This window comes from Paenibacillus sp. FSL P4-0184 (genome assembly GCF_038004625.1).
Classification (GTDB): Bacteria; Bacillota; Bacilli; order Paenibacillales; family Paenibacillaceae; genus Paenibacillus_AQ.
The window spans coordinates 633,891-749,233 of sequence record NZ_JBBORN010000002.1; the positions used below are offsets into that span (position 1 = coordinate 633,891).

A 115,343-nucleotide genomic window follows, 5' to 3' on the forward strand; every position below is an offset into this window, starting at 1 on the left:
AATTCAGGATAAAACCTTCACACCTTTTCCAACCATTAATAATAGTGAACGGCCTGACGTTGCAGCGACGAACCTATTAGAGGGTAGGGTTGTGATCATTATAGATGGCACCCCGTTTGTATTGATTTTGCCTGCGGTATTTACACTGTTTTTTCAGTCTGCCTCAGATTATGCTCAAAGGTTCGATATTACAATTCTCATGCGTCTTGTTCGATATATCAGTTTTATTGTACTAATTCTTGGACCTTCCGTTTATATAGCGTTAACCACTTACCATTATGAGATGATTCCTACAACCCTGTTAATCAATCTATTATCACAACGTGAAAATGTACCTTTTCCTGCTTTTGTGGAGGCAATCCTGATGGAAGGAGCGTTCGAGATCATTAGAGAAGCTGGAGTAAGAATGCCGCGTGCAGTTGGACAGACAGTATCCGTTGTTGGTGCTCTTATTTTGGGACAGGCAGTAGTAGAAGCAGGAATCATCACACCGGTTATGGTTATTGTAGTAGCGCTGACAGGGATTGCGAGCTTTGCTATACCTGCTTATAACATGGCGATAGCAGGTAGAATTATCCGTTTCGGATTTTTAATGCTGGCCGGTATGTTTGGTTTTTATGGGATCACATTAGGTTTAATCCTGCTGGTTGCCCATATGAATAGCCTTCGTTCATTTGGAGTTCCATATCTGTCCCCTATTGTTCCCCTATCCTCACATGGTCAAAAAGATGCATTTTTTAGACTGCCTTTGTGGGCTTTGAGAAGTAATCAAGCTTCAGCTAAGCACGAAGGTATTTCAGAAGGGAAGAAGATCTCAACAGGACATGAACATAATCTTCCTCCCAAAATGCTTAAAAAAACTGAAGGGCCAGATTAGCCAAAGAAAGGAATGCAGGATGCAGAGTAAACGCCTTTTTTTCATTGGAGCCTTATTGACTTGCTTAATGATGTCTCTAAGTCTTACAGGCTGCTGGGACAGCGTGGAACTAAACAGAAGGGCGATCGTGTCTGGAGTAGCTATTGATAGAGGGCCAACGGAAGCGGAAAAATACGTATTATCTTTCCAAGTAATCATTGCTGATGAAATCTCAGGTGAGAACGCTAGAGGGACTTCGCCGGTTGTAGTATATAAAGGCAGCGGACGTTCTATGTTTGAAGCGTTGGCGAATGCCTCGCGTCAGACGGCACGTTTTTTGTCACTAGGTCATATCCGCGTGATCGTAATATCGGAGAAGTTCGCTCGCGAAGGCATCAAAGATATGATGGATATGCTTGAAAGAGAAAGTGAAACTAGGCTAACCAGTCTTCTGTTCATATCAAAAGGACAACCGGCAATAGATAGTATGACGACCATGACAACGTTTGGAAGAATTCCGGCCAATGATCTGATTGAAAAGCTGCAGACGACCTCTAAACAGTTCGGATACAACTATCGGATGGAAGTGGACGATGTGGTCCGCGACATTCAGTTTCCAGGTGGAGGTCCTGTAATCAATGGAGTATTAGTAAAAGGGGAAGTAGACCAAAGAGAAAACAACGATAATTTAAAAAATATAGAACCGGAATCTATCATTACAGTTACTGAATTCGCTGCATTTAAAGGGGACAAGCTGATAGGTTGGCTAAAAGGTGATGAAGCTGCGGGCACCGGTCTGCTAAAAAATAAAATTACACAAATCCCTGTAGTGGTTTCGATTGGGGAGAATGAATATGTATCATTCATTGTGTATTTATCTCAGGTACATATCCATGCTGATGCGAAGGACCCGGAACATCCGGTAATCACAATAAATATTACGGAACAAGCGGGTTTAAAAGAATCGCCCAACACTTTGGATTTGACAGATCCCAAGGTCTTAAATAATCTTTCGGAACTTTTAGAACAGAGTATCAATGATAAAATACATGCAGCTGTCTCAGCGGCTCGTTCGTTAAAAAGCGATTATCTTGGATTTGGTGAAGTAGTTGAACGAGAAAATCCGCGTGGTTGGAAGAGTGTGAAGGATCATTGGGATAGCATATTTGCAACCTGTGAGATCAGGATTAACGTGGATGTAGTGATTCGACATACCGACATGAGGAGTGATTCCTTTCAGTCCAAAAAGAAATGATAATTTAGGAGGGCAGCTATGGGAAATATAAAAATAGGACTACTTCAATTTTTCACCCTGACAGTGTTGTTTGAACTAGGGACGGCGCTGGTAGTGAATCTTGGAATGGAGTCTGATAAGGATGCTTGGATTTCCATATTGCTGGGGAATTTGATAGGATTAATTGTTTTTGCAGGATATGCCTATCTTTATAGAAAGTTTCCGAATCTGCCCCTTACGGCATATATCCGGCAACTATTTGGTAAATATGTGGGTTCGTTGATATCCATAGCTTATATCGTGATATTTCTTAATTTGGCTGGTCGTGATCTGCGAGATGGTAGCTCTATGCTGGTTATGGCAACGATGCACCGAACACCGTTACTCATTATTTCGATATTAATGATATTATCAAGCGCATACGTACTGCATAAAGGAGTAGAGGTTCTGACCCGAACTTCTTTAGTATTTGCGGTGGTTGTGATATTAATCGGTTTATTTTGTTCGAGCATGTTAATGTTCTCGGGCTCCATTAATTTGAACCGTTTGCTCCCTGTTTTTGAGAATGGAATTAAGCCAGTTGTGTCCTCTGTTTTGCATCAAAACTACATGTTTCCTTTTGGTGAAATGATCTGTTTTACTATGCTGATGCCTTATTTAAATAACGTTAAAAAAGGCCCTTGGGTAATCGCCGCGGGCATGTTATTTTCAGGTATATTGTTAAGTCTGACAATGATTCTGAATATATCGGTGCTCGGTACAGATATTGTTAGGCGTTCTCCGTTCCCCTTAATGCCTACGATCAGTAAGATCTCTATCTCCGATTTTATTCAACGCGTGGATATTCTAGTGGTCATGGTGCTAATCATCGGTGTTTTTTTCAAATTGTCGGTTTTTTTTGCGGCAGCACTTATTGGGATATCAGAATTGTTCAAGATACCTTATCGAAGAATGGTTTATCCGGTAGCTCTTATTATCCTGTTCAGTTCGATGCTGAACGCCCGAAGCTTCACAGAACATATTGAAGAGGGAGGGAAGCTGCTATACACGGTCTTTCCCTTCTTTATGGTATTGATTCCATTGCTCCTAATTATTATTACAGTGATAAGAAGTCACAGTTCCCCTCCTCGTTCTGGTTGATGCCCCGTCTTCCAGGCTAGGATATCGGGAATAATCAGGCATAGCAATAAAATACAAGCAGCGACTTTCTCAGAGGGGGTATATAGCAAGTAATTTAGAATATAACTGATATTGCCCAGACCATACCCGTACATCCAATCCCCCAAATACAGAAATAATAAGCAGAGAATGCATAAGAGTAGAATTACCATGTATTTTCGGATCAGAAACTTTCTTGTTTTTTTCTTCACTTAAATACCCCTTTAATTGTTTTTTTGATAGTATGAGGATTTTAATACTTGATCATGCATACCCGGGCTGGGGGTCTGATTGCTTTTCTTATGAAAGCTTATCATCCATAGCGATTTATGTTACATTAGTATGAAACTAAAGTAGAACCTAATGTGACAGGGGAGGATCTTGCAGTGAAGCCGGATTTACGTTCCGCATGGGGAAACAAAGTATTGGTCGGAGACGGAGCGATGGGTACCTATTTATATCAGAAGGGTTTCCCTGTCGGCATTTCCTACGAAGAATTAAATTTGACCTCTCCGGGGGTTATCGAAGATGTCCATCGCAGCTATATCGATGCAGGAGCAGTGTTGCTAGAAAGCAACACCTTCTCAGCGAATTTTGACAGGCTGTCCAAATATGGTTTGGAGTCCAAGGTTGAAGAAATTAATCGCGCCGGAGTAAGAATCGCTCGTAAAGCTGCTGGAGATACAGGCTATGTATTAGGTGCTGTAGGCTCTATTCGCGCCGGTAAGCGTGCAAATCTCTCATCGACAGAGTTGAAGAAGTATTTTACACAGCAGATTACAGCGTTATTAGAAGAAGAAGTAGACGGCATTATGCTAGAAACCTTTTACGATGTCGAGGAACTGCATCTTGCGCTAAGAACAGTACGTAAACATAGTACTCTCCCAGTCATTTGCCAATTTGCTGTGGATGAATCGGCACGTACATTAGATGGATTGACGTTACCAGAGGCTTTCCGGATCTTAGAAGGTGATGGAGCGGATATCATCGGATTTAACTGTAATACTGGCCCGAACGGGATTAAGAGAGCACTAAAAGCGGTACAAGGCAATCTTATTCTGCCTACCTCGGTCTATCCGAATGCGGGCGTTGCGGATTATGTAGATGGAGAATATCGGTATGGAGCCTCACCGGAATATTTCGGACAAATGGCAGTTACTTTTGCAGAAATGGGTTGCAGAATTATTGGGGGTTGCTGTGGTACTACTCCGCAGCATATTGCTGGAATTTCTTCCGCATTGAAAGATTACGTACCTCAGCCACTTCCAGAACCGACGCTTCCGACTGTGGAGCGTGTATCTTTGCAGGAGCATTTTGGCGAAGATGAGGGAAGAGATGGTCGTGAGCCGAACCTGCTTGATCTAGTCAAGGAACGTCATACGGTTATCGTTGAGCTTGATCCACCTCGTGATTTGGATATCGGCAAGTTCATGAAGGGTGCAGAAGCGTTGAGAAGAGCAGGTGCGGATGCGCTGACACTCGCTGATAACTCACTGGCTGTTACACGGATGAGCAATATGGCTTTGGGCCATTTGGTGCATGCTAAAACTGGACTCCGTCCACTAGTGCATATTGCTTGTCGCGATCGCAATCTGATTGGTACTCAATCGCATTTGATGGGTTTTGATGCGCTAGGAATTGATCATGTGTTAGCGGTGACTGGAGATCCAGCGAAATTCGGAGATCTTCCCGGCTCAAGTTCGGTTTACGACTTAACCTCTTTTGAGATTATTCGTATGATTAAGCAGTTGAATGATGGCATTTCCTTTTCAGGTAAACCTTTGAAGCAGAAAGCGAATTTTGTTATCGGTGCTGCCTTTAACCCGAATGTGAAACATTTAGATAAGGCCGTACAGCGATTGGAGAAGAAAATTGCCTCTGGTGCAGATTATATTATGACTCAGCCTGTCTATGATCAGCAGCTTATCGTAAAGATCGCTGAGGCAACTGCACATCTGGATATTCCCGTGTTTATTGGTGTGATGCCACTGGCTAGTGGGCGTAATGCAGAGTTCCTGCATAACGAGGTTCCGGGAATCCAGCTTACGGATGATGTCCGGAATCGCATGAAGGGACTTGAAGGAGAAGCAGGAAGAGCTGAAGGGGTCGCTATCGCTAAAGAGTTGTTAGATGTTGCAACTGCCCATTTCAATGGGATCTATTTGATGACACCGTTTATGTTCTATGATATGAGCGCACAGCTGATCGAGTATGTATGGGAGAAATCAGGACGTAAATTGTCCCCCTTGTTTCGCTAGTAATAATCAATTACAATAGTGTAATGGATGTGATTCCGTTGTCATTTAGCATGACCGGATACGGTCAATCGTCCCTGCAATTCGGCGGCTACAAGATTATGTTCGAAGTGAAATCGGTGAATCACCGGTACTGCGAAGTTGTACTGCGGATGCCCCGGGATTGGACGGGTTATGAGGATGTGCTGAGAAGAAAGGTTCAGCAGCACGTCAAACGGGGAAGGATAGATGTTACCATCAATAGAGAGCACGATGAGTCGTCTTCCGGACCGGTTCTGAATCGCTCTACTGTCATGACTTATCTTAAGGCAGCAGATCAGCTTAAGAACGAGTATGGTTTGTCCGGTGAGTTGACTCTACGTGATATACTTTCTATACCCGGTATTATGGAAAGCAAAGATGAGGCTGCGGGTGCCGTGTCCGCGGCCTTAGAAGACTACTCTGAAATGTTGGAGACGGGACTTGAGCAGAGTCTGCAATCTCTGCTAGAGATGCGCGCCCGTGAAGGCAGTTTTCTAGCCGCTGATATTGAACAGCGTCTCAATCATCTAGAATCCATGCATGCTGAAATGGTCGAACTTGCACCTGTTGTAATCATTGAATATCGTGACAAGCTTCGTCATCGATTAAATGAGTTAAATGATGGGACGTTCGCTTTTGATGAGCATAAATTCGGGATGGAAATCGCTATTTTTGCAGATCGCTGTAATATTGATGAAGAGTTGACCCGGTTGTATAGTCATTTCGAACAATGCAGAACCCTCCTGAAGGGGAAAGGACCGGTAGGACGCAAGCTGGATTTTCTCATTCAGGAGATGAACCGGGAGACGAATACAATCGGATCGAAATGTAATCATTTAACACTCGTGGGTCTTGTGCTAGACATGAAAGCTGAGCTGGAGAAGATTCGTGAACAAGCGGCAAACATAGAGTAACCGGGAACAGGCAATAGCATAGAACTTTATGGGGGGAACTACCGGAACATGGCAATCAAACTTATCAACATTGGCTTTGGGAATATTGTGTCCGCCAATCGCATTATTTCCATCGTCAGTCCGGAATCTGCACCAATCAAACGTATTATCCAGGAGGCTCGAGATCGACATATGTTGATCGACGCCACCTATGGCCGACGGACTCGTGCCGTAATCATTACAGATAGTGATCATGTCATTCTGTCGGCTGTACAGCCGGAGACTGTAGCGCATCGCTTATCCAGTAAAGATGACGACAACGACGAATAACAACTAAATGGAGTGTATTATGTCAAAAGGATTGCTCATCATATTATCCGGACCTTCCGGCGTGGGTAAAGGTACTGTATGTACTGCGCTACGACCGAAGATGCCCGAACTTGTCTACTCAGTTTCTGCTACTACTCGCAGTCCGCGTGCGGGTGAGGAAGACGGCGTGAATTATTTTTTCAAAAGCAAAGAGGAGTTTTCGGCTATGATAGAAGCCGATCAACTGCTTGAATATGCGGAGTACGTAGGTAATTTTTACGGTACTCCACGTGATTTTGTAGAGAGAACTCTCAATAGCGGAAAAGATATTATTCTCGAAATTGAGGTTCAGGGAGCTCTCAAAGTTAAAGAAAAATTTCCTGAAGGTATTTTTGTGTTTCTTCTTCCACCTTCTATGGATGAGCTGAAGGACCGCATACGCGGACGGGGTACGGAACATCCAGATGTGATCGATCACCGCATGACTGTAGCGGAGGATGAGATTAATCTAATGCAGCATTATGATTATGCTGTTGTAAATGATGAGATTGATCTGGCCTGTAAGAGAATAGAAAGCATTATTATCGCCGAACATTGTAAAGTTAGATAATGAATGCTGCAAGGCTGAAGGTATTACCAGTAAACTATGAAGAGGTGTCCCTGTGCTATATCCATCAATTGATGAAATGATGACCAAGGTTGACAGTAAGTATTCGCTCGTTGTAGCCGCAGCACGTCGTGCTAGACAATTGCGTGAGGGTGGCAAGACAGATGTGAAGAACCCTAGATCGCATAAATTCGTCGGTGTTGCTCTTGAGGAAATTTACGAAGATCGCATTACGCTTACCCGTGGTGAAGAGTAGTCTCAAGCCTATTTAGATATGACCTTTTGTAGAAACGGATACCGCCTATTTGTTATTAGGCGATGCCGTTTCTTCTTGGGTTATGGAGCAATTATGGGTCTTTAATGAATGCTGATAGCCCAAGACCGGGCTGTTTCTGACAACCGGAAGGTTGTTATTTTTTTCTCAAAATATAAGAAGTTTAAGAAATAGATCATTCGTTGTAAGAGAAGGGAACAGGGGGGAGATCATGTTGAAGAGCTTGAAGGGGAAGACTATTTTACTTGGGATTACAGGGGGAATTGCTGCTTACAAAGCAGCAGCCCTGACCAGTAAGCTTGTCCAAAAAGGAGCCGAGGTTCATGTCATAATGACAGCTTCGGCAAAGCAGTTCATTACAGAATTAACTCTACAGTCACTGTCGAAGCAACGAGTATATAGCGATACATTCCAGGAACGGGATCCATCCTCCATCTCACATATTGATTTGGCTGATTCGGCGGACCTTGTGATAGTAGCACCAGCAACTGCTAATATTATTGCTAAAATGGCGCACGGAATTGCGGATGATATGTTATCCACAACGTTACTCGCTACTACTGCACCTATAATGGTGGCACCGGCTATGAATGTTCATATGTATCAGCATCCCGCTGTACTTAGCAATTTGGATACCCTCGCTAAACGAGGTATTCAGTTTATTGAGCCTGGAGAAGGTCTGCTGGCATGTGGTTACGTGGGTAAAGGACGTTTAGAGGAACCGGAGACTATTGTAAGTTATGTTGAGGATTTTTTTGCGTTGCAAGAAAGTGTGAAGTCTAGTCCACTCAAGAGTAAAAAGATCGTCATCACAGCTGGTGGTACAGTAGAACGGATTGATCCGGTACGCTATATCTCCAATGATTCCTCCGGTAAGATGGGTTTTGCATTGGCACGTGCTGCACGTGCAATGGGTGCTGAGGTTACCTTGATTGCTGCGCGAACAGATGAAGCGCCTCCGCAGGACCCGGATATGAATGTCGTTCGTGTTCAATCTGCACAAGAGATGTACGATGCGGTTACTGCGCAGTGGGATAGCTGCGATATTATGATCAAGGCGGCTGCTGTATCGGATTACCGGCCTAAGGAAAGTGAGCCATCCAAAATTAAAAAAAGTGGAGATACACTGACACTTGAGCTTATAAAAACAACGGATATTCTGGAAACGCTAGGTAAGAACAAAGACAAGCAGTTCTTGATCGGCTTTGCTGCGGAGACTGGAAACACAGAATTTTATGCAAAGGACAAGCTGGTCCGCAAAAACTGCGATCTCATTGTTGCAAACAATGTAGCGGCTGCAGGAGCCGGATTCGGATCGGATACGAATATTGTATCGATTTATGATGTAGATGGATTGGTGCTCGAATTGCCACAATTGTCTAAGGATGAGGTCGCTCGCCGTTTGCTGACGCTCGTGGCAGAGCGGATTACTGGAGCTTCATTATAATGGATATTGCCAAGGTCATTGTGGATGTGCCTGTACGCAGCACTGACCGGCCATTTGATTATAGTATTCCAGAATCACTAAAGTTATGGATTGAAGTGGGCAGCCGAGTAGCGGTCCCGTTTGGACACCGCACGGTGCAAGGCTTTGTCGTTTCTCTGGAGTCAGGTGAAACAGTAGTGAATCCTGGTCTTAAGGCTATTCAAGAAGTGCTGGATTTGCTTCCGCCTTTATCTCCTGAATTAGTTGAGTTAGCGGACTGGATGAGTAAAAGATATGCATGCAGACGAATTTCAGCCCTGCAAGCGATGCTGCCCACTGCTCTAAAAGGGAAGGCAGAACGACTGATTTCGCTAGGAGATGTGGAAGAAGAAGCAGCATTTTCTGATGATGAATTATTCCCTATGTTTGCAGATACAGGGAATGAAGAACGACTAATTACTGAGTTTATCGGACGTAATGGCGAAGTTTCCATGAAGCAGCTCACCCGTGCATTTCCGGAGGCTGCGGAGACGGTGAAGTTCATGCTAAGACGTGGAGTTCTTGTAGAGAGCCAATCGATTAAAGATAAAATGGGCAAGAAGAAGCTGAAAGCAGTAGATCTTGCGATAGGGATCACGGCTGCTCGTGAGGCGTTGAATAAATTCCCCAAAAAGTCCGCGCGACAGAAGGAAGTACTTAGCTTTCTGATTGAAAGGGAAGCTACACTCCCAATGGCGCTTAAGGAAGTCTTGTCTGCACTTCAAGTGACGGCAAGCACCGTGAAGGGTTTAGAGGAAAAAGGCTTTATCGAAATCAGTGAAATCGAAGTCTATCGCGACCCTTATCAAGGACGTGATTTTAAGCCTACTACGCCTCTGCCACTTACAGCAGAACAAGAGATTGTATACACACTTATTTCACGAACGCTAGAAGAACAGCTCCATGAAGTTTTTCTGTTACATGGCGTTACGGGGAGCGGTAAGACAGAAATCTATTTGCAATGTATCAAACGTTGTCTGGATCAGGGTAGACAGGCCGTAGTGCTCGTCCCAGAAATCGCATTAACGCCACAGATGGTGGAGCGCTTTAAAGGGCGCTTCGGAAGTGGTGTCGCGGTAATGCACAGCCGTTTATCTGTTGGCGAACGTTACGATGAGTGGCGCAAAATCCGTGAAGGAAAGGCTACGGTTGCCGTTGGCGCCCGTTCAGCGGTGTTTGCCCCGTTCTCTAACCTAGGTTTGATTATTATGGATGAAGAGCATGAAACCTCATATAAGCAGGAGGAAAATCCGAAATATCATGCCCGTGATGCAGCGATTCGCAGGGCCGAACAGTGTGGGGCAGCCGTGATTTTAGGCTCCGCCACACCTTCGTTAGAAAGCTATCATGCTGCTAGAGCGCAGAGTGATATTCATTTTTCACCAGTCCTTCTAGAGATGCCTACCCGCGCGCTTGGTAACGAACTACCGAAGGTAAATGTCGTGGATATGCGGGAAGAGCTTAAAGAAGGTAATCGCTCGATGTTCAGTCGAAAGCTTCATTCTGCATTGGCTGAAAGACTGGAACGTGGAGAACAGACCGTGTTATTGCTTAACCGTAGAGGTTTCTCGACGTTTGTTATGTGCCGGAGTTGCGGATATGTAGCAGGCTGCCCCGAGTGTGATATTTCATTAACGTACCATAGTCGTAGTGACAATTTGCGTTGTCATTATTGTGGTCATGCTGAACCAGCACCTAAACTTTGTCCAGAGTGTGGAAGTGAGCATATCCGTTTCTTCGGAACGGGGACGCAGCGGGTGGAAGAAGAGCTTGGTAAGTTGTTCCCTGGGATACGGGTAATTCGTATGGACGTGGATACAACGACAGAAAAAGGTTCGCATGAGAAGCTGCTGAATCAATTCAGAGACAAAAAAGCGGATGTTCTGCTAGGCACTCAGATGGTAGCAAAAGGTTTGGATTTTCCTGACGTTACTCTTGTTGGCGTAATTACAGCAGATTCAGCTTTGAACTTGCCCGATTTTCGTGCAGCGGAGAAGACCTTCCAATTGCTTACACAAGTTGCTGGAAGAGCAGGTCGGCATCAGCTTCCGGGTGAGGTCGTTGTTCAGTCCTATACACCAGAGCATTATTCTATTATTCATGCTAGCGGGCATGACTATCTCTCTTTTGTAAGGGAAGAGCTGAAGCATCGCAGAGGGCTACATTATCCGCCTTATTGCAGACTGATACTCGTTACATTATCCCATGAGCAGTTACCGCTACTACTCCGGATGGCAGAGAATTACGCTATGAATCTGCAGGGGAAGGCCAGAAATCTAAGATGGTATGGGAGTCTAGATAAGCTAACCACGGATGTACTAGATCTGTTAGGTCCCGTAGCTTCTCCAATCCCTCGCTTAAAGGGTAGATATAGATTCCAATGTATGATAAAATGGCGCGGCGCCATCGATGTGATAGGGCTTGTTCGACAAGTGGCTGAGGAGTTGGAGGATTCTGTACGGGATACAGGGCTCCAGATCAGCATTGATGTTGATCCGCAAATGTTGATGTAAATCGTTATCATGTTACAATGTAAAAAAAGAGCTAGATCAATAAACTCTAAATATAGAGATGTACAGAACGGGAAGGTGTTTTTAATGGCGATACGTATGATCGTTAAGGAACCGGATGAAGTGTTGCACAAAATAGCAAAAGAAGTAACTGTAGTTACACCTAATGTTAAAAAATTGTTAGATGATATGGCTGATACGATGTATGATGCTGAAGGTGTAGGGCTGGCAGCTCCACAAGTTGGCATTTTGAAGCGCCTAATTGTGGTGGATGCGGATGAAGAGCACGGGCTGATCAAAATGATTAATCCGGAAATCATCGGTACAGAAGGGGAGCAGCTAGGACCTGAAGGATGTCTTAGTATTCCCGGATTGAATGGTGATGTACGCCGTGCAGAGACAGTAACCGTACGTGGTCTTAACCGTGAGGGAAAAGAAATTACCATTACCGGCAGTGGTTTGCTTGCTCGGGCTTTTCAACATGAGATTGACCATCTGAACGGAGTACTGTTTACCGATATTGCTGAAAAAGTATACGAGATGACAGCTGAACGCAATGAGACTGAGGAGTGAGGATATGAAGATTGTATTCATGGGAACCCCAGCCTTTGCGGTACCAAGCTTGCAAATGCTGATGGATGAAGGCTATGAAGTTGTAGCAGTCGTCACCCAACCAGATCGACCGCAAGGACGTAAAAAAATCTTGGCTCCTTCACCAGTTAAAGAAGCTGCATTATCTCTCGGTTTACCTGTGCTCCAGCCTGAACGGATGCGCAAACCTGAGGCTGTCGCAGAGCTAGCTGCATATGAGCCTGACCTGATTGTTACAGCTGCTTATGGTCAAATTTTGCCTAAAGCTGTATTGGATTTACCGCGTAATGGTTGTGTGAATGTTCATGGTTCACTACTTCCTAAATACCGGGGTGGCGCACCGATTCAACGTAGTATCATTAACGGTGAGAAGGTTACCGGCGTTACTTTGATGTATATGGCTGAAGGACTTGACACTGGAGATATGATCTCGCGCGTCGAGGTGGCTATCGAGGATGAGGATACTTCCGGCACGATGTTCGAGAAGCTTAGCCTTGCTGGACGTGATCTCTTGAAGTCTGAAATGCCGCGATTAGTAAACGGCCTTGTTCAAGCGACTCCGCAAGACGACAGTCAAGCGACGTTTGCTCCTAACCTAAATCGTGAGGATGAGCGTTTGGATTGGAACTCTGGCTCACGTGATAACTATAATCGAATTCGTGGATTAGTACCTTTTTCCGGTGCATTTACGCTTTGGAATGGAGAGACCTTTAAAGTATGGGCTTCAAAAATTCCTGCTGAGCAGAAATCAACTGATAGTGCGCCAGGAACGGTACTTTCGGTCACTCAACATGGTGTCGAGGTTAAGACAGGAGACGGAAGTCTGCTGCTAACTACGGTTCAACCTGCTGGTAAGAAAGCGATGAACGCTGCGGATTTTAGCCGTGGCGGTGTCATGAAACCAGGGACGGTGCTAGGTTGAGCGCGGGCGGTAACGGTGCGGGCCGATCAGGAGTAAGTCATAACTCTGGTAATAAAAATAGTAACGATCATAAAGCAGTGAGTGGTAAAAAGGGCGGTAGCGGAAATAAAGGTAAAGCTGCTACAGCTTCTGCCCGCGATATCGCTCTCGATATCCTGGTTAAGGTCGAACAACAAGGGGCTTACAGCAACTTATTGCTGAACAGCAGTCTGCAGAAGTCTGCACTTAGCAGAGAAGATGCTGGACTAGTTACAGAGCTTGTCTATGGTACCATCTCTCGGATGAATACACTTGATTATGTGCTCGAGGAATTTGTTAGCAAAGGGATCGCTAAATTGCAGCCCTGGGTGCGTAATTTACTGCGTCTAAGCTTATATCAAATTATGTACCTGGATCGCATACCATCTCATGCAGCTGTAAATGAGGCTGTTAATATAGCTAAGAAAAAGGGTCATCAAGGAATTTCGGGTATGGTTAATGGCGTGCTTCGTAATGTGCTGCGCGCTGGAAATCTGCCGGTAATACCTGATGGATTGGGTCCTGCGAAACGGATATCTATTCAGTATTCCCATCCTATATGGTTAGTGAAGCGCTGGATTACGGAGTATGGTGTTGACACTGCGGAAGCTATTTGTGCTGCTAACAATGAGCCACCCGCTGTCAGTGTACGCGTAAATACTACGATGATTAGCCGTGAAGCCCTGTTGAGTCAGATGATTGAACAAGGTCTGCAAGCTTCTGCTTCTGAAGTAAGTCCTTATGGTATTGTTGTAAAAGGCGGCGGTAATCTGGCTCTTTCATCCTGGTACCGGGATGGATATCTATCTGTTCAGGATGAAAGCTCCATGCTTGTAGCTGAAGCTGTTGCACCTGAGCCTGGAATGAGAGTGCTTGATTGCTGCGCCGCGCCTGGGGGCAAAACGGCCCACATGGGCGAGCTGATGAAAGATGAAGGATCTATTTTCGCTAACGATCTGCATCCACATAAAGCTAAGCTTATCTCGGATCAAGCTGCACGGTTAGGTCTCGAAAGCGTAGTAACAGGCAGTGCAGATGCACTGGAGCTTGAGCATACCTTAGAGCATCATTCCTTCGATAGAATTCTTTTGGACGCGCCTTGCTCTGGGCTTGGTGTAATCCGCCGTAAGCCAGATCTCAAATGGCGTAAGCAGCCTGAGGATGTTGTAAGTGTAGCATCACTGCAGGGTCAGCTGCTACAGTCGGTTTCTAAACTGTTGAAACCGGGTGGTGTTCTGGTTTATAGTACCTGTACGACTGAGCAAACGGAAAATAGTGAGGTTGTAGCTGCCTTTTTGGAGCAAAATCCTGATTTCACTTCTATAACATTTGCTTCCCCGCTGTGGGGGAGATTGGAAGGTACTGCGCTGGCTGTAGGTGAGGGGATTCAGTTATTGCCACATCATTATGGCAGTGATGGGTTCTATATCTCCAAGCTTCAAAGAGTCTTGTAACATAGCAAATTTACTGACAATCGTTGTATCTTCCGCCCGCCGGGCTAACGTACGGCGGGCTATTTCTTTTACCGTCTCTGAAATTTGTGTTAAAATAGGAAGAATGAGAAATAATACGCATATCCTTATGAAAGAACAGGTGCTAATAATAATGAAACCTTTAATATATGATTTTTCTTTAGAAGAGTTACAGCAGTGGGCGAAAGATAACGGTGAGCCTGCTTTTCGTGGTGGACAGATTTTTGATTGGTTGTATGTAAAACGTGTAAGTGACTTCGAATCCATGAGCAATTTGTCTAAAGGACTTCGTCAGAAGCTGAACGAGCAATTCTCCATTGCAGCGCTCACTGAGATTACTAAAATGGAATCGAAAGATGGAACAGTAAAATTCCTGTTTGGATTGCATGATGATCATGCGATCGAGACAGTTATCATGAAACATAATTATGGAAATAGCGTTTGTGTAACAACTCAAGTAGGCTGCCGAATCGGCTGTACCTTCTGCGCCTCTACGCTTGGTGGATTGAAACGTGATTTGACAGCGGGTGAAATTGTAGCTCAGGTTGTACGCTCTCAACAGATCTTGGATGAGCGGGGTGAACGTGTCAGCAGTATTGTTATCATGGGTACTGGTGAGCCGTTTGAGAACTATGATGCAACAATGAGATTCTTGCGTCTTATGATTCATGAGAAAGGTCTAAATATCGGACAACGGCATATTACTGTTTCCACTAGCGGGATTGTGCCGAGCATTTATAAATTTGCAGAAGAAGATACACAAATAAATTTGGCGATTTCGATTCATGCACCTAACGACAAACTGCGTTCGAAGCTAATGCCAGTTAACCGCCGCTTTCCGTTTGATGATGTGATTGAATCTTTACGTTATTATCAAGCTAAGACGGGGCGACGGGTCAGCTTTGAGTATGCATTGATCGGCGGGGTGAATGATCAGCCGGAGCATGCTGAGGAATTAGCAGGTGTGCTTAAGAACATGCTATGCCACGTCAATTTGATTCCAGTAAACCACGTGCCAGAGCGGAAATATGTACGTACTTCACGCAATGATATCTTTGAGTTTCAACGTATTTTGGCTGACAACGGCGTGAATGTTACCATTCGCCGTGAGCAAGGCCATGATATCGCGGCCGCATGCGGACAGCTGCGTGCCAAACATATGGAGTTGGGGTGAGGATATTTGATCAGAACAGTTCATGCCAGCGATATTGGCCGAGTGCGCTCTGTCAATGAGGATTCGGTCTGGATCGGCGCGACGCGCCACGGTTATACACTCGGCATAATTGCCGATGGGATGGGTGGACATCAGGCTGGTGAAACCGCGAGCAGGCTTGCTTTGGAGACGATGAGGAATACCCTAGACGGGTTGCAGCCTGAGCTTCAGGACGAAGCACTGCGTGATGCGTTATCAGCTGCTATTTTGGAAGCTAACAGCACTGTCTTCAAGGAGGCTTCCAGCGACGATAAGTACCACAATATGGGTACTACTGTCGTTGCTGCCCTGATGAATGGTTCAAACGGATATATTGGCCATATCGGAGACAGCAGAGCCTATTTAATAAAGGACAGTGCAGCAGTTCAATTAACCGAAGATCACACGCTAGTCAATGAGCTGTTCAAGAACGGTCAGATCAGTGTGGAGGAATTAGATAATCATCCGAGACGGAATGTGCTGACGAGAGCACTTGGAACAGATGCTGAGGTGCTGGTTGATTTAGCCCCTGTTACCCTGCTACCTGGGGAACTTTTGCTTCTCTGCAGTGATGGTTTAAGTAATTTTGTTAACAATGAGCATTTGGGCAAGGTAGCGGGAATACATGAGATACCGTTAGAGGAAAGAGCGGACCGCTTACTTCAGTTGGCACTGCTTGCTGGCGGCGGCGATAATATTAGCGTCGCTTTGTTAGAACATCATGGAGAGGCCGCTGTGCCCGAAACAAAGGAGTGGGATTGATGATCGGTCACGAACTGGGCGGCCGTTACCAAGTCATCGAACGGATCGGCGGAGGTGGAATGGCGCTCGTCTATAGAGCACATGACATTCTTTTAAACCGAAACGTCGCCATCAAAGTATTGCGTAATCAATTTGTTCATGACGAGGAATTTATCCGCCGTTTTAGGCGTGAGGCGCAATCAGCTGCATCTTTGTCTCATCCGAATGTGGTTAGTATTTACGATGTAGGACAAGAAGACGAAATTCATTATATTGTCATGGAATATATTGAGGGCAAGAATCTTAATGAAATTATAAAAGAACGAGCGCCATTACAGGTTGACGAGTCCGTAAGGATCGCTTCACAAATCTGTGATGCACTTGATCACGCTCATCAGAATCAAATTATTCATCGGGATATTAAACCACATAATATATTGATCGGGCGCAATGGCCGGGTGAAGGTAACGGATTTCGGTATTGCTCGTGCGGTAACATCTACTACCATTACTCAGACAGGCTCTGTAGTAGGTTCCGTTCATTATTTCTCACCAGAGCATGCTAAAGGTGTCTCAACAGGAGAGAAATCCGACCTGTATTCATTAGGGATTGTGCTCTATCAAATGCTTACCGGAAGTCTTCCATTCTTAGGGGAGAGTCCGATTAGCGTAGCTCTAAAGCATCTGCAAGAAGAGTTTGAAGAGCCAAGGCTCATAAATCCACTTATTCCGCAAAGCGTTGAGAATGTAATTTTAAGATCAATGCGTAAAAATCCGGAAGAGCGTTATCAGTCTGCAAAGCAAATGCTGCAGGATTTAGAAACCTGCTTGTTGCCTGAGCGCCGTAGTGAAGCAAAAGTTCTTTTTAACGATGAGGAAGACGAGGATCGAACGCGGGTAATACCAGCGATTAAACCGATCCAAAGAAGCAATGGAAATCGTAATCATCGCCACGACCGGATGGATAATGATGAAGATGATGATGACGATCCGGTACCTCTGAAAAAAGGTAAAAAACAATGGACTAAACCTGCATTATGGATTGGTTTAACTTTAGTGTTACTGCTGGCTATGGCCAGTCTCGTGTGGTACGTTAAATCCCAATTAGTTGTTCCTGAGGTATCTGTTCCTTACGTGGTCGGTAAACAGCTGGAACAAGCGAAGACTGAACTTGAGGATTTGGGGCTTGAGGTTGCTGATCCTATACTGTATGACTACAGTCCGAATTTCGAAGAGAATGTGGTCATGAAGCAAAGTAGGGAAAAGGACGCCAAAGTGAAAAAGGGAGCCTCCCTAATACTAACTGTGAATTCGGCGAAACCATTAACTAAGATGCCAGATGTTACAAATTTAAGCTTTGACGAAGCGGTTAAAGCGCTAATGGCAAAGGGTGTACCCCAGAATCAAATTAAGAATGAACCTCTCTTCGATGAAAATATGGAGGTGGGTAAGGTTGTGAAATCAGACCCAGCCTTTGACAATGAGTTTGATCCAGAGACGGTTTCAATCACCCTATACGTTAGCAAAGGAGAAGAAAGTGTCACGATGCCAGACCTCATCGGTAAGACGGAGAGTGAAGCTAAGGCGCTTTTGGAAGAATCCAAACTGGTCCTCGGAGATGTAAAGGAAGAATCTAGCTTCACAGTTGATGAAGGTAAGGTAACGAAAACTTGGGCTTATGAGAAAGGTACCTCTGTTCCACCTGGAACAGCGATTACGATTTACTTAAGTACAGGTTATCCACCTGAAGCCCTGAATTATACCTTTAATGTACCAGTAGCTCCTGCACAGGATGGAAAGAAGAGCAAGATTCGAATTGAGTTCGTTGATGCGCGCAATAATGGTGAGAAACAAGATTGGGGAACGCGTACCATTGGAAAGAGCCAAGTGCTGTCCGTTAATCTAGTACTTGCTCCGAATAAAGATGGCTCTGTTATTGTTACCCGAGATGGTGTGCTTTTAGACACTTATGTGATTCCATATATTGATGCGAAGAATGGCACGGTGCAAGAACCTGAACCACCGACGGCTCCGACTCCGCAGCCGACTCAGACACCGATAGATCCTACACCTACTGCTGAACCGACCATTGAACCTGAGATCCTGCCTCCAAGTTCAGGCAACGAAGGGTCTACTAATACTGGATCAGCCAATCAGACGGGATTCCTTACTAACAATTCGGTGAATAATGAATCGACCAATAGTGGTAACAACAAGAACAGTAATAAAAATGATGACAAGCATAATAATAAAAACAAAGACAAATCTAAAGATAAAAGCGATAACTAATCAGGGCAGAAGTGCTTGAATAGTTGTGGCAGCGAAGTGACCCGGGGATTTTCAAACTTGGGTCATTTTCGCAAAATCAGGAGAGGAAGGCTCACTATGTATGCCTGAAGGAATAATAGTAAAGGCGTTAAGCGGATATTATTACGTAAAACCGCTTCGTGAAGGATTAATTGCAACAGAGGAAGTTTCAGTTCAATGCAGAGGTCGAGGCATACTTAAGAAAAAGGGGATCGCTCCTCTTGTAGGTGACCGCGTGATCTATATGCTGACTGAGCATGGTGAAGGGATGGTGGATGAGCTTCTCCCTAGAGAATCTGAGTTAATTCGTCCACCTGTAGCGAATGTAAGCCTTGCCGTTCTATTATTTTCTGTGCGGGAGCCTGATATGAACCTGAATCTATTGGACAAGTTCCTAGTTCATATTGAGCACTCGGGACTGGAACCCTTAATCGTTCTGACCAAACAGGATTTGGCTAATGATAATGGTGAAGCCACTAAGTATGTTAAAGAGCTCTATGAGGATATTGGTTATGAAGTGATGGTTACAAGCTCAATTACAGGAGCTGGCAGTGATGAACTAAGAGAGCGGCTTACTGGTGGTATTAGTGTATTTGCCGGACAATCTGGGGTAGGAAAGTCGACCTTATTGAATCGTATTGTGCCAGGACTTAAACTGGAGACAGGTGAGATCAGCTTACGTCTGGGCCGTGGTCGTCATACTACCCGCCATGTAGAATTGATGGATATTGGCGGGGGCGGCTTTGTAGCGGATACCCCTGGTTTTAGTCAGCTTGATTTTCTTGAGCTTGGGGTTGAAGAGCTCTCTACTTGTTTCCGTGAATTTGCAAACTATGCTGGGGATTGTAAATTCCGTGGTTGTAGTCATCAGCATGAACCAGGCTGCCGAGTTATCGAGGCATGGAAAGCTGGGAATATCGCTGATAGCCGGTATGAACATTACAAATTATTTTTTAATGAAATGAAAGATAAAAAGCGGAGGTACTAAGTCATGATTCGAATAGCACCATCTATATTGTCTGCCGATTTCGCAAGTTTAGGTTCAGAGGTTGCAGAAGCTGAGGTCAGTGGCGGGGATTGGATCCATGTGGATGTAATGGACGGGCATTTTGTGCCGAATATAACGCTTGGTCCACCAATCGTAAAAGCGGTCTCGTTACATACCAAGCTTCCACTAGACGTTCACTTAATGATTGAGTCTCCAGAACGTTATATTTCTGATTTTGCTGCCGCAGGCGCTAGTGTGATTACTGTTCACGCTGAGGCTTGCGTTCATTTACACCGTGTGGTGCATCAGATCAAGGAATTGGGACTTAAGGCAGGAGTAGCTATTAATCCTGGCACTCCGGCATCAGCGGTGCGTGAGGTGCTTGAGGATGTGGATATGATTCTCGTGATGACCGTCAATCCTGGCTTTGGAGGTCAAGCATTCATTCCTAACACTTTGCGCAAAATTACTCAAATTAGAGAATGGGCAAATGAAGTCAATCCAGATCTACTTATTGAAGTCGATGGTGGTGTTTCGGAAGCTACAGCGCCATTGGTTGTCAGTGCAGGGGCGGATGTTTTGGTTGCAGGAAATGCAGTTTTTGGCCGGAGTGATCGTGCTGCAGCGATCCTTGAGATTCGAGAAGCAGCGGAAGCGGCACTTCGTTAAAAAAATAGGCTATTACGACTAAAGGTATAGGCCAAGTCCTTGACGCATAAATATGGTTACATGAGCAGAAATCTCATGTAGCCTTTTTTGTTTTGGCAGGGAGGACTGCAGTACGTTACCGTTAGAACAAGAAGAAAGTCTCCTGCGTACGGCATGAATTGATGGGAGGGTAAACCATGAAATTTTACACGTTTAAGCTGCCAAGGTTTTTGGGAGGTTTTGTTAAAGCGATTTTGAACACATTTCAGAAGAGTTGATCTTGGGCTTGGAACAGAAAAGAAAACATGAAAAAAAGCACCTTACAAATGTAAAGGGTGCTTTTTGCTTCATATGAGTGATCGCTCGGTCTTTAAAATTGCAAAAGACTAAACGCGTTCAACTTTACCGGCTTTCAAAGCACGGGTGCTGACGTACACGCGTTTTGGTTTACCGTTCACGAGGATACGGACCTTCTGAACGTTAACTCCCCAAGAACGACGGTTGCGGTTATTGGCGTGAGACACGTGGTTGCCGCTGCTCGGTTTCTTGCCTGTTACTGCACATTTGCGGGACATAGATTACACCTCCTTATTCCTAACACCTGCATAAAACAATACTTATCTATAATATCACAGCAAATTTTGCTACGTCAACCGATTCAAAAACATTTATTTCTTTTAATACTTATAGTACAATGTAAATTAGTGCATTATGTCCTGTTAATCATATAATGATTAGGCATGAAGTTAGGAAGGGGAATTCTCAATTGAGTAAGCGTTCTATAAACGGAACAGATTTTACCGCTATGGTATTGGCTGGAGCGGATAAGCTGCAACAGCATGCAGAACACGTCAATTCCCTAAATGTTTTTCCGGTTCCAGACGGAGATACCGGAACTAACATGAATTTGACGATGACCGCAGGTTCGAATGAATTGAAGAAAAATAATACAACGTCTGTCGGTCAATGTGCAGGTGTACTCTCTAAGGGCTTGTTAATGGGCGCACGGGGGAACTCCGGAGTTATTTTATCTCAATTGTTCAGAGGCTTTAGCAGATCTGCAGCTCAACATGATGAGCTAAACACACAGCAATTTGCTGCTGCACTGCAAAGCGGAGTGGACGCAGCCTATAAAGCAGTTGTAAAGCCTGTAGAAGGAACTATTCTTACAGTGGCTAAAGAGGCTGCAAGACATGCTGTCTACTATGCTCGCCGAACTACAGATGTTACAGAGCTCATGACAGAGGTATTGGCCAAAGCAAAGGAAGCCTTAGCCTATACACCGGAACAATTGCCTGTCTTGAAGCAAGTCGGTGTCGTAGACTCTGGCGGTCAAGGACTGGTCTATATTTATGAAGGGTTTCACCAGCATCTGACGAGCGGAAGCTCCGGTGTGTCTGAACCTGTAAAAGGACAACCTCAGGCACCAGTCGTGCCAACACCGGTACCGGTGTTAAAGAAACCTGAAAGCGAACTGTCTTCTGTACAGTCTTCTGCACAATCACAGCTTTCTACAGAGGACATAGAATTTCTATATGATATGGAGTTCTTCATTAATCGCCAGTTAGGCGGTAACGTGAGAACGGATTTTGATGAGGAAACCTTTAGGAAAGCGTTGTCAGTAAATGGTGATTCCATTATTGTAATTTCGGATGATGAAACCATTAAAGTGCATGTGCATTCCAAGGCTCCAGGTGAAGTTTTGAATCTGGCACTTCTCTATGGGGAAATTACGCAGATTCATATTCTCAATATGCGTGAGCAACACCGTGACTTGTTAACTGCAGGGATGGATATTGCACCTATGCCAGATGTTTTCGCCGATATGCCGGATGAACAGAGCCGGGTACAATCAGCTCCAGCCGAACCACCAGCAGATGATTTGGCACCTTACGGCTTCATCGCAGTATCATCAGGCGCTGGGATTGCAGATATTTTCAAAAGCCTCGGTGTGGATGTTGTCCTAGCTGGAGGTCAGACTATGAACCCTAGCACAGAGGATTTCGTGAACGCGATTTCTTCTATATCGGCGAAGCATGTATACATTCTGCCGAATAACTCCAATATTGTTCTTGCCGCTCAGCAAGCTAAAGATCTTTTGGAGGGCGAACGTGAGATTACGGTTATTCCAAGTAAAAGCATTCCTCAAGGAATCGCTGCAGCCTTTGCGTTCCAAGAAGAGGATTCCGTGGAGTCTAATTCTGGGAACATGCTAGAAGCAATCTCACAGGTCAAGTCGGGACAAGTAACAAATGCTGTCCGTGATACAAGCTTTGATGATCTGGAGATTAAATCCGGGCAATTTATCGGAATTTCGAACTCCAAAATTGTCGCTGCCGCAGATGATCTGTTAGCTGCAAGTCAGGCGCTGCTGTCCAACATGCTTGAAAATGGCGATGAAATCGTTACGATCCTTATTGGAGCAGAAACTGATTCTGAGGTCACAGATTCCCTAAGCGAGTGGCTGGAAGAGACTTACCCGAATGTGGAAGTAGAGATTCATGAGGGTGGCCAACCCCTTTATTATTATCTTTTCTCCGTAGAGCCATAGATAGATGCTGAGGGTTCTATAACAATTCAGGAGCAACTTGCTAATTACGTAGTTGGCAAAATTATAGTATGGGGGAGATAATCCATGAATCGTACCATTATCGTCACCGACAGCACATCTGATATCCCGCCAGCAATGGCGGAAACGTATGGCATTGAGGTCGTCCCTTTGACCTTGATGTTCGGCGAAGAGGCTTTCCGGGACAATCTGGATATGACGCCGGAGCAGTTCTATGAGCGACTTCCCCGCTCGTCACAGTTGCCGACTACTTCTCAGCCCTCACCGGTTGAATACATGAATGTGTATCGAGATATTCTGGAACGATACCCGGGAAGTCCTATCCTTTCGTTTCATATTTCTTCTGGACTAAGCGGTACGTACCAATCAGCACTATTGGCTAAATCGATGTTGGAGGAAGAGGGAGAAGGGATCACTGTAGTAGATTCTCTCTCCGCTTCTTACGGTTTTGGATTTATGGTGGTGGAAGCCGCCAGATTGGCTGCTGAAGATAAGAGTCCCGAAGCGATTCTTGAAGCTGTTGAAAGTCTGCGCCAATCGCGTAAGCTTTACTTCTTGGTAGATACACTTGAATATTTACAAAAAGGCGGGAGAATCGGAAAGGCCTCGGCCATTCTGGGAACGCTTCTTAATATTAAGCCGATCCTGTCTATTGATGCAGAAGGAATAATATATGCGGTGGAGAAAGTTAGAGGCCGTAAGAAGGCTATTGCCCGTATGATTGAATTATTTAAGAAGGATATTCAAGGTGTAGACAAAATTAATGTGGCCGTGGGTCATACGGCTGAACCGGCTTCCGGTGAAGAGTTCCTGAAAGAGCTGTCAGGACATTTTACACTAGAAGAGAAAGTGCTGACGAACGTCGGCCCTGTCGTGGGCAGCCATGTCGGAAACGGTACGTTAGCTGTATTCATTTGGCCTGCAAAATGAGGGATGAATATGACACTGTCACTAAATCAAATTGAAGTAAAAAACATAACTGGCGTGAGTGCTCAAAAACAAAGCGAGCTTCACGCCTTTGGCGTCTTTACAGTAAAGGATTTGTTAGAATATTATCCGTTCCGTTATGAGGATTATCGCCCACGCTCGCTGAGTGAAACCAAACATGGGGATAAAGTGACTACAGAGGCTAAAGTGATCGGTATCCCCGTACTGCAACGTTTTGGAGGCAAGTCACGACTTAGTTGTAAAATGGTTGCGGAGCCTTGGATGTTCACAGCTACATGGTTTAACCGTCATTACGTGCGTGAGCAACTTACTGTGGGAAGAGAAATTGTACTCACAGGTAAATGGGATCAGAAGCGAAATCAAATTACAGTGACGGATTTTGAATTTCCCGATCGTGGGGAAGGGAAGACAGGGACTCTACAGCCGGTCTATTCCATCGGTGGAAAGATCACGCAGTCGTGGATCAGAAAAAGCATTAATCAGGCGCTTCAACAGTATGGAGATTTAATTCCCGAGATACTACCACATTCTATTATGCGGCAATATGATTTCATGCCCCGTAAACGGGCGATTGCTACCATTCATAGGCCAGAGGATACGCGTGAAGGGCAGCAGGGACGCCGCAGGATGGTGTATGAGGAGTTGTTTCTGTTCCAGTTGAAGATGCAGGCATTCCGGGTACTCAATCGCGGTAGGATGGATGGTGTAGTCCATACTGTAGATAACGCAACCGTACGCCAGTTTGTTCGCAGCTTACCTTTTGAGCTTACAGATGCTCAGAAACGAGTGGAACTGGAGATCTTACATGATCTGCGATCACCATATTGCATGAATCGACTACTTCAAGGTGATGTGGGTTCCGGCAAAACGGTACTAGCTGCCGTCGCGCTTTTTGCCACCGTACGATCTGGTTTTCAGGGTGCGCTTATGGTGCCCACTGAGATTTTAGCAGAGCAGCATATGCGTTCGCTTACGAAGATGTTTGAGCCGTTTGGAATTACGGTTGGTCTGTTAACAGGGAGTGTAACTGGACGGAAACGTAAAGAATTGTTAGCTTCACTACAAATGGGGATGCTCGATATTGTTGTAGGGACGCATGCATTGATTCAGGAGGATGTATTTTTCCGTGATCTGGGTCTTGTAGTTACGGACGAGCAGCATCGGTTTGGTGTAAACCAGCGAGGTGTATTGCGGCGTAAAGGATATAATCCGGATGTACTTACGATGACTGCAACACCTATTCCACGTACACTTGCGATCTCTGTTTTTGGAGATATGGATGTATCCACGCTGTCGGAAAGACCGAAAGGCCGAGTGCCAATAACTAGTTATTGGGTCAAGCATGATCTCATGGATCGTGTCCTAAATCTGATTAAGCGTGAAATAGAGCTGGGACGTCAGGCTTATCTGATCTGTCCGCTCATTGAAGAATCGGAGAAACTGGATGTACAGAATGCTATAGATTTACATATTCAAATGAGCCAAGCTTTTCCTAACTATAAAGTTGGGCTTTTGCATGGAAAGATGTCTCCAGCTGAAAAAGATGAAGTGATGCGAGCATTTTACAACAATGAACTGCAACTCTTAGTATCCACAACGGTTGTAGAGGTGGGTGTAGACGTTCCTAATGCCACGTTGATGATTATTATGGATGCAGACCGGTTCGGATTATCACAGCTGCACCAGCTTCGTGGACGGGTTGGTAGAGGTCAGCATGCCTCTTATTGTGTACTAGTGGCTGATCCGAAATCTGAAATCGGGCGTGAACGAATGACTGCTATGACGGACACCGATGATGGATTTGAGATTTCGCGGAGAGATTTGGAGCTGCGTGGTCCAGGTGATTTTTTTGGAACCAAGCAGAGTGGATTACCGGAGTTTCGCTTGGCGGATATGACGGCTGACTTTGAAGTGCTGGAGCAGGCGCGTGATGATGTGGCAGAGCTGCTTAAGGATGAGAAGTTCTGGACATCTCCTGAATATGCACCTCTTCGGCATTATTTACAAGGCGAGCAAATTTTCCAAGGGGAATTAATTGACTAAGTAGGCACATCTAGCTCCTAAGCCTCATATACTGTGAAAGATTGGATATGACGGGAGGTGCTACACTTGGGTTATCAACAATTCGGAATTAGCCCTCAGCTCGTGGAACGCATCAAGCTGAAGATGAAAAACGCGACTGTCAAAGATCGTATTAAAAATATGATTAACGGCGTCTCGAAACAAGAGTTACAGGACACAGCGGTTGTTCGCAGGCTGGTACGGAATGCGTCAGGTGTACTGAACGAGAAACTGACCTCGACGCAGGAAGACCAAATTGTGAAATTTATTATCGCTCAGAAAATTGATCCGAACAACACCTTCCACTTGATCCGTTTGTGGGGAATGTTCCGTTAGGAAAGTGTGCTAGCGAGTATAGGCTAGATCTTAGGTCTAATTCTCAGCTAGCTAAAGGAGTAGAGGCTGTCTCAAAAGTAGTGAATGCTGCTTTTGAGACAGCTTTTTTTTGTGTGAATCAAGGATGAATTCTAGGGAAAAGCAGACAAACTAACACTGGCTCATTAACGTTGATTAATGAACGCCGACTGACGAATGTAGACTAACCAATAATTTTCCGGCGAAAATCCTGCAATAGTACATCTTTAGATGATACGAGGAGGGTTAAAGTATTGATTCCTGCAAATCAGCAGGAATTCTTGCGTCAGAAGAAGCTTTCGAGCTATAAATGAGGATATTCCTGTACATTTGCAGTATTTGGACTTAATAGAGCGGAAATCTGTGCAAAAAGATGTATTTTTGCAGGATTTCGCTATTCTAGCGAAAGAACCTCGGTTGATAACGCAAAAGTAGCGCTCCCCCCATACAAGGGAGAAACGCTATTAATCTTACGTGGAATAATAAAGTGTACCTTCAAACAAAGAAGACGTAATCGGCCTACTCACCATGCTCATCATACTACCTTATTAGTTAGGATGGCAGGTTACTCAATCTTTGATCACTGGCAGCTGATTTGAGCACAATTTGGCTGTTAGGATCACAATTAAGGACGATGGTCCGCAATTGATGTTCTTCCATTTTGTTGATGAGACAAAACAATGTGCTCAGCTCTCCATTTTGCCCGGAGCCTTCAGCAAGCCCAACTTCTCGATTTAATGAGTTTTCGAGAGCTTCCTGGATATCCATGCAACAATTGCTGGTAATCCATGCAGCGCGTGAATCGGATAACCCTCGGAGTGAGAATCTCACACCTTCGAAGGCCAATAAGTAAGCAATAATGGAGTACATGGCTTGCTCCCAGCCAAATAGTGTGCCTGCTATAAGCAAAATAGCACAGTTCAGAATCATGATGACGACTTCGGTTGACTTTGGCGGTCCACCACTCAGAAGTGAATATCCTTGATCACTTGCATGTTTGTTCACACCACCAAATCGGACAGATATACCGATACCGAGTCCTAAACAGATGCCACCTGCCATAGCAGCAGGTAAAGGATCACTAATCACTGCAGGAAAACGGTGTAGAGCAAGAGAAGCGATGGTCAAGCAAGCTAATCCTAGAACGGTATACAGAGCAAAGCGAAGATTCACTTGCTTTCGAGACATGAATATAAAAGGTAGATTGAATAGAAAAAGAAACAATCCCAGCCGCATTTCAGTGGTATGAGCGAATAATGCCGACAAACCTGTGATTCCACCAACTACAAGCCCATGTGGTATGAGAAATAACTCTAATCCTACTGCGGCAAGTAGTGCTCCTGCAATAACGGTTAGAACTCGGAATACTGAATTTTTACGTAATTGTTTATGTTGTGTTGTCTTAGTCTGCAATGTTTTTCCTCCTTTAGCAGGGGAAACAACTTTATTCATTTCGTAGGCAGCGACAGCTTTTTGGGATAATTTTAGCAGCATGTCACTTCTTTAATTTATATACTGTATCCAATAATTTATAGATCCATTTTGATTCCTATGCTAGAAGTAAGTTTGCATAACAAATTTTTACCGATTCCCGTTAAATCCGATTCTCTATAATCCATGAAAGTCTAGCCTACATTTAGGTGTCTTATAATTATTTCGTTTTCTTCGAATTTTTATCAATGGAAGTTCTAAATGACCCTCAGTAACAATCATTTAAGATAGATATGAAATTCGCATTGCGTGATATTAGAAAGTGAGAAGTGAATTTTAACAGGTACAGTCGCAGTCGAAGCAAGAATTTATAGATCACAGGACGGAATACAAAAGAAAGCACAGGGAGTATCGCGGCTACCGCAATAGATTTAGTTCCCCACTGTTCAGTTATTTTGATGGCTCCTATTTGAGGAGTTATTTGGGGTACCGTCCTTACGGGAGCTATAAACTTTCGCTCGTAGCGTTCAATTTCGGTTGTCGTTGATTCTTGCTCCGTAGTGAATAATCCTCCAGACCAAACCGGTGGAAAAGAAAACATCATTCCCAGAATTAGGACTATACGAAGAAACCAAAGTAGTGACAAGCGCGCTATATATTGCACCGAAATAACACCTCCCAACTGTATGTAGTATAAAAAGCATACCATACCTTATCATTTGATTCCAAATTGTTTTGTGAAAAAAATTCATTTGAAAACGATGAAAACAAGAAACCGAACGGGAAAAATGACGTATTTCGTAGAAAAGAAGACTTTTATTATCTTGTATCAGTCAGGAGGAATGAATTTGAGCGAATGGCAGGATTTTAACGGTTTTGATAAACGAAGCTTTTTCGGAAGTTTCATTCATGAGATGCCCCTATTTTTTAAATTATTTGCTTTGTTTATCCTAGGTGTTTTCGTCTTTATAATTTATAAATCAGTGAGAAGCTGGATAGCCAACAACGCAAGCCCCTTGATAAAAGCTAGCACTAAAGCTGTAACGAAACGGACTGAGGTATGGGGTGGATCGGGTGAATCGAGCGCACATACTAGTTATTATGTGACGTTTGAGTTTGAAGATGGTGGACGCTTGGAATTGCAGGTTAGAGATCAGGATTTTGGTCTGATTGTAGAAGGGGATCGAGGAGAACTCCTTTATCAAGGGACTAGATTCAAGAGCTTTGATCGAGTCAAGCAGACGGAACAGCTTAATTTCTAAAATTGTACATAACGTTCTAGAATCACCATGCCTTTTTTGGGTAAGACTCATATGAGAGGTTTTACCAGAATCTCAATCCCGGAAGGAGGCTATTGTCTTGAACTCAAATGATCCAAAATCGCAGGGGCAGGTACCTTTTCATACACTAAGTGAGGAAGAAGTGCTCAAAAGGCTGGAAACAAGGAAAGATGGTTTGTCTTCCGGTGAAGCCACTAAACTTCTGGAGCAGTATGGGAAGAACGTACTTCAAGAAGCAAAAACCAAATCTCTGCTAGGAAAATTTATTGAACAATTTAAAAATGTAATGATCTTTATTTTGCTAGTGGCGGCAGTATTGTCTGGGGTTTTGGGAGAATGGACAGATACAGTCATTATTTTGTTGGTAGTCATCCTGAATGCGGTACTTGGTGTTATTCAGGAAAATAAGGCAGAGCAGGCGCTAGATGCCCTGAAAAGTATGTCCTCTCCGCATGCCAGAGTGCGACGTGGAGGTCAGGTCTCAGAGATTAAAAGTGAAGATCTCGTACCTGGGGATATTGTTTTGCTGGAAGCTGGAAATGTAGTTCCGGCGGATATTAGACTGTTAGAAGCTGCTTCTTTGAAAACAGAGGAAGCCGCGTTAACCGGAGAATCATTACCTTCAGAAAAGAAGGTAGGTGTGCTTGAGGGAAGCGATATTGTTATCGGGGATCGCACCAATATGGCATATATGAGCAGCAATGTAACTTACGGTAGAGCGGTTGGTGTAGTCACAGCTACAGGAATGCAGACTGAAGTCGGCAGGATTGCTGGGTTTATCTCGGAGGAAGAGAATGATGTAACACCGCTGCAAAAGAAACTGGATGAACTAGGAAAATATTTCACCTTTATTATTCTTGGTGTCTGTGTAGTCATTTTTGCCGTCGGTATATTTGAGGGTAGAGAGCTGCTGGATATGCTTCTCACCTCGATCTCACTTGCAGTAGCAGCGATTCCTGAAGGGCTGCCAGCAATTGTGACGATTATCTTGGCACTCGGAGTGCAGCGGATGGCTAAACGTAAAGCGATCATTCGCAAACTCCCCGCTGTAGAGACGCTCGGAAGCACCGAAATTATTTGCTCTGACAAGACAGGTACTTTGACTCTAAACAAGATGACTGTCGAAAAAGTGCATGTCAATAGAACTACGAAAGAAGCTGCTGAAGGTCTTGAAGGGACACCGGGTGGTGAACTATTGCTTCAGGCTATGACGCTTTGTAATGATTCCAGCATTGACGAAGGAAATTCCTCTGAAGAACCTGAAGGGAATGATGGGGCTAAGGACCCGCAAACAAAGAGTGGTAAAGCGATTATCGGGGATCCTACGGAAACAGCGTTAGTGGACTATGCGCTCAGTATAGGTACTGACAAAAGGGATTTAGAAAAGAAATTCCCACGTAAAAATGAACTGCCATTTGACTCCGATCGCAAGCTGATGACGACGATTCATGAAGTTGAGAACGGACGTTATCGTGTATTAACGAAAGGTGCACCAGATGTGCTTTTGTCAAAATGCAGCCATATCTTCGTGGATGGAGAGATCGTTCCTTTTAATGATGAACATTCACGACATATCATGGAAAGTAATACAATGCTTGCGAATGATGCACTGCGGGTGTTGGCATTTGCTTTCAGAGATGAACAGCAGCTACCGACTAACCTCTCCCCGGAAGCTACGGAGAAAGAACTTGTATTTATCGGTTTAGTCGGTATGATTGATCCTCCACGAGAGGAAGTACGGGATGCGGTAGCTATCTGTCGTAAAGCGGGGATTAGACCTGTAATGATTACAGGAGATCATCGAGATACTGCAGCAGCCATTGCTAAAAGATTAGGTATTATCGAAGATGAGACGGGCGTATTGACCGGCAGTGAGCTGGATAAATTCAGTGAAGAGGAATTTGCTGAGAAAGTCACTAATTATTCGGTTTATGCACGTGTATCTCCTGAACATAAAGTTCGGATCGTTAAGGCGTGGAGGAAAAAAGGGAAGATTGTTGCCATGACGGGTGACGGTGTGAATGATGCTCCTGCGCTTAAATCATCAGATATCGGCGTCGGGATGGGCATCACAGGAACGGATGTAGCTAAGGGCGTCTCAGATATGGTGCTAGCTGATGATAACTTTACGACCATAGTTGTTGCTGTTGAAGAAGGGCGGAAGGTTTACAGCAATATCCGTAAGGCCATCCAGTTCCTACTCTCAGCCAATCTTGGGGAAGTGCTTACGCTATTCATTGCAACCATGATCGGCTGGCGTATACTCGAGCCAATTCATATTCTGTGGATTAACCTTGTTACCGATACCCTACCGGCACTAGCTCTTGGGCTTGAGAAGGCGGGGGATGATTTGATGTCGAAGAAACCACGCAAAGCCAGTAGCAGTATCTTTGCTGGTGGCGTGGGAATCGGGATCATCTACCAGGGTATATTAGAGGCGGCGCTTACGCTGTTTGTATACCAGTGGGCACATACCCATTACAATGAGGGGATTGCGGTTACGATGGCATTCGCCACATTAGGATTGCTGCAAATTTCTCATGCGTTTAACGTCAGATCCAATACGAAATCGTTGTTCCAGATTGGCTGGTTCAGCAACCGGTATATGCTGTGGGCATCACTGATCTCTACACTTATGCTGGTACTGGTGATTATCATCCCAGGACTGAATGACTGGTTTGGTGTCTCACATTTAAGCGGGTTACAGTGGGGAATTGTAATTGCTGCAGCACTGGCGATTATAGTGATTGTAGAGTTTGTAAAGCTGTTTGTACGTTTAAGTGGCAAGGGCAAGAACTGGGATTAAGAATACCAATTTATGCTGCAACAAAGAAGCCTGAACCCTTCCATAGTGGAGGATTCAGGCTTTCTTAATAGGTGCCTTTAGCCAGTGAATGTGGGTTACAGAATGCGCTGCATATGCAGGATTACGTTGCTCCAATACCCTGAGTCAAGCTCACTGATCTGAACCCCGGGATCACCCCAGGTGTGAATGAACTTTCCATCCCCAATGTAAATACCGACATGCCCGGGTATAGCGTCACTTTCAAACCGACCTGGGACAGTGAAGAATATAAGATCGCCGACATCTAGTGCACTGCGTTGCACGCGAGAACCTATATTATCTTGATCCTTGGCTAGACGCGGTAAGTTTACACTGAATTGTTTGAATACATGCCTTGTAAAAGAAGAGCAATCAAATTTCTTAGTCTCTTCATAAGGCCCGGTACCGAATTCATAAGGCACACCTAAGAATTTTTTGGCATAAGTAACTAATTCCTTCTTGTCTGCTTCAGAAATACTTTGAATGTGAAATGGTTTAGCTTCATTTAATGATTTAGCAGATGGTGTTTTTATAATAGCCTCATGGTCGGTCGGTGTGGCTATGTTGATTTCACCAGACTGAGGATTCCAACCCACCTCCGTTTGAAGAAATTTGGATAGAGCTAACGGTGTGATATAGATTTGACCTTCTTGTCGTCTAGGTGCCTGCGGTAATGTGATTTTCTCACCTAGGGAGAAGACTTGAGTAGAGCCAGGGCGCAGCATATACATAACATCACTGTAGCCAATTTTGGTGTATCCCCCATGAGTTGCATCATCTTTCATTCGATAGCCGAGTGATGTAATCGCAGGTTTGAGTGGAATCCAGTACTTTCCTTGAGCATCGGTGATGGCGGACTTTTCATAATAACTTGAGGCTTGCATGCCATCGGGAGTTACGGCGTTTACCTTGGGTTTTTGTGATTGTGAAGAGTAACCGCATGCGGTACTTGATAAAACGGCAGCGAGCAATACAGTAGCAGTGGATAGTAATTTTTTGTGGTTATTAGGCATATGACACGCTCCATGTTCAAACTGTAGTTTAAGTTTGTGCAGGGGGCTTTTTTTTATGTAATGAGGACCAAGGCAATCACTGTAAGACTTAACTAAGTACTTCCTATATTGGTGAGTTATGCGCTATAAAATTTGTAATCTATGGAAGTAGGATAAGTGATTGACGGATAAACAACCTCCATATAATATAGGTTTAATAGATTTCCATCATTATTGTGAGGTACGTGTAAGCTTATGCTTTAATGCTTTTATCGATAAAAGTGATAATGCTGAGTCGCTCACTTTGATGCACGCGTTAATAATCTAATGAAATGGGGTACTTTAATGAAAAAGAGAAACATTTTTGCAGGTTTAAGCTTATGCTTCATGCTTGTAGCTGCTGGCTGTGGCAACAATAATGCAGCTGTAAACTCAGGAAACGCAACAAGCACTGGAAATGCGCCAACGAATGCTGGAACCGCTGATTCCAAAACGTACAAAATCGCAATTTCGCAATACGTAGAACATCCATCACTTGATGCTACACGCGAAGGTATTCTTGCTGCTTTGAAGGATGCCGGGCTTGTTGAAGGAGAAAACCTGAAGGTTGACCTTGAGAATGCTCAAGCTGACCCTGCGAATAACTTGACCATTGCTCAGAAGATTGCTGCTGACACTAATGATTTGGTATTGGCTATTGCGACACCTTCTGCTCAATCGATTGTTCAAGCGCTTAGTAAATCAAGTAAGGACACTCCGATACTGTTCGCAGCAGTGACTGATCCACTCGATGCAAAGATCGTAACGGATCTGGAGCACCCAGGTGGAAATGTTTCTGGTGTATCAGATACGAATCCTGAAGCTATTAATAGATTAATGCAATTCATTGCTACTCAATTTCCTAATGTGAAGAAGCTGGGCATTGTTATCAATGAAGGTGAACCGAATGCTGTAATTATGGCAGATATTGCTAAGAAAGAGCTGGATAAACATGGCATTGAGCTTGTGAAGGCAGCCATCACAAATACTTCTGAAGTGAAGCAAGCTGCTGAATCACTAGCTGGTCGTGTAGATGCATTCTACATTACTTTGGATAACACAGTAGTGAGTGCTGTTGATACGATTATTCAAACAGCTAATGATAAGAAAATTCCGTTCTTCTCCAGCGACCGGGATACCGTTGAAAAAGGCGCATTTGCAACCGTTGGCTTCAAATATATCGACCATGGTTACCAAGTTGGACAAATGGCAGTGGACATTCTGAAGAATGGTAAAAAGCCAGCAGATATGAAAGTAACGATGCAAGAAAAGCTCGATCTTATCCTTAACCTTAAAGCGGCTGCCGCACAAGGCATAGAAGTGACGGATGCGATGAAAAAAGAAGTTGCCGATCAAGCTAACAATATTATTCAATAAGACATTCTATAGGGGCGATTCCATGAGGGCGCCCCTTGATGCTTGAAAGGAGAAGACTTCTATGTATGATTCAATGCTCGGGGCTGTGGAAATGGGGTTGCTCTATGCATTTATGGCTTTAGGGGTGTATATTACTTTTCGCATTTTGGATTTTCCTGATTTGACTGTAGATGGAAGCTTTACTACTGGCGGTGCTATTGCGGCCGTTATGATTACCAATGGTTATGCACCCTGGTTAGCCACGCTCGCTGCTATTGCAGGTGGGATGCTGGCAGGAATGTGTACCGGTCTACTACATACGAAGGGCAAGATTAATGGATTGTTATCCGGGATTCTAATGATGATCGCACTTTATTCCATCAATCTGAGAATTTTTGGCGGTAAGCCTAACTGGTCACTAATGGGTGATACCACGTTGTTCTCGTCCATCAATCCGCTTCTTGTTCTTCCTTTTATTGTTTTATTTGTGAAAATTCTAATGGATTTATTCTTGCGTACTGATCTTGGGCTTGCTTTAAGGGCTACTGGAGATAATGCAAGAATGATCCGTAGTCTGGGTGTAAACACAGATAACACGACAATTCTCGGCGTCAGTTTATCCAACGGAATGGTTGCACTTTCAGGTGCATTGATCACTCAGTATTCTACTTTTGCGGATTCCTCAATGGGTATAGGGATGATTGTTATCGGCTTAGCTTCGGTAATCATTGGTGAAGCCATTTTCGGTGCTGGAAATGTATTCCGTGCGACGTTAGCAGTTGTTCTGGGATCTATTGTTTACCGAATCGTAGTTGCATTAGCCTTGTATGTACCATGGTTGAGACCTTCGGATCTTAAGCTGATTACGGCGATTATCGTTATTTTCGCACTTGTATTCCCATCGATTCAGCGTTTCTTGAAGCAGAAGAATATGGCGCGTAAACGTTCGCTTGAATTAGCTGAACAAGCGCTTAGCAGCAAGAGAGGAGGCACCATCGATGCTTAAACTGGATAACGTATCTAAGCTGTTTAATCCTGGGACACCGGATGAGAAGATCGCGCTACTTGGCATTGATTTGGAGCTTCTTCCTGGTGACTTTGTTACCATCATTGGAAGCAACGGTGCTGGTAAATCAACGCTAATGAACATTATTTCTGGTGTGATGAAGCCGGATCTTGGTTCAGCAAGTATTGAAGGGAATTCGATTAGCCATTTAGCAGAATATCAGCGCAGTCGCTGGATCGGACGAGTATTTCAGGACCCGATGGCAGGTACGGCTCCACGGATGACGATTGAAGAAAATTTAGCGATGGCTTACAAAAGAGGGAAGAGTAGAAGATTATCGTTTGGTGTAAATGCAGCGAGACGGACGATGTTTCGTGAGGAGTTAAGTCGTCTCGGGATTGGATTGGAGAATCGTCTGCGAGCTAAGGTAGGGTTATTATCTGGTGGGGAGAGACAAGCACTGAGTTTGCTAATGGCAACCTTTACCCAGCCGCAAATTTTGCTGTTAGACGAACATACAGCGGCACTTGATCCTTCACGAGCGGAGCTGATTACTAAACTGACAGAGTCTATCGTCCGTGAGATGAAGCTGACTACGCTTATGGTTACCCATAACATGGAGCAGGCTATACGTCTTGGCAATCGTCTTATCATGATGGATAAAGGCCGTATTATCCTTGATATTGATGAAACAAGGAAAAAGGATCTTACGGTAGAACGCCTGCTGGGAGAATTTGAGACCATCAGTGGTCATAAACTGGCGGATGATCGAATGATGCTTGGTTAGTCTTTTATAGGAGTGTCTTAGGCTCAGGATAGGGGCTTAAAGTGAATTCTGACTCTGGATTTCACTTTAAGTCCTTTTTGTTGTAAGTTTTCCCAAATGCTTCAATATCATTTATGATAGGATAGAGTGACTATAAATATTATTCCCATAATAAGGGTTTTGAGTGAATTGGAGGATGCTTATGTTTTGGAAGAATGTTAGCGCTTACAGGAGTTCGGGTATTTTTAATAAAATGATATTGATCATTTCATTTTTGCTGCTGCTGTCCTTTCTGTTCTCTTTAACCGTCCTGCAGTATGTTTATCGAATTTATGACAAGCAAATCTATGAAAAGGCATCTGAAGTCCTGGGGATGTCATCTATCAGTATAGAGGGTACTTTGAGAGAGCTGGAACAACTTTCTTTTACAGTGGTCTCTGATGAGCAAATTCAGGAATGTCTTCGCCAGTTGCAGGATGATCCTCAACCATATGAGCGGCAGGTCCTACATAATAAAATCATTAACAGATTAGTTGCCTTTGCAGGAGCAGAGAAATACGTTTATTCCATGATGTTGTTGGATACGAATGGCGGCGCTATGACTGCGGGTAATCGGGAAGGTGTATCACAGGATCTCCAGGATCAATTAAAGCCTCTGGCTAAGGAAGCTAGCGGTAGTATTGTGTGGTATCCCCAAGGGAATAAGAATTCACTCCTGGCTGTTCGGCAGATTAAATCTTACACCGGATCAACCTTTACGCTGGACGATTTAGGGACGCTAGTCATTCGAATTCGGATTGATCGTATTATTGCAGATAGCACTAGTAACACTTCGGATGGCGATCAGTTGATTGTTGCAGATGCGACTTCAGGGCTAGCGGTTTATCCCCAAACTCCGATGTTGCTGCCAAATGAGCTTAAAGCGGAAACGGAACGTTCCGAGCTTTATCGTACGGCTAAGTATGAAGAAGGAACATATTTTATAACGAAGACTAAATCATCTTATATGGAATGGATGTATATCAATGCGACCCCCTTCAATGAGATGTTCAAACATATTACTTTTGTAAAAAAATTGGTCGTCATCATATTCGCGCTCATATTACTAATTGGATTGCTCTTAGGCTATCGATTAGCCCGAAGTATTGTACGCCCGATTTCAAAGCTGACCAAAAAAATGAAACAAATCGAGAAGGGTGATCTGGATAATCTGGAGGAACAGTCGCTAGGTGTCGTTTCACAAACTGCGCAGGACGAGGTAAGTCAGCTTAACAGAACCTTTAAAATGATGATCCGCAGAATCAGAGAACTAATCGATGAGAATTATGCGAAGCAGCTCATTATTAGAGAGACCGAGCTTAAAGCACTGCAGGCACAGATCAATCCGCATTTTTTGTACAATACACTTGAATCGATCAATTGGTTAGCGAAGATGAACAAGCAAGCTAAAATCTCAGAAATGGTAGAAGCGCTTGGCTATTTGTTTCGCAGTTCGATTGGTCTTAAAGACCCGTTGATTACAATTGAAAAAGAGCTCACCATTGTGCGCAATTATGTCATTATCCAGAAGATACGATTTGACGAGAGACTTGATTTCCGCATGGATTTTCCAGAGCATTTGCATGACGCTTTAATTCCGAAGCTGATGCTTCAGCCGTTGATCGAGAATGCAATCCGATATGCATTGGAGCCTAATATCGAGCCTTGCACGATTTCTATAACCGTAAGTGAGGAAGAACAGGGCCTTGATATTCGTGTTAGTGATAATGGGCCGGGGATGAGTGCCGAGTTCATCAAAGATTTACAGCAGGGAAGAGTTAAGACACGTGGCGAAGGCATTGGGTTAGCGAACATCGCAGAGCGTATTCAAATCGTATTTGGCCCAGAATGGGGAACAGTGATAGAAAGTGAGCCAGGTCAAGGAACGACAATACATGTACGTATACCTTATTTAAAAGGAGTGCAAGAGAATGTATAAGTTACTGCTGGTTGATGATGAACGGTTGATACTAGAAGGCATATCTCAGGTAGTGGACTGGGCACAGGCAGGAACGGAACTTGTGGGTACTGCGCGAAACGGGATAGAAGCCTTAGAGAAAATAGAGGAGCTTCGCCCTGAAATAGTGATTACTGATATTACCATGCCAGGATTGGATGGACTAGGCTTGGTGCAGAAATGCAGTGAACGGTTTCCTGAGGTAAAGTTCGTTATGTTGACGGGGTATAAGGATTTTGACTACGCCTGTATCGCTATGCAGCATGGAGTGAAGCATTATCTGCTTAAGCCGTGCAACGAGAATCAAATTCATGATGCGTTAGTTGAACTGGTAACAGAGCTCGATGACCTTAAGGGCCGGACGGAATTTGTAAATGACATGAAGCAACGTTTTACTAAAGTACTACCGCATGTAAAGGAACAATTTTTGAAGGAATGGATCTCTAACAAAACATACGGGAGTCAAGATTTAGAGTATTATCAGGAGCTGCTAGGCATCGAATTAAATGACAAAGTGGTGCGTTTGATCTTGTTCAGACTGGAAGGTTCTTATGAATATGAGCAACTATTTGCTCTGCAAAATATTGCACAGGATATGCTGCAAGAAACGCTGCTAAGTACAAGGATAGGCGGATTTATTCTGACACTAATGGAAGTCGAAGGAGAGACTGCGCTGAATAGTACACTGCTTGAACGAATTTCTGATGTACGGAAAATGTTCTACAAATTTTATAAAGTGGATGTAACCATTGCGATTAGTGATGCGGACTTCATGATACATTCTCGGAGATTGTATCGTCAGACTCTGCAATGCCTTAACCACTGTTTTTATATGGAAGAGGGAGGTCTGATCACAGGAAGTGATATTCCTAGTGATGAACTAAGCGGAAGAAATGACATTGAACTAGATGAAGAGCAAATCTGTCTGCTGATTAAGGCGGGCGAACAAAGTGCAGTAGAGTTTGAATTAGAGCGGTTATTTAATCTGCTAGCTGAACAGCGTGTGGATATTAATGTAACGCGATCTTATGTTTTGCAATTGTATTCTGCGATGATACGTTTAGCCGTCCCTGATGAAAGAAATACCTTTACTTCAAGTATGGTGGAACTGGCTGAGATCAGGACTTTAAGTGGTCTTAAAGCCTATGTAAAAGATGCTGCTGCTCGTTTGACAGCGATGTATGATCGTCATTTTCGCTGTCGCCAATCCTTAATCGTAGATAAAATGTTCAAAATTATTGCGGATGATTATAAGAATGCAGAACTGTCACTTAGCTCAGTCGCTGCTGAGATGTTATACATGAATCCTGATTATCTCGGGAAAATATTTAAGAAAATCACGGGGGAGAAATTCTCTAATTACGTTACTAATTACCGGATTACTAAAGCATCAGAACACATTATGCATAGTGGTGATGTAAGAGTATTTGAGCTCGCTGAAATGTTCGGCTTCGGTGGGAATGCACAGTATTTTAGTCAAGTGTTCAAAAAAGTAACTGGGCAGACACCCACAGAATTTATGAAACCCTCTCAAGGGAACTGATTATTGAACAAACAAGACGGTTTTTTGTATTCAACAATTACTGAATATTTGAGAAGATTTATACATGAAAGCGCTACCTAAAGGGATCAGAGCCTTTATACTATTATAGGAAAAGGGGACATGAATTTGAAAAAGAGATTCGCTTTACTAGCCGTACCATTGTTGTTGTCATCGATGTTAGCTGGTTGTGGTGGAGGTAATAACAATAATAGTGCTGCCGCTACGGATTCCGCTACAAACACGCCTTCAGAAACGAAACCCGCAGCTACAACTTCAGCAGAACCCGTAACTCTGCGTATAGCTTGGTGGGGTGGAGATACACGGCATTCTTATACACAACAAGTGATTGATATGTATGAAGCCAAATACCCGAATGTAACGATTGAACCTGAATATGCTTCATTCGATGATTATTGGAAGAAGCTTGCCCCTCAAGCAGCAGCGAATCGACTTCCTGATATCGTTCAAATGGATATTTCTTATATTAATCAATATGGGTCTAACGGACAGCTCGAAGATTTGAAGCCTTATTTGAACTCTCAGATACAAGTCGGTGATGTGAATGAGAACGTCCTTAGTACTGGGGTAATCAATGAGAAGCAATTCGGAATTCCATTAGGCGTTAACGTACTTGGTTTTCAATATGACCCAGAATTGCTAAAGAAGGCAGGGGTGGATTCCATTCCTGAGAACTGGACTTGGGATCAATACAAAGAAATTGCTGCGAAAGCTAAATCAGCTGGACTGTATATCGACGGTTCTATGGCAGCTGACGTATTCTTCAACTATTATCTGCGTACAAAAGGGCTGGCACTATATAACAATGATGGTTCAGCGCTTGGATATGAGGATGATGCCTTGTTCACTGACTTTTTCGGAATGCTGTCTGGTTTAATTAAAGATGGAGCGGTTCCATCCCAAGACAAACTGAGCCAAAACAAAGGCGTTATCGAAGAGTCGGATATTGTAAAAGGAACAGGTATCGGCGTATGGCAATGGTCTAACCAATATGTTGCTTTGCAAATCGCTGTAAATCGCCCTATGGCACTGGCACAAATGCCTGGTCCGGATATGGAAAAAGGACTCTACATGCAGCCAAGTATGTATTGGTCGGTGACTTCTAACTCAAAAGTGAAGGAAGAAGCAGCGAAGTTCGTTGATTTCTGGATTAATGATCCCGAAGCCAACAATCTAATCAAAGGCGAACGTGGTGTGCCAATTTCAAGCAAAATCAAAGAATCTGTAGCTTCACAATTAACGGATTCCGGTAAGCAAGTATTTAAATTCGTAGCTGACATGGAGCCTACTACTTCTCCAATGAGTCCGCCAGTTGGATCGCCAGAAGTAGTAGCACTCCTTACAGACCTTGCTGAACAAATGAACTTCGGCAAAATTGACCCAGCCGCAGCCGCCGCACAGTTCCGAAAAGAAGCGAACGCTATTCTCTCCAGCCGGTAATAGAAGGTAACAGATAACTATACTGCGTCTAACATGGGAAACGGCATGCCATTTGGTTAGGCGGCAGTCCGTTTCCCTTATTATTCACATAAAAAGGAGTTGGAGACCCTTGGCATCCACGAATCCCCTTCCTTCGAATCCGCTGGCTTTTAAGAAAAAGAAGCTAACAGGCCGGAGTTTACGAAGCAACCTTACAGGATATGCCTTTATCAGTCCATTCGTCATTGGCTTCCTTTGCTTCACACTGATCCCGATGATCATTTCTCTTTATCTTTCATTTACCAAATACAATTTGTTCGCTCCACCTAAATGGATCGGATTTGATAATTACATCAAAATGTTCTCGAATGACCCGAAATATTTGCATTCACTAAAGGTGACGCTGCTTTACGTATTTATTGGTGTGCCTTTACGTCTCACCTTTGCATTATTTGTGGCTATGATTCTAAATACTAAATCGCGCATGATCGGAGCCTATCGTACAACTTATTATTTACCTTCTATTATAGGTGGCAGTGTGGCGGTATCCATCATGTGGCGTAATATTTTTAGTGATACTGGAATTATTAATGGCATGCTCGGTTTTTTCGGCCTTGGTCCAGTAAGTTGGTTTGGTAATCCGAACGCTGCGCTTATTATGTTGATCACCTTATCCGTGTGGCAGTTTGGTTCATCCATGTTGATCTTTCTGGCGGGTCTAAAGAACATTCCTGGTGAAATGTACGAGGCAGCTAGTGTAGATGGAGCAGGCTTTTTCAGAAAGTTCTTTAAGATTACAATGCCCCTCCTAAGCTCAGTTATTCTCTTCAATCTAGTCATGCAGACGATCAGTGCATTTATGACCTTTGTTCCAGCTTATATTATCTCTAAAGGTGAAGGCGGACCAATGGACGGTACGATGTTGTATTCTCTATATCTATTCCGTCAGGCCTTTATGTTTAATAACATGGGTTACGCTTCAGCTATGGCGTGGGTGATGTTGTTGCTAGTCGGCATCATGACCGGAATTTTGTTCAAGACATCCAAATCGTGGGTCTTCTACGAATCGGAAGGAGGAAAATAATCCATGGCGAAAATGAAACTGAAATGGCCGCTGTATCATATTCTTATCGGTGGCCTCGCTATCATTATGCTGTATCCGATTTTGTGGATGATCATGAGCTCTTTTAAAGAGAGCCGGCTTGTATTTGTTACCGCTCAGCAGCTTCTTCCCGATCCATGGGTATGGGGGAATTATGCTAAAGGCTGGGAAGGGATTGCCGGATACTCCTTTGGTGTCTTTATAAAGAATTCATTAATTATTGTCGTTGTAGCCACTCTAGGAGCGGTGGTTTCTTCTTCACTGGTAGCCTTCGGATTTGCACGTAATAAGTTTGTAGGGCATGGCTTATGGTTCGGTATCATGATGATGACGCTTATGCTTCCTTCAGATGTAGTGCTAGTCCCGCAATATATCATCTATGCGAAATTGGAATGGCTCGATAGTATCAAGCCGATCGTGGTTCCACAGTTCTTCGGTGTTCCGTTCTTTATTTTCCTAATGCTGCAGTTTATTCGGACAATACCTGTTGAACTTGACGAAGCGGCTACGATAGATGGGTGCGGGAAATTTGGACTGTACTTCAGAATTATTCTCCCACTCATCCGTCCATCTATGGCTACTGCAGCGATCTTTTCCTTCTATTGGCGCTGGGAAGACCTGCTTGGGCCAGTGTTGTACCTGAACTCTCCATCTAAATATACAGTTTCTATGGGGCTGAAAATGTTCCTCGATAGTGAGTCCGTGTCCAACTGGGGACCCATGTTCGCCATGTCCGTTCTTAGCTTGGCACCCGTCATGATTATTTTCTTTATCTTTCAAAAGCAGATTGTGGAAGGAATCAGCACCAGTGGTTTGAAAGGATAAAATATCTAATGAAGAAAGGTGCGGCTGAATTTGGATAGCTATCATTTTGACTTTGGGATTAAAGATACAGCGTCCGGCTACACCAAAATTCGGCCGGACTCACGATACTCTCCGGATGCGCGATTTGGTTTTACTTCAGACTCGACAGTATTCGGGCGTTCCAGGGGAGGAGCAGATCCATTAAGAAGTGATTTCTGCATTCCGCAGAAGGCAGTCTTCCTGTTAGATATTCCTGATGGGATTTACCGGATTTCTTTGTTACTTGGTGACTCCTTAGCAGATACGAGTACAATAATTCGAGCAGGTGATGGTAAGTACGTATTAGATACATTGAACGTCCCGGCAGGTCAATATATACGAGAATCATTTGCGATGCGAATCATGGGGGGTCAGCTAAAGATCTCCTTCTCAGGTATTGCGCCTCGAATAAATGCTCTCGACATTGAGCCTGACAACGAAGCGCTCGTCTTATATTTGGCTGGTGATTCTACGGTGACCGATCAAGGAGAAGCTGGTTATCCCTATGCTGGCTGGGGCCAGTTGCTGCCTCGCTGCTTCAAAGCAGGTCTTGTAGTGGATAATCGAGCCATTTCAGGACGTAGCTCCAAGAGCTTTATTGAGGAAGGGCATTTGGACAATATTTCTACTGTGCTTCGGCCCAGAGATTATATGTTCATACAGTTTGGTCATAACGATTCAAAAGGGGATGAACATAGACACACCGAACCTTTCACTACATATAAAGAATATTTGCTGCGGATGATTACAGTTGCTAGCAAAGCAGGAGCCTACCCGGTACTGGTGACCGCTGTACATAGGCGGAGATTTGATCCTGCTGAAGCTATAGTAGACAGTCATGGAGAGTATTTAACGGCAATGAAAGAGTTGGCTGAGACTGAGCAGATCCCCCTAATCGATTTGGCGGAGAAGAGTCGTAAGCTTTTTGAAGCATATGGTGTGGAAGGAACGAAGGATCTGTTCATGTGGTCCTATCCGGGAGAATATATCTTGCATCCAGTTGGCGTACAAGACAATACACATTTTCAGATTTTAGGAGCACGTCTGCTTGCTGATCTTATTGTAGAGGGCATCCGTGAAGCCGGTTTAAATGATCTCATTATCCATCTTCGGCAGGGTGAATAAAAATAATCCTTTGGGGTATTAAAGATCTATCGATTCAACTTCTGTATGCGAGGTTAAGGTTAAGGAAAGAACTTAACTGGAAGGCTTGCATGACAAGAAGGAGGATACTTAAACATGGCAGATAAGAAGCTGGAAGGTAAGGTAGCGATTGTAACAGGTGGTGGTTCCGGCATTGGACGAGCAACTGTGCTTGAGTTCGCTCGTAACGGGGCCAAAGTTGTGTTGCTGGATAGAACTGTTGAGAATGCAGAAAAGGTTAGAAAACAAGTGGAGAAAGAAGGCGGAGAAGCTCTCGTAATTGAATGCGATGTTGCTGAACCCCCGCAAGTGGAAGCTGCCATAAACAAGGCGGCCGCGAAATGGGGTCGTCTTGATGTTGTTTTTGCAAACGCAGGGATTAATGGAGCCATGACGCCCATTGAAACGATGGATATTGAGTCTTGGGACCAGACGATTCACATCAACCTTCGTGGAACCTTCGCGACTGTTAAATATGCGATACCGCATCTAAAAGAAAGCGGTGGCAGTATCCTGATTAACAGCTCCATTAACGGAAATCGTGTATTTTCTAACATCGGTTTTTCTGCTTACAGTACGACAAAGGCAGGTCAGGTTGCTTTTATGAAAATGGCAGCATTAGAACTGGCTCAATTTCAAATTCGCGTAAATGCAATCTGTCCTGGGGCTATTAAGACCAATATAGATGACAACACTTTTCCATCCGAGGATCTCAAAGAGGTAAAGATCCCTGTCGAATTTCCGGAAGGGGATCAACCGCTAGAGGAAGGTCCTGGGCGTCCTGATCAAGTTGCGAAGCTGGCACTTTTTCTGGCCTCCGAGGATTCCGATCATATTACAGGAACTGAGATTTATTGTGACGGTGCAGAATCGTTGCTCCATGGTTAAATAATCTTTCACCAAAACGGATTCTATCCTCTTCGTTATGCGGATTATATAAGCTGTCTGCGCATATACATGGAGGATAGGAGTGCCGTTTTTTTGCTGTAAAATAAAGCTAATCATAATCTCCGTTTTCCGTTATAATGGAGTATCTGTGGAGAAAGGAGAATGAACTATGGATTTTCATATTGAATCATTAATTAAGCTGCTAGTGGCCATGCTGTTCGGGCTGTTCATCGGGATTGACCGACAGATCAAGCAGAAACCGCTGGGGATTCGGACCAGTATGGTCATTAGTATTGCCTCTTGTCTTGTAACTGTAGTGTCTATTCATGCCTTTGATAAGTTTGCAGGTCCTGAGCATCCAAATATGGATCCGATGCGCCTCGCTGCTCAAATTGTCAGTGGGATAGGGTTCTTGGGGGCTGGTGTTATCCTGCGTAGAGGCGGTGATGCAATATCAGGTTTGACCTCGGCAGCACTCATCTGGACAGCTTCGGGGATTGGTATAGCTGTGGGAGCAGGATTCTATATTGAAGCAGCATATGCGGTTATTCTTCTAATGTTTGCGGTGAATTTAGTTCCTCATTTAATTCGTTCGATTGGTCCTGAAGTGCTTAACAAGCATGAAGTTTCGGTGAGAATCATCATGGAAGCTAATTTTGTCCTTACTGAAGTGATCCAAAAAATTGAGAGACCTCAGGTTAGTACCCAACGAAGTACTAGAAGTCCATCCCGGGCGATCCGCAGAATGAAGATTAAGGATTTGGAAGATGGAAGACAAATGATCGATATGGTGATCTCAGCGCCGGATAAAGATTACGCAACAGAGATCTATTATGATGTGAAGAAAATTGATCATGTCATGAGCGTTGAAGTGGAACAGCTGTAAAAAAGGGCATGTCACGTCATGACCAGATGTGGTAATCTATCAAGTAGAGACAATTATCAGACACTGGAAGGGAGAACACATTATTATGTCTATCACAGCCTATAAAGGACAATATGAAGGAGAAGCAGCCATCTGGTTGAAAGCTGGCCGTTATGAGGCAGCTATCCTACCAGGCATCGGTGGCAACTTGATCTGTTTCCGTGATACCGAAAACGGTTACCGTTTCTTGCATGAACCGGGAGCTGAGGAAATGGAAGCCTTCAAAGCAAGTCCAGGCATCCATGGTATTCCTGTATTATTTCCTCCGAATCGATATGAAGATGGCAAATTTCCTTGGAATGGTCAAACTTATCAACTCCCGGTAAATGAAGTCGCAACAGGCAACCATTTACATGGATTTTTACATACGGCAGCTTGGGAAGTAGAAGAGTTCGGGAGCGGTAAGACCGAAAGCTTCGTAACCGTATTCATCAAAGTGGATGAGAACCATCCTTCTTATCAATACTTGCCGTTTAAATACACAATGAAACTACGTTATACCCTTGGTGAAGGTGGCTTATCTCAACAGGTACAAGTCCATAATGATGGTGATGAAGAGATGCCTTGCTTGTTGGCATTCCATACCGCGATTAATGCACCATTCGCACCAGGTAGCACACCACAAGACTACCTTGTAAAAGCGACCATCGGTAATCGCTGGGAATTAAATGACCGTATGCTGCCGACTGGTAAATTCCAAGAGCTGGAGCCAGGTGAAGCTCAGCTTCGTGATGAAGGTGTGAATCCTTATTTCGCTTCGATGGACAACCACTACACAGCTGTAGCTCAGAATGGACGTAACCGGATGGAGCTTACCGACAGCAAAGCTGGAGTCACTTTAGTATATGATGTAGGGACTTCATACAAGCAGTGGATGATCTGGAATAATGGTGCTTCTGAGCAGTTCTTCTGCCCAGAGCCGCAAATCAACTTAGTTAATGCGCCAATGGTAGATCTGCCAGCGGATGAGATCGGCTTATTCAGTCTCAAACCAGGCGAGTATTGGGATGAAAGTAGTCGTCTGTACGTGAAATAGTGTTCCTGTGAATATTAATATGTGATCAAAAAAGGGGCTGTCTTGTTCGTAGATTTCTACGAATAGACAGCCCTTTAACGTTTAATTAGACGCAGAACTTTATTTTTTACTAACTATTTCTTCACTAATCTGCTCAATAATCTCTTGGATACTCTTTGAACCAAGATCACCCTCACCACGTTTTCTTACAGAAACACTGCCAGAGTTTTTCTCATTCTCACCGAGAACGAGCATATAGGGTGATTTTTCAAGTTGGGCTTCACGAATTTTGTAACCTAGCTTCTCATTTCGGATATCAACCTCTACACGAATGCCAGCTTGTTCTAAGGATTGTTTCACCTGAAACGCATAAGCAACGTAGTTCTCAGAGACGGGCAATAACTTCGCTTGGACGGGTGCTAGCCATAGCGGGAATGCGCCGGCATAATGCTCCGTAATAATCCCCATAAAACGATCAATCGACCCATAAACAGCGCGATGGATTACGACCGGGCGGTGCTTAAGGTTATCTTCCCCGATATAAGTAAGATCGAATTTCTCTGGCATTTGCCAATCTAGTTGGATGGTTCCACATTGCCAGCTTCGTTTTAGCGCATCTAAAATATGGAAATCAATCTTTGGTCCGTAGAATGCGCCATCACCTTCATTCACACGATACTCGATCCCGAGATTGTCTAATACACTTTGTAATGATTGTTCAGCTAGATCCCATAGTTCTTCTGATCCCATATAATCTGCCGGGCGAGTAGATAATTCAATCTTGTACTCAAAGCCAAACACTTGATAAATATGGTCAATCAGTGAGATTACCCGGCTTATTTCGTCCTCAATCTGCTCTGGTAATACGAAGAGATGGGCATCATCCTGACAGAACGTACGAACACGCATCATCCCGTTAAGTGCCCCAGAGAACTCATGGCGATGTACTTGACCAAATTCGGCAATTCGGATAGGCAACTCTCGGTAAGAATGTAGATTATTTTTGTAGATCATCATATGACCTGGGCAGTTCATTGGTTTGAGTGCGAATTTTGTTTCGTCTACATTGGTGAAATACATATTGTCTTTGTAGTGATCCCAGTGTCCGGATTGCTCCCAAAGCCGATTGTTCATCATCAGTGGTGTACGAACTTCATCGTAATCTCTCTGTCTTTGTAATTCACGTGCGAAATTCTCAAGCTCTGTGCGGATAGTCATCCCCTTGGGAAGATAGAAGGGCATACCTGGAGCTTCTTCAGAGAACATAAACAATTCCAGTTCCTTGCCGAGCTTACGGTGATCACGTTTTTTAGCTTCTTCAAGAAAGAGTAAGTGCTCTTCAAGTTGAGCTTTCTTAGGAAAAGCAGTTCCGTAAATACGTTGCAGCATTTTATTATTCGAATCTCCACGCCAGTAGGCACCTGCTACATTCAACAGCTTAAAAGCCTTGACCAAGCCAGTTGAGGGAAGATGTGGGCCTCGACAGAGATCCGAGAATTCCCCTTGATCATAAATAGACAATACTGTGTCTTCCGGTAGATCACGGATAAGCTCCAGCTTTAAGGGCTCATTCATCGCTTCAAAAAGCTTGATTGCTTCAGCGCGGGGAACGACACGGCGGACAATCGGGTGATTCTCTTGAATAATTCTCGCCATCTCTTGTTCGATTGCTACAAGATCAGCCGTGGATAGAGGTGTCTCAATATCAATGTCGTAATAGAAGCCATCTTCGATTACTGGACCTATGCCGAGCTGGACGCCCTTATCTCCATATATACGTTTTATGGCCTGCGCCATGATATGTGCTGTACTGTGTCTATAAATTTCCAGGCCTTCTTTGCTATCCAGCGTAACAATTTCGAGCTGGCAATCATGTTCGATCGTTTGGTTTAGATCAACGGATGTTCCATCGATTATTCCAGCTACAGCATTTTTTTTCAGACTGGTACTTATGGCACCTGCTGCTTCTTTAATCGTCGTTCCTTGCAGTACCTCTCTAATTGTTCCGTTTTGCAGTGTTACCTTGATCTCCATGATTGTTAGCCTCCATTTCTCAAAAATTGTTAGTGGTGAACGCAAAAAAACGCATCTCTCCCAGAAAGGGACGAGTGCGTTCAGCTCGTGGTTCCACCCTAATTCGACCTATCACAAGGATAGGACCTCATTGGTATCCTTTAACGTGGATAAGTCGGTGCCACATACTACCGCAAAATTTAGATCTGCGGATTCAGCGCCACGGCTACAAAGGGGTAACTTCACAATCGTGTACTGGAGAAGCTTTCAGCCTAGACCTCTCTCTCTGGACAGTTCGTATAGGAAATCATGTCTTTGATCATTGCCATATGATGTTGCTCGTTCATAGTACTCAATTGCACCCCATAAAGTCAAGAGGCAAGAAACCAGAAATTCAGTTCTCTTTTATTGCAGTCATCATTTGTGTACAGGCGAAGGAGATGAAGTACTCATTGGCGAATGTATGATATCAACTTATTTTAAGGAGGTTTGATATGCAGATTCTCGCCATGCTGACGATGCTAATCGACCATATTGGCTATATCTTTTTTCCAGAGGATATTGCTTGGAGATATGTAGGAAGAATAGCCTTTCCAATCTACTGTTACGGGCTTGTGCAGGGCCATATCCATACATCATCCAGACCGAAATACTTGTTCCGACTGCTCATTATCGCTATTATTGCTCAGATCCCATACAATTTAGCGATTAATCCTGGTGGATGGAACGTGGTGTTTACGCTTTTGTTATCCGCAACCGTATTGGTTATTTTAGATAAACTGCCTACTCCATGGCTTGGAATACCAGTCGTCATTGCAGCTATCGCGTTAATGGATTATTTCCCGATAGATTATAATGCGTACGGCCTGCTGCTAGTATTAATATTCCGTTATGCGAAGTCATATTGGCTTGTTGTAGCACATTTGGCACTTAATCTGTTCTACATGTTTTATAATTATTGGGTTGTGCAAATGCTTAGTATTTTACCAACACTGTTGATTGCTTTGGCGCCTGCACTTTGGGGATATTTAGAGCGTCACCGGGTACCACGCTGGGTGTGGTGGTCTTTTTATCCTGCGCATTTACTGATTTTAGCGTTATTTAAAGGCGTAATATACAATGAATGGGTTTCTATCGAATGGCGAACTTTGTTGAATCTATAGTATTTTTACAATAAGTAATACTTTGATTTACAAATGTTGCCTTTGCTGAGATAATGGATTGATTTCAAAAAATCTTACAAAAAGGAGACTTGCTATGAGGAGAATGAAAGCTAGGGCAAAATGGTTTATTCCTTTTGTCGCACTGCTGCTTGTTCTGGCCGGTTGTCAATCGGTTGGAGGTTTCGATGTTAATAAGGCATTGATCGGGGATGTCGATGTTAAATCATCAGAATCCAGCATGACGTTTTCTATGAACGCTGAACCTTCAGAAGGAATTAGCGCAGAAGATAAGGAAATGGTCGATCTCATAAATTCTTTTTCCCTGAGTATTAGCAATGCAAAGTTACAAGAGAATGGTAATGTATCTGCCAATGGAACGATCGGCTATAAACAATTGAATATTCCATTCTCATTGTTTATGGACAAAAAAACTTTAGTCTTTACGGTTGAAGGAGCAAAACAACCGTTTTACTTCCCGGTTCAAGGTTATGATGAGGTCTTTGCTGAAGTTGGATTGGATCTAACTAAAGCTGAAGATCTTAGTAAGCTGCTAACGAAGTTTGTGGTGAAGAATCTTCCTAATCCAAGCGCAATTAGCGTAACACCCGTTAGTGAGGCTGTGTATGGCCAGCAGGTGAATATGACGAAGTTACATACCGAAGTGACGGGTGATGAGCTTCCGGCATTGTTAAAAGGATTCCTGAAATCGATCTCTAAAGATACAGAAGGCTTTACAGAATTGGTTGGTGGTCTATATGACTATCTATATCCTGTGATCAAAGAAATGGACGAAAAAGCCTCCGGTGATTATGAAATTCCAGGTATTGGAGTAATTCCTCTGGGTGATAAAGAAGCTGTTGTAACTGTACTGCATGATGCAGCAAAATTGGCTGTGGATGCGTTACTGCTGGTTTATGACAATCAACTAGACAGTCTTTACAAAGCTACCCCTGAGCTTAAGACGGTTCTGAGTAAGGATACGAAGCTTGCTGTCGACATTTTTGTAGACAGTGGACTACATGTTCGTAAACAGAATGTTGATCTGAAAGTGGCGCTTCCAGGTACTGAAGATATGCCATTAAAGAGCTTCTCTCTTAAGGCTTCCAGTCAGATTTGGAACATTGGTGGTGCTGTAACGGCAGATCCAATCAGTACTGAAGGAGCACTTGATGTTTCTTCCGGTGACCTGACTCCTGGAGAGACTTTGAACAATTTTGATCCAAATTCTAACGTATATCGTATATTGAAAGACGATCTTGGTATCACCAAGAGAACGATTGTCATCGAACCAGACGACGAATATTATTATCCGATCGTTGACAATAATACGACGTACATTCCTCTGCGGTATTTTGCAGAAGATTTAGATGCTATTGTGGAATGGGATACAGTCAATCGTGCTATTATCGTAACTGATGGTGTGTACGGTGATAAACTGGTATTCAAAATCGGTTCTTCCGAAGCAGTGATTAACGGTGAAAAAGTGAAGCTTGCAGAGCCTGTATTTGTTGACGAATATGGTGATGCCTATGTATCGCTGCGTCTGCTTGCTGAAGCACTTCATGCTACTGTGTATGTAGATGAAGATGGTTGGATTACTATTACACGTAAATAGTTAGTTCGATCCTCATTGGCTAAATAACACAAACAAACCCAGCTTCTAACTTCGCAGTATTGCGGGTGGAGCTGGGTTTTTTATATGAAATATATCATCTTTTTATTGCTTCGTTAAAACCACCTCTAGGTCGACGTTACTTAGCGCTTTTTCTTCAGCCATACTTTGGACATAGCCTCCTAAGAAACCGTCCTGCTGTTCCTCCCAAAGCTTGTAGCCAGGCAACGATTTAATATCCTTAGCAAAAGTACCCGCAGTTCCTGCGAAGTATCGTACATTCAGCTTGGACATTACCTTCGCCATGGATTCTTTTTCAGACTCCGTTAAAGGACTTTCCTTAAGACTATCCATAGCTTTGTCATAGGAGTTAGTAGCAAAGGCTTCTTCGGCATAAGCCTTGAAGTTTAAGAGATTGTGATCTGTAATCTGGTTAGCTTCAGCCCAACCTTCTACGTTCAAAGACGTTGTTTTATAATTTACGGTTCGCGAGACGGGATCGAAGGTCATGGCTCCATATTGATGCGGATTGACGGCCATCGCACTCGTAGCGATATCATAGATTGGCATTGGTTCAGAGGATGCTGTATCTTGATTCGCGTCTGCTGGATCTACTTGAATGTCCTGCATATGAATATGTCCTGAGAGAACTAGATTAAGTCCATTCTTCCGTAAGGATTTTATAGCTTCCTGGCTGTTATTAAGCTTGAAGCCTGAAACAGACATAGAAGTGTGACTTAATAAATTATGATGCATCACCGTGATCACAGAAGCGTGCTCTTTGGCTGCAAGCTTAACGGATTCATCGATCCATGAAAGCGTAGAAGAAGCAATACGCCCATCGGTCTGAGGGAAACCGTATTTTTTATTATTAAGGTATTGGCTACTGTCTATCATGAGAATCCATAAGTTGGGGGCAGCCTTGACGATATAGCTTAGTGATTCCTTATCACGTGATGCAGCTTCTTTGTAGCCGAAATCCGCATACATTTTGACGAAATCCTTATCTGTAATTGAATCCGTAAGGAGCTGTTTATCGCCACTGAAGGATCTAGCCCAAGGATTAAATAAGTCGTGATTGCCTGGAATGACATAAACAGAGGTTCCATGTTGTTCAATTCGTTTTAAATTTTCGGTTAACTTTTGATGGCTGCTGCGTTCACCATTATTAGTTAAATCGCCACTGAGGATGATAAACGCAGGTTTTTTCTGTTCAGCGTCATAGACCAAAGCGTCAGCCATTTCATCACTGTAGGGCAGCATTTTTCCATCGCCTCCAGTGACATAAGTTTGAAAAGCCTGTCCACCATCCTGAAGATCCTTATCCAAAAAGTGAGTGTCTGTGGCGACCCAGAAAGAGACAGGTTTTAGCTCAGCTTGATCAAGTTCCACAGCGTTTAAATTAAACGATTTTGTGTCTTTACAGCCAGTTAGTGCCAAGCTAAGGAAAAAGAGCACTACACAAGAGAATATGACCGTTTTTTTATGTAGAATAAGAACTTTATCTGTTGAAAAATTCATTTATATAACCTTCCTTCTGCACTTTTGCTGCACTATTGTAGCTTATTTTTAGCCGAAATGTATATCGGAAAAGTGAAGGGGAGATGTTACTAATCGAGGCTAATTGTATATCCGACAAAATAAGTTGTGAATAGATGTTGTGTTTTTAGAAAAAAGGTGATAAGATGTATAAAAGTAAGTTACTTAAATAAATGGAGGTAGTTATTTTATGTCTAACAATTTTCTTGAAGCAGTTAAAGGAAGACGTTCCATCTATGCAATCAGTAAAGAATCCACTGTAGCCGATGCTCAAATTATTGAAATCGTTGAGCAAGCGGTTTTGCATAGCCCAACCTCATTCAACTCCCAAAGCTCTAGAGCGGTTGTTCTTTTAGGTGAACAGCATGATAAATTGTGGAATATTACTACAGAAACATTGCGTAAAATCGTTCCAGCAGAACAATTTGAAGGAACAGCGCAAAAATTAGCATCTTTCAAAGCAGGTTACGGTTCCGTATTGTTCTTTGAAGATCAAGCGGTAGTGAAGAACCTTCAAGAAAACTTCGCATTGTATGCCGAGAACTTCCCAGTTTGGTCTAACCAATCTTCAGGCATTCTGCAATTCGTAGTATGGACTGCACTTTCTGAAGCAGGTTTAGGTGCATCCCTGCAGCACTATAACCCACTGATTGATGACGAAGTGAAAGAAGCTTGGGGCATCCCGCAAGACTGGAAACTGATTGCTCAATTGCCATTTGGTAAGACTGTAACTCCAGCAGGTGAGAAACAATTCCAACCGGTTGAAGATCGCGTTAAAGTCTTTAAATAAGCTTAAAAAGAGCGTTTAAAACCTCCTTGACCAGGCTAATTAATTATATAGTCTGGTCAAGGAGGTTTTTGTATGCCGTGGAATAAAGACGATTATCCCGATTCACTGAAAAACTTCACAGCACCTGTTCGTAATAAGGCAATTGATATTGCTAATGCACTGCTAGAAGAAGGATATGAAGAGGGAAGGGCGATCTCTATTGCTACCGCTCAAGCGAAAGAGTGGGGAGAGAATCGTGATAAGCAGGTCCGTAAAAAAGGACATTAATTAAAAGTTCGGAAATAGAGGTACAAAAAAAGCAGGACAGCGTCTATTAACGCTTGTCCTGCTTTTTACTGTCGTATTATTTAGCAGATTCAGTTCCTGCTTCTGCGCTTGCAGATGGCTCAGGAGAAGCTGTTGCTTCTTTTTTGGCATCCGTAAGTGAATTTGTGATTTTTGCTTTTGCAGTTGTATCTGACAACCAAGTAGTGGAAAGAGTGGAAACCTTTTGAGACACAAGCGTCTTTTTGATTTCATCTTTCTTTTCTTCCAAGGTGTAGTTTTTAGCGTCTTTGTGGTCGGTAACTTTAATGATGTGATAACCGTAATCGGATTTCACAGCACCGCTTGTTTCTCCAACTTTAAGCTTAAAGGCTACATCGGAGAACTCAGCAACCATGTCTCCACGTTTGAAGAAGTCTAGATCTCCGCCATTAGCTTTGGAACCAGTGTCTGAAGATTTTTCTTTAGCAAGTTCAGCGAAATCTGCTCCATCTTTCAATTGCTTCAGAATTGCGTCTGCTTCTTCTTTAGTCTCAACGAGAATGTGGGAAGCACGAACTTGTTCTTCTTCATTGAAAGTAGCTTTATTTGCTTCATAGTAGTCTTTGATTTCTTGATCCGTTATAGTCACTTGTGGCTCAAGAATCTTACGTAGTTTTACTTGCAGCGGCATTTGCTTCTTCAAGTCATCAACGGTCATTGAGCTTTGTTGCAATGCAGCATTAAATGCAGCTTCTCCGCCGAATTGTGCTTTTAGGTCTTCTAATTCAGCATTGATGTCTTCATCTGTAACAGTTACGTTAGCTTTTTTAGCTTCTTGATCAACGAGTTCTGTAGTAATCATAGCTTGCAGCGTGCTTTCTCCGCCTGCTTCGATCAATTTATCATAAAGTTGTTCTTTAGTAATGTTAGTTCCGTTAACGCTAGCAACAGCTGTGCTGCTGTCGTCCTTTTGGAATGGAGGCTTAATCAATACAATGATGAGTGCCGCAGCCAAAACCACAGAGGCAATCATCCAGCCCTTGTTACCTTTAGGAGTAACTGGTGGAGCAGGTGGCGTCGTATTATTGTTGCTGCCGACTTTGTTCATTACTGGAACACTGTCCTCTTTTGTTGTATTCACAGGTTCTTCAGCAGCTACGACCTCCACTTCATTTACTTCATTGGTATTCTCGGTAGTGTTCAATTCTTCTTCCGGAGTACCGTTGTTTTCTAAGTTCTCATTTCCATTCAGATCTTTTTTGTCCATTATTAGTAATGACTCCCTTCAATATAGGTGTTGCTTGTCTATTTACAACTTTAACAGAAATCCAGATCCTAAACCTTAAGAAAGTATAAAAAAAGATAGGATCTTTTTAAGATTCTATTAATAAAAAGCAAAAAGCCGGAAATGGCATCGGTAACATGCCCTTCCGGCTTATGGGAATAAGATGTTTACTTCAGTCCTTTCAATAGATGACGAATACTTTCTTGTTTCCGTCTTGGGACCCGTACGTTTTTAGCGAATAGGCCCTTTTCTCCGAAATAAATGCAGTCGTCTTCGATAGAACTGATCTTGTTTAGATTGACATAACAGCCACCGTACACATGATAGTAAGTAGAATTGGATAACAATCGTTTTAATTGCTCGGCAGTCATTCTCTTTTTTATGTTGTAGTTTCTGCCGTGAAAAATGACCAAATCATGGTCCCCGACCTTAAAGAACAGAATGTCTGTTTCCACCTCGAAGTCCTCGTATACATTTCTGGCTTCCAGCAGGATGCTACTCATTCATGTTCCCCCTTTATACTTAATAAAAGACTAATGTTAGCGCTTTCATTATAGCACAATCCCTATTCATTGGAAAGCCTTATTTTTGAACTATTTGTCACACTTTTTACTTTATAGTTTGTCTTTAACGTTTAAAAATTGTAAATTATATAATAGCAATACTTTGGAGGAGGATGTAGAGATGGAAAAGCAGACTAAGTTATTGCTGTTTACGGGTTCCTATGCAAGTGCCACTGAAAGCGGTGTGCAGGTATTTGAATTCGATGGCGAAGCAGGAGGTACGTTAAAATTAATCGACTCGGTTCAGGGTCTAACTAACCCCACCTTTGTTAATGTAGATGCTTCAGCCCTGCGTTTATATGCCATAGGAGAAAAGCCAAATGGTGAAGGTGGAAAAGAGGGAGAAGTCGTTACCTTTGCTATCGATGCTAAGCGTGGGAAATTGAGCGAATTGAACCGTATAGCCTCAATGCCTGCTTCAGGTAATGGTCAAACGACCACATGCCATATTTCAAGAGATCTAAGCGATGAATACATTGTTGTATGTAGTTATCATGGTGGCAGTGTAGGCTTGATCACATTAGATGAAGAAAAAGTTGCTAATCAACTGGCGGATGTCGCGATTCATTCCGGTCATGGTCACCATCCTGAACGTCAGGATCGCCCACATCCCCATTCGGCTATTTTCAGTCCGGACGGACAGTATCTGTTTGTTTCTGATCTTGGGCTTGATATTATTCGGTCCTATAAAATCAATAGAGACTTGAACAAACTAGAAGTTCACGGAGATACTGCGCTTCATCCAGGGGCGGGACCTCGTCATTTTACTTTTCATCCAGATGGAAAGTCTGCTTATGTTATAAACGAGGTGGATTCCACGATAACATCGTTTACATATGACAGTGCTACAGGGACTCTTCACACGGTAGATACAATTTCAACTTTGCCTGAGGATTTTAAGGAAGAGAATACTTGCGCTGAAATTGCTACTTCAGTAGATGGAAGATATCTTTACGCTTCTAACCGTGGAGCTGATAACATCGCAGTGTTTGCAGTGGATAACGCTACTGCCAAGCTTACACTAATTGAATATGTATCTACTCGTGGAGGGCATCCACGACACTTCTCATTAACTCCGGATGGGGCTTATCTTATTGTTGCAAATCGTGACGCTAATAACCTGGTTGTGTTCTCTATTGAAGAGACCAGTGGTTGTCTCGTCTTTACTGGAAATACTGCCGAGGTATCCAAGCCGGTGTGTGTGAAGCCTGTGATTTTCCCTGTATAAAAGAAACTCGTTTTGAAGAGTGAATAAGACAATTTAAGAAAATAATAAAGGGAACACCGGAGATGTAGTCCGGTGTTCCCTTTATTATTGAAAATAGGATGAAGAAGTTTAATGAATGTGTGAACTATTTGAGTGAGACGGGCTTAAGAGGTACAATAGTGGATACTGCAGATTTGAAGAGCACATTCTGTCTGCCATCACCTTGACCCTGTAAAGTGATTGTGAATGCATCATACGAGGTTACGACGCCTTGCATTTTTACACCATTTGTTGTAAAAATCGTCACGGGCACCTTTGTGGAAATAAACTGATTCAACAAACGTTCCTGCAATTTTAGACTCTCCACTTTGGCAGCACTCCATCTTTTTTTATATTTATTTCTCTATAATTATAGCACGGGTTATAGCTTCTCAGGAAATGTGATCGACAGGCACAAAATTAGACACGGAGGTATTTATGCTTTATTATCAGAACTGGTCTAAAGGTTTTCGTTATTTTATAGGGTTTGCTGCTTGTTTCGTCGTTATTGCGATTCTAGTTCATATGAATAAGGTATCATCATTTGATAATTATATGATTCATTTTGTTCAATCCGCTGAATCACCTGGACTGACCACATTCGCCAAAGGACTATCTCTGATTGGTTCCTCCAAGGTAGCGATTGGCATATCGATCGGCACGATGGCACTGCTGTATTTTCTGCTGAAACATCGGCTTGAGCTAATTCTGTTCCTATGGGTTGGACTAGGCTCACAGCTATTGAATACTCTTATGAAGTTATGGTTTCAAAGGGAGCGTCCAAATTTCAATCGTATTGTCCAAGAGCTCGGTTATAGTTTCCCAAGTGGACATTCCATGGCAGCCTTCTCCCTCTATGGGGTAATTGCCTATTTACTGTGGCGTCATTTACCGCGAAGAAGTGAAAGGATCCTGTTAATAATGTTTGCGGTATTCATGACTGTGGGCATTGGCTGGAGTCGTATTTACCTGGGAGTTCATTATCCTAGCGACGTAATTGGTGGTTATGCTGCAAGTGGCGCGTGGCTGATGTTATCCATCAGTCTATTTGAAGCCTATAAAAAACGGATATCCTCATAAGAAATGAAGATACCCGTTTTTGTGGGGATATTTTAAAATATAAGAATATATATGTTTCACGCTATACATTATCCTTATATTTCTCGCATAAACGCTTACCGTCCTAAATAGGACACCGAAGGCGTTTTTGCTTGAGGGTTCATCACATGATGTTCCGAAGATTTATGATCTTGGAAATGACCCATTTTACTTATTTTTTTCTTCAGCATAGAAGGAAGTCCAGCCTTTAGCTTTTGAGCTTCGTCTTTTGTTAGACGTCCCTCGCTGATGGCTTGATCCAGCCGCTTACTTGCGGATTCGCTGAGCTTTTGAATATATTGATCTTCTGTCCAGCCTTTCTTCTCAAGGGCAAGCTCGGGGAGGGTTTTGCCTGCTTTAAGGCTATTGATTAGCTCCGTACGATCCATCTCAAGCAGCTTGGCTGTTTCGAAAATAATGAAATGTCCGCCGGCTCTGAATTTCCCGTCTTTCCCTGGTGGGGGTCTATGACCTTTTTCCGAAGGCCCAGAATCAGGTGCAGTGGAGGTTACATTCTCAGCTGACACGCTCCGAGTAGGAGCAAGTGCTGGAGACAGACTGAGGAAAAAAACAGCTGTGATGGTCACTAATTTTTTGATGTTGTTATTCATTCACTCACCTCGTATGTTATATGTGATAGGTACTTACTTGAATTAGTATTCCCTGAAAGCTGAAAGAATCATAAGTGAGAGCTTAAATGATCATAAAATTCATCAACTCTAGGCTTGGGTAATTAGAGGAATGAGGGATTCGTAGATGTCCATATTGCAGAGTGGGCCAATTTTTAGGGGGGATATTTTTGGCTTTTGGAGCTCGCATATTTAAAACAGGAATGGCAGTCACGCTTGCCTTGTATTTAGCCGAACTGCTACATTTTCCATCTTCTGTGGGCGCTGCGATTGCAGCGATTTTCGCTATGCAGCCATCTATTTATCGCTCTTGGCGTTATTTTCTTGATCAGCTGACAACGACTACAATGGGCGCGGTACTCGCTCTTCTGGGAGGAATGCTGTTATCCAATAGTCCAATTGCGGTTGGGTTGGTCTGCATTCTTGTCATTATGATCAGTATGAAAATTAACCGAGCGGATACTATTAGCCTGACACTGGTCACCGTTATAACAGTGATGGAGGCTTCTGGTGAATGGCAGTTCGCGCTGAATCGTTTCTTATTAACATTGACAGGGATTGTTTCTGCATTTCTAATCAATATTATAGTAGTTCCTCCGAAACCACGGAAACAGTACATCAAGCAAATCGAGAACGTCTTTGCCAGTCTTTCCTTGCTGCTAAGAACGGCTGTATCTCATGAGATGAAGGAAAGTGTGTTTCGTGATGAAAAACTTGCACTGGAGTCATCTATTAAATCTTTAGCGGATAAGTACGCTTTGTTTGAGGAAGAGCAGAAACAGCTAAAGAGGGCGAAGTACAGTCAGACTAGACAAATGGTTGTCTATAAGAACCTGTTATCTTCTTTGCAAAAGGGCTTCGATGTTCTTGAGGCTGTGGATCGGCATTATTTTCAAGCGGATCGAAGTGAAGAGACAGATGCATTGTTTGACAGTCATTTGGAGCAGTTAATCAAATATCATCAACTGATCTTGCTGAAATTTGAAGATAAACTAAAACCAAACACTAATGAATCGGAACCCTTGGGAGACGAGAATGATGGATTTTTGAATTCAACGATCCTGGGGTATAATGCGGAGAAAATAGGTCAACTACGATTGTATGTTGTAGCCGCAGCTATTTACGATTACGGCTATCAATTAGAACGGCTTGATAAAGTGGCAGATCAGATGAACCGTATAGCGACTGAGGAAAAAGAAACGGATCGCGAAGCTTAAAACATAACCTTGTGATGTGCAACATATAAGCTTAAGGATTATGTTCAGGGTGAAACCCAAAAGGGGATGAAATGTAGTGGAGAATCATGAAATTGAATGGAAAGAGGAACAGCAGCGGGTTGACGGATTGACTAAGCTTTTGTCTGCCCATATCCGGCGATTATCTGAGGAGCTCGGACTCCATCGCAGTGATGTGGTGGATATGCGGAAAGACTTCTGGGAAGAGGTAACAGTAAACTTCAGTAGTCCAGATGATTTAGGGGAAACTTCAACAAGTCTGCGCCAACAATCCCAAATCTTGAATGAACGTGAACGCCATCATTTACAGTCGAGCAAGGCTCTAAAAAAATATAAAAAGCTACTCGTCTCTCCTTACTTTGGGCGTATTGACTTTACAGAAGCACCAAATGGAGAAACGGAAAAGATTTATCTGGGGATTGGATCCTTGATGGAGGATGATGGCACCTTCTTGATCTATGACTGGCGGGCGCCTATATCGAGCTTATATTATGACGGAGCTCCTGGCCCAACAGCTTATGAGACACCTGGTGGACTTGTTTCCGGTACAATGAATCTTAAACGTCAGTTTGTGATTTCTGATGGTGTTATTGAAGTTATGTTTGATACTGGGGTAACGATCGGCGACGAGCTTTTGCAGCAAGTGCTTAGCCATAGTGCGGATGATCGAATGAAGAGTATTGTAGCTACCATCCAGAAAGAGCAAAATGCGATTATCCGCAACGACAAAAGCCGAATGCTGGTCGTTCAGGGTGCCGCAGGAAGCGGGAAAACCTCTGCAGCATTGCAGCGGGTTGCTTATCTTTTGTATAAATACCGTGAAGTTCTGCAAGCAGACCAGATGTTGTTGTTCTCACCGAACCCGCTGTTTAATAGCTATGTTTCAACTGTGCTCCCAGAGCTGGGTGAAGAAAATATGCAACAAACCACTTTTCAAATGTATCTTGAGCATCGTTTAGGACATGAATTCCAGCTGGAAGATGTCTTTAGTCAGACGGAAAACCTATTGAATGCCCCTGATGGCCCTGAAGTGGGTATACGCAGAGAAGGCATCGCTTATAAATCATCCGTACCTTTTCTCGATGTGATTCGTCGGTATGCTACGATGCTGGAACATGAGGGCATGCTGTTCAAGCCTTTAATGTTTCAAGGTAGAGCGGTAGTCAGTAAAGAAGAAATGGAACGTCATTTCTATGCCTATGATCCCGCCATTAAGCTTGCGAACCGTGTAGACTTAATGACACGCTGGTTACTGAAGAAGATCGCTGACTTTAGCCATGAGGAAAGAAATGCTTCATGGGTTGAAGATCAAATTGAGCTATTGGACTCCAGTGATTACCACCGTGCATATCAGATGTTGCGACGTAAGAAGAAAGCCACGCAGGATAGTTTTGATGATTTTGATACTGAAAAAGAAGTGTTATCCCGGTATGTAGTCAGCCAACGCTTAAAACCGCTGCGCGGATGGACTAAACGAGGTCGTTTTGTGGATGTTAAAGGGCTGTACAGTACGCTGTTTACGGATCGTGAGCTTATGGAACGTCTAAATGGTGTTAATTCTCTGCCGGAAATCTGGGATGAGATCTGTGAACAAACACTAAAATCAATCGCAGTGAACGAGCTTGCCTACGAAGATGCTACACCATTCCTTTATTTGAAGGAGTTAAGCCAAGGCTTCCGTACCAATACGCTGATTCGTCATGTGATTGTGGATGAAGTACAAGACTACTCACCTTTCCAATTAGAGTTCATGCGCCGTTTATTTCCAAGGGCAAAAATGACCGTATTGGGTGATTTGAATCAGGCGATCTATGCACAAGGTGAGGTGCTCGGTGATTTGTCTAGTTTGGTAAGCATATATGGGGAAGAGAATACAGAAGTGATCTCGTTAACCCGAAGCTATCGCTCCACTTTTGAGATTGTGGAATTTACGCGTTCAATGATTCCTGGAGGGGAAAGAATTGTGCCGTTTAATCGCCGAGGAGAAGAACCTCAGCTAAGTGTGGTGTCTAGCGAGGATGAGCTTCTGAATGCAGTTGAAAAGGATATCCGGAATTTGCAATCCAAGGGGTATCATTATGTGGCTGTCATTTGTAAAACAGCAGAAGAAAGCGCAAGAGTTCATGATGAACTACATAGTAGGCTACCAGTAAGGCTCGTTACGAAAGAAACGCCGAATTTCCAGAAGGGAACATTGGTGTTACCTGCTTACTTAGCTAAAGGTGTGGAGTTTGATGCTGTCATCATTTACGATGGTTCAGCTGAACGATATGGCAGAGAAAGTGAGCGTAAACTGTTCTATACAGCTTGCACTCGAGCGATGCACTTGCTGCATATTTTTAGCCTAGGAGAACCAAACCGGTTTCTTCCATCTGTAAAAGCGAAGACCATGATTACAAATTCGCTGTAAAGCCCCATCTTCTGATCATAAGATCGTCCTTTCGCATTGGCGGGGGACGGTCTTTTTATATGTATGAATAAAGAGGGATGAACAAACCACAATATAGAGAGTCGTCGCAAACAATGACAAAGGTGGTCAGTTCATGAAGGAAAGAAAATGGGATCTGCTTGCACTGGCATCCATTCCACTAATTATGACCCTCGGTAACTCCATGCTGCTCCCTATTTTGCCGCAGATTTCTAAAGAACTAGGCATTAGCTCTTTTCAGGTGAGTATGCTGATTACTGTTTATGGATTGATGGCTATCGTGATGATCCCAATTGCAGGGTACCTGTCTGATGCTTATGGACGTAAAAAGGTGATTCTTCCGAGTCTGATCATTGCTGCTATTGGTGGAGCTGTCTGCGTGGTGGCGGCTTGGTTTATGAAGGGCGTTAGCGCCTATTGGGTCATTCTGGCCGGACGTTTATTACAAGGGATAGGTGCGGCTGGTGCTTTTCCTATTGTGCTGCCCTTCGTTGGTGATTTATTCAAGGAAGAAAAGGATGTAAGCAAAAGTCTGGGAATTATTGAAACCTCAAATACCTTTGGTAAAGTACTCAGTCCGATTCTTGGAGCTTATCTTGGAATATGGCTTTGGTTTGCACCTTTTATCGCTATTCCTGTTCTATGTCTAATTTCATTTGCTTTAGTTCTTTTTCTGGTTCGAAAGCCGGAAGCGAAGGAACAACCTGAGAAACAGGGTATAAGAGAATTTTTATCCGGAATTGTGAGCATTTTGCGAGAAAAGGGACGATGGTTGTATGCTATTTTTGCCATAGGCGGTATCTGTATGTTTGTAACCTTTGGCGTTCAATTCTATTTATCGGAAATGCTGGAATCTAAATTTAATATGCATGGGGCAATGAAGGGGTTTGTGCTGGCAATACCATTAGCCTTGTTATGTCTGTCTTCATATGGAACAGGAAAGATCATTGGTCAGAACAAAACGCTAATGAAATGGCTGGGCTTTGGAGGTATGGTGTTACTAACTGCAGCAATGATCTTTGCGGGGTTCAATAAAGGTATTTATTTCTTAGTCGGGTTTATGGGCTTAGGTTGTGTTGGAATCGGGATTGTGCTTCCTTGTATGGATGCATTAATCACGGAGGGAATTGAGAAAGAGAATAGCGGCACGATAACCGCTCTCTATAGCAGTATGAGGTTTATTGGGGTAGCCGCAGGGCCGCCAGTGGTATCGCTGCTGTTAAGCAGTGGTCATTGGGTATTATTCGCTTTGATGGCTACAGTCGGCGCAATTGGTGGATTGCTGACATTATTTGCAGTAACGCCAAGCAAGGGGAGCAAGGGAGAATCTGGCGTGAAAGAAACGGAGCAGGTAAATCCGCGCCTCTTATCAAAGCGTGTTCGTCAGACTTCTGCAAGGACTTTAGATGGAAAAAAGAGCTATCCTTAAGCTGCGATGCCGTAGCTTGCGGGATAGCCCTTTGATAAAAGAATGAAAGACAATCTTATGCTTGTGGTACGGATTCCCAATCCTTCAGGAAGCGTTCGATACCGTTATCTGTCAGCGGATGCTTCCAGAGGGTAGGCAGGAGCGAACCTGGGATGGTAGCAATGTGAGCACCAGCAAGAGCGGCTTGCTCAACATGCGCAATGTTACGGATGGATGCTGCAATAATTTCGGAAGTCATACCGTAGTTAGTTAGGATGGTCTTCAGATCCTTGATCAGCTTCATTCCGTCAACACCGATATCATCCAGACGTCCTACGAAAGGAGAAATATAAGTTGCGCCTGCTTTTGCAGCCATCAAGCCTTGAGCCGCTGAGAAGACAAGCGTTACGTTAGTTTTAATACCTTTTTTTGTAAGCTCATAACAAGCTTCCAAGCCATCTTCAGTCATAGGGAGTTTAATGACAACGTTTGGAGCCCACTCAGCAATTTCGTATGCTTCTTTAAGCATTTCTTCTGCTGTAAGTCCGATTACTTCTGCACTTACAGGACCTGGAACGATTGCTACGATTTCTTTGATAACATCTTTAAACAATCTTCCTTCTTTAGCGATGAGCGACGGGTTAGTCGTTACGCCATCCACTAATCCGAGGCGAGTAATACGTTTGATCTCTTCAATATTTCCGGTGTCCAAGAAAAACTTCATTTTAAGTTTCCTCCCTTGATTTCCATATGGATTGACAAACAATATTCATATTTTCATTATGAGACATGTCAAACGAAGTTTCAACTGTTATTTTGAATATTTCAAAATAACTTTATAGATTGAATATCGCTTACACTTGTTATAGTGTTGATAATATAGGATTGGTCTATGCAGTTATCCATGATAATATATAATCGGTATTGTTATTATGGAGTATTGGGTGGGACGTGATGAAATGTACTCGATATTAGTTATTTTGCTTGTGCTCGTGTTGTCAGTTGCCGGATTCTTGGCCTACCAGAACAGCAAATTGGTATCTAATCAGAAAAAATTAGGGACTTTATCACGCAATCCTTCACTAATGTATTCTATCTTTGACCAATCTTGCGCTGCTAGCGTGGAAGATCCAGACGTAATACCTTTAGTTCAATACACAGTTTTTGTGGAGTCCAGCGGTCAGGCAGTTGTGAATAAGCCTTTAGCAATCATTAATCTATGTAGAGTAAGTGCGGGTAGAGGAAATCTAGTTCTCGCTGATGTCGAACGCAGTGTGCTGGAGCACATTAAATTGGCAGCCCCCTCAGATGCTTTCATTGAGCATAAAGCTTACTTACATAGGGCTGCTAACCATGCTGAAAAAGAGATGATCCTAAACTTAGAGGATGTAGTGAAATTACAATATACATAAGACAGAATGAAGAATATTGATTTTTTTGGCTGCAAGAAGGATAATACGAATTTGGATACAAGAAAAGAGGGAAATAGAGTGTCGCCCGGAACAGAAGTGAATTTTGAAGTAGTTGATCCAGAGAACGCTGATTTAAGAGAACTTATTACGTTTCTGGATGAAGAACTGAAGATGCGTTATCCGCATGAGACGATCTATGTTGTTGATTTCGAGGATCCCAAAGTAAAAGAAATGACTTTCGTAGTAGCCTACTTAAACGGAAAACCAGTGGGCTGTGGTGGGCTTCGTCCACTGGATTATCTCGGAATAGAGATCGTAACGATGGAGTTGAAGCGCTTTTATGTAGATTCTAGTTATCGTAAAATGGGCATAGCTACAAATATGCTGTTATTCCTTGAAGAACAAGCATTAGCGGCGGGGTTTAAGGAGATCCGATTGGAGACCGGAATTAAGCAGCCAGAAGCGATTGCGCTTTACGTCAAGCATGGCTACCAACCGATTGATTTATTTGGACCCTACATAGGTGATCCGGATAGTCTCTGTTACGGCAAAAACTTGGATGTCGATGTTCTATCGGAGTCCTCCTGATTAATAGGTGATTTCAAGATTAATATACATTTTTTATAATGGATAACATGGGGGTATTAAAATGAGTATCAACGTTAAACAACTAGCAGCTGAAAAAGCAGTGGAATATGTAGAAGATGGAATGAAGGTAGGTCTGGGTACGGGATCAACTGCCTACTGGGCAATCCGCAAGCTCGGTGAACGCGTCAGTGAAGGCTTGAAAATTACCGCAGTAGCTACTTCACGCGCTTCCGAAGAGCAAGCACGAGAGCTGGGAATTCCACTGGTAGCTTTTGGTGATATTGATAGTCTGGACTTAACCATTGACGGAGCGGACGAGCTAGACAGCAGTCTGCAACTAATTAAAGGCGGCGGCGGCGCTTTGCTTCGTGAGAAGATTGTAGCTAGTAATAGTACCCGAATGATTGTGATTGCCGATGAAGGTAAAGTTGTAAACACGCTAGGCAAATTTCCGTTGCCGGTGGAAATCGTTCCTTTCGCGTGGGAATGGACTGTGGCAGAGCTTGCCAAACTGGGTTGCCAGCCTGAATTGCGTCGCAGCGGAGAAGAGTTGTACAAGACGGATAATGGCAATTACATTGCGGACTGCCGATTTGAAGCGATAGAAGCTGCACCGAAGCTTGCACTGACCATCCAAAACATCCCGGGTGTTGTAGATCACGGCCTATTTATTGGGATTGCAGCGATGGCGATCGTAGGTAAACTTGATGGAACTATCGAAATTATTGAAGCTCAACCTAAGAATTGATTAACCGCAGACATAAAGAAACTTACCGTTCATGGCCGCTAAAAGGATTGACACGGGTAGTGCTAACTCTGTATAGTGCTACTGTTATCTATTGGATGTTTATCGGATTTGGACGTGAGGTACATACCGGAGGTCCTCTTCAGTATAATCTGGTTCCATTTCGCACGGTGTCACTTTATTTCAACTTGGATAACGGTTTATCACTTATCAATCGGCTAGTAAATCTGCTAGGAAATGTTGTAGTTTTTATTCCATTTGGTTTTCTTTCGCCAATAGTAAAGATACGTCCTGTTTCTTGGCTTAGAATCTCGCTATATGCTGTCCCTTGTATTCTGCTTTTGGAGTGCTTGCAAATGCTGCTGCATGTGGGAAGCTTCGATATTGATGATTTACTATTAAACATGCTGGGTGTGTGGACAGGCTACGGATTGTTTCGAGTGATTAGCTGTAAAAGGAACAAAGAAGGAGAAATGTGAAGAATGTTGATTGATCTTAAACCCCTCATTGGTACATCTGAGGTGAATGAGCTGCTGACCTATGCGGTCATAGATGATCCGAATGCTCTACAGCAGACTTCGTCTGAGTATAGCGAACAAGCCGGGCTAAAGTTATATGGCTGGGAAGAGGAAGAATTACTGCTTGGTCTTGTAGGTTTTGAAGAAACAGAAGATGGTTCCTTGGATATTCGGCATATTGCTGTATTGCCAGAGAACAGAGGAAAAGGCTATGCACGGGGGATGATTCTGGAGCTGCTTACTACGCGTCAGCCGCGTTATCTGGTAGCTGAAACAGAGGATGAGATTGCTGCAGATTTCTACCGTAGTCTTGGGTTCATGGTGTACAGCCTCGGCGAAAATGCAGCAGGCATTGAAACGCTGAGATGTGTTTATGAAGTAGAAGAGATCGAGGATGAGGAATAAACAGTTTTTAAAAGACATACAATGGCAGGTCGAGATGAAATCTCGGCCTGTTTTTTTGTTGGGTCACCTTAAATTGTTCCTTAGAATTGTAAAGTTGACTTTTGAAATAAATGGGATTATAGTTTGACAATGAAACTGTTCTACAGTTGAACTATATTTGGAGGTAGGAAGCTTTGGAAGATGAAGTTCAGCATTGGATTAACCGTTATATGGATGCTTATATGATGGTGACTCGACAAGTAGCCGCAAGAATTAAAGATAGCATTGCTGCAGATACAACGAATGATCAGTATCAAATTCTGCGTCTGATTAATGCTCAGGAACAATGTACATCTACATATCTAGCAGAAACTTTTTGCGTGGGTAAAAGCTCCATTACAGCAATAATCAACAGACTGGTGCAAGCGGGCATTATTGAGCGCACTCGTGACGAGAATGATCGTCGTCAGGTGTATTTATCGATGTCAGAGCATGGTAGAAGAGTATTTGAAGCAGCTGAGTCGCAAGTACATGAAGTAGTGGCCCCGTATTTGTTTCATTTTGAAAAGAAGGATATTGAGACGTTCATCATGATGTTTGAGAAACTGGCAAGTCTAATTCAGAATGATAATGGAGGGAAGAGCCAATGAAGACGATTCTAAAAGCAAGATGGGCGGTTATCGCAATCTGGCTCGCTGTAGCGGTGGTGCTAGTGATGACGGCCCCGTCTTTCTCTGATCTTGTCCGTGAGAAGGGGCAGGTTACCGTTCCAGAGGGATACCCTTCATCAAGAGCAGCAGAAATCATGAAGGAAGCGTCAAGTGACAAGGGAGGCGAATCACTCCATCAAGTAGCCCTTGTGTTCAATAACCCGAAGGGAATCGGAGCGGAAGAAACAGCAAGTATTCAACAAGGCGTTGAGAAGCTGGCTGCGAATAAGGAAGCTTTGCAGTTAGATTCCATCACCGATCCTTTTTCACAAAGTGAGCTTAAAGATACACTGATTGCCAAAGATGGCAAGACTATTATGGTGGCGTTGTCCGTAAAAGGTGAAGGAGAGGCTGTTACTGCGCTGCCAGATAAAGTGGATGAGATGCTCTCAGGTGTTAAAGCAGATCATTATTTGACCAGTGAAGGTCTGATTACAGAGGATATGATTGCAAGCTCAGAAGCAGGGCTAAAGAAGTCGGAGTATATTACAGTTGTCTTTATCCTACTTATTCTATTCGTCGTGTTTCGTTCGTTCGTAGCGCCTTTTGTACCGCTGCTGACCGTGGGTATCAGCTATATTGTATCCCAATCTGTCGTGGCTTTTTTGGTGGATCGTTATGATTTTCCTTTATCAACGTTTACTCAAATCTTTATGGTTGCGGTCATGTTCGGGATCGGTACGGATTATTGTATTCTGCTGATCAGTCGCTTTAAAGAAGAATTGATGACCGCAGAAAATACTAAAAGTGCAATCATTGCAACTTATCGAAAAGCTGGAGGAACGGTGTTCTATTCGGGCTTAGCGGTGTTTGTAGGTTTTGTAGCGATTGGGTTATCGAAATTTATTCTCTATCGTTCAGCAGTAGCTGTTGCAGTTGGTATTGCAGTTATGCTATTGGCACTTGTGACGATTGTTCCATTCTTTATGGCTGTTCTAGGCAAAAAGCTATTCTGGCCCTCCCGTGGCAAGCTGGAGCATAGTGAGAGCCGTATTTGGGGATGGGCAGGTTCTTTTTCTTTAAAAAGACCGTGGGCCGCACTTCTAATCGTTGCAGTAATCGTATCCCCATTCCTAGTCACCTATAGCGGTAAGCTGTCCTTTAACAGCTTGGAGGAAATTGGATCGGAATATGCTTCCGTTAAAGGCTTTAATATTATTTCGGAGAGCTTCGGACCAGGTGAATCGATGCCTGGCAAGATCGTTATCAAGAATGATGATCGTATGGACAATTCAGAATATCTGGGACTTGCGGAGAAAATTAGCCGCGAGCTGGAAAAAGTGGATAGTGTAAAATCGGTTCGGAGTATGTCACGTCCAACAGGTGAGTTGATTAGTGATTTCTTGATTCCGAATCAGGTGGGTACTCTTTCTGATGGACTGGACCAGAGTAACGAAGGTCTGACCAAGATTCAGACCGGCTTGTCTGAAGCTAGTAAACAGCTTAGCGATAATGCTCCTAAACTTACAGAGGCTGTTGCAGGGAGTGCTAAGCTGACAGAGGGCACAGCGGATCTCAAAGACGGAATTGTTGCTTTAGGTGCTGGGCTCACCCAGATTGAGAGCGGGATTAAGAGTGGCTCAGCGGGTGCAGGAGAGATCAAATCCGGTCTTCAGCAGGCAGCAACAAGTGCTAAACAGTTAGCAGATGCAAATGCGAAGTTACTTGAGGGCTATAAAAAAATCGGTGGGGGCTTAACCCAGCTGGATGAAGGACTCGGGCAGCTTCCGAAGCAGCTACAAGGTGTTGCAGAGGCATTAAAAGGACTGGACGGTTCCTTCGCTGGCCTAGAGAGCAGTTATCCGGAAATTGTTCAGGATGTAAATTATTTGACGATCAAAGGTACAGTAGCACAAAGTGGTACGGGTGCAGCGCAACTAGCAGCCGGACTTGGTCAGGTTTCAGAACAGCTTAAAGGTGCAGCTACTGGCTTAAATGAGGCGAATGCCGGTTATGCCAAAGCTGCGGCTGGGCAAACCGCGCTCGCGCAAGGTTTAGCTAAGCTTGTAGCTGGAATCGGTCAACTGCAATCTGGACTCGATCAGGCGGCAGCAGGTCAAGGACAGATCGTAGAAAAGATTCCATCTATCACAAGTGGTCTTGATCAATTGCAAGGCGGACAGAAGCAGCTTGCAGATGGTTTTGGTGAATTGACAGGTCAGATTGGAGCCTTAACCACTGGACTGAGCGATAGTGCTGATGGATTGAAGCAAATTACAAGCGGTCTGGGCTCGGCACAAGAATACTTGAATCAGATTCAAGCGGCTAAGGATGAAGAGCTGAGCGGATTCTTCGTACCGGCTGAGGCACTTAAAGCTGAAGGTATAAAGCAGGTATTTGACACGTACTTATCTGATGACCGTAAGGTGATGACATTGGACGTGGTATTCACCGAGAATCCTTACAGCTCAGAGGCTATAGATAGTGTGGGTGATATTCAAGCAGCAGTAGATCGTGCAGTTAAAGGCACGAAGCTTGAAAATGCTGAAACAGCTATTAGCGGGGTTACAAGTAGTCAAAGCGATTTGCGGAATATTTCCAATGAAGACTATACGCGTACAGTAATCTTGATGCTGAGCGGTATTTTCATCATATTAGTGTTGCTGCTTCGTTCAATCGTAATGCCGATTTACCTTATCATTTCACTTTTGATCACTTACTTTTCAGCGTTGGGCGTTACAGAGGCAATTTTCGTTAATCTTCTGCACTATGAAGGGATCACCTGGACGACGCCATTCTTTAGTTTTGTTATGCTGATTGCACTAGGTGTGGATTATAGCATTTTCTTAATGGCCCGGTTTAACGAAAATAAAACATGGGACGTAAAAGAAGCGATTCTACACGCTATGCGCAATATGGGTACAGTTATCCTTTCAGCTGTAGTTATTCTGGGTGGTACCTTCGCTTCGATGTATCCTTCTGGGGTATTGTCGATGATGCAGATTGCTACAGTGGTGCTCGTAGGATTGGCCTTGTATGCTTTAATCTTCCTGCCGTTCTTTGTCCCTGTAATGGTACGGATCTTCGGCCGAGGAACTTGGTGGCCATTTACGGTTAAACAGAGCGGAGAAGCTAACAAGCAGGATTTAAATATGTAACTGGGACTATACCCCATTTATGAATCAGAAGTCATAACAAGTTGTTTTTTTGCAGCCAGCCACCGATATATTTATCGGTGGCTGGCTTTTTATTTGAGTAGAATGAATCGCTTCGATGGGACATTATTAGCGGGGAGAACTACTAATCCGTTCAATTGTCATGGGTCTTTTATCCATTGTCGTCTGGTTCTTTAGGTTATTGTTATTATGTTTTCGGAAAATTATAATAACACTGGATTCGTTTTCAAAGTCTCCAAATTACAACTAGAAAGCGAGATGATGAATGATGAAAGTAAGCATGAAGAACAGCAGTATCGCAAAGAAGGTTGTTCCATTTGTTATTACAGCGGGGGTTATTGCCGGAGTAGGACTTATCGATACCGATAAAGCGTTAGGACACGGTTATGTATCCGAACCAGCAAGTCGTGCGAAGCTTGGTGCAGCGAATAATGTGGGTTCTGTACAATATGAGCCACAGAGTCTAGAGGCACCAAAGGGCTTCCCATTGGCGGGTCCTGCGGACGGGAAGATTGCATCTGCGGGTGGCATGTTCGGAGGAATTCTGGATCAACAATCAAGTGATCGCTGGATTAAGCACGATATGGTTGGCGGAGTCAATGACATCACTTGGTATCATACAGCACAACATAGAACAACAAAATGGCATTACTATATTACGAAAAAAGGTTGGAATCCTAATACGCCAATTAAACGATCCGATTTAGAGCTTATTGGAACTTTTGAAAATGGCGGTAAACAGCCTGAGCGTTCTGTGACGCACAAAGTGAATGTCCCAACTGACCGCAGTGGATACCATGTTATTTTGGCGGTGTGGGATATTGATGATACAGCGAATGCCTTCTACCAAGTCATTGATGTGAATCTAAAGAACGGTGAATCAGGACCTGGGGTACAACCAGACACGGAGAAGCCGTCAACAGTAACGGGGTTACACACTATGAGTGTAGAATCGAGCAGTGTAGATCTTATGTGGAATGCTGCAACAGATAACGTAGGCGTAGATCATTACATGATTTATCGCGGGGATAGCGTCGGTATAGCGAAACAAATCGGAACATCCTCAACAACGAGCTTTAAAGACATTACTGTAGAAGCAGGTAAAATTTATACATATTATATTGTTGCGGTGGATCGTGCAGGAAACACGTCAGGCTCAAGTAATATTATTGTTGTTAGCACACCAAACCCGGAAGTGGTTATACCTCCAGTGGAAACACCAGATACTGTGAAGCCTTCGATGGTTGAGGGGCTGCATACCATGTCAGTGAAGCACAATAGTGTTAATCTGATGTGGAACGCCGCCCAAGATAATGTAGGTGTTGATCATTATGTTGTGTATCGAGAGGGTGTTGAATTGACCCAAACTAAGGGAACTTCCTTTACGGATTTAACGGTGCAAGCTTCCACTACGTACAATTATCATGTGAGAGCTGTAGACGCTGCTGGTAATATTTCAGACAAGAGCTCTTTGTATACAGTCACAACCCTTGTGAAACCCGTATTACCAGATGTAGCAGCTTGGAATGCAACCGGGTTGTACATTGTAGGAACAAAAGTTGAATACAAGGGTAACGTTTATGAAGCTCGATTGACATTTAGAAGTTTCGGTGATACCAACTGGAATCCGGAGTCGGCATTATCGCTTTGGAAATTAGTGGCGAACTAATAACATCGTTTCCCCCCAATTTATTATAAAAAAACGGAGATCATTTCTGATAATCAGAAGTGATCTCCGTTTTTTGGGTAAGGAGTCGTCAAGTTTATTTCATCTTGGCAAAAAAGCTGCGCAACGCCCAACCGCGCTCCTGCCGTTTTTTATATTTAGGAAGTGAACGATAAACAGCGGTGGACTCTTCGAAAGCTCGTTTCGCATCCTCTGATCTGCCAAGCGCTTTATACATCGAGCCAGCCAGATAATACGCCTCAGAAGAAGAAGACTGGATTTCTTGATACTGAGTAACGTAATGTAATGCTTTATCATGATTCGTATGGCGGAAAGTTTCCGCTAACCAAAGATATGGCTGTCCATATCGAGCCTTACGGTTGATCTCCAGACCACGAAGCATTTGTGCTTCGCCTTCCTCCAAAGCGCCTAGCTTAAGATTCACATGTCCGAGTTCTACCCAATATTCAGCAGATTGTTCATAACGGTCCTCGATTTGCAGTAGGAGATCCTTCGCTTCCCTGTATTTTTTACGTTCTGTCAAACTCCGCGCTAAATCAAATTTGGATGAAACATCATTAGGATTTAAAGAAATGGTTGTTCGTAACTTGGAAATTTGACGCATTCTTTTGAAGGGCTTTGTAATGCTGGGGAAGATGCCCACATATCGCCGATCCAAGAAATACAAGATAAGAAGCAGGATGAATATAGCCAGAAAAGGGTTGCCCACTAATCTGAAGAGCAGTAAAACACCTATAAATTTAAGCATAACTTCCCTCCATAATCATTTGGTTCCGGTATTGCGATTGAAAAGAGTAGATCCAAGGCAGCGTAATTATAACATAATTCAAAGCAATCTGAATCCCAGGATTTAAAAATTATACAACTTTGAGCAGCTTAATAGCGTCTTAGTGTAAGATGAATAATAATTACAATAATATCATAAGAAGGGAAAAATAAGATGAACTTATTAGCAAGGAAGTTACAGCTGTTTAGTTTGGTTGTTTGTTCTACTTTTATGGCTGTTACGTCAGTCCCACAAGTGATAAGCGCGGATCCCTCATCCGCGAAGCTGAGTGGAATTAAGGAGATTGTTGCCACTTCTGGATTTTGGGGAGGGAGCTCCTTCGCACTGGGGACTGACGGAACCGTATGGTCTTGGGGGAGCAATGTTTTTGGACAATTTGCAAATGAAACTGCAGGTCCTGAAGGGTGGACGATTACTCCCCATCGCATAGCAGCGCTTGATCGTACGAAGCAGTTAGAGATCGGTGGAATTTATTATGTTGCGCTGAACGAAGACGGGACGGTTAAAGCTTGGGGAGATTACCGGGATAAGAATGCTATAGAAGTAGGCAATGGGGTAAGCACTAAACAGCACAAGGTGCTGCTTCCTCAGGTTATCTCTGGGATGACCGATGTAGTCAGTATAGCTTCAGGCATACACAATACCTTAGCTTTGAGAAAGGATGGAAGCGTACTCCAGTGGAATCCTCCAGAAATCACTGATGTAGGTTTTACAGAGTTGCCTGCTGCTACCAAGGTTCAGGGTTTAAGTGAGGTAATGTGGGTCGGTAACAGTGACTATCAGGCCGCAATTCGCACCAACGGTACTCTTTGGATTTGGAGCGCTAACCCGCAAATAGAGAATACAAAAGCGGTGAAGAAGCCGACCCCAGTCAAGGATTTATATCATGTGAAGTCCGTTTCTATGAACTGGAGGAGTATACTGGCGTTAACTGAGAATGGAAGTGTCTGGGCAACGGTTGACAGCAATAATTATAACGAAATCATGATGAAGAAGATGCCAGGTCTTACGGATATTGTATCTGTTCAGACGAAAAATGGGTTCAATCTTGTTGCCAATAAAAAAGGAGAATACTGGGTATGGGAAGCTGGCACTTTATTGCAAGGTCTGCAAAAGATCACAGTCATAAAGCCGATCTCCAAACTTACGCTGGATTTAGGTGGCTTTGTAGCTGTTAAAAAAGATGGCACCGCGTGGACTTGGAATACCCAATCATCAACCGACAGTAAATGGGTCTTTACTAAGCCTAAACAAATCAAAGGCTTGAGTAATCCGGTTTCTTTTGCCACGGGGGAAAATAGTAAATATGCAGTTTTGAAGGATGGAACAGCAGTAGCTTGGGGGACGAATATGTTTGGTCAACTTGGAATCAGCGCGCTTGATTCACGTCCTTTTACTGTATCTCCTATCTTGAAGCCTGTTACTGTAATCGTGGATGGGAAGAAGATCGACTCCGCACAGTCTGCTATATTCTTGGATGGAAGTGTAAGAGTACCGATCAGGGAAGTGGCGGAAAATCTGGGCTACACCCTCTCATGGGACGGAGATATGACGCTCTCGAAAGAAGGCAAGAAAATCATCTTTAAAGAGGGAGCCATTAAAGTAAGTTATGCATCACTTGTTCCAGCGGCAGCTTTGGCTAAGGCACTAGGTGTTACTGCAGAGTGGAATAGTAAACTGTACCAATTAACGATACAAACAAAAAGATGACTTTCATTTAACACTTATTTTAATATTCTGATGTACAATAAGTGAATTATCTCAATTGAACCATAATAACCAGTCTGGAGTGATAGGTATGGCTTTTACAATATGTGTGTTCGCCGGTTCGAATCCAGGTCTTAATTCAGAATATACAGAAATGGCTAGAGAGTTGGGTTATCATATAGCTGCACAAGGTTGTAGGCTGGTTTATGGAGGTTCAAGAAATGGCCTGATGGGACAGGTGGCAGACGGAGTGTTGGCAAATGGTGGTGAAGTCGTCGGTATCATGCCAGTGGATCTTTTTAAAGATGAAATCAGGCATTCTGGGCTAACGAATCTGATTGAGGTCTCTAGTATGCATGAACGAAAGGCCGTTATGAGCGGTATGGCTGATGCGTTTATTGCCCTGCCGGGTGGTCTCGGAACCTTTGATGAGTTATTTGAAATTCTATGCTGGATGCAGATTGGGATTCATCAGAAGCCTATAGGGCTGCTGAATATAAGAGGTTATTTTAATCCACTGTTAGCCATGATCACTCACAGTGTAAGTGAAGGGTTTGCTCCAAAAAATGCATTGAAAATGTTAGATATGAACTCTGATCCCGAATATTTGCTTGAACTGATGAGAGGTCAAGTTGATCATAGTAATAAAGGTTTTGGGAACCCTAGATTTCCATCACAGCGTTAGATTCTAGGCTTCCACTGCTATAGGGAGCAAATGAACGGTTTACAAAATAAGGACGCAAACACTTAACGGTGATTGCGTCCTTATTGTTATTTTTTTAAAAAATCATTCATTAATAGGGGGAAGGTTTATGATACAAAAATTAGGTTTTGCGATTGACGACCGTTTGTTAATTATTAATGCCGACGATTTTGGAATAACTAAAGGAACTAATGAAGCTATTGTTAACTTATTTGAAGAAAAAGCAATAACATCCACATCTATTATGATCCCTTGCCCAGACTCAAATGAAGCAATGGAGATTGTCAATAGTAAAGGGATAAAGAATATTGGAATTCATCTAACTTTAACAAGCGGCGAGAAACATCTGTATCAACCAGTATTCAAAGAAAGAAATTTAAATAGTTTAATTACGGCGGAAGGATATTTTCATCAAGATGCCACTCTTCTGGAAAGAAACGCTGCTGCTAATGAGGTTAAATTAGAGATGGAATCGCAGATCCAAAGTGCAATTTTACAAGGCATTGATCCAACTCATCTGGATAGTCATGGTGGAAGCATTATGGGGTTATTCACAGGGCGAGATTTTATAGAAATAACATTTGATTTATGTGAAAAGTACCAACTACCCTTTAATTTACCTAGTAGGATCTTAGACCAACCATTTTTTAATAATGATCAATTGAGATTGTTTCAAAAAAGAATTTCTTCAGCAAAAGAGAGGGGGATTTTATTAATCGATGATATAGTTTCTCTTCCATATTGTTTTAACCCCAATGCTGAGTACAGCAAAATGAAAAGGAGATTAACTGATCTATTAAAGAATCTAAAACCTGGAGTAACCCAGTTAACTATACATCCTTCTAAAAAAACAGAGCAGTTAATAGCGATAACGGAATGTTATACAGAAAGAGAATTGGAGTATCTTCTTCTAAATGATATTGAAATTAAGCAAGTGATTAATAATGAGCAAATTAAACTTATTTCGTGGAGTGACATTCGTGATTTACAAAGAGGTATTTAGCGCATTGCAAAAAAGGGATCATTTAAATTTGTTTAAACAGAAAGTCATAAAAGTGATTAAACTTTGGAGAAGCTGGGTAAGTAACCATATGCAATTAAGCGAAAATAGAAATTTCAGGAACGACACGGAAGGAGGTTAGAATTCAATGAATGTGATGGTACATAATCTTATGGCTTACAATCATCAGTTTTTTAGACCTCAGCCCGTGGTCAATCCTAAACAAGAGAGAGCTAATAAGAAGAAGCAGAGTTTTCAGGAAGTCTTGAATGAAAAAATGAAAGTGTATGGCACATACAAAAATATTAAGTAAGAGCTACTACATATGTCTGCTGAAAAAAGCCGGAACGCATTGATCCCAAGGGTCAGTGTGTTCCGGCTTTTTTTAGGGTCTAACCTCATAAAATTGGCAACTCTTACGAGCGTAATAAGTCAGATCGCTAACCCTCGACTGAATAACTACATCAGAATCGGTGAAGCGGACAACAGTGGCCCCTGAATTCACCAAATGATCGTCCTGAAATACACGAACAGGTAGTTTGCGGTCAACGGCTTCTTGGAAATCGCTGTCTGTTAGCAGCGGGCGGTTAATTGGCATAAGTATTTAACTCCTTTTGATCATTTAATGAAGTTAGAAATAAAAATAGTATACCTGTGGAAGCATGAGAAATCCAATATAAATGAAGCTGACGAACATTCTATGAGCAGCACATTTGGACAAAATTCTATACGCCCATCTCAGACATAACATAGTTATGAATGTATTAAGGGGGTTTAGATATGCATTGGCTTTCCATCATCATTATTGGGTTGGCTTCAAATTTGGATAACTTAGGAATAGGCGTTTCCTTTGGCGCTAGGTCCACAAGAATTACACCATTTTCTAATCTGATTATTGCTGTTCTGTCGATGCTGGCTACATATATCTCAATAACTTCAGGTGAGTATGTGTCAGAATATTTTTCTGAAGCGAATGGAAATGCCATTGGAGGGTGCTTGATTCTGTTTATGGGAATCTGGAGTATTAGAGCTGTGCATAAAAAAACAACTTCAAATGTAAGCATGGATATAGAGAGCAACGTCGTGAGCACATCTTCTACAGATACTGGCTATCGTCATGTTTTAAAATGGCAAGAATCGATTTGGCTTGGTGTGGCGCTAGCTATCAATTGTATTGCAACAGGCTTTGGAGCAGGGATCAGCGGCGTGAACGCAACATTCACAGCGATCTCAGTGGGTGCCTTTTCGTTTATCACTGTTACTGCCGGAATGAAAATCGGGAATCGAATGTCCAAAACCTGGCTAGGTAAACATTCTGATCTTATCGGTGGATTGTTATTAGTAGGCATAGGTCTGTATGAAATATTTATTTAAGGAAGGTCAATGATACGAAGTAAATGTTTAAGACCACATTCAATTGAATGTGGTTTGTTAGCAACGATTTTTGAACGCTTGCTGGAAAATCTAACGAAAACAATCACAAACCGTTAATCGTGGAACTCATATCGACGGCATTGTAGATACAGTTAGCTGCAGCGGTACATTCGTAGTCTCTTAACAATGTCCTACCCTATCACCCGGTTTTTGGATATACTTGGTATATTAATATATTGGAGGTCAGACATTGAAAAAGAAAATTATCGAAACTTTAGGGCATAATGCTACCGATGACAGCGCGCAAGCTATAGAGCTGGAGAAGAGGCATGAATAGAAAAACACTTTATTTGATGCTCCTAGTCATATCTTTATCAGCATGTTCTTCAAATGTGCAGAATACACCACCGGAACCCACAAAATCACCCGAAGAAGTCAATAAAGCATTATCCGGTCTGATTGAGGAGAGGGATGAGTTTGGAGAATTCTCAGTCTATTATGCACAAACAACCATTGATAACATAGACAAGAATGATTTTTACGTTTATTTCATAAAAAACGAAGAAGGTATTGTCTCAAATCTTCATTATGTGGTTGATTATATAGGTAATCGTCAGATTGACACAAAGTGGATTAAGATTAGAGCAGATGAGGAAGTTTTTGAAGTTACTAATAATGCGGGAATTCTAATAAAGAAATCATTTTCTTATAGTACTGTACGTGAAGTTTATGAAGATACTGTTTATCTTAATGATTTAAAGATGATAAAGGCGATGGCTAATGCCGAGAAAACAATTGTGCGATTGACAGGATTGGGTTTATACCAGGAAGACATAGTACTGAGTAAACGTCAGAAACAGGCCATGCTAAACGTTCTCAGAGCCTATAAAAACGCTGGTGGGGAAAACAAATTTTATGGTAATGAACTTTGAGTCCTCTTATGAGGGCTTTTTTTAATTGAATCAGAAGTATTTCCACCACAAATCGGAAGTTTGCCTCCTCAAAAAAAGAATATAAACCCTGTACACTAAATCTTGTAAGAGAAACCTTAGAAAGGGGTACAGGGGAATGAATAAAGTAAAACACTTGGCGCTTTCGTTAGTCGCTATCATGCTTGTAGGTTCACTGGCAGCATGCGGAGGTAACAACGCCGAGAATAATGCATCAAGTAAAAATACAGGTAACAACGCAGCAAGCACAAGTGAACCTACAAAAGATGAGGGTACTGAGCCTGCTGAGAAAATCGAACTTTCTTTCTGGACACTCGGAAACGTGAACTATGAGGATCTAGCGAAAGAGTACACGAAGGAACATCCAAACGTTACGATCAAGGTTCAAAATACCGGTGACCAAACGGCTCACCATAATAATTTGACCACTGCTTTATCGGCGGGGTCGGGCGCACCAGATATTTTCCAACTTGAAATCGGTTTCATGGAGCGTTTTATCAATGCACAGGATAAATTCTATAACCTGAATGATCTCGGAGCCAAAGATATTCAAGCGAACTATCTGGATTGGAAATGGAAACAAGCCTCTTCCGTAGATGGAAGCTTCCAGCTGGGTCTTCCTACAGATATCGGTCCAACGGTTGTGTATTACAGAACAGATTTGGCTGAAGAAGCGGGATTACCAAGTGACTCCGAAGGATTTGGCGCAGCGATTGATACTTGGGACAAGTTCGCAGCTGTAGCCAAAGCTTTCAAGGAAAAGACAGGCAAACCGTTTGTAGACCTTACTGATCTTACATTTAACGCATTACGTGACCAATCTGCGGATGAAATCTATTTCAGCAAAGCGGATGGCAGCTTTATCGGAGACACTAATCCGCAAGTTCGCAAAGCTTATGATTTCACAGTTAAAGGTATCCAAGAAGGCTGGATCAGCAATGTGATGCTCTGGTCTCCTGAATGGGGACAAGGGATGAACGACGGATCATTTGCAGTGGTTATGGGACCTGCTTGGATGGCAGGGAATGTTAAGAGTAATGCTCCAGACTCCACTGGCAAATGGAAAATCGCGCAGCTTCCAGAAGGTGCTGGTAACTGGGGTGGTTCGTTCTTGACACTCCCTAAAGAAGGTAAGCATTCTAAAGAAGCTTATGACTTTATCGCATGGATGGATAACAAGGATAATCAACTGGAATCATTCAAAACAAAAGGTTTGATGCCTTCCATTCCAGCACTGTACGAAGATCCGGCATTCGTAGATTTCAAAGATGAATTCTTCGGTGGACAACAAACAGCTGTTGAATTTGGTAAAGCTGCTAATCGAGTAAAACCTGTATACTACGGTCCTCTTCATGACCAAACCGATACCTTCTTCAAAAATGCACTGAAAAATGTGCTGGAGAAAAAGGCTGATCCGGCTAAAGAGTGGGATGAAGCTGTAAAACAAGCGAAAACACTGGCTGAACGCAGTTAAGACTTCTAATAAAAGCACTCTATTTTTAGAAGGTCCGGATTCATGGAGAACGGTATTCTCTATGAATTCGGATTTATCTCACATAAACGCTTAGCGTCCTTATAGAGACGTCAAAGACGTTTTTGCTTAATACGTTAGATTACCTGGAGGTGTGACATGGCTGAGCCTGTTATTTCGAGTCCGCATGCCGAGAGCAAGCGTCCGTTTTTAACTGAACAAAGAAGGAGCCGCATCACTGCTTATACTTTCATTTCTCCTTTTTTTATTCTGTTCTCGATATTTGGACTATATCCGATCTTTTTTACGATCTACCTTTCATTCTTTAAATGGGATGCCTTGAATCCTATGAAATTCGTAGGAATGAAAAATTATGAATTGGTCACAAGCGACCCTACCTTTTGGATTTCTTTTAGCAACACCTTAATTATGGGACTGCTCGGAACTGTTCCACAGATCCTATTGGCGCTTTTGATTGCCGTATTGTTGAATTCGGGGATGACTCGTTTCAAGAAAACATTCCGCGTTCTCTTTTTCATGCCCAATATTACGTCTATCGTTGCGGTTACCCTAGTGTTTAGTACGCTGTTTGGGAACAACGGGATGATCAACTGGATGCTCAGTGGTTTAGGGCTTGATAGTGTGGCCTTCAACTCTGGCTGGTGGGGGGTCAAAATCGCGATCTCAACCATGGTGATGTGGCGCTGGACAGGGTATAATGCCATTATTTTCCTATCAGGACTTCAAAGTATTCCAACGGATTTGTATGAAGCAGCCCGTATTGATGGAGCGAACAGAAGGCAACAATTAACCTTCATTACATTGCCATTACTGAAACCGTTCATCGTATTTGTCACTTTGCTCTCGACTATAGGCGCCCTGCAGCTGTTCACTGAGCCTTATGTATTCTTAGGACAATCAGGAACGGGATCTACACGCCAGGAAGGCATCACTATGGTTACCTATTTGTATAGCGAGGCATTCCGCAATGGATTCTTCGGTACGGCGGCGGCTACGGCAGTCCTGCTGTTTGTGGTTACGATTATATTTTCTGTCCTTAATATGCTGGTTTCAAGCCGCATGGGTGGAGATACAGGAGGGGGTAAAGCGTGAGTACTGTGCGTCTATTAAAAAAAGATCCGGATGATCTTGGGATTTTCGGCAAAGTAGGATTTTATCTCATTCTGATTCTTGGTGCACTCGTGTCCATCTTTCCTTTTTACTGGATGTTTGTAGTTGGCACAAATGATAGGGGCGCAGTATTCCATGTACCCCCTTTGCTTACGGTTGGGAACCAGTTTTTTGATAATTTCCAGCGGGTTCTGGATAAAACGGATTTCTTCCAAGCCCTTGGAAACTCATTATTCGTCTCGTCTATGGTAACCATATCGGTCGTATTTTTCTGTACACTTGCTGGTTATGCTTTTGCTAAATATGAATTCCCGTTTAAAAATATTCTGTTTTACTTTGTTATTGCCACTCTATTTGTACCCCAGCAGCTTGGTGTGTTACCTACTTATGTAATTATGGCCAAGCTCCACTGGATCGACTCTTTCAAGGCGCTGATTGTTCCGGCTATGGTTAATGCCTTTGGGATCTTTTGGATGCGGCAGTATATCTCTACAGCTGTACATACGGAACTGATCGAAGCTGGACGGATTGATGGCGGAGGACATTTCCGGATCTTCTGGAACATCGCCATTCCAGTTATCACTCCAGCTATGGCAACTCTAGGCATACTGAATTTTATGACCGTATGGAATGACTTCTTCTGGCCTTTGGTCGTGTTAAAGAACCAAGAACATTTTACAATACAAATCGCGCTCCAGCAGTTATTCTCCAATCGCGACGGTCTGGATTATGGAATGATCATGTCAGCTACGTTTACGGCGACCTTGCCACTGCTGATCGTCTTCCTGTTATTTAGCCGTTGGGTAATTGCAGGACTAACCTCAGGAGCTATTAAGAGCTGATTTTACTTTTAACATTTACAAGGGAATGGGCGGTTTCGTGAAGAATACTAGAGGACAGAGACAGCAGGGGGAAGGGGAATACCATGAAGCTCCGCCGTAAAATCTTGTTCGCTATTATTCTTCTCGTCTTTATTCCAGTGATTCTGATGGGGATTGTTACTTACGTTAACTTCTCTAACGCTATGGAGAAAAAATCAAGTAACTTTTACTGGGTTTCACTGCTCGAAACGGATCGAAAGCTCAAATTCGCCCTTAGTGAGATCTCCTCGATCTCAAATTCTGCGATCACACAACCGGTTATTCAACAATCGCTCAAGCAGACTAACTTTGTGCTCACCTATGATCGCAAGCAGGAACTCAACAACTTACTCATCAATCATCCGATGATTACTTCATTTAGTTTATATAGTAAAGATCGGTTGCTTTATCAATACAATGCGCCGATGTCCTTTGAGGAGATGAAGAAGCAAAGCTGGTTTCATACTATGGAAAGTGCTGAGGGGCGCCCTGTATGGTCAGGACCTGGTGAGAACGGTTCGGCGTTATCGGGCCATCCGGTACTTGTGCAAGCCAGAGTAATCAAAGATTATTATTCTCTTGAAGATATAGGCTATTTGGTCGTTAATGTTAAGCCTGATTTACTGGATCAGATTTTCTGGGAAGCAGCAACTCTTAAGAAGGGTGATATTCTGCTGGTGAACAAGCTGGGGAATATCGTTTTTAACAAATCCGGTGAACATATTGGGCAGCGCACGGAGTTCCCTTTTTTAGAAAATGATTATGCCAAGGAACAAAACTATTACATCGACAACTATCAGGGGGAAAAATCACTCATAACCTTCCTTCCTTCACATAATAAAGACTGGTATTTGGCAGCGATTACACCGATGAATCTAATCTCTTCGGAATCTATATCTATTCGTAATATTGCGATTATTTTGAGTACGGTTTCATTGTTATCCGCCATTTTGTTTGACCGATATTTTGTTAGAAGGCTCGTTTATAGCATTAACAGCGCGGTCAACGGGATGAAACGGGTGAAGCAGGGGATTTTTACACCTATCACTACACGTTATCGTGCGGATGATGAAAGTGATTTTCTGATTGATGGCTTTAACCGGATGAGCACACAGATCAACGAATTGATTGTGCAAGTGCAGACGGAGCAGGGTCGCAAAAAGGAAGCGGAAATGAAGGCATTAATGGCACAGATTAATCCTCATTTTATTTATAATTCACTAGAATCGATTAATTCGATGGCCGTGCTGCAAGGTAATAAAGATATTAGTAAAATGGTCATTTCACTCGGCAAGCTGCTGCGAATCAGTATTAGTCAGAATCAAGAGCTGATACGGCTGCAAATGGAGTTTGAACATGTTCGCCATTATCTGGATATTCAGAAGTTCCGTTTCGAGGATAAATTTTCGTATATTATAAATCTTCCTGAGGGTCTTAGAACGTTTATGACTCAAAAGCTGATTGTTCAGCCCATTGTAGAGAATGCATTGTACCATGCGATTGAGCCGATGGAGGACCCTGGAATCATCGAAATCACAGCCTATGAAATGGGTACGGATATGATCATTATCGTAAAAGATAACGGTCCGGGCTTCGACTTAGCTAAGATGATGAATCTATGGGATAACGAGGGGGGCGGCCAGAAGAAATATAGTGATAGTGGTGTAGGACTTAAGAATGTTCATGAGCGCCTGAATATCAGATTCGGCAGTCCATATGGCTTACTTGTGTGTTCATCCCCTGGATTTGGTTCAACGATTCGAATCCGAATACCAAAAATACTGCCATAATCGATCATACAGAGGAAAAGGGGGGAGATTGACATGAAGTGGTTATTGAAGTGGGGCTGGATGTGGATATATCTAGTGCTGATATCTGGCGCTGTTCTATTTATTACTTTAGGAGATCACGAACCGATTGAAGATAATTCACCAGAAAAAATAACGCTGACTTTCCGTCACTTCTGGATCAAAGAGCATGATCGGCCACTGCTGGCTATCTTTGAAGAGATCGTGGATAAATACCAAATTGCGCATCCGAATGTGAAAGTCAATTTTGAAGGACTAGACCAGACGATACACCGTGAACAAAAGCTGAAAAGCGAGATGGTTACTGGCACGCCACCAGATATGTTTGTCTTATTTGGTGGAGCTGAAATAGAACCGTACGTGCGCTCCAATCGGCTGGTTGATCTGACTGATTTCGTCCGAGAGAACGGTCTAACCAATCAATTCAAGGATCTGCATCTATGGACCTTTGACAACCATATTTATGGATTGCCCATCGAAGGAAACGCTGAACCACTGTATTTCAATAAGACTATTTTCAACAAGCTTGGTCTCGGGGCGCCTACAACGCTTCAAGAACTCGATGATGTCATACTGGGGCTCAAGGCTGGAGGATACATTCCGTTTGCACTCGGTAACGAGGATCGCTGGCCTGCCGGGATCTTTGCACATTATTTAATGGATCGTTATGCTGGCTCCGAAGTGTTCCAAAAGCTAATCACAGGTGAAGATCAAGCGAGCTTTCAGAATGAGTCCTATTTAAAGGCTTTTGAGCATTTGGATCAATGGATAAAAGAAGGTGCCTTTAGTCCCCAGTCTAATGATCTCTCAACTGAAAATGCAGTCGGTTTGTTTACAAGCGGCAAGGCTGCGATGTATTTAAACGGGAACTGGGATATCAATTTATTTTCTGGTAGTGCGGCTCCAGCTGATTTTCAGAATGAGGTAGGCGTTATTCCATTTCCTGCCTTGAAGCAAGGAGAGGAGCCTTCGATTGCGGGGGGATATACCATCGGCATCGGTCTTTCCTCCGAACTAAATGGAGCTAAACGGGAAGCCGCTTTGGATCTTATGAAGGCTTTTTACACGCAGGAAGTTCAGACCCGAATTGTATATGAAGGACTGAGAATTCCATCCATTCGTATTGCTTTTGATCCGGAGAAGACCGGTCCGGTATTCGCGCAAGTGATGGAAATGATGGAAGTGAACCGCAAGAGCTTTGTGCCTTACGATAACGTATTATCACCTGAAGTTAAGAAAATGTTCCTAAGTGTCATCGAAAAAATGATTAACGAAGAAATGTCTGCAGATCACGCTTTAAAGCTAGTGCAGGCATCATCGATGGAATACTGGAATCTGATCCAAAACTCAAGTGTTCAATAAGCATGGAGGTGCTGGAATGGATGAGATAGAAGAGAAATATAAAGTACTGCTCGTAGATGATGAGCCGATAATTCTTCGTAGTCTAAAAGTAGCTATTCCATGGGATGATCTCCAGATGGAAATTGTGGGAGAGGCTCGAAATGGAGAACTAGCCCTCCGCTTAATAGAAGAAACTACACCGCATATTATAATCAGCGATATCCGTATGCCTGTGATTGACGGAATCACTTTGATGAAGGAAGTATTACCAAAGAATTCTAAGCTGGTATTTATCTTTATTAGTGGTTATGGGGAGTTCGAATATGCGAGAGAAGCATTGCGTCAAGGAGCCTTTGATTATTTGCTGAAACCCATCGACCATGACGAACTGGTTGAAATGCTATACCGAGCGAAAACGAGGCTGGATGAGCAAAAAGAAAACGATCAGATGATGCATTCCGTTCAGATGCTGTCGATGCTAGCTCGTGAACGGATGTTTGCTGAAATTACTTTGGGAAATGCAAGGCCGCTTGAACATCTGAAATGGCTGGAGAACAGTGAACTTGAGAGTGGATATTTCATGGCTGTTGTCCAATTGGATGATTATTCTGTGCTTACTGGGCAGTGGAGTGTGGAAGAAAAGCGGCTGTGGCTGTTTGCGATCCGTAATATTGTTGAAGAGTGGTCGCTGGAACATGGAGTACTTACAGTCTTTCCTTTTCATAACGGGGAGTGGATATTGCTCTTTCCTGGATCTTTAAGCGCGAGCAGAAGAGAACTAGGTGAACATTTAATTACAGGGATCAAAAGATACTCCAAGCTAAGCTGCTCTGTAGGAATCAGCCGCTGTACACAAGGGATTGATCAATTAAGTACGGTGTATCCATTGGCTGCGAAGGCTTTGTATCAACGTTTCTATTATGGTCTTGCCGGGGTGTATATAGATGAGGAAACAACCTTTGCAGGCAATACAGAAGTGAAATATCCAAAAGAGCTGGAGACCTCGTTGATAGAGAGTATTCGTACCTTGAATAGAAACCAAATGTCATCATTGTTTGATAAGTTGGCATTATATATTGAAGCTCAAGCTATTCCTAAAGAGATAGCAGAACGTCTTCTCGTGGAAATGGTTGTTGTGTTATACAGACATTTTGAACATTTGAATCTAAATTCGGATTGGTCTCTACATGGGTTACTAAGTAAGCTGCACCATTTGGTTACCTTGAGTGAAATGATGTCTGCGTTGAAGGAAGAATTTGGGGAGCGATTGGATCAAGGTAGTAAACCTGTGAATCGGGAAGACACACGCAGTTCCATCGAGAAGACAAAACGTTATATCGAGAGTAATTATTATAAAGACTTAAGTATTGAAGAAGTATCGGAGCTTGCCGATCTTAGTGTCAGTCATTTTTGTACTTTATTTAAACAAATAACAGGCTATACCTTCTTGGAGTATGTGACTCACTGTCGAATGGAGAAGGCGAAGGAAATATTGCAAAGTAGTAATGTGAAGGTATATCAGATCGCTCCACTAGTTGGTTATCAGGATCCACGATATTTTACTCAAGTCTTTAAAAAAGCTAGCGGTCAGACGCCTACGGAATATCGTGAAGAGCATACGAGGCAGGTTAATTAACGAAGAAGTACACGGGTGGCATAGTAAAAGGGGGAAAATAGGGCATAAGTATGACATTTATCATACCCTTTACTTGATGTTTATGACTTATAGGATGACACTTTATCTCCTATACTTAGGATAGATAAAAAGATCCTTAGCCAGACACATCAAGGAGGAAACGATAAAGATGACTACAAAACAGACATCACAGCTCTCCAGTCTTAAAAAAAGTGTAGCCCCTTACGAAAAAAACGATCGCAACGCGAGCATAAGACAGCTCATTAATACTTTAGGGCCACTTGTGCTGTTATGGGGCGGAGCTTATTTCTCTTTATCCGTTTCCTACTGGCTCACCCTTTTGTTGGCCATTCCTGCAGCAGGATTTGTAATCCGAACTTTTATTATTTTCCATGATTGTACACATGGATCGTTCTTTAAGAATCGTAGAGCGAATGATATTATCGGAACGATCACAGGTGTATTAACACTTGTTCCTTATCGTCAGTGGAAGCATAGTCATTCCATTCATCACGCCAGCTCCAGTAACCTCGATAAAAGAGGGATCGGCGACATATGGATTATGACTGTTGACGAATATGAAGCAGCTTCATTCTGGAAACGTCTGTATTACCGGATTTACCGTAATCCAATCGTGATGTTCGGTTTAGGACCTATTGCTGTTTTTATGATTCAGTATCGGTTTAATGCTAAAGGCGCTAGACGTAAAGAGCGGATGAATACCTATTTAACAAATGTATCTATCGCAGCTCTCTATGGTTTGCTTATTTGGGCGATCGGCTGGCAAGCCTTTATCATGGTGCAATTGCCAATAGCCTTTGTATCCGGTTTTCTCGGAATATGGTTGTTCTATGTTCAGCATCAGTTCGAGGATTCCTACTTCGAGAATGAATCGGAGTGGAGTTATGTTATGGCTGCAGTAGAGGGAAGCTCATATTACAAGCTACCTAAGCTATTGCAATGGATCACAGGGAACATCGGGTTCCACCATGTCCATCATTTAAGTCCAAAGGTACCCAACTATAATTTAGAAAAAGCACATAATGCAACGCCACCATTGCAAAAGGCGACGACCATAACACTTAGCACTAGCTTGAAGGCTCTACACTTCCGTCTTTGGGATGAGGAGAATAAGTGCTTCATCAGCTTTAAAGAGGTAAAGTCGAGACTAAGCAAACCTAAGGTAGCGGGAGAAGTCTTACAAGTTCATAAGACTAGACTCCAAGGAGAATAATAACTATAGGTTCGAACAAAATAGGAGTATAAAGAAAGGTTAGAGCCGGAGAAATCATTCGTGGCTCTAATCTTTTTCTATTTATCGTAGTGGTTCAACAGATTTTCACTGAATTTGTGCTAGAATAAGGAGAGTAATGTATGGTAAAAAGGAGAGCGGTCATGCAAAAGTGGCATCATATTTTTCATAAAAGCACAGGTCTCAGCCCTTATGTGTGGGTCGTTTTTTACATTCTGCCGTTTTATTTTATATTTCGCTCCTCCTCTACCTACCAAGTAGTTTGGGGAATCTTGATGATTGCTGTATTTTTTGTTTGTTATGTGCTTTCCTTTGTTTCTAAGGGGTGGCTGGTTTATTTCTGGACGAGTGTCCAAATTATAGTTTCTATAACAATGACGCTTTTGTTCGGATATATGTATTTTGCACTTTTTCTAGCCTTTTTTATTGGGAATATACAGAATCGAGTAGGGTTCTTCACACTGTACTCTATTCATCTGTTAACTACGATCATTACAATCAATTATGAGCTGCTCTCGCGTAATTCAGTGTTTATTAGTCAACTACCGTTCGTGCTAGTAAGTATGATTGCAGTGATTCTACTTCCAATCAGTACGTATAACCGAAATAATCAGGGCAAGTTACAAGATCAATTGGAGGATGCGAATAAGCGAATCTCCGAACTCGTTAAGATTGAAGAACGTCAACGGATTTCGCGAGATCTTCATGATACATTAGGTCAGAAGCTTTCATTAATTGGTCTTAAGAGTGACTTGGCGGGAAAGCTAATTGATTCTAATCCTACGCAAGCCAAAGCTGAGATTAATGATGTACGGCAGACAGCGAGAAGTGCGCTAAAAGAGGTCCGGGAAATGGTTACGCGAATGCGTGGCATTCGGCTTGAAGATGAACTTATTCATATTCAGCAGTTTCTTGCAGCTGCTGAGATTGATTTTAAGCTGGAGGGAAATCCGAAGCTAACCAATACCTCATTGATAACTGAAAATGTGCTAAGCATGTGTATAAAGGAAGCTGTCACTAATGTTGTGAAGCACAGCGGGGCAAAGTCTTGCTCTATTCAGATTAACCCCTCACGCACGGATCTAGTCATTAAAGTGAAAGATGACGGGACTGGGATACCCGGGAACGATCTTTATTTTAAAGGTCATGGGCTGCAAGGCATGAGAGAGCGTCTTGAATTTGTGAATGGCTGTATGGATATCGTGAGAGATAGTGGGACTACAATTGTGATTAAAGTACCCAATGCATTTCAGCATCAGAAACAGGAGGTCATCCTATAATGATTAAAATTGTAATCGCTGAGGATCAACGAATGCTCCTCGGGGCGCTGGCTTCTTTGCTCGATTTAGAAGAAGATATGAAGGTCGTAGGCCGAGCAAGTAATGGGGAAGAAGCTGTTGCAATGGTTCAGCAGCTTAAACCGGATATCTGTATTATGGATATTGAGATGCCGGCAATGAGTGGTCTCGACGCTGCAGAAGCCCTGAAAACGAGCGGCTGCAAAACGATGATATTAACGACCTTTGCCCGGGCGGGATATTTCGAACGTGCGCTCAAAGCGGGTGTTCATGCTTATTTACTGAAGGACAGTCCTAGTGAAGAATTGGCACTCTCTATCCGGAATGTTATGGCAGGCAGACGCATGTATGCACCGGAGCTGATGGATGAAGCCTACAGCGGTGAAGTGAATCCATTGACTCAGCGGGAGAAGGAAGTACTCGGCCTGATCGCCGATGGCAAAAATACGAAAGAAATTGCCAGCGAGCTGTACATTACCACTGGTACGGTACGGAACTACATTTCTGTTATCCTCGATAAGCTGGATGTGGGAAATCGGATTGAAGCGATCACTCGATTTAAGGAAAAAGGCTGGTTTAAATGAAAATATTAAATTTTTTAATGTTATTTTGATGTTAACACTCGCCAAATGTTCTCGACCCGTATATCATTAATTATCGGCCTATTATTCACAATAGGACAGTTAATCAAAAGGAAGTGTATTTTCTGATGTCAAGAAAGCTAAGAGCCGGCATAGTTGGCGGCACAGGTATGGTAGGACAACGTTTTATTGCCCTTCTAGAGAATCATCCTTGGTTTGAAGTAACTGCGATTGCTGCCAGTGCGAAATCTGCTGGGAAAACGTATGAAGAATCGGCCAAGGGCAGATGGAAGCTATCCACTCCAATGCCTGAGAACGTGAAGAATATTATGGTTCAAGATGCTTCTAAGGTAGAAGAAGTAGCTGCGGACGTAGACCTGATCTTTTGCGCAGTAGACATGAAAAAAGAAGAGATTAAAGCGCTCGAAGAAGCTTATGCTCGTACGGGTACTCCAGTTATCTCAAATAACTCAGCGCATCGTTGGACACCGGACGTGCCTATGGTTATTCCTGAGATTAACCCAGAGCATCTTGAGGTTATTGCACAGCAAAGAAAACGTCTGGGAACTGAGACTGGTTTCATTGCGGTTAAACCTAACTGCTCCATTCAAAGTTATGTGCCTGCGCTTCATGCACTTAAAGAATTCAACCCTTCTAAAGTTGTAGTCACCACTTACCAAGCAATTTCGGGTGCGGGCAAGACTTTTGCTGACTGGCCTGAAATGCTGGACAACGTGATTCCTTACATTGGTGGCGAAGAAGAGAAGAGCGAGCAAGAGCCATTGCGCATCTGGGGAAGCGTACAAGAGGAAGGCATCGTAAAAAGTGAAGCGCCGACGATTACTTCACAGTGTATCCGTGTGCCTGTAGCGGATGGACATATGGCTGCTGTATTTGTTTCTTTTGAGAAAAAGCCATCCAAAGAAGAGATTCTGAAACTCTGGAATAGCTTCAAAGGACGTCCTCAAGAGCTTGAACTGCCTAGCGCCCCTAAACAGTTCATTACTTATTTCGAAGAGGAGAACCGTCCACAGACCAAACTGGATCGTGATATTGAGAATGGTATGGGCGTATCGACGGGCAGACTTCGCGAAGATGCCATCTATGATTACAAATTCGTAGGTCTCTCCCATAACACCCTGCGCGGAGCAGCGGGCGGTGCTGTATTGATCGCTGAGCTTCTGAAAGCAGAAGGTTATATTCAGCCTAAATAAAATGGATAAGCTGTAAAGCTGATTCGAAATAGACACCTCATCAAAGCTTAGTCTTTGATGGGGTGTTTTTTAATGGGTTGATTTGGTAAAATAAGTTAGGGAAGGAGCTGATATACCTGTATAAATATTTATTAGCTTTTTTATGGTTACCTTTAATACTATTCACAAGCGGATGTACATCATCAACTCAAGAGGAGCAAGAGTACGGAATATCTTCTATAAATGCTGAAATTCCTATTCCGAAGAACGCCAAGGAAATCGAAGTGACGACAACTTCAAGTAACCCTAATATAAAAATAGGCGTAAAGTACGAATTGGATAATATAGGGGGAGAACAAGGTCTTTACCGGCCTGACAGCTATTTTAATAAATTAGAGGATGTTGGCTGGGTGGAGCTGGAGGATAAGCGGTTAGGGCATGTGCAATTTTTCGAAAAAGAGGGTACTGTCATCGCCATTGAAATACATGAAGATACCTTTGATATTCATGAAATGAATAAAGATGCTAAATATTAGTCAGAGTATCGTTAGACGAAGCTGAGCTATTACTTAACCAGAAAGTTTGAGAGTGTGGTAAAATAGATGAAGTGTATAAACTATACGAATTCTGAATGACTGACGGAGTGATAAGATGGGTGCAAAAAGTAAAGGTGGCGGCACGGGCAGAGGTACGGGGAGTAAGGGCTGGACACGCTGGAACAAAACAGCAAAACCAGTTAAACCTGCAAAAGGTGCTCCAACCACGGGTCCAGGCGCTAAAGATGCAAGTGGAAGCAAGGGCAATAACGTGAAAAAAAGCGGAAGCTCGAAATAGCTCCCTTGAAATCAATTATTCCTGAAGGTTAACATCTGATTTTGATCGTTAAAATCAGGTGTTTTTTTATGGATAGATGCAAGTATCAGAAGGAAAGTAGGATCATCAGTGAGAATCGATAAATATATAAGCGAAACAGGCTTCTGTTCCAGAAGGGAAACGAAACGACTCATTGCCGCAGGGCGGATCGCTGTTAATGGCATCGTCTGTGATGCGAATATTCTTTTAGAGCCAGAGGATATCGTATGGATTGATGGAGAGCCCATAACAAGCAGTAAAGGGGAGCCGGTATACCTCGCGCTGAATAAACCGATAGGCATCACCTGTACAGCTGCGCCAAATGTGGCCGGGAATATTATAGATTTTGTAGGTTATCCCTCACGGATCTTTGCGATCGGCAGATTAGATAAACACTCGGAAGGCCTCATTTTGTTAACCAACGATGGAGATATCGTAAACAAAATGATGCGTTCCGAGAATGGGCATGAAAAAGAATATGTAGTTCATGTAGACAAGCCAATAACGTCAGAATTCATACATGCCATGTCTAGTGGTGTGGATATTCTTGGCGTCACAACAAAACCTTGTGAGGTCTCTCGGATCGCGGAATGTCAGTTTAGAATTATCCTAACTCAAGGCCTTAATCTGCAAATACGCAGAATGTGCAAGGAGTTAGGATATAGAGTGCTAAAGCTAGAGCGTATAAGAATCATGAATATTACACTTGATAGTTTGGAGCGAGGACAATGGCGGCATTTGAGCGGAGAAGAGCTGAGTGAGCTTATGACCCGCTTAAATTAACTTCGTGAACAAATCCTCTAGCTGCCAAGGTGATGTCTTCAGCGCCCGCAATAGCTGAGATAACGGAGATACCGTCCGCACCCGCAGCTAGTACTGGTGCTGCATTGTGCACCGTGATCCCACCTATGCCAACCAAAGGAATCGTAATGCCGCTGTTTCGTATTTCTTCAATAACTGATGTGCTTTGAACAGCTTGGGCGTCTTCCTTGGAAGAGGTCGGATAAATAGGACCTATGCCCAGATAATCGGCTCCATCCGCAATCGCCTGCTGAGCTTCGGCAAGTGAATGAGCAGACACACCAACGATCTTATCCTCCCCAAGCAGTTGCCTAATAGCTAGCGCAGGGGTGTCATCTTGTCCTACATGAATGCCGTCCGCATCAAGGGCGATGGCTAGATCAATATCGTCATTAACAATAAAAGGCACTCCGTTAGCACGGCATATCTTTTGGAGCCGTCTTCCTAAATTAAATTTAACTTGGGCAGTTAATGCCCCCGTACCTTTTTCACGAAATTGGAACATCGTTATGCCTCCCGTGATGGCTTCTTTTAATACCTTGGCTGGGGCTATCCGACAATTTACACTGCCCATAATGAAATAGACTTTTAATAAATCCCGCAGTTGATCACTGTCTATTTGCTTCAAGGTTCATCCCTCGCAATCTATTCTGATATGCAAAATGATTCGTAGGTCCATGTCCAGCCCCTATGCCCAGCTCGTCTTCAATCGCCGCTTGTATAAAAGCTTTAGCTATGTGTGTTGCTTCGGGAACGGTTTTGCCCTTGGCAAGCTCGGCAGTGACTGCTGCTGAATAGGTGCAGCCTGTGCCGTGCGTGTGTCTAGTCTGAACTCGTTGACTCTCCATAAACATGAATTCGTGACCATCATATAGGAGATCCACAACAGCCTTAGTTGAGGTATCATGCCCACCTTTTAGCACTACATAGTTAGAGCCCATGGCATGAATGATTTTAGCCGCTTCTTTACGATCGTCTATAGTAGTGATGCTTCTGTTGGTAATCATTTCAGCCTCTGGAATATTGGGTGTCGTCACTAAGGCTAGCGGGAGGAGATGATTGATTAAAGACTGAACAGCTTCTTGCTGTAGCAGCGTGGAACCCCCTTTAGCAACCATCACAGGATCAACTACAAGATTACGCCAGCTGTATTGCTGGATCTTCTCTGCTACGATACGTATGATGTCACTGTTAAAAAGCATCCCGGTCTTCACAGCATCCGGCTTCAGATCAAGTCCAATGGAATCAAGCTGCTGAGTAATAGCTTCCAGTGTCAACGGATAAACGCCTTGAACTCCGAGGGTGTTCTGAGCTGTCACAGCCGTAAGAGCACTCATTCCATATACAGAAAGCTCCTGAAAGGTTTTTAGATCTGCTTGGATGCCAGCGCCACCACCGCTATCCGAGCCGGCTATAGTTAAAGCTTTAGATATCATCATTGTTCACTCCTTAGGGTTGTTATCTGAGTTGCTTGATTATTGATTTATCTTGGTAAGTTTCAGCTGTGACCAAGCTCAATTGATTTAGAAACTCGATTTGAAAGCTCCCCGGACCTTGTCCAGTCGTTAGTTCAGCGGCGATTTCAGCAGCCACTCCATAGAAGGAGAGAGCTTCAACTGCGGCTTCAAGAGATGCTCCTTCACTTACCGCTAGAAATGCACCGACTACTGCACTTAGCAGACAACCGGTTCCCGTTACTTTCGTTAGAATAGGGTGACCGTTGCTGGCAATGTAGGTGTTATCTCCATTTGTGATGACATCGTCTTTTCCGGTGATGATAACTACACAACCTAACTTCCGCGCGGCTGTCTCAGCCAAGACGACTACGTCGCCATCCCCTTCGCCTGCATCTACCCCTTTAATAGACCAGCTTTCACCAATGACATTGGCAACTTCTGCTACATTGCCACGTAGCGCAGTAATCTGCATCTCATTCACTAGCTTTTGAGTGACCGCTGTTCGATAAGAAGTGGCTCCCGCACCCACTGGATCAAGAACTAAGGGAACGCCGTGCTTATTCGCAGATTGTCCCGCGAGCACCATGGATTGAATGGCGCAGTCATTCAGTGTGCCGATATTTAGAACTACAGCAGATGAAAATGCGGCGATATCGACCACTTCCTCGTGAGCATCCGCCATAAAGGGGGAGGCACCGAGCGCCAAAAGACCGTTGGCTGAGAAATTGGCTACGACGATGTTGGTGATATTGTGGACAAGTGGATTGGATTCCCGTACTTTGGATAGATAACTCATGATTATTCCTCCTCAAGTTTTATGAGCGAATAGCTAATGTTTAAAAATTAATAAAAGCATCCTCAGCTTTGATGTCAGTAGACAGTAAATCATTGTCCGATAGCCACTGTCTTACCTTCTCCCAAGACGCTGGCGCTTGATATCCAAAATCTTGATCACCCGCATTCATTAGCGGTAGTAGAATTGCCAGGCTCTTCTCTTCAATTTGCTTATCGAGTGGAGAGGTCTCATCTTCGTGTGCAAGCAGCAAATTTAACGCTTGTTCCGGATTATCCTGCACAAATTGTTGTCCTTTTGTAATTGCATTTAGAAACTTTTTGAAATAGGACTCAGAATTTTGTATTCCTTGATCGCTGGCGACAAGGACTAGCTCATAATAATCGGGTACTCCATAATCCGTGGGATTGAACGAGTTCACGGGATGACCTTCTTTTTCCAGGATTAATTGTTCGTGGTTAATGAACCCTCCCATAATGGCATCCACTTGCCCCGTCGCAATCGCCGGAATAAGGTCAAAGCCTACGTCGATTAATTTGCTGGCCTTAGGGTCACCCCCATCGTTTTGGATCATCGTACGAATCATGGCTTCATAAAGAGGAATGGAAGAATACCCAATCTGTTTACCTGTAAGGTCTTTGGGACTATGAATGTCTCCAGCCTGAGGTACCATTAAATGATTAAGCGGATGCCTCACAATCGCTGCAATCGAACGTACTGGAATGTTCTCACTGCGTGCCATGAGCACCTGAGGTTGATAACTAAGTGCTAAATCGATTTGATTAGCTGCTACAAGTTTCAGTGCGTCATTGCTGTCTGCAGGCATTTGGATCTCTATGTTCAGACCTTCCTCTTGGAAATAACCATTCTGCTCAGCAGCATATAAAAAAGAGTGAACGGCATTGGGATACCAATCGAGCATAATCGTCAGCTTGTGCGTTTGTTTAATTTCGTTAATAGATGAATTAGCAGGAGGACTACTTACATTGGATGCTTTTCCGCAGCTGGTGAAGATTAGGACTGAACATATGAGAAATACGGGAATAAGCCATTTTCTTTGGAAATTCAAATCATTCATTGCTTAGATCCTCTTTTCTTTAAAAATAATGGTTCGAGCAGAGCTATCATCAGAAACAACACTACACCGAGCGCGGACAACAGAAATACAGCGGCGAACATTTCGGCACTTTGCATATTTCCGGCCATCCTTCTGCTAAAGTAACCGAGTCCTTTGCTGCCGCCGAGCCATTCGCCGATGGTTGCTCCAATCACGCAGTACACAATAGATAGCTTTAGTCCTGAGAAAAAAGAGGGCAGCGCCAGCGGGATTTGGGTTTTAGCAAGCAGTTGCCAGCGGTTTGCGCCAAATGTTAACAATAAGTCTTTGTAGGCTTGACCACTTGTACGAAGTCCGTCATATGTACTCACAACGACTGGAAAAAAAGCAGTTAGAAACACAACAGCCACTTTGCTCCACAGCGTATACCCGAACCACATAATAAAAATGGGGGATAGCGCGATTAACGGGATCGTCTGACTGATAATAAGGAACGGATAGATGGCCTTTTCAAGGGGGCGAAACAAGAACATTCCGGTGCCCAGCAGTGAACCACAGATAACCGAGAGAACAAAACCTACCAATATCTCCTGCAGTGTCGCCAATAAATGCGGTCTGAGTAATTGCCTGTGTTCGATCAATGCGATACCTATTGAAGAAGGTGCAGGTAGGATAAAGGCTGGAATCAAGTGAAGACGAACAGCTGATTCCCAGATCACAAGAATGAACAATAGCAGTAGAATGAAGGGGCCGTAATTGTTTAAATATTTTTTAAAAGGTTTGGGCTGCATACAGTCTCCGCTCCAACTCTTCCCGTAACGCTATAAACCGGGGTTCATAGTTCATCTTGTAATGTCTTGGCCTCGGTAAATCAACGACGATCTCCTGTATTTCGCTATGCATGCCTCCAGATAATAAATAAATCCGATCGCTTAGTAACAGCGCTTCCTCTAGATCATGGGTGATGAGCATCACTGTTTGATCCAGCTCATCCCAAAGCCCCAACAGCCAACGGTGTATCTCACGTTTGGTCATAGCGTCGAGCGCTCCAAATGGCTCATCTAGCAGCATAAGACCGGCCCCGCCGCCAGCTACAAGCGTTCGTAGAAATGCGACTCGCTGTTTCATGCCACCCGAAAGCTCATGGGGATAAGCCCTCTCTACATCGGCCAAACCGAAGCGTGACAGCATTTCCCGAATGTGAGAGATCGTCTGTTGTTTACTAAACCTTGGTTTAATCTCCCAGGGCAAAAGACAGTTGTCGAGCACGGTTCTCCATGGCAGCAGCAAATCCTGCTGAGGCATGTATGCGATCTGACCTAAGCGAGTAGAGGATGACGAGTTCGAATGAATTTTTATTTTCCCATGAGTGGGTTCTAGCAAGCCTGCTATAGTTTTGAAAAGCGTACTTTTCCCGCATCCGCTAGCCCCAATGACAGAGACAAATTCTCCTTGCCTGATATCCATGGATAGATCTGCGAATACAGGGGGTTGTTCTGATTCCGGAAAGGAGTAGGTTAAGCCTTGAATGGATAGGATTGTCGTGATGATCGAACCTCCTAAAAAGTTTTGTGAGCGTTGGCTTCTTGGAAAGCATCTTACAAAACTTGCTTCGGAAGCCTACGCTTAAGTTTTGTGATTGATTGTAAACAAATAAAGACCCATTCATTTCCGGTGGGAAATAAATGGGTCAAAAAGTTCATTCAGCATAGGAACACTAAAAATGCATGGGATGAAAATTCTGCTCCACTTCCCTCCGCTGGTATGATCCAGATCAGGTTCCAAGGGTCCGGAGCTTGAAGCTCCGTCTCAGTCGGCCGACTCCCCTAGTGAAATAACAGGTCCATATTTAATTTGTTTATAAATATACCATATCTTTCTGAGATGTAAAGAGAGGATCTTGTGAAGGATTATTCTAAGAATGGGTAATATAAGGGTAGAGATTTACCTAATATTACAATTCCGATGTATATAATCGGAAAAAACCATTGACGGTAAACAGCAGCCAGTGTAGTATACAATTTACCGGATGAATTCCGGGTAAAGAGAGGGGAATTAATAATGAAAAAACTAAGTTTAACTATTCTATTGGCGTTAACCGTGGTGTTTGTAGCGGCCTGCGGCAATAATTCGAATACCGATACTTCTAAAAATTCTTCAGCTGGAACGAATGGTGGAAATACAGCCACTGCGCAAAACAGTCTGGAAGCTGTTAAAGCTAGCGGCAAATTGCGTATAGGAACAGAAGGGACGTATGCACCCTTTACTTATCATGACGCTTCAGGGAAACTGACCGGCTTTGACGTAGAAATTGCTGAGGAAGTAGCGAAGCGTCTCGGTGTTGAACCAGAATTTTTTGAGACACAGTGGGACGGTATTTTTGCTGGGATGGATGCCAAGCGGTTTGATGTTATTTTTAACGAAGTATCCATTAATGAAGATCGTAAAGTGAAATATGATTTCTCTGAACCGTATATCGTATCTAAAGCGGTATTGATAGTAAGTGAAAACAATGAGGATATCAAAACATTTGCAGATCTTAAGGGTAAAAAAGCCGGTCAATCTCTAACCAGTAACCTGTCCGATATCGCCCGTGAGAACGGTGCTGAAATCGTTGCTACAGACGGGTTCAATCAAGCGATGGACCTATTGACCTCAGGCCGTATTGATGCGACTGTAAATGATGGTTTGTCTTATCTAGACCTGAAAAAGCAAAAGCCTGATGTGAAAATTAAAGTGGTAGATGAGATTCCTGACGGTTCGCAAAGCGCAGCTGTTTTCTTAAAAGGCAACGATGAGTTGGTAAAAGCAGTTAGTGATGCAATTGTTGAAATGAAGAGCGATGGCACATACTTAAAGATTTCTGAGAAATACTTTGGTGCTGACGTTTCAAAATAATACAAGGTTTCAGAAGCTAACCAGCTTGGAACCAAAAAAGGATGTCTAAAAATGGATGACCGCAAAATACAAATTTTCTTAGATTCACTGCTACCCCTGCTAAAAGCTGGGGTGGCTTTTACCATTCCTTTGGCATTGATATCATTTGCACTTGGACTGATCTTAGCGATATTGACTGCACTAGCGCGTCTCTCCCCGTGGGTACTTCCGAAGCTGATCGCTCGCTTTTATGTATGGGTCATTCGTGGAACCCCTTTGTTGGTACAACTGTTTATTATTTTCTATGGTTTGCCGGCAGTTGGAATTGTGCTCGACCCTTTCATAGCCGCAACCATTGGATTTACGCTTAGTGTAGGGGCTTATTCATCAGAAATTATACGTGCTGCTATCCTGTCTATACATAAAGGTCAGTGGGAAGCGGCCTTCTCCGTTGGGATGACTCGTGCCCAGGCACTGCGCCGCGTTATACTGCCACAAGCTGCCCGTGTTTCTGTACCGCCGTTATCGAATTCCTTTATTAGCTTGGTCAAAGACACTTCACTGGCAGCGACCATTACCTATACGGAGATGTTCAGAACAGCACAGCAGGTTGCTTCCACCTCCTATGAGCCACTGCTGATCTATTGCGAAGCAGGATTGTTCTATTTACTATTCTGCTCAGTGTTATCAGCACTGCAAAATTACTTGGAGAAACGACTGAGTCGTTACTCTGCGAGCTAAAGGGGGAGACAATTATGATTGAAATACTTAATTTGCATAAATCCTTCGGTGAGCTGCAGGTATTAAAGGGCATTGATCTCGAAATGGAACATGGCAAGGTACTGGTCATTATTGGCCCATCGGGTTCAGGCAAAACAACGCTTTTACGCTGCTTTAATCTGCTTGAAGTCCCTGATCAAGGAAGCTTATCGCTCAGTGATATTAAAATTAATTTCACGGATAACAAGAAAATCCCCCAGAAGTCCATTTTGGCATTACGCCAAAAAACAGGGATGGTCTTTCAGTCCTATAATCTTTTTCCGCATATGACTGCACTAGGCAACGTGATGGAGGGGCAGGTGACGGTCCAGAAACGATCCAAGGACGAAGCACGCGAACGTGCCCTTCAGTTGTTAACTAAAGTTGGCTTGGCGGACAAAGCGGATGCTTATCCGCACCAACTGTCTGGTGGCCAGCAGCAACGGGTAGCTATCGCTCGTGCCATGGCAGTAGATCCAGAGGTGCTGTTGTTCGATGAGCCTACCTCTGCGCTTGATCCTGAGTTGGTGGGGGAAGTGCTTAAGGTTATTAAACAGTTAGCGGCAGAGGGAATGACTATGGTGATAGTGACCCATGAGATGAAATTTGCTGCGGATGTGGCTGACCGGATCATTCTGATGGATGGAGGCCATATTCTAGAGCAAGGGACTCCACAAGAAGTTCTTGAGCATCCGCAGCATCCTCGTGCTCTACAATTTCTGAACAGAATTAGTGGAGAAGAAGTATAGAAGAAGATCAAGACGCAAAAAAGCAGTTCAGGACTATACCTGGGCTGCTTTTTCTTGTTTACCATTCATTGTTAGTGGTGCGTCGCTTCTAGGTTAGGATTTAATACCGGTCTTCAGGAATTCCAAAGCATTATAGAGCATAATCGCAGCTTCGGCGCGAGTGATTTCACTTTTTGGATTAAACTTCCCATTGGCGTCTAAACTATTAATCTTGTATTTAAGAGAACGTTGAATGCTGCCTTGATAAGAAGGATTCAGCGCAGCATCGTCAGCGATATCTACGGGCACTATATTGATCATCGGCAGATTCCCAATGCCTTCGACCCCTTGCACTAGATAATTGGTGAACTCTTCTTTGGTCATTGTTTTGGTTGGATCAATATCCTTAGGAAGCTCGACATGATTGTAATACGCGTTGATAAAGGCTTCAGCGTACCAAGCTTTATCCTTGACTTTCGTGAACAAGCCACTAGCAACGGGAGCTTTATTGAAATCAATAGCCGCGAGACTAAGCTGGAGACCACCCGAAATGAACTGGATCCCTTGTGCTGTTGTTACTTTGGAGCTGGGCAAGAATTGGGATTCACTAACCCCTTTGATCAAGCCTTGATTTTTTAAAGAAATAATTTTTTCTTTGCCGTTTATATTGTCAATATCCTTAAAGGTGTTTCCGGCTGCAAATATTTGGCCACCCAAAGAGAAGGAGAGAATCGTAACGGTTGTAATCGCGGCTAACGTTCTTTTTTTCATATTCATGGTTATTTCACCTCGTTGTATGGATAGGCCTCGTGGCCGCTATCAAATTCTTAAACGCAGAAAAATATGGAAAGGTTGCGGTCAAACCTACATTATTTCACGAAAAAGTAGATTTTGGTAGAAAAATAGGCAGTATTGGGTGAAAGAACTTTGGATAAGAGAGCTAAAATGTTATAATGATGTCAGGCTCTATTCATTCGTGATTATTTTTGATATGATTATATCGTAACGATTACTATTTACGTTTAATATTTTGATGCATAAATGGGTGCGTCTCAGTGGATACGGATGTTAAATCATTCCGGGAAGGTAGGAGATCAAATGGATCAAATTTCAAATATCAGTCAGCTTTTTGCGGCGCAAAAATATAAATTAACGCCCCAGCGTGAGGCCATAGTGAACATATTGCTCGACAATGAGAAAGATCATCTCAGCGTAGAAGAAGTATATATGCTTGTTAAGAACAGTTATCCGCATTTAGGGCTGGCAACGGTATACCGTACACTTGAGCTCTTATGCGAGCTTCACATTGTAGAAAAGATGAACTTCGGAGATGGAGTCGCTCGTTACGATCTGCGGGGGAATGATCATTCTCATATGCATCATCATTTGATATGCAGCGTGTGCGGCAGGTTGGAGGAAATTAAGGATGACTGGCTAGTGGAGCTGGAGAAAAGAGTGGAACGTGAATATGGCTTTAACGTCACGGATCACCGCCTAGATTTCAAGGGTACTTATGACACATGTAAACGAACAGGCTGCAAAAAAGAAAAAGCAAACAAAGCGGTTTCTTAAGCCGCTTTCTACCTAAAAGAAGAAGCTGTCTCAGAAGTAGTAAGTACTACTCAGGGGGCAGCTTCTTTTTCGGAAAAGAATTAGGGAAAAACTCCCTCTAAATAACTGATAATTGCCCGATACGAATGGAAATGGGGAAATCCTCCCTATAAATCGGCCAAATATCTATATTTCACAACAAATCAGTTGAATTACAGGGAGGATTTCCCTAATTAGTAGTCAAATGCGCAGAAATCTCTGAATTATAGGGAGATATTCCTTAATTTGCGCGCAAAGCAGCGCTTCTTGAAAACCGGAGAAGCGCTACGTTGCGTTTTAAACAGTTAAAGGAAATCCTACCTATGGGAAATCCTATGTCATTTTTCTTAGCTTCGAGTGGGTACGAAGGATTTAATCCACGTTCCGAAGCTCCCAGGGTTACGGCTCTGAACGAGGATTACACCTTCTCCGCGGAATCGGCAGACAAGCGCTTCACCACTGGTTAAACTGTTCAGCCAACCCGAGGCTGCTTTTTCTACCTTATAGTCCATATAATCTGGCCAGGCGACGAGATGTCCATTGTCGATAATCATCTCTTCACCAGGTGCTAAATTAATGGCGTGGATCGCTCCGAAGGAGGAGAGGAATACTGTTCCTCTGCCGCTGATTTCTACAATGAAGAAGCCTTCACCAGAGAAAAGTCCGCGTGTTAAATTTTGCATTTTGGTATTTACTTGAATGCCTTCCGTTCCGGCTAAGAATCCGTCCTTTTGAACTAACAGCTTATAGGATCCATCTAATTCGATAGCTTGGATATCACCTAATGATCCAGGAGACAGTAGGACCTCACTTTGACCACGGATAGCTCTGAGTTCCTGGAAGAAGAACTTTTCACCGCTCAGCATTCTTCCCAGACCCCGCATTACGCCTCCATCAGCCGTTCCTTTTAACTCTACGTTTGGAGACATGGCAACCATTGCGCCCATCTCAGCTTTAACGCTTTCGCCGGGGTCCAAATATACCTTCAACATTGCAAAAGCACCCTCGTACAAAACATCGTATTTCATCACTAAAAACCTCCGAATCTATTTATATAAGTTAGAAAACTTGCAGTGCTCTCATTGTAACGGAATTCTGGCTGCGCTCATAGTCTGTATTATGTTAAACTGTAGTTGTCTGATAGTTCATCAATGAATAGGAGAGTGGTGCCACATGGCACGAACCAAGACTCAAAAAGCCTTGTTAAAGGCAGAGCGCTCAGGTATCTGGTGCGCAGCTCAAAGTCGAAGATCCAATGGGGATTATAGCGCCATTTCACAGCATGTACGGTTAACGCCGAGCAAACAACAGCAATTGAATAAGAACAAACACAAGGAGCGGATCTTCCAAGATGATGCTCCTTTTTATTTGGCGATTTGAAAATAATGCGTCACTAAGAATATACTGATGGAAGACATTATGGATAGGAGATATATAACTGATGAAACAAAATAAATACGACGATACGAATTTCTTCTCAGCCTATAAACAAATGCCTCGTTCCATTGGTGGGCTTGAAGCAGCTGGAGAATGGCATGTATTACAACCTCTGATCCCAGACTTACATAATAAAAGTGTTCTTGATTTAGGCTGCGGATTAGGCTGGCATTGTCTATATGCACGCGAGCAGCAGGCAAGCTCAGTCGTTGGCGTAGATATCTCTGAAAAAATGCTTCAAGAAGCGCGTGAAAAAACAGACGATCCAGCTATTTCTTATATCCAGATGCCGATTGAGGATATTGAATTTGCGAGCGAACAATTTGATGTGGTCATCAGTTCATTGGCCTTGCATTATGTAAAATCTTTTGAAGCTATCTGTCGCAAGGTTCATACTTACCTTAAGCCAGGCGGCAGCTTTATATTTTCAGTGGAGCATCCCATCTTTACTTCTCGAAATGAACAGGATTGGTATGTGGATGACCAAGGCAATCGTCTTCATTGGCCTGTAGATCATTATCAGTCTGAGGGATTGCGTGAAACGACCTTCTTAACAGAAAATGTGATTAAATATCATCGTACAATTTCAACCTACTTCAATGACTTGATTGAAGCCGGGTTTGCTATCAAAGCAGTTAAGGAGCCTAAGCCTTCTGATGAAATGAGCGATGATCCGTGGATGAAGGACGAGGATCGCAGACCGATGTTCCTGATTATTTCAGCTGAAAAAGAATAATCATCTCATTAACATGACTATTGTTTGAATATAGAAGCGAGAGTTATCCTCGTAGTAGTTTATCTACTACAGGGAAAGCCCTATTTTCAAAATATAAGAAAGTTTACGTTTCACACAATACATTATCCATATATTTCTCGCAAAAACGCTTACCGTCCTTTAGGGACGCTGTAGGCGTTTTTGCTTGTTGATGCAATTCACCTCTATATCATACTTGAGTTCTGCTGTGTACACGGTACTGTCTAGGGGACATGCCGAAACGACTTCGGAATACACGGTGAAAATAAGTATAGTTCGCGAAACCGCAGGTTTCAGCTACTTGCTCCAGCGGCATCGGGCTGAAGGTTATTCGTTCTCTTGCCATCTCTAGCCGGACATCATTTACATATTTGATAATACTGGTCCCGAAGGCCTCCTTAAATAAATGAACGGCACGGGAGACGGAAATATCTACATGCGCGGCAACATCCTCCAACAGAAAAGGTAAGGTTGCATGCTCCTCAACATATTGCTTCATTCGGTAAGCTAGATAGCCTTTAGGCGTAATCGCTGGCTGATCTGTAATGAGTCTGTCGATTTCCATACACAGGATTTGCAGATAACAGGCAGATATCGCTGGTGAGAAATCGGAAAGACGTCTGTGCTCAAGAATTAGCTGACGAAATAAGCCGAGGAAATTCTCACTCAGTGGCACACTTAAGAGTGAGGGTCTCTGAGCACGTTCCCACCATTCAACAATCCAAGTTCCTTCACAAAAAATATGATAATCTCCGCTTTCAATCCGCGGCTTACCTACAGGATACTCTTCCTTATCAATGATTAAATAGTAAGGATCATTAGGAGCAAACAGCATGATATCGCCGCTCTCCACTGGAGTCATCACACCGTCGATCATTGCTCGGCTTCGGCCCTCTGTTTGCAGACGAATTAAATAGTTCTGATTTCCATGGCTATGTGACATATGAAAAGGTTTGCGGTGAAAGGAAAATCCAGCAGATAAAACGTGACAGGTAGTTGATTGATTCATGTGTCCTCCTTGATGTCTAGAAATGATAATCAGATTGTTCATGTTTTAATCATATTATTCATTTTATTATATACGCTTTCATATTACTATGTACCTAAGCAATAAAGAAAGAAATCGACCATCCACGCTATACGGAGTCGATATTAGCTATGCAAACAAGAATGGCAGTTGAAGGAAACTAATGGGAATCAGATTAGTCAATTCTGCAACAGCATTATTGTTCAAGTGATTGCTGCTGTCGATCTCTTTGGGGACGAGCAGCAGAAAGAAGTTTAAATGAATTAGTAAGCTAACCCTAAACCCATTGGAGTGATTAGAACATGCTGAAGATAGGTCTGCAATTGTACACGCTTAGAGAAGAATTGGAACAGGATTTTGAAGGAACACTGCGTAAGGTAGCAGCCCTTGGATATAAAGGCGTAGAGTTTTTCCACTATTTCGGCCGCACCGCAGCAGAAGTCAAACAATTGCTAAATGAGCTTGGACTGGTTGCGCTCGGCGCACATCGTCCATATGACGCATTGTTGAATGATACAGAAGCTGAGATCTCTTACAATCTTGAGATTGGAAATCCAAATTTGATTGTTCCTTATTTGTCAGAAGAACAACGTAACTATGAAGAGGTTGCCGCGAATCTGAAGGTTATTGGAGAAAAGTGCAAAGCGGGTGGAGCAGTTCTTCTGTATCACAATCATGATTTCGAGTTAACAGATAAATATGGTGATAGTGACCGTACTGCTTTTGATGGATTGTTTGAAGAGGTGCCGGCTGACCTGTTGCAAGTGGAAATGGATACTTGCTGGGTACATCATGCAGGCTATGATCCAGTTGAATATATCAATAAATACGCAGGTCGATTGCCGATCATCCATCTGAAGGATTTGAAGAAAAAAGAAGACGGCTCTCCGGAAACTGTTGTACTAGGTGAAGGTGAAGTGAACCTTACTGCAATTTTAAATGCAGCTGTACAGGCAAATGTGGAGTGGGCGGTAGTAGAGCAGGATTTCTGCAGTCGTTCACCATTAGAAAGTGTAGAAGATAGTTTGAAATGGGTAAAAGCATACGCAAATCAAGGAGGAAAAGTTAATGTCTAATAAGTTGAGAATTGCTATTGTAGGTTGCGGTGGTATCGCAAATGGGAAACATATGCCAAGTTTGTCACGTCAGAAGGATGCTGAAATGGTAGCTTTCTGCGATATCATAGAAGAGCGTGCACAGAAAGCCGCTCAGACTTATGGCGCTGAAGGCGCTGCTGTTTATACAGATTACACTGAGCTTTTGAAAGCTGGCGGATTTGATATTGTTCATGTATGTACACCAAATGACAGTCACTCCGTGATTACTATTGCTGCATTGGAAGCAGGTAACCATGTAATGTGCGAGAAACCAATGGCTAAAACCACTGCCCAAGCACAAGAAATGTTGGATGCTGCGAAGCGTACGGGGATGAAGTTGTCTGTCGCTTACCAGAACCGTTATCGTTCGGATAGTGAATACCTTAAAGCACTCTGCGAAAACGGCGAACTAGGTGATATCTATTATGCAAAAGCAATTGCTCTTCGTCGTCGTGCGGTTCCTACTTGGGGCGTGTTCCTGGATGAAGAAAAGCAAGGCGGCGGCCCGCTGATCGATATCGGTACGCATGCACTTGATCTTACTTTATGGATGATGGATAATTATAAACCACGCAGTGTTATGGGCTCGTCTTTCCATAAACTGAGTAACCGAAAGAACGCTGGAAATGCCTTTGGTCCTTGGGATCCTGAGCAATTTAAGGTAGAAGATTCAGCTTTTGGATTTATTACCATGGAAAATGGTGCTACAATTGTACTTGAATCCAGCTGGGCACTAAATGTATCTGAGTATCGAGAAGCTCAGACGCTTCTTGCAGGTACAGAAGGTGGTGCAGATATGAAGGATGGTCTGCGCCTAAACGGTGACCGTGGTGGACGTCTGTATGAGACCAAAGTAGACTTGTCTGCTGGTGGAGTAGCGTTCTTTGATGGAGGACAGGAAAATGAATCTGATCGTGAAGCTCGCTTGTGGCTTGAGGCGGTTAGAGAAGACAAGGAACCTGTAGTTAAACCTGAGCAGGCCCTCGTTGTTACTCAAATCTTGGAAGCTATTTATGAATCTTCACGTACAGGTCGCGCTGTGTATTTTGACGGCACATCAGATAATTAATAGGGAAGTAGGAGTGGAAGTCATGAGCTCAAAGATACATTCCGTAGTCATCGTTGGCTTTGGTGGAATGGGAAGTTATCACGCGAAATTAATTAAGGAGACTAACTCCCTAGAAGTGGTAGGGACATACGACTTGCTTGAAGCACGTCGTGCGGACTCCATCAATGCTGGTTACAAGGTATATGAAAGTTATGAAGAAGTATTAGCAGATCCTGCAGTTGAGATTGTTCTTATTGCGACACCAAACGATGTACACAAAGAAATCGCTATACGTGCGCTACAAGCTGGCAAACATGTTATTTGTGAGAAGCCAGTCGCTATGTCCAAGGAAGAGCTTCAAGATATGCTCGCTGCTGCGGATGCAGCAGGACGTGTGTTCATGGTACATCAGAACAGACGTTGGGATGAGGATTTCTTAACCATCAAAAAAATGTATGATCAAGAGACCATCGGTTCTTTGTTCCAGCTTGAATCTCGCGTACATGGAGCGAATGGTATTCCAGGAGACTGGCGCCATGTCAAGGCACAAGGTGGAGGAATGCTGCTAGATTGGGGCGTTCATTTATTAGATCAGCTCTTATTTATGATCGATAGCAAAGTCATCAGTGTGAGCAGCAGTCTGAGCTTTATTCTAGGCAATGATGTAGATGATGGCTTTGAAGCCATCCTGCAATTTGAGAATGGAATTAAAGCTATCGTTGAGGTTGGGACAACTAACTTTATTACGCTGCCTAGATGGTATGTGAAGGGTATTGAAGGAACGGGTATTATCGAAGATTGGTCTTTAACTGGACGTTTAGTAACCAGAAACAATGAAGGTGAAAAGATCGAGCCTAAGCCTATACGTGCTGGTGTTGGATTAACTAAAACTATGGCGCCTCCTTCAGAAGGGGCTACGATTACAGAAGCTTTACCTCAACCTGCGGAGCTAGGCTCTAGCTTCTATGACAATTTCGCAGCCGTTATTGAGGGAACAGCTGAGCCAATCGTTAAGAATGCCGAAGTAATGCGTGTTCAGAATTTGATTGAAGCTATTTTTGAATCTGCTGAGAAGAATCAAGTAGTAAAAGACTTCGATATGTATGGTGAAGGTAAGTAAACTATTTGCAAAAGAGGTGACTTACAATGAAACTTGGAGTATTTATGGTCTTGTTTGGGGGTCGCAAGCTGGAGGATGCTCTTGATTATGTAGCGTCCAAAGGACTAAAGGCGGTAGAGATTGGTACAGGAGGGAATCCTGGTAACAGCCATTGTGATCCTAAGATGCTTCTCGAGAATGAGACAGCATTGAAAGAATTCAAACATGCTGTGGAATCCCGTGGATTGACGATCAGTGCATTGAGCTGTCACGGAAATCCCCTACACCCACAAAAAGAGCTTGCCCAGAAGGATCATGAGGACTTTGTGAACTCGGTCAAATTGGCGCAGAAGCTAGGAGTTCCAGTCGTTAATACGTTCTCTGGCTGTCCAGGTGATCATGAGGGTGCCAAGTATCCGAACTGGCCGGTAGCTCCATGGCCAAATGATTATCAAGAAATTCTGGATTGGCAATGGGAAAATAAAGTGATTCCTTACTGGACTGAATGGGGAGCCTTTGCCGCAGAGCATGATGTGAAGGTTGGTCTTGAGCTGCACGGCGGATTCTCCGTTCACACACCTGCTACTCTACTGCGGTTGAGAGAAGCTGCGGGTGAAGTAATCGGAGCTAACCTTGATCCGAGCCATATGTGGTGGCAAGGAATTGATCCAGTGCAGGCAATTCATATTTTAGGCCGCCAAGGCGCAATCCATCACTTCCACGCTAAAGATACAGTTATTGATCCAGTCAATGTCAATATGCATGGCTTAACTGATATGCAATCTTATACCAAAATGCTTGACCGTGCATGGCAGTTCCGTTCGGTTGGCTTTGGACATGATCTTAAGACTTGGGCTGATATTATGAGCGCTCTTCGTTTGGTAGGATATGATTATGTGGTCAGTATTGAGCATGAAGATGGATTGATGTCTGTTGAAGAAGGCTTCTCTAAAGCTGTAAGTAATCTTCAACAAGTATTGATTGAGGAGCCACTAGCAGAAATGTGGTGGGTTTAGATTAAAGGGTATAGATATAAGAAATGACGTGCGCAAGCACGTCATTTTTCCTGTATTAATAATCTGAATTTTAAACCATACAAATTGGAGGACGATCATGCAGCCGATAAAAATACAGAGAGAACACAAACTACAAATTACATCCAGCATTCAGGATTATTTTGAAACGGAGCTGTCTAGCGAAATTGGCCAATTAGCAAGTGAGAATCTTCTTGATTTTATGCTCAAAGAACTCTCACCTTATATTTATAATCAGGCACTGGCAGATGCCCGTAAAGTGATTGAGCAAAAGATGATTTCCATTGAAGAAGAATTGTATGCACTTGAGCAACCACTAACATCTGATAGAAGATAGTCCGCAACATAATGTATTGTTTACCGCTGATTGGTAATCGTTACGTCTGGATCAGTCTCAGCTTCATAATCTACACCCTCAGTCTCAAATCCGAATAACTGGAAAAACTCCTGTTTGTAGCTTTCTAGATCTGTCAATTCATAGATATTGTCTGTCGTGAGTTTATCCCAGATTTGAGTCACTTGATCCTGTACATCCGGGGACATCTCCCAGTCATCGATTCGGATACGCCCTTCTTCGTCCACAGAAGTCCCTTCGATCGCATAAAGACGTTCTGCAAACAACCGATAGGTTTGCTCAATACAACCTTCATGAAGTCCTTTCTCTTTCATGACTTTGTATAACGCAGAAGTGTACAGGGGGACGACAGGAATTGCTGAGCTGGATTGTGTGACCAGCCCTTTCGTAACTGCTACATAGGCTCGACCGTCTATACTAGATAGTTCATCGTTAAGAGTGTGTGCTGTTAATTCTAGATGATCTTTTGCACGTCCAATCGTTCCCTTCCGATATACAGACTGGGTGATTTCCGGCCCGATATATGAGAATGCGATGGTGGTGGCATGATCGGCCAAAGCTCCGGCTTGATGAAGAGCTTCAATCCAAAGCTGCCAATCGTCACCACCCATCACTCGAATGGTATCATCGATTTCTTTGTCTGTAGCAGGCTCAATAGAAATTTGACTAACTTCACCCGTATGAAAGTTTACGGTTTTATTCGTGTAGGTATCTCCTATAGGTTTAATTACGGAGTTATAAACTTCACCCGTCACAGGATCTGTTCGACGGGCTGAAGCAACGCTGTAGATGACTAGATCAACTTGGCCCAATTCACTGCGAATCAGCTGTATGGTTCTATCCTTAGTTTCTTTGGAGAAGGCATCACCGGTTACGCTGTAGGATTGAAGACCTGCTTTCTCTGCAAGTTCCTCAAAGGCTGCTGAATTGTACCATCCAGCAGAGGCTGTACGGGCTCCATTGCTGCTGCTCTGGCGGTAGACGCCTACTGTGCTGGCTCCAGCCCCAAAGGCGGCTGTAATCCGTGAGGCGAGGCCATATCCTGTAGAGGCGCCAATGACAAGCACCTTGCGTGGTCCTTTGATCTCGGGTTGTGTCTGGATATATTCGATTTGCCGCTCTACTTGACGAGCGCAACCTTGCGGGTGTGCGGTAGTACAGATAAAGCCGCGTGTTCTAGGTTTAATAATCATGTTAATCGTTTCCTCTCTTTCATGAAAAGCAGGCTAATGAGACTCGTTTGTTCTAATTTTAACAATTTTCAATCAAATGGAGAAGGATTGTTTATCCTTTGATACTTATTTCATTATGGTGGTGAGATCTTGGAGAGCTTTACTAAAACAAAATTAACGACAGAGCAACAGAATGATTTGGTAGGTGCTACTTTTGGAAGCCATGTGAGCATTCAGCGAAGTACTGAACTGACAGGTGGCTATTTTAACGCAGCATATGACCTTTTATTATCAGATGGAAGAGACATGATTCTTAAGATAGCACCGTCAGCTGAAGCAGATACCCTTAGTTACGAGCATGATATTATGTCTGTAGAGGTTGCGGCGATGCGTCTGATGAAGTCAAAAGGGACAGTACCTGTGCCTGAGGTATACGCTTATGATAACAGTAAAGAAATGATTTCAAGTGAGTTTTTTTTCATGGAGAAAATAATTGGCCAGCCCTATAATGAAATTAAGGAAGCGCTAAACTCGCAGCAGAGAATAAGTATCGAGGAAGAGTTAGGTCGTTACTCCCGTTTAATTAATGAAATTCCTGGTGAGCGTTTCGGATTATTTAGTGCGTCCACACCAGTAAAAGGAACTTCATGGCGGGAAACTTTTAAGCATTTGATAATGAATCTGCTTGAAGATGCACGTCGTTTAAAGGTAGAAATGCCCATTCCGTTAGAAACTGTTGAGGCAGAGATCAAAAGTCACTTACATGTTATGAACGCAGTCGTTGAGCCTCGTCTAATACATTGGGATTTATGGGATGGCAATGTGTTTGTGCGAGAGGGCCGCATTGTTGCATTGATTGATTGGGAACGGGCACTTTGGGGCGATCCACTTATGGAATATTATTTTCGCTATATTGAGAATTCAGAGCATTTCTGCAGAGGTTACGGGAATAGCTTCGACAGCCCAAACGAACATGCCCGTAAAAAACTCTACGACTTATATATCGACTTAATTTACTTCATCGAGTGTTATTCGCGTAAGTACGATAGCCAAGGTCACCTTGAGTGGGCGCATGATAATCTGCTTGAGGGCTGGAAGCGGTTTATGAATTAACACATTTTTGACACAACTACAACATGAAAGATAGGGAGACTGAGCAACAGTAGGGGAGAATTCTTATATTTGAACGGCTGAGTGTACATATTGATACCGTAAGTTTGCTGTAGCCGCTGTCGATACTACGTTTGTTTCACGCTCATTTATGCACAAATAGCATTGCTTACTGATGTACATGCCCATGTAACTTTTGCTTTGGTTGTATTATTCGTGTATATTTTGATAGTGGGCTTTAGAATCATGGCAGTATTCCTTCCATACCATTTATTGTATTTAGCAGTACCTAGTAGTTCTTCCTTATTCTCTATTTGCGTATTTTAAAGAGGAGCTATCGCAACTATTGAGCACGCAATAATTAGATCTAGTACTAAAGTGTGAGGTTAGCCGTATTTTTTTCAGAAAAATCTTGACTAGAACCCTTAAAACTAGATAAAATAATACTTATTGCTTACAACATGCTGAGAATCATTATCATAATTGACGAGGAAATGAGAGGGTGACAAGATGGAGCGCCTTTTAGAGGTAAAAGACTTAGCGATATCATTCAAAACACACGGCGGAGAGGTACAAGCGATCCGTGGTGTTAGCTTCCATGTAGATAAAGGTGAAACTCTAGCGATTGTTGGGGAGTCAGGTTCCGGTAAAAGTGTAACCTCACAAGCGGTTATGAAGCTAGTTCCTACACCACCAGGAGAATATAAACGCGGACAGATTCTGTTCGATGGACAAGATTTGATTGGCAAGACAGAGAAGCAGATGCAGAAGATCCGCGGTAAAGAGATCGGTATGATCTTCCAAGATCCGATGACCTCTCTGAACCCAATGATGAAGGTCGGCAGACAAATTACTGAAGTGCTGCTTAAACATGAGAACATCTCCAAGGCTGATGCGAATAAACGTGGGATTGAGCTTCTCAATCTTGTAGGTATTCCTTCTCCAGAACGTCGCTTCAATCAATATCCACATGAATTCAGTGGTGGTATGCGTCAACGTGTTGTTATTGCAATGGCACTTGCTGCGAACCCTAAGCTTCTGATTGCGGATGAGCCGACTACTGCGCTCGACGTAACCATCCAAGCACAAATCCTTGATTTGATGAAGGAATTGCAAAAGAAGATTGATACGGCTATTATTTTTATCACCCATGATCTCGGGGTTGTAGCAAGAATGGCAGATCGTGTAGCTGTAATGTATGCCGGACAAATTGTTGAAATGGGAACAGCGGAAGAGATCTTCTACGATCCAAGACACCCATACACTTGGGGCTTGCTAGCTTCCATGCCAAGTCTAGAGAGCAAAGGATCTTTGCTAACAGCAATTCCTGGTACTCCTCCAGATTTGATCAAACCGCCTAAGGGCGATGCTTTCGCACTACGTAGCACTTACGCTATGCAAATCGATATGGAGAAAGAGCCTCCAATGTATAAGGTTTCGGATACCCATATGGTGAAGTCTTGGCTAATGCATCCGATGGCTCCTCAGGTGGAACCGCCGGCAGTTGTTAAAAACAGACAACGTGTGCTTAAGAATGCTTATCCAGAGCCAGTTTTGGTACAAGAAGGCGCTAATTAAACAGATTATTTTACGAAAAATATAAAAGGAAACGTCAGGCCATTTCGATGGCTTGGCGTTTTTTTTATGTGTATGAATGTTCACTATTATTTAAATAAATATGAATTAATACGAACTTAATTAAATAAAAGGATTGACTATTGTTCGTTTTCGTTTCAAAATGAAAAGGCATACATAGGGGGTATAACGATGAGAAAAGCAATTATGACTACAATGATCAGCGTTTCATTATT

Annotated in this window: 109 protein-coding genes and 1 riboswitch (2 of these 110 cut by a window edge); of the genes, 87 read left to right on the forward strand and 22 right to left on the reverse strand. The window is 43.2% G+C overall.

Going from position 1 to position 115,343, the window contains the following annotated elements:
- The 19 genes from MKY52_RS24570 to spoVM form a co-directional block, all read left to right on the forward strand.
- On the forward strand, window positions 1-877 hold the 3' portion of the coding sequence (locus MKY52_RS24570; RefSeq protein WP_341054124.1) for a spore germination protein. 749 nt of this gene lie to the left of the window's left edge; the window shows 877 of its 1,626 coding nt (coding positions 750-1,626); its start codon lies off the left edge, out of view; it ends in the stop codon at window positions 875-877.
- 19 nt (window positions 878-896) lie between these two features.
- Window positions 897-2,111, forward strand: a complete 1,215-nt coding sequence (locus tag MKY52_RS24575; protein ID WP_341054127.1) for a Ger(x)C family spore germination protein — start codon at window positions 897-899, stop codon at window positions 2,109-2,111.
- A gap of 18 nt (window positions 2,112-2,129) precedes the next feature.
- Entirely contained in the window at window positions 2,130-3,230 is a 1,101-nt protein-coding gene (locus tag MKY52_RS24580) for a GerAB/ArcD/ProY family transporter (RefSeq protein ID WP_341054129.1), read from the forward strand.
- A 404-nt stretch (window positions 3,231-3,634) separates the two neighbouring features.
- A complete protein-coding gene (locus MKY52_RS24585; RefSeq protein WP_341054132.1) occupies window positions 3,635-5,506 on the forward strand; it encodes a bifunctional homocysteine S-methyltransferase/methylenetetrahydrofolate reductase in 1,872 nt (623 codons plus the stop codon).
- 38 nt (window positions 5,507-5,544) lie between these two features.
- Window positions 5,545-6,438, forward strand: coding sequence for a YicC/YloC family endoribonuclease (locus MKY52_RS24590; RefSeq protein WP_042187381.1), 894 nt, complete (start codon window positions 5,545-5,547; stop codon window positions 6,436-6,438).
- A gap of 48 nt (window positions 6,439-6,486) precedes the next feature.
- Entirely contained in the window at window positions 6,487-6,747 is a 261-nt protein-coding gene (gene remA, locus MKY52_RS24595; protein WP_006209218.1) for an extracellular matrix/biofilm regulator RemA, read from the forward strand.
- Between the two features lie 19 nt (window positions 6,748-6,766).
- Window positions 6,767-7,336 (forward strand): guanylate kinase, encoded by a 570-nt coding sequence (gene gmk, locus MKY52_RS24600; RefSeq protein WP_076282916.1) that lies wholly within the window; start codon window positions 6,767-6,769, stop codon window positions 7,334-7,336.
- A 52-nt stretch (window positions 7,337-7,388) separates the two neighbouring features.
- The gene (rpoZ, locus tag MKY52_RS24605) at window positions 7,389-7,589 is read left to right on the forward strand and encodes a DNA-directed RNA polymerase subunit omega (protein ID WP_036686188.1); all 201 of its coding nucleotides are present in this window, start codon (window positions 7,389-7,391) and stop codon (window positions 7,587-7,589) included.
- Window positions 7,590-7,818: 229 nt separating this feature from the next.
- Entirely contained in the window at window positions 7,819-9,054 is a 1,236-nt protein-coding gene (coaBC, locus tag MKY52_RS24610; protein ID WP_341054134.1) for a bifunctional phosphopantothenoylcysteine decarboxylase/phosphopantothenate--cysteine ligase CoaBC, read from the forward strand.
- Window positions 9,054-11,585 (forward strand): primosomal protein N', encoded by a 2,532-nt coding sequence (gene priA / locus MKY52_RS24615; protein WP_341054136.1) that lies wholly within the window; start codon window positions 9,054-9,056, stop codon window positions 11,583-11,585. The genes coaBC and priA overlap by 1 nt, the downstream gene beginning before the upstream one ends.
- A gap of 84 nt (window positions 11,586-11,669) precedes the next feature.
- On the forward strand, window positions 11,670-12,155 hold the full coding sequence (def, locus tag MKY52_RS24620) for a peptide deformylase (protein WP_042126884.1): 486 nt from the start codon (window positions 11,670-11,672) through the stop codon (window positions 12,153-12,155).
- Between the two features lie 4 nt (window positions 12,156-12,159).
- Entirely contained in the window at window positions 12,160-13,095 is a 936-nt protein-coding gene (fmt, locus tag MKY52_RS24625) for a methionyl-tRNA formyltransferase (protein WP_341054138.1), read from the forward strand.
- Between the two features lie 77 nt (window positions 13,096-13,172).
- Entirely contained in the window at window positions 13,173-14,567 is a 1,395-nt protein-coding gene (rsmB, locus tag MKY52_RS24630; protein WP_341055619.1) for a 16S rRNA (cytosine(967)-C(5))-methyltransferase RsmB, read from the forward strand.
- A 151-nt stretch (window positions 14,568-14,718) separates the two neighbouring features.
- The gene (gene rlmN, locus MKY52_RS24635; protein ID WP_042187390.1) at window positions 14,719-15,759 is read left to right on the forward strand and encodes a 23S rRNA (adenine(2503)-C(2))-methyltransferase RlmN; all 1,041 of its coding nucleotides are present in this window, start codon (window positions 14,719-14,721) and stop codon (window positions 15,757-15,759) included.
- A gap of 6 nt (window positions 15,760-15,765) precedes the next feature.
- Entirely contained in the window at window positions 15,766-16,539 is a 774-nt protein-coding gene (locus MKY52_RS24640; RefSeq protein WP_149644190.1) for a Stp1/IreP family PP2C-type Ser/Thr phosphatase, read from the forward strand.
- Complete coding sequence (gene pknB / locus MKY52_RS24645; protein WP_341054141.1) at window positions 16,539-18,806, forward strand: Stk1 family PASTA domain-containing Ser/Thr kinase; 2,268 nt, start codon at window positions 16,539-16,541, stop codon at window positions 18,804-18,806. Before MKY52_RS24640 ends, pknB begins: the two co-directional genes overlap by 1 nt.
- Window positions 18,807-18,906: 100 nt before the next feature.
- Window positions 18,907-19,812: a ribosome small subunit-dependent GTPase A gene (gene rsgA, locus MKY52_RS24650; protein ID WP_042187397.1), complete on the forward strand. Its 906-nt coding sequence runs from the start codon at window positions 18,907-18,909 to the stop codon at window positions 19,810-19,812.
- 3 nt (window positions 19,813-19,815) lie between these two features.
- Window positions 19,816-20,481, forward strand: a complete 666-nt coding sequence (gene rpe, locus MKY52_RS24655) for a ribulose-phosphate 3-epimerase (RefSeq protein WP_076282910.1) — start codon at window positions 19,816-19,818, stop codon at window positions 20,479-20,481.
- Window positions 20,482-20,657: 176 nt separating this feature from the next.
- The gene (gene spoVM / locus MKY52_RS24660) at window positions 20,658-20,738 is read left to right on the forward strand and encodes a stage V sporulation protein SpoVM (RefSeq protein WP_020431362.1); all 81 of its coding nucleotides are present in this window, start codon (window positions 20,658-20,660) and stop codon (window positions 20,736-20,738) included.
- A 108-nt stretch (window positions 20,739-20,846) separates the two neighbouring features.
- On the opposite strand, the gene rpmB is transcribed toward spoVM, so the two are convergent.
- Window positions 20,847-21,035, reverse strand: a complete 189-nt coding sequence (rpmB, locus tag MKY52_RS24665) for a 50S ribosomal protein L28 (RefSeq protein ID WP_036686205.1) — start codon at window positions 21,033-21,035, stop codon at window positions 20,847-20,849.
- Between the two features lie 191 nt (window positions 21,036-21,226).
- Here rpmB and MKY52_RS24670 point away from each other — a divergent pair, with 191 nt between their 5' ends.
- The 4 genes from MKY52_RS24670 (at window position 21,227) to MKY52_RS24685 (ending at window position 26,374) form a co-directional block, all read left to right on the forward strand.
- Window positions 21,227-23,011: a DAK2 domain-containing protein gene (locus MKY52_RS24670; protein ID WP_341054143.1), complete on the forward strand. Its 1,785-nt coding sequence runs from the start codon at window positions 21,227-21,229 to the stop codon at window positions 23,009-23,011.
- 84 nt (window positions 23,012-23,095) lie between these two features.
- Window positions 23,096-23,959 carry a DegV family protein gene (locus MKY52_RS24675; RefSeq protein WP_042187404.1) on the forward strand — a complete coding sequence of 288 codons (864 nt, stop codon included), beginning with the start codon at window positions 23,096-23,098 and terminating at the stop codon, window positions 23,957-23,959.
- Between the two features lie 9 nt (window positions 23,960-23,968).
- Complete coding sequence (recG, locus tag MKY52_RS24680; protein WP_149644193.1) at window positions 23,969-26,020, forward strand: ATP-dependent DNA helicase RecG; 2,052 nt, start codon at window positions 23,969-23,971, stop codon at window positions 26,018-26,020.
- A gap of 66 nt (window positions 26,021-26,086) precedes the next feature.
- The gene (locus MKY52_RS24685; RefSeq protein ID WP_042187408.1) at window positions 26,087-26,374 is read left to right on the forward strand and encodes a stage VI sporulation protein F; all 288 of its coding nucleotides are present in this window, start codon (window positions 26,087-26,089) and stop codon (window positions 26,372-26,374) included.
- Window positions 26,375-26,944: 570 nt separating this feature from the next.
- On the opposite strand, the gene MKY52_RS24690 is transcribed toward MKY52_RS24685, so the two are convergent.
- Window positions 26,945-27,805 carry a YitT family protein gene (locus MKY52_RS24690; RefSeq protein ID WP_341054144.1) on the reverse strand — a complete coding sequence of 287 codons (861 nt, stop codon included), beginning with the start codon at window positions 27,803-27,805 and terminating at the stop codon, window positions 26,945-26,947.
- Window positions 27,806-28,671: 866 nt separating this feature from the next.
- Between MKY52_RS24690 and MKY52_RS24695 the strand changes: the two genes are divergently transcribed.
- Both MKY52_RS24695 and MKY52_RS24700 read left to right on the forward strand, forming a co-directional pair.
- On the forward strand, window positions 28,672-29,085 hold the full coding sequence (locus MKY52_RS24695) for a DUF2500 domain-containing protein (RefSeq protein WP_341054145.1): 414 nt from the start codon (window positions 28,672-28,674) through the stop codon (window positions 29,083-29,085).
- Window positions 29,086-29,182: 97 nt separating this feature from the next.
- The gene (locus MKY52_RS24700) at window positions 29,183-31,909 is read left to right on the forward strand and encodes a calcium-translocating P-type ATPase, SERCA-type (protein ID WP_341054147.1); all 2,727 of its coding nucleotides are present in this window, start codon (window positions 29,183-29,185) and stop codon (window positions 31,907-31,909) included.
- Between the two features lie 95 nt (window positions 31,910-32,004).
- Here MKY52_RS24700 and MKY52_RS24705 read toward each other — a convergent pair whose 3' ends face one another.
- Window positions 32,005-32,940, reverse strand: a complete 936-nt coding sequence (locus MKY52_RS24705) for a C40 family peptidase (protein WP_341054148.1) — start codon at window positions 32,938-32,940, stop codon at window positions 32,005-32,007.
- Window positions 32,941-33,264: 324 nt separating this feature from the next.
- Here MKY52_RS24705 and MKY52_RS24710 point away from each other — a divergent pair, with 324 nt between their 5' ends.
- The 12 genes from MKY52_RS24710 to MKY52_RS24765 all read left to right on the forward strand — a co-directional run bounded on the left by MKY52_RS24710 (window position 33,265) and on the right by MKY52_RS24765 (window position 46,999).
- Window positions 33,265-34,335 carry an ABC transporter substrate-binding protein gene (locus tag MKY52_RS24710; RefSeq protein ID WP_341054150.1) on the forward strand — a complete coding sequence of 357 codons (1,071 nt, stop codon included), beginning with the start codon at window positions 33,265-33,267 and terminating at the stop codon, window positions 34,333-34,335.
- 61 nt (window positions 34,336-34,396) lie between these two features.
- Window positions 34,397-35,320 carry an ABC transporter permease gene (locus MKY52_RS24715; RefSeq protein WP_149644199.1) on the forward strand — a complete coding sequence of 308 codons (924 nt, stop codon included), beginning with the start codon at window positions 34,397-34,399 and terminating at the stop codon, window positions 35,318-35,320.
- Window positions 35,313-36,107: an ABC transporter ATP-binding protein gene (locus MKY52_RS24720; RefSeq protein ID WP_341054152.1), complete on the forward strand. Its 795-nt coding sequence runs from the start codon at window positions 35,313-35,315 to the stop codon at window positions 36,105-36,107. Before MKY52_RS24715 ends, MKY52_RS24720 begins: the two co-directional genes overlap by 8 nt.
- 181 nt (window positions 36,108-36,288) lie before the next feature.
- Window positions 36,289-38,064: a sensor histidine kinase gene (locus tag MKY52_RS24725; RefSeq protein ID WP_341054153.1), complete on the forward strand. Its 1,776-nt coding sequence runs from the start codon at window positions 36,289-36,291 to the stop codon at window positions 38,062-38,064.
- A complete protein-coding gene (locus MKY52_RS24730; RefSeq protein WP_341054154.1) occupies window positions 38,057-39,625 on the forward strand; it encodes a response regulator transcription factor in 1,569 nt (522 codons plus the stop codon). Before MKY52_RS24725 ends, MKY52_RS24730 begins: the two co-directional genes overlap by 8 nt.
- 120 nt (window positions 39,626-39,745) lie before the next feature.
- A complete protein-coding gene (locus MKY52_RS24735; protein ID WP_149644202.1) occupies window positions 39,746-41,083 on the forward strand; it encodes an extracellular solute-binding protein in 1,338 nt (445 codons plus the stop codon).
- A 142-nt stretch (window positions 41,084-41,225) separates the two neighbouring features.
- Window positions 41,226-42,146, forward strand: coding sequence for a carbohydrate ABC transporter permease (locus tag MKY52_RS24740; protein WP_341055620.1), 921 nt, complete (start codon window positions 41,226-41,228; stop codon window positions 42,144-42,146).
- Window positions 42,147-42,149: 3 nt separating this feature from the next.
- Window positions 42,150-42,989, forward strand: coding sequence for a carbohydrate ABC transporter permease (locus MKY52_RS24745; protein WP_042126927.1), 840 nt, complete (start codon window positions 42,150-42,152; stop codon window positions 42,987-42,989).
- A gap of 30 nt (window positions 42,990-43,019) precedes the next feature.
- Entirely contained in the window at window positions 43,020-44,132 is a 1,113-nt protein-coding gene (locus MKY52_RS24750) for a rhamnogalacturonan acetylesterase (RefSeq protein WP_341054156.1), read from the forward strand.
- A gap of 114 nt (window positions 44,133-44,246) precedes the next feature.
- Entirely contained in the window at window positions 44,247-45,038 is a 792-nt protein-coding gene (locus tag MKY52_RS24755) for an SDR family oxidoreductase (RefSeq protein ID WP_042187431.1), read from the forward strand.
- A 169-nt stretch (window positions 45,039-45,207) separates the two neighbouring features.
- Window positions 45,208-45,924: an MgtC/SapB family protein gene (locus MKY52_RS24760; RefSeq protein ID WP_042126933.1), complete on the forward strand. Its 717-nt coding sequence runs from the start codon at window positions 45,208-45,210 to the stop codon at window positions 45,922-45,924.
- Between the two features lie 85 nt (window positions 45,925-46,009).
- Window positions 46,010-46,999, forward strand: coding sequence for an aldose 1-epimerase (locus MKY52_RS24765; RefSeq protein ID WP_341054158.1), 990 nt, complete (start codon window positions 46,010-46,012; stop codon window positions 46,997-46,999).
- A gap of 99 nt (window positions 47,000-47,098) precedes the next feature.
- Here MKY52_RS24765 and thrS read toward each other — a convergent pair whose 3' ends face one another.
- Window positions 47,099-49,012 (reverse strand): threonine--tRNA ligase, encoded by a 1,914-nt coding sequence (thrS, locus tag MKY52_RS24770; RefSeq protein ID WP_341054159.1) that lies wholly within the window; start codon window positions 49,010-49,012, stop codon window positions 47,099-47,101.
- A gap of 473 nt (window positions 49,013-49,485) precedes the next feature.
- Between thrS and MKY52_RS24775 the strand changes: the two genes are divergently transcribed.
- Both MKY52_RS24775 and MKY52_RS24780 read left to right on the forward strand, forming a co-directional pair.
- A complete protein-coding gene (locus MKY52_RS24775; RefSeq protein WP_341054161.1) occupies window positions 49,486-50,154 on the forward strand; it encodes a TraX family protein in 669 nt (222 codons plus the stop codon).
- 94 nt (window positions 50,155-50,248) lie between these two features.
- The gene (locus MKY52_RS24780) at window positions 50,249-51,769 is read left to right on the forward strand and encodes a copper amine oxidase N-terminal domain-containing protein (RefSeq protein WP_341054164.1); all 1,521 of its coding nucleotides are present in this window, start codon (window positions 50,249-50,251) and stop codon (window positions 51,767-51,769) included.
- A 102-nt stretch (window positions 51,770-51,871) separates the two neighbouring features.
- On the opposite strand, the gene MKY52_RS24785 is transcribed toward MKY52_RS24780, so the two are convergent.
- Window positions 51,872-53,287, reverse strand: coding sequence for a metallophosphoesterase (locus MKY52_RS24785; protein ID WP_341054166.1), 1,416 nt, complete (start codon window positions 53,285-53,287; stop codon window positions 51,872-51,874).
- Window positions 53,288-53,495: 208 nt separating this feature from the next.
- Here MKY52_RS24785 and MKY52_RS24790 point away from each other — a divergent pair, with 208 nt between their 5' ends.
- A complete protein-coding gene (locus MKY52_RS24790; protein WP_149644208.1) occupies window positions 53,496-54,095 on the forward strand; it encodes a nitroreductase family protein in 600 nt (199 codons plus the stop codon).
- Window positions 54,096-54,167: 72 nt separating this feature from the next.
- Window positions 54,168-54,362, forward strand: a complete 195-nt coding sequence (locus MKY52_RS24795) for a hypothetical protein (protein ID WP_076282890.1) — start codon at window positions 54,168-54,170, stop codon at window positions 54,360-54,362.
- A 76-nt stretch (window positions 54,363-54,438) separates the two neighbouring features.
- Here the strand turns inward: MKY52_RS24795 and MKY52_RS24800 are convergent, their stop codons facing one another.
- Window positions 54,439-55,608, reverse strand: coding sequence for a peptidylprolyl isomerase (locus MKY52_RS24800; RefSeq protein WP_341054170.1), 1,170 nt, complete (start codon window positions 55,606-55,608; stop codon window positions 54,439-54,441).
- A 185-nt stretch (window positions 55,609-55,793) separates the two neighbouring features.
- A complete protein-coding gene (locus tag MKY52_RS24805) occupies window positions 55,794-56,129 on the reverse strand; it encodes a hypothetical protein (protein ID WP_042126947.1) in 336 nt (111 codons plus the stop codon).
- A gap of 181 nt (window positions 56,130-56,310) precedes the next feature.
- On the opposite strand from MKY52_RS24805, the gene MKY52_RS24810 reads away from it, so the two are divergent.
- The gene (locus MKY52_RS24810) at window positions 56,311-57,417 is read left to right on the forward strand and encodes a lactonase family protein (protein WP_341054172.1); all 1,107 of its coding nucleotides are present in this window, start codon (window positions 56,311-56,313) and stop codon (window positions 57,415-57,417) included.
- Window positions 57,418-57,541: 124 nt separating this feature from the next.
- On the opposite strand, the gene hfq is transcribed toward MKY52_RS24810, so the two are convergent.
- Complete coding sequence (hfq, locus tag MKY52_RS24815; protein WP_042126951.1) at window positions 57,542-57,763, reverse strand: RNA chaperone Hfq; 222 nt, start codon at window positions 57,761-57,763, stop codon at window positions 57,542-57,544.
- A gap of 110 nt (window positions 57,764-57,873) precedes the next feature.
- Between hfq and MKY52_RS24820 the strand changes: the two genes are divergently transcribed.
- Complete coding sequence (locus MKY52_RS24820; protein ID WP_341054174.1) at window positions 57,874-58,515, forward strand: phosphatase PAP2 family protein; 642 nt, start codon at window positions 57,874-57,876, stop codon at window positions 58,513-58,515.
- A 95-nt stretch (window positions 58,516-58,610) separates the two neighbouring features.
- Here MKY52_RS24820 and MKY52_RS24825 read toward each other — a convergent pair whose 3' ends face one another.
- Window positions 58,611-59,144, reverse strand: a complete 534-nt coding sequence (locus tag MKY52_RS24825; RefSeq protein ID WP_341054176.1) for a hypothetical protein — start codon at window positions 59,142-59,144, stop codon at window positions 58,611-58,613.
- 188 nt (window positions 59,145-59,332) lie between these two features.
- On the opposite strand from MKY52_RS24825, the gene MKY52_RS24830 reads away from it, so the two are divergent.
- The 3 genes from MKY52_RS24830 (at window position 59,333) to MKY52_RS24840 (ending at window position 64,254) form a co-directional block, all read left to right on the forward strand.
- A complete protein-coding gene (locus MKY52_RS24830; RefSeq protein ID WP_042187452.1) occupies window positions 59,333-60,379 on the forward strand; it encodes an FUSC family protein in 1,047 nt (348 codons plus the stop codon).
- A gap of 76 nt (window positions 60,380-60,455) precedes the next feature.
- Window positions 60,456-62,807, forward strand: a complete 2,352-nt coding sequence (gene helD / locus MKY52_RS24835; RefSeq protein ID WP_341054179.1) for an RNA polymerase recycling motor HelD — start codon at window positions 60,456-60,458, stop codon at window positions 62,805-62,807.
- A 133-nt stretch (window positions 62,808-62,940) separates the two neighbouring features.
- Window positions 62,941-64,254, forward strand: a complete 1,314-nt coding sequence (locus MKY52_RS24840; protein WP_341054181.1) for an MFS transporter — start codon at window positions 62,941-62,943, stop codon at window positions 64,252-64,254.
- A gap of 55 nt (window positions 64,255-64,309) precedes the next feature.
- Here MKY52_RS24840 and fsa read toward each other — a convergent pair whose 3' ends face one another.
- Window positions 64,310-64,957 carry a fructose-6-phosphate aldolase gene (fsa, locus tag MKY52_RS24845; protein ID WP_042126959.1) on the reverse strand — a complete coding sequence of 216 codons (648 nt, stop codon included), beginning with the start codon at window positions 64,955-64,957 and terminating at the stop codon, window positions 64,310-64,312.
- A 235-nt stretch (window positions 64,958-65,192) separates the two neighbouring features.
- Here fsa and MKY52_RS24850 point away from each other — a divergent pair, with 235 nt between their 5' ends.
- From MKY52_RS24850 to MKY52_RS24885, 8 genes are all read left to right on the forward strand, one after another.
- Window positions 65,193-65,645 carry a hypothetical protein gene (locus tag MKY52_RS24850; protein ID WP_143759423.1) on the forward strand — a complete coding sequence of 151 codons (453 nt, stop codon included), beginning with the start codon at window positions 65,193-65,195 and terminating at the stop codon, window positions 65,643-65,645.
- 78 nt (window positions 65,646-65,723) lie between these two features.
- Window positions 65,724-66,233, forward strand: a complete 510-nt coding sequence (locus tag MKY52_RS24855) for a GNAT family N-acetyltransferase (protein ID WP_341054183.1) — start codon at window positions 65,724-65,726, stop codon at window positions 66,231-66,233.
- A 67-nt stretch (window positions 66,234-66,300) separates the two neighbouring features.
- Window positions 66,301-66,981 (forward strand): ribose-5-phosphate isomerase RpiA, encoded by a 681-nt coding sequence (gene rpiA / locus MKY52_RS24860; protein ID WP_143764014.1) that lies wholly within the window; start codon window positions 66,301-66,303, stop codon window positions 66,979-66,981.
- Window positions 66,978-67,457 carry a VanZ family protein gene (locus tag MKY52_RS24865; RefSeq protein WP_341054186.1) on the forward strand — a complete coding sequence of 160 codons (480 nt, stop codon included), beginning with the start codon at window positions 66,978-66,980 and terminating at the stop codon, window positions 67,455-67,457. The genes rpiA and MKY52_RS24865 overlap by 4 nt, the downstream gene beginning before the upstream one ends.
- Window positions 67,458-67,460: 3 nt before the next feature.
- Window positions 67,461-67,901 (forward strand): GNAT family N-acetyltransferase, encoded by a 441-nt coding sequence (locus MKY52_RS24870; RefSeq protein ID WP_341054190.1) that lies wholly within the window; start codon window positions 67,461-67,463, stop codon window positions 67,899-67,901.
- A 173-nt stretch (window positions 67,902-68,074) separates the two neighbouring features.
- Window positions 68,075-68,530, forward strand: coding sequence for a MarR family winged helix-turn-helix transcriptional regulator (locus MKY52_RS24875; protein ID WP_341054192.1), 456 nt, complete (start codon window positions 68,075-68,077; stop codon window positions 68,528-68,530).
- Window positions 68,527-71,688, forward strand: a complete 3,162-nt coding sequence (locus MKY52_RS24880) for an MMPL family transporter (RefSeq protein WP_341054196.1) — start codon at window positions 68,527-68,529, stop codon at window positions 71,686-71,688. The genes MKY52_RS24875 and MKY52_RS24880 overlap by 4 nt, the downstream gene beginning before the upstream one ends.
- Before the next feature lie 283 nt (window positions 71,689-71,971).
- Window positions 71,972-73,375 carry a lytic polysaccharide monooxygenase gene (locus tag MKY52_RS24885; RefSeq protein WP_341054198.1) on the forward strand — a complete coding sequence of 468 codons (1,404 nt, stop codon included), beginning with the start codon at window positions 71,972-71,974 and terminating at the stop codon, window positions 73,373-73,375.
- Between the two features lie 94 nt (window positions 73,376-73,469).
- On the opposite strand, the gene MKY52_RS24890 is transcribed toward MKY52_RS24885, so the two are convergent.
- The gene (locus tag MKY52_RS24890; protein ID WP_042187471.1) at window positions 73,470-74,141 is read right to left on the reverse strand and encodes a tetratricopeptide repeat protein; all 672 of its coding nucleotides are present in this window, start codon (window positions 74,139-74,141) and stop codon (window positions 73,470-73,472) included.
- Window positions 74,142-74,333: 192 nt separating this feature from the next.
- Between MKY52_RS24890 and MKY52_RS24895 the strand changes: the two genes are divergently transcribed.
- From MKY52_RS24895 to MKY52_RS24910, 4 genes are all read left to right on the forward strand, one after another.
- Window positions 74,334-75,890, forward strand: a complete 1,557-nt coding sequence (locus MKY52_RS24895; protein ID WP_341054200.1) for a stalk domain-containing protein — start codon at window positions 74,334-74,336, stop codon at window positions 75,888-75,890.
- Window positions 75,891-75,978: 88 nt separating this feature from the next.
- Complete coding sequence (locus tag MKY52_RS24900) at window positions 75,979-76,572, forward strand: LOG family protein (RefSeq protein ID WP_341054202.1); 594 nt, start codon at window positions 75,979-75,981, stop codon at window positions 76,570-76,572.
- A 127-nt stretch (window positions 76,573-76,699) separates the two neighbouring features.
- Window positions 76,700-77,593: a polysaccharide deacetylase family protein gene (locus MKY52_RS24905; protein WP_341054205.1), complete on the forward strand. Its 894-nt coding sequence runs from the start codon at window positions 76,700-76,702 to the stop codon at window positions 77,591-77,593.
- A gap of 145 nt (window positions 77,594-77,738) precedes the next feature.
- Window positions 77,739-77,903, forward strand: coding sequence for a hypothetical protein (locus MKY52_RS24910; RefSeq protein WP_179085705.1), 165 nt, complete (start codon window positions 77,739-77,741; stop codon window positions 77,901-77,903).
- 72 nt (window positions 77,904-77,975) lie between these two features.
- Here MKY52_RS24910 and MKY52_RS24915 read toward each other — a convergent pair whose 3' ends face one another.
- Entirely contained in the window at window positions 77,976-78,188 is a 213-nt protein-coding gene (locus MKY52_RS24915; protein ID WP_042187476.1) for a hypothetical protein, read from the reverse strand.
- 182 nt (window positions 78,189-78,370) lie between these two features.
- Here MKY52_RS24915 and MKY52_RS24920 point away from each other — a divergent pair, with 182 nt between their 5' ends.
- From MKY52_RS24920 to MKY52_RS24990, 15 genes are all read left to right on the forward strand, one after another.
- Window positions 78,371-78,964: a manganese efflux pump gene (locus MKY52_RS24920; RefSeq protein ID WP_341054207.1), complete on the forward strand. Its 594-nt coding sequence runs from the start codon at window positions 78,371-78,373 to the stop codon at window positions 78,962-78,964.
- A gap of 329 nt (window positions 78,965-79,293) precedes the next feature.
- Entirely contained in the window at window positions 79,294-79,896 is a 603-nt protein-coding gene (locus MKY52_RS24925) for a hypothetical protein (protein ID WP_341054209.1), read from the forward strand.
- Between the two features lie 136 nt (window positions 79,897-80,032).
- Window positions 80,033-81,388, forward strand: a complete 1,356-nt coding sequence (locus MKY52_RS24930; protein WP_341054210.1) for an ABC transporter substrate-binding protein — start codon at window positions 80,033-80,035, stop codon at window positions 81,386-81,388.
- A 156-nt stretch (window positions 81,389-81,544) separates the two neighbouring features.
- Window positions 81,545-82,498, forward strand: a complete 954-nt coding sequence (locus MKY52_RS24935; RefSeq protein WP_042187483.1) for a carbohydrate ABC transporter permease — start codon at window positions 81,545-81,547, stop codon at window positions 82,496-82,498.
- A complete protein-coding gene (locus MKY52_RS24940) occupies window positions 82,495-83,358 on the forward strand; it encodes a carbohydrate ABC transporter permease (protein ID WP_094868591.1) in 864 nt (287 codons plus the stop codon). The genes MKY52_RS24935 and MKY52_RS24940 overlap by 4 nt, the downstream gene beginning before the upstream one ends.
- Before the next feature lie 83 nt (window positions 83,359-83,441).
- A complete protein-coding gene (locus MKY52_RS24945; RefSeq protein ID WP_341054212.1) occupies window positions 83,442-85,166 on the forward strand; it encodes a cache domain-containing sensor histidine kinase in 1,725 nt (574 codons plus the stop codon).
- A gap of 33 nt (window positions 85,167-85,199) precedes the next feature.
- The gene (locus MKY52_RS24950) at window positions 85,200-86,546 is read left to right on the forward strand and encodes an ABC transporter substrate-binding protein (protein ID WP_341054213.1); all 1,347 of its coding nucleotides are present in this window, start codon (window positions 85,200-85,202) and stop codon (window positions 86,544-86,546) included.
- 16 nt (window positions 86,547-86,562) lie between these two features.
- Window positions 86,563-88,161: a response regulator gene (locus MKY52_RS24955; RefSeq protein WP_341054215.1), complete on the forward strand. Its 1,599-nt coding sequence runs from the start codon at window positions 86,563-86,565 to the stop codon at window positions 88,159-88,161.
- Between the two features lie 169 nt (window positions 88,162-88,330).
- Window positions 88,331-89,395, forward strand: a complete 1,065-nt coding sequence (locus tag MKY52_RS24960) for a fatty acid desaturase (protein ID WP_283911607.1) — start codon at window positions 88,331-88,333, stop codon at window positions 89,393-89,395.
- A 161-nt stretch (window positions 89,396-89,556) separates the two neighbouring features.
- Window positions 89,557-90,693 (forward strand): sensor histidine kinase, encoded by a 1,137-nt coding sequence (locus MKY52_RS24965; protein WP_341055622.1) that lies wholly within the window; start codon window positions 89,557-89,559, stop codon window positions 90,691-90,693.
- Window positions 90,693-91,295, forward strand: a complete 603-nt coding sequence (locus tag MKY52_RS24970) for a response regulator transcription factor (RefSeq protein WP_042187498.1) — start codon at window positions 90,693-90,695, stop codon at window positions 91,293-91,295. Before MKY52_RS24965 ends, MKY52_RS24970 begins: the two co-directional genes overlap by 1 nt.
- A 125-nt stretch (window positions 91,296-91,420) precedes the next feature.
- Window positions 91,421-92,506: an aspartate-semialdehyde dehydrogenase gene (gene asd / locus MKY52_RS24975; protein WP_076282867.1), complete on the forward strand. Its 1,086-nt coding sequence runs from the start codon at window positions 91,421-91,423 to the stop codon at window positions 92,504-92,506.
- Between the two features lie 314 nt (window positions 92,507-92,820).
- On the forward strand, window positions 92,821-93,021 hold the full coding sequence (locus tag MKY52_RS24980; RefSeq protein ID WP_341054219.1) for a hypothetical protein: 201 nt from the start codon (window positions 92,821-92,823) through the stop codon (window positions 93,019-93,021).
- 115 nt (window positions 93,022-93,136) lie between these two features.
- Complete coding sequence (locus MKY52_RS24985) at window positions 93,137-93,319, forward strand: DUF3934 family protein (RefSeq protein ID WP_042187505.1); 183 nt, start codon at window positions 93,137-93,139, stop codon at window positions 93,317-93,319.
- A 108-nt stretch (window positions 93,320-93,427) separates the two neighbouring features.
- A complete protein-coding gene (locus tag MKY52_RS24990; protein ID WP_339803072.1) occupies window positions 93,428-94,120 on the forward strand; it encodes a pseudouridine synthase in 693 nt (230 codons plus the stop codon).
- On the opposite strand, the gene thiE is transcribed toward MKY52_RS24990, so the two are convergent.
- Genes thiE through MKY52_RS25020 form a run of 6 tightly spaced genes read right to left on the reverse strand, consistent with a single transcriptional unit; the run spans window position 94,101 to window position 98,912 of the window.
- Complete coding sequence (thiE, locus tag MKY52_RS24995) at window positions 94,101-94,766, reverse strand: thiamine phosphate synthase (protein ID WP_341054222.1); 666 nt, start codon at window positions 94,764-94,766, stop codon at window positions 94,101-94,103. The genes MKY52_RS24990 and thiE overlap by 20 nt on opposite strands.
- Window positions 94,747-95,574, reverse strand: a complete 828-nt coding sequence (thiD, locus tag MKY52_RS25000) for a bifunctional hydroxymethylpyrimidine kinase/phosphomethylpyrimidine kinase (protein WP_341055623.1) — start codon at window positions 95,572-95,574, stop codon at window positions 94,747-94,749. The genes thiE and thiD overlap by 20 nt, the downstream gene beginning before the upstream one ends.
- A gap of 22 nt (window positions 95,575-95,596) precedes the next feature.
- Complete coding sequence (thiM, locus tag MKY52_RS25005) at window positions 95,597-96,391, reverse strand: hydroxyethylthiazole kinase (protein WP_341054225.1); 795 nt, start codon at window positions 96,389-96,391, stop codon at window positions 95,597-95,599.
- A 40-nt stretch (window positions 96,392-96,431) separates the two neighbouring features.
- Window positions 96,432-97,466, reverse strand: a complete 1,035-nt coding sequence (locus tag MKY52_RS25010; protein ID WP_341054227.1) for an ABC transporter substrate-binding protein — start codon at window positions 97,464-97,466, stop codon at window positions 96,432-96,434.
- Window positions 97,463-98,236, reverse strand: a complete 774-nt coding sequence (locus MKY52_RS25015) for an ABC transporter permease (protein ID WP_341054229.1) — start codon at window positions 98,234-98,236, stop codon at window positions 97,463-97,465. Before MKY52_RS25015 ends, MKY52_RS25010 begins: the two co-directional genes overlap by 4 nt.
- Window positions 98,217-98,912: an ABC transporter ATP-binding protein gene (locus MKY52_RS25020; RefSeq protein ID WP_341054231.1), complete on the reverse strand. Its 696-nt coding sequence runs from the start codon at window positions 98,910-98,912 to the stop codon at window positions 98,217-98,219. Before MKY52_RS25020 ends, MKY52_RS25015 begins: the two co-directional genes overlap by 20 nt.
- Window positions 98,913-99,179: 267 nt before the next feature.
- Window positions 99,180-99,283, reverse strand: a riboswitch (TPP riboswitch).
- A 223-nt stretch (window positions 99,284-99,506) separates the two neighbouring features.
- Here MKY52_RS25020 and MKY52_RS25025 point away from each other — a divergent pair.
- The 3 genes from MKY52_RS25025 to MKY52_RS25035 are packed head-to-tail and all read left to right on the forward strand — an operon-like array spanning window position 99,507 to window position 101,830.
- Window positions 99,507-100,343, forward strand: coding sequence for an amino acid ABC transporter substrate-binding protein (locus MKY52_RS25025; RefSeq protein ID WP_076282859.1), 837 nt, complete (start codon window positions 99,507-99,509; stop codon window positions 100,341-100,343).
- Window positions 100,344-100,394: 51 nt separating this feature from the next.
- Complete coding sequence (locus tag MKY52_RS25030) at window positions 100,395-101,063, forward strand: amino acid ABC transporter permease (RefSeq protein ID WP_076299420.1); 669 nt, start codon at window positions 100,395-100,397, stop codon at window positions 101,061-101,063.
- 14 nt (window positions 101,064-101,077) lie between these two features.
- The gene (locus MKY52_RS25035) at window positions 101,078-101,830 is read left to right on the forward strand and encodes an amino acid ABC transporter ATP-binding protein (RefSeq protein WP_042187521.1); all 753 of its coding nucleotides are present in this window, start codon (window positions 101,078-101,080) and stop codon (window positions 101,828-101,830) included.
- A gap of 93 nt (window positions 101,831-101,923) precedes the next feature.
- Here MKY52_RS25035 and MKY52_RS25040 read toward each other — a convergent pair whose 3' ends face one another.
- Entirely contained in the window at window positions 101,924-102,586 is a 663-nt protein-coding gene (locus MKY52_RS25040) for an S-layer homology domain-containing protein (protein ID WP_042187523.1), read from the reverse strand.
- Between the two features lie 321 nt (window positions 102,587-102,907).
- Here MKY52_RS25040 and MKY52_RS25045 point away from each other — a divergent pair, with 321 nt between their 5' ends.
- A complete protein-coding gene (locus MKY52_RS25045; RefSeq protein WP_042187525.1) occupies window positions 102,908-103,381 on the forward strand; it encodes a Fur family transcriptional regulator in 474 nt (157 codons plus the stop codon).
- Window positions 103,382-103,746: 365 nt separating this feature from the next.
- Here MKY52_RS25045 and MKY52_RS25050 read toward each other — a convergent pair whose 3' ends face one another.
- Window positions 103,747-104,427 carry a TIGR00266 family protein gene (locus MKY52_RS25050; RefSeq protein ID WP_042187527.1) on the reverse strand — a complete coding sequence of 227 codons (681 nt, stop codon included), beginning with the start codon at window positions 104,425-104,427 and terminating at the stop codon, window positions 103,747-103,749.
- Between the two features lie 145 nt (window positions 104,428-104,572).
- Between MKY52_RS25050 and MKY52_RS25055 the strand changes: the two genes are divergently transcribed.
- Both MKY52_RS25055 and MKY52_RS25060 read left to right on the forward strand, forming a co-directional pair.
- Window positions 104,573-104,779 carry a hypothetical protein gene (locus MKY52_RS25055; RefSeq protein ID WP_076282856.1) on the forward strand — a complete coding sequence of 69 codons (207 nt, stop codon included), beginning with the start codon at window positions 104,573-104,575 and terminating at the stop codon, window positions 104,777-104,779.
- 61 nt (window positions 104,780-104,840) lie between these two features.
- Window positions 104,841-105,572, forward strand: coding sequence for a class I SAM-dependent methyltransferase (locus MKY52_RS25060; RefSeq protein ID WP_341054232.1), 732 nt, complete (start codon window positions 104,841-104,843; stop codon window positions 105,570-105,572).
- A gap of 208 nt (window positions 105,573-105,780) precedes the next feature.
- Here MKY52_RS25060 and MKY52_RS25065 read toward each other — a convergent pair whose 3' ends face one another.
- Complete coding sequence (locus tag MKY52_RS25065; protein ID WP_042187534.1) at window positions 105,781-106,599, reverse strand: AraC family transcriptional regulator; 819 nt, start codon at window positions 106,597-106,599, stop codon at window positions 105,781-105,783.
- 320 nt (window positions 106,600-106,919) lie between these two features.
- Between MKY52_RS25065 and MKY52_RS25070 the strand changes: the two genes are divergently transcribed.
- From MKY52_RS25070 to MKY52_RS25090, 5 genes are all read left to right on the forward strand, one after another.
- Complete coding sequence (locus tag MKY52_RS25070; protein WP_076282852.1) at window positions 106,920-107,693, forward strand: sugar phosphate isomerase/epimerase family protein; 774 nt, start codon at window positions 106,920-106,922, stop codon at window positions 107,691-107,693.
- Window positions 107,686-108,783: a Gfo/Idh/MocA family protein gene (locus tag MKY52_RS25075; RefSeq protein ID WP_042187538.1), complete on the forward strand. Its 1,098-nt coding sequence runs from the start codon at window positions 107,686-107,688 to the stop codon at window positions 108,781-108,783. Before MKY52_RS25070 ends, MKY52_RS25075 begins: the two co-directional genes overlap by 8 nt.
- Window positions 108,784-108,805: 22 nt before the next feature.
- The gene (locus tag MKY52_RS25080) at window positions 108,806-109,882 is read left to right on the forward strand and encodes a Gfo/Idh/MocA family protein (protein ID WP_076282850.1); all 1,077 of its coding nucleotides are present in this window, start codon (window positions 108,806-108,808) and stop codon (window positions 109,880-109,882) included.
- Between the two features lie 26 nt (window positions 109,883-109,908).
- Complete coding sequence (locus MKY52_RS25085; protein WP_042187542.1) at window positions 109,909-110,877, forward strand: sugar phosphate isomerase/epimerase family protein; 969 nt, start codon at window positions 109,909-109,911, stop codon at window positions 110,875-110,877.
- Between the two features lie 97 nt (window positions 110,878-110,974).
- Complete coding sequence (locus MKY52_RS25090; RefSeq protein WP_341054234.1) at window positions 110,975-111,232, forward strand: DUF2164 domain-containing protein; 258 nt, start codon at window positions 110,975-110,977, stop codon at window positions 111,230-111,232.
- 20 nt (window positions 111,233-111,252) lie between these two features.
- Here MKY52_RS25090 and fabV read toward each other — a convergent pair whose 3' ends face one another.
- A complete protein-coding gene (fabV, locus tag MKY52_RS25095) occupies window positions 111,253-112,443 on the reverse strand; it encodes an enoyl-ACP reductase FabV (protein WP_341054236.1) in 1,191 nt (396 codons plus the stop codon).
- Window positions 112,444-112,572: 129 nt separating this feature from the next.
- On the opposite strand from fabV, the gene MKY52_RS25100 reads away from it, so the two are divergent.
- The 3 genes from MKY52_RS25100 to MKY52_RS25110 form a co-directional block, all read left to right on the forward strand.
- Complete coding sequence (locus MKY52_RS25100) at window positions 112,573-113,535, forward strand: phosphotransferase family protein (protein ID WP_341054238.1); 963 nt, start codon at window positions 112,573-112,575, stop codon at window positions 113,533-113,535.
- 507 nt (window positions 113,536-114,042) lie between these two features.
- Window positions 114,043-115,110, forward strand: a complete 1,068-nt coding sequence (locus tag MKY52_RS25105) for an ABC transporter ATP-binding protein (protein ID WP_076282847.1) — start codon at window positions 114,043-114,045, stop codon at window positions 115,108-115,110.
- Window positions 115,111-115,299: 189 nt separating this feature from the next.
- Window positions 115,300-115,343: the 5' portion of a glycoside hydrolase family 43 protein gene (locus tag MKY52_RS25110; protein WP_341054240.1), read on the forward strand. Its footprint extends 1,423 nt past the window's final position; 44 of the gene's 1,467 nt are visible here — the first part of the coding sequence; its start codon is at window positions 115,300-115,302; the stop codon falls past the right edge of the window.

Coding starts and splice junctions, on each gene's coding strand:
- MKY52_RS24575 (WP_341054127.1), top strand. CDS start 897: ATGCAGAGTAAACGCCTTTTTTTCATTGGAGCCTTATTGACTTGCTTA.
- MKY52_RS24580 (WP_341054129.1), top strand. CDS start 2,130: ATGGGAAATATAAAAATAGGACTACTTCAATTTTTCACCCTGACAGTG.
- remA (WP_006209218.1), top strand. CDS start 6,487: ATGGCAATCAAACTTATCAACATTGGCTTTGGGAATATTGTGTCCGCC.
- gmk (WP_076282916.1), top strand. CDS start 6,767: ATGTCAAAAGGATTGCTCATCATATTATCCGGACCTTCCGGCGTGGGT.
- coaBC (WP_341054134.1), top strand. CDS start 7,819: ATGTTGAAGAGCTTGAAGGGGAAGACTATTTTACTTGGGATTACAGGG.
- priA (WP_341054136.1), top strand. CDS start 9,054: ATGGATATTGCCAAGGTCATTGTGGATGTGCCTGTACGCAGCACTGAC.
- def (WP_042126884.1), top strand. CDS start 11,670: ATGGCGATACGTATGATCGTTAAGGAACCGGATGAAGTGTTGCACAAA.
- fmt (WP_341054138.1), top strand. CDS start 12,160: ATGAAGATTGTATTCATGGGAACCCCAGCCTTTGCGGTACCAAGCTTG.
- rlmN (WP_042187390.1), top strand. CDS start 14,719: ATGAAACCTTTAATATATGATTTTTCTTTAGAAGAGTTACAGCAGTGG.
- pknB (WP_341054141.1), top strand. CDS start 16,539: ATGATCGGTCACGAACTGGGCGGCCGTTACCAAGTCATCGAACGGATC.
- rsgA (WP_042187397.1), top strand. CDS start 18,907: ATGCCTGAAGGAATAATAGTAAAGGCGTTAAGCGGATATTATTACGTA.
- rpe (WP_076282910.1), top strand. CDS start 19,816: ATGATTCGAATAGCACCATCTATATTGTCTGCCGATTTCGCAAGTTTA.
- spoVM (WP_020431362.1), top strand. CDS start 20,658: ATGAAATTTTACACGTTTAAGCTGCCAAGGTTTTTGGGAGGTTTTGTT.
- rpmB (WP_036686205.1), bottom strand. CDS start 21,035: ATGTCCCGCAAATGTGCAGTAACAGGCAAGAAACCGAGCAGCGGCAAC.
- MKY52_RS24675 (WP_042187404.1), top strand. CDS start 23,096: ATGAATCGTACCATTATCGTCACCGACAGCACATCTGATATCCCGCCA.
- recG (WP_149644193.1), top strand. CDS start 23,969: ATGACACTGTCACTAAATCAAATTGAAGTAAAAAACATAACTGGCGTG.
- MKY52_RS24705 (WP_341054148.1), bottom strand. CDS start 32,940: ATGCCTAATAACCACAAAAAATTACTATCCACTGCTACTGTATTGCTC.
- MKY52_RS24710 (WP_341054150.1), top strand. CDS start 33,265: ATGAAAAAGAGAAACATTTTTGCAGGTTTAAGCTTATGCTTCATGCTT.
- MKY52_RS24715 (WP_149644199.1), top strand. CDS start 34,397: ATGTATGATTCAATGCTCGGGGCTGTGGAAATGGGGTTGCTCTATGCA.
- MKY52_RS24720 (WP_341054152.1), top strand. CDS start 35,313: ATGCTTAAACTGGATAACGTATCTAAGCTGTTTAATCCTGGGACACCG.
- MKY52_RS24725 (WP_341054153.1), top strand. CDS start 36,289: ATGTTTTGGAAGAATGTTAGCGCTTACAGGAGTTCGGGTATTTTTAAT.
- MKY52_RS24730 (WP_341054154.1), top strand. CDS start 38,057: ATGTATAAGTTACTGCTGGTTGATGATGAACGGTTGATACTAGAAGGC.
- MKY52_RS24735 (WP_149644202.1), top strand. CDS start 39,746: ATGAATTTGAAAAAGAGATTCGCTTTACTAGCCGTACCATTGTTGTTG.
- MKY52_RS24745 (WP_042126927.1), top strand. CDS start 42,150: ATGGCGAAAATGAAACTGAAATGGCCGCTGTATCATATTCTTATCGGT.
- MKY52_RS24755 (WP_042187431.1), top strand. CDS start 44,247: ATGGCAGATAAGAAGCTGGAAGGTAAGGTAGCGATTGTAACAGGTGGT.
- MKY52_RS24760 (WP_042126933.1), top strand. CDS start 45,208: ATGGATTTTCATATTGAATCATTAATTAAGCTGCTAGTGGCCATGCTG.
- MKY52_RS24765 (WP_341054158.1), top strand. CDS start 46,010: ATGTCTATCACAGCCTATAAAGGACAATATGAAGGAGAAGCAGCCATC.
- thrS (WP_341054159.1), bottom strand. CDS start 49,012: ATGGAGATCAAGGTAACACTGCAAAACGGAACAATTAGAGAGGTACTG.
- MKY52_RS24775 (WP_341054161.1), top strand. CDS start 49,486: ATGCAGATTCTCGCCATGCTGACGATGCTAATCGACCATATTGGCTAT.
- MKY52_RS24780 (WP_341054164.1), top strand. CDS start 50,249: ATGAGGAGAATGAAAGCTAGGGCAAAATGGTTTATTCCTTTTGTCGCA.
- MKY52_RS24785 (WP_341054166.1), bottom strand. CDS start 53,287: ATGAATTTTTCAACAGATAAAGTTCTTATTCTACATAAAAAAACGGTC.
- MKY52_RS24790 (WP_149644208.1), top strand. CDS start 53,496: ATGTCTAACAATTTTCTTGAAGCAGTTAAAGGAAGACGTTCCATCTAT.
- MKY52_RS24795 (WP_076282890.1), top strand. CDS start 54,168: ATGCCGTGGAATAAAGACGATTATCCCGATTCACTGAAAAACTTCACA.
- MKY52_RS24800 (WP_341054170.1), bottom strand. CDS start 55,608: ATGGACAAAAAAGATCTGAATGGAAATGAGAACTTAGAAAACAACGGT.
- MKY52_RS24805 (WP_042126947.1), bottom strand. CDS start 56,129: ATGAGTAGCATCCTGCTGGAAGCCAGAAATGTATACGAGGACTTCGAG.
- MKY52_RS24810 (WP_341054172.1), top strand. CDS start 56,311: ATGGAAAAGCAGACTAAGTTATTGCTGTTTACGGGTTCCTATGCAAGT.
- MKY52_RS24820 (WP_341054174.1), top strand. CDS start 57,874: ATGCTTTATTATCAGAACTGGTCTAAAGGTTTTCGTTATTTTATAGGG.
- MKY52_RS24825 (WP_341054176.1), bottom strand. CDS start 59,144: ATGAATAACAACATCAAAAAATTAGTGACCATCACAGCTGTTTTTTTC.
- MKY52_RS24840 (WP_341054181.1), top strand. CDS start 62,941: ATGAAGGAAAGAAAATGGGATCTGCTTGCACTGGCATCCATTCCACTA.
- fsa (WP_042126959.1), bottom strand. CDS start 64,957: ATGAAGTTTTTCTTGGACACCGGAAATATTGAAGAGATCAAACGTATT.
- MKY52_RS24850 (WP_143759423.1), top strand. CDS start 65,193: ATGTACTCGATATTAGTTATTTTGCTTGTGCTCGTGTTGTCAGTTGCC.
- MKY52_RS24870 (WP_341054190.1), top strand. CDS start 67,461: ATGTTGATTGATCTTAAACCCCTCATTGGTACATCTGAGGTGAATGAG.
- MKY52_RS24880 (WP_341054196.1), top strand. CDS start 68,527: ATGAAGACGATTCTAAAAGCAAGATGGGCGGTTATCGCAATCTGGCTC.
- MKY52_RS24885 (WP_341054198.1), top strand. CDS start 71,972: ATGATGAAAGTAAGCATGAAGAACAGCAGTATCGCAAAGAAGGTTGTT.
- MKY52_RS24890 (WP_042187471.1), bottom strand. CDS start 74,141: ATGCTTAAATTTATAGGTGTTTTACTGCTCTTCAGATTAGTGGGCAAC.
- MKY52_RS24895 (WP_341054200.1), top strand. CDS start 74,334: ATGAACTTATTAGCAAGGAAGTTACAGCTGTTTAGTTTGGTTGTTTGT.
- MKY52_RS24900 (WP_341054202.1), top strand. CDS start 75,979: ATGGCTTTTACAATATGTGTGTTCGCCGGTTCGAATCCAGGTCTTAAT.
- MKY52_RS24905 (WP_341054205.1), top strand. CDS start 76,700: ATGATACAAAAATTAGGTTTTGCGATTGACGACCGTTTGTTAATTATT.
- MKY52_RS24910 (WP_179085705.1), top strand. CDS start 77,739: ATGAATGTGATGGTACATAATCTTATGGCTTACAATCATCAGTTTTTT.
- MKY52_RS24915 (WP_042187476.1), bottom strand. CDS start 78,188: ATGCCAATTAACCGCCCGCTGCTAACAGACAGCGATTTCCAAGAAGCC.
- MKY52_RS24920 (WP_341054207.1), top strand. CDS start 78,371: ATGCATTGGCTTTCCATCATCATTATTGGGTTGGCTTCAAATTTGGAT.
- MKY52_RS24925 (WP_341054209.1), top strand. CDS start 79,294: ATGAATAGAAAAACACTTTATTTGATGCTCCTAGTCATATCTTTATCA.
- MKY52_RS24930 (WP_341054210.1), top strand. CDS start 80,033: ATGAATAAAGTAAAACACTTGGCGCTTTCGTTAGTCGCTATCATGCTT.
- MKY52_RS24935 (WP_042187483.1), top strand. CDS start 81,545: ATGGCTGAGCCTGTTATTTCGAGTCCGCATGCCGAGAGCAAGCGTCCG.
- MKY52_RS24945 (WP_341054212.1), top strand. CDS start 83,442: ATGAAGCTCCGCCGTAAAATCTTGTTCGCTATTATTCTTCTCGTCTTT.
- MKY52_RS24950 (WP_341054213.1), top strand. CDS start 85,200: ATGAAGTGGTTATTGAAGTGGGGCTGGATGTGGATATATCTAGTGCTG.
- MKY52_RS24955 (WP_341054215.1), top strand. CDS start 86,563: ATGGATGAGATAGAAGAGAAATATAAAGTACTGCTCGTAGATGATGAG.
- MKY52_RS24960 (WP_283911607.1), top strand. CDS start 88,331: ATGACTACAAAACAGACATCACAGCTCTCCAGTCTTAAAAAAAGTGTA.
- MKY52_RS24965 (WP_341055622.1), top strand. CDS start 89,557: ATGCAAAAGTGGCATCATATTTTTCATAAAAGCACAGGTCTCAGCCCT.
- MKY52_RS24970 (WP_042187498.1), top strand. CDS start 90,693: ATGATTAAAATTGTAATCGCTGAGGATCAACGAATGCTCCTCGGGGCG.
- asd (WP_076282867.1), top strand. CDS start 91,421: ATGTCAAGAAAGCTAAGAGCCGGCATAGTTGGCGGCACAGGTATGGTA.
- MKY52_RS24985 (WP_042187505.1), top strand. CDS start 93,137: ATGGGTGCAAAAAGTAAAGGTGGCGGCACGGGCAGAGGTACGGGGAGT.
- thiD (WP_341055623.1), bottom strand. CDS start 95,574: ATGATATCTAAAGCTTTAACTATAGCCGGCTCGGATAGCGGTGGTGGC.
- thiM (WP_341054225.1), bottom strand. CDS start 96,391: ATGAGTTATCTATCCAAAGTACGGGAATCCAATCCACTTGTCCACAAT.
- MKY52_RS25010 (WP_341054227.1), bottom strand. CDS start 97,466: ATGAATGATTTGAATTTCCAAAGAAAATGGCTTATTCCCGTATTTCTC.
- MKY52_RS25015 (WP_341054229.1), bottom strand. CDS start 98,236: ATGCAGCCCAAACCTTTTAAAAAATATTTAAACAATTACGGCCCCTTC.
- MKY52_RS25020 (WP_341054231.1), bottom strand. CDS start 98,912: ATGGATATCAGGCAAGGAGAATTTGTCTCTGTCATTGGGGCTAGCGGA.
- MKY52_RS25025 (WP_076282859.1), top strand. CDS start 99,507: ATGAAAAAACTAAGTTTAACTATTCTATTGGCGTTAACCGTGGTGTTT.
- MKY52_RS25030 (WP_076299420.1), top strand. CDS start 100,395: ATGGATGACCGCAAAATACAAATTTTCTTAGATTCACTGCTACCCCTG.
- MKY52_RS25035 (WP_042187521.1), top strand. CDS start 101,078: ATGATTGAAATACTTAATTTGCATAAATCCTTCGGTGAGCTGCAGGTA.
- MKY52_RS25040 (WP_042187523.1), bottom strand. CDS start 102,586: ATGAATATGAAAAAAAGAACGTTAGCCGCGATTACAACCGTTACGATT.
- MKY52_RS25045 (WP_042187525.1), top strand. CDS start 102,908: ATGGATCAAATTTCAAATATCAGTCAGCTTTTTGCGGCGCAAAAATAT.
- MKY52_RS25050 (WP_042187527.1), bottom strand. CDS start 104,427: ATGAAATACGATGTTTTGTACGAGGGTGCTTTTGCAATGTTGAAGGTA.
- MKY52_RS25055 (WP_076282856.1), top strand. CDS start 104,573: ATGGCACGAACCAAGACTCAAAAAGCCTTGTTAAAGGCAGAGCGCTCA.
- MKY52_RS25060 (WP_341054232.1), top strand. CDS start 104,841: ATGAAACAAAATAAATACGACGATACGAATTTCTTCTCAGCCTATAAA.
- MKY52_RS25065 (WP_042187534.1), bottom strand. CDS start 106,599: ATGAATCAATCAACTACCTGTCACGTTTTATCTGCTGGATTTTCCTTT.
- MKY52_RS25070 (WP_076282852.1), top strand. CDS start 106,920: ATGCTGAAGATAGGTCTGCAATTGTACACGCTTAGAGAAGAATTGGAA.
- MKY52_RS25075 (WP_042187538.1), top strand. CDS start 107,686: ATGTCTAATAAGTTGAGAATTGCTATTGTAGGTTGCGGTGGTATCGCA.
- MKY52_RS25080 (WP_076282850.1), top strand. CDS start 108,806: ATGAGCTCAAAGATACATTCCGTAGTCATCGTTGGCTTTGGTGGAATG.
- MKY52_RS25085 (WP_042187542.1), top strand. CDS start 109,909: ATGAAACTTGGAGTATTTATGGTCTTGTTTGGGGGTCGCAAGCTGGAG.
- MKY52_RS25090 (WP_341054234.1), top strand. CDS start 110,975: ATGCAGCCGATAAAAATACAGAGAGAACACAAACTACAAATTACATCC.
- fabV (WP_341054236.1), bottom strand. CDS start 112,443: ATGATTATTAAACCTAGAACACGCGGCTTTATCTGTACTACCGCACAC.
- MKY52_RS25105 (WP_076282847.1), top strand. CDS start 114,043: ATGGAGCGCCTTTTAGAGGTAAAAGACTTAGCGATATCATTCAAAACA.